This is a genomic window from Acidisoma silvae, assembly GCF_020618775.1.
In the GTDB taxonomy this organism is placed as follows: Bacteria; Pseudomonadota; Alphaproteobacteria; order Acetobacterales; family Acetobacteraceae; genus Acidisoma; species Acidisoma silvae.
The window spans coordinates 1-115,343 of sequence record NZ_JAESVB010000009.1 but is presented as its reverse complement, the minus strand read 5'-3'; the positions used below and the strand labels follow the sequence as shown (position 1 = coordinate 115,343).

Below are 115,343 nucleotides of genomic sequence, written 5' to 3'. Positions count from 1 at the left end.
CTGGGCGCCGATGGGGCGAGTAGGGGCAGTGGTCGCCGACATGTCAGACGCTCCCGCGACGGAGGGACAGTGACCGCACGGCGACCACGAAAAGGATCAGCACGCCCTGCACGCCATTCACCCAGTAGCTGGAGACATTGAGCAGCTGGAACCCGTTGATGAGCCCGCCGATGAACAGCACGCTGAGAAGCGTGCCGCCGATGCTGGGCAGAAGCCGGCGCGAAAAAACCACGCTCATCAGGCTGGTGAGGACGACCGACAGCAGGATATCGCCCGAGCCCGGCGAACTGCCGCTGAGCCGGGCCGCCTGCACGATGGCGGCCAGCGCCGCCAGCAAGCCCGCCGCCACATAGGTACCTGTAAGGTAGGCCGAAACACGAAGCCCGGCCGCGCGGGCTGCCTGACGCTGGCCACCTACGGCTTGCAAGCGCAATCCCCATCGCGTGCCGTGGACCAAGGCGATCAGCAGGATTGCGGCGCCGACCAGAATCCAGTCGGTCATGGACAGGCCCAGCCAGGACGCGCCGGTGATATAGCTGAGCAGCGGCGAATTGGCCGAGATGACGGTGTTCTGGGTCAGTACCAGTTCGGCACCGCCGCAGATATTCATCACGGCCAGCGTCGCCAATAGCGGCAGCACGCCGAGTGCCACGACCGCGAAGGCATTGACCAGGCCGACCGCCGCGCCGACCGCCAGCGTTATGGCGACCGCAACCGGATCGCTGAAGCCGGCATTGCTGGCGACGGTAAAGGCGGCGGCGCAGAGGCCAAGATTGGCGCCGAGCGAGAGGTCTATGCCGCCGCGAATGACATCGCCGCCGCCACCCAGCACGACGATGCTCATGCTGAAGGCGAGCAATGCCAGCACGGTCGATTGCTCGACGATATTGGCGAGATTGCCGAGATTGGCGAATCCCGGCGCTGCCACGCCGAAATAGGCGAAGACCGCGACCAGGGCCGCGATGGAGCCGAGGCGAATGATCTGGCTGCGATGGCGCGCGCGCCGTGTTTCCCGGTCCTCCAGATCAGCGCTGCTATCTAGGAAAGCGGGAGCCTGTTCGGCGATCAGATTGCTGCTCATGCCGCGACCTTCTCAGCCGGTGCGGCCGCGCCGGTGGCGGCGGCCAGAATGGCTTCCGGCGTCGTCTCCGCCGGGCGCAGCTGGTGAGTGACGTGGCCGCGATACATGACCAGGATGCGGTCGCAAATGCCCTGCAATTCAAGAAGATCGGAGGATAAAATCAGCACGGCTGCGCCGCGCTGCGCGAGGTCGCCCAGCAGGCGATAGATTTCGACCTTGGCGGCAACGTCGATCGCGACTGTCGGCTCATCCAGCACATAGATGTCGGAATCCGCACTCAGCCATTTCGCGAGCACCACCTTCTGCTGGTTGCCACCGCTGAGGTCGCGCACGCGCGCATCCGGTCCTGGCGTCTTGATGCCGAGCCGGGCAATGAGCCCTGCCACCGCCTTGCCCTCGCGGCGCCGGCTGATGAAGCCGAAGCGGGTCAGTTTGCCGAGACTGGCCAGCGTCGTATTCTCGCGCACGGAAATATCCAAGGCGATGCCCTGGCCGCGCCGATCTTCCGGCACCAGACCAAGGCCGCGACGGATGGCGCTGGCCGGGGAGTTGATGGCGCCCTGCTTGCCATGGGTAATGATGCTGCCCTGATCCGCAGGTTCCAGACCGAAAATTGCCTGTAGCACGTCCTTGGCACCCGAGCCGACAAGGCCGGTGAGGCCCAGAATTTCGCCCTCATGCAGGGTGAAATCGACATCGCTGAAATGGCCACGACGCCCCAGACCCTGCACAGTCAGAGCGGGCTTGCCGATCGGTACAGGCACTTTCGGAAACATGTCATCGATGTCGCGATTGATCATGAGTGAGACGATCTGCGGCATCGGCGTGTCACGCGGGTCGACGGTCGCGACGTCACGTCCGTTGCGCAGGATGGTGACGCGGTCGCAGAGATCCTGCACTTCTTCGAGGTAGTGCGAAATATAGACAATGGATGTGCCTTCATCGCGCAGGCGGCGGATAAGGCCGAACAGGCGGTTCGCTTCGCGCCGCACCAAAGCGGCGGTCGGCTCGTCAAAGACCAGCACGGAAGGACGGTTGAGCAGCGCGCGGGTGATCTGAACGATCTGCCGATGCGCGGGGCTCAGCTCCCCAATCAGCGCGCCGCGCGGCAAAGTCACGTCAAAATAACGGCCGATGACCTCTTCCGCGCGCTTGCGCATGATGCGCGGCGACAGCAGCGGCCCAAGCCCTGGCTCGGCACCCAGGAATAGCGCTTCGGCCACCGTGAAGGTCGGCACCAACAGCGCTTCCTGGTGAATGATATGCACGCCTAAATGCTCAATCGCCCGTGGCGAGACATGGGCCAGTGGCTTGCCGTTGATGGCGATCGTGCCGCCATCGGCTTTGTAGAGGCCGCCCAGGATCTTGATGATGGTGGACTTGCCGGCACCGTTCTGGCCGATGAGGCCATGCACGGTGCCGCGCTCCACCACCAGATTGGCGCCATCCAGCGCGCGCGTGGCGCCGAAGGTCTTGACCAGATCCCGAAGCGCGAGGGCCGGCTCAGCCATCAAATGGCCCCGTGACGCGGCGGCTTGATGCCGTTCAGGTAGTAATTGCCGATGGCAGCGTATTTCCAGCGTGCCGGGTCATGCAGCGTGTGGACGCGGACGTTGCGCCAGTGCCGGTCCAGGTTATGCGCGGCGAGGGTCGAGCGGGTGCCGGCCAGTTCATGCAGCTTGTTGGCGGCGTTCAAGGCGGCCTCTGTCCCAAATGCCTTGGCTTCCGCCACCGCGACCGAGGCTTCCGCGACCGTTTCCTCATTCGGATTGATCGTGGCCTGGTCCACATAGCGGCCGGCGCGGGCGAGCAAAGCTTCGGCCGCGTGCTGGCGGATGGTCAGGTCACCGATCTGTGCGATGGTATAGGGGTCTTCGGCCGCCGTTTCCTTGCCGCTGTCGAACCACGGGCGGCTGTGACGCGTCACGAAATGGATCGTCTCAGACAGCGCTGCGCGGCCGATGCCGATATCGATCGCGGCATGCAGAATCTGGCCAAGCGGTCCCATGGAGGTTGCGCTGTCGAAGGCATCCTGAAACGGAATGACGTTCTGCGGGTCGACCGCGACGTTTTCGAAAATCGTGGTGCCGCTGCCCGTGGTGCGCTGGCCGAAGCCGGACCAGTCATCGATCAGCGTCACGCCTTGTGCGTCAGGCTTCAGGAAGGCGAAGACCAGACGGTCATTTGCATCCTTGGCCAAAGCCGCGATCCAATGGGCAAAGAGCGCACCGGTCGAATAGAATTTGCGGCCGTTCAGAACCAGATCGCCCTGCGCATCCGGTTTTAGGACAGTGCCGTATTCATGCGCATTCTTGGTGCCGGATTCGCTGAGCGCATTGCCGAAACGGTCGCCCTGCAAGACGCGCTCGAACCAATGGCGCTTCTGGTCTTCGGTCGCGGTCAGCCGGATGGCTTCGATGACAAAGAAATGGTTCTGCGGAATCTGGCCGATGCTGCCATCCGCCGCTGATATGATGGCGGTCACCTCTGCCAGCGTGCCGGCCGAAACGCCCGCACCGCCAAAGGCTTTCGGCACGGTAATGGCCAGCAGTCCGCTAGCGGAATAGCGGTCTAGCTCCGCATGCGGCAGCCGACGCTCCCTGTCCCGCTCAGCGGCGCCAGCGGCGAATTCCGCCGCCAGGACGTGGGCCACCGCGATGGCCTCGGCATCGTCATGAATGCGGGCAGCCTGCCCGCGGATATCAATAGCTGCGGTCATTCTGCGGCTTTCAAAACGGTCTTGCGGGATTGGGCGGCAGGGTGCTTGTCGCTCAGGCGAGGGCCCTGGCCGGGAAATAACTTTTCGCGCAGCGTGCCTTGCGGATACTCGGTCTTATAGCGGCCACGGCGCTGCAATTCCGGCACCAGAAGGTCAGCGATATCGACAAAGGTTTCCGGCGTCACAGCATAGGCGAGGTTGAATCCGTCGAGATCGGTTTCCTGCACCCAGGATTCCAGCTCATCCGCGACCTCGGCCGCCGAGCCGACCAGCAGCGGACCGAAACCGCCGATGCCGATCCATTCCGCCACTTCACGCACGGTCCAGACGCGGGAAGGGTCGGCCGTCGTGAAGGATTCGACGGCTGAATGCACAGCTTCGTTGCGGATATAACGCACCGGCTCATCGAGGTCGTAGGCCGAGAAATCAATGCCAGTCCAGCCGGAGAGCAGGGTCAGCGCGCCCGGAATGCTGACATAGCGCCGATAGTCGGCATGCTTCTCCCGCGCGGCTTCCGGCGTTGCGCCGACAATTGCGGTGGTAAGATTGAAGATCTTGATGCTGTAAGGGTCTCGGCCATAGTCGGCCGCGCGCTTGCGGATGTCGGCGACATAGCCGCGCGCGACCGTTTTGCTGGGGGCGGCCATGAAGACGCATTCGGCGTGGCGCGCCGCGAAATCGCGGCCTTTGCCGGACGTCCCGGCCTGAAACAGAACCGGCGTGCGCTGCGGCGACGGTTCGCTGAGATGGATGGCGTCGAGCTTGAAGAACTCGCCCTCATGGCGGATGCGATGAACCTTGGCGGGGTCAGTGAAGATGCCGCTTTCACGATCCCGCAGAACCGCGTCATCCTCCCAACTGCCTTCCCAAAGCTTGTAGACCAGATCCATATATTCTTCGGCGATCTGATAGCGCGTGTCATGCTTGGGCTGTGACGCCGCGCCGGAGACGCCGCGCGCCGCACTGTCCAGATAGCCGGTGACGATATTCCAGCCGACACGGCCCTTGGTCAGATGATCGAGCGTCGACATGCGGCGCGCGAAAGTAAAGGGTGGTTCATAGGACAAGGTGCAGGTGACGCCGAAACCCAGATGCTCCGTCACGGCTGCCATGGCCGAGACGGTCAGCATCGGATCGTTCAAGGGAATCTGCGCACCTTCCCGCAAGGCATGGTCGGTATTGCCGCCATAGACGTCATAGGTGCCGAGCACATCGGCCATGAACAAGGCATCGAATTTGCCGCGCTCCAGAATGCGGGCAAGGTCCGTCCAATAGCTGAGATCGGAATAGCGGTCAGCGCGGTCGCGCGGGTGACGCCATAGGCCGGGCGATTGGTGGACAACGCAATTCATGTCGAAGGCGTTGAACAGGATGGGGCGAGCCATGCGATATATCCTGCCGTCAGTTCCAGGGATGACGCGGCGGCAGCACGCCGTTCAACGCGTGATTGCCGATAAGGGCAAATTTCCAACGCACCGGATCGTGCAGCGTATGGGTGCGGGCATTGCGCCAGTGCCGGTCCAGCCCGTGCTGTTGCAGGACGGAGCGCGTGCCGGCGAGCTCGTGCAGCTTATTGCCGGCGAGAATGGCGATTTCCGTCGTCAGAACCTTGGCTTCCGCGACTTTCAAGGAGGCGGCTGCGACCGTGTCGATGTTTGCATCGGCAATGGCGCCGTCCACGGCCTTGCCGGCCAGCGCCAGAATGGCTTCCGCCGCATGCAGCCGGATGACGAGATCACCGACGGCTGCAATGGTGTAAGGGTCTTCGGCCGCCGTTTCCTGGCCGCTGTCGATCCAGGGACGCGATTGCGTGCGGACGAAGCGGATCGTGTCATGGATCGCCGCACGGGCGATGCCGAGATCGACGGCCGCCTGGATGATCTGCGAGACAGGACCATTGGCGGAAGGCTGCTCATAGCCGAGATAGGCGGGTACCACGTCGCGCGCGGCGATCGCGACATGCTCCAGCGTCACGGCGCCGCTGGCGGTGGTACGCTGGCCGAAGCCGGACCAATTGTCGATGATCGTCAGACCCGGCGATTGCGGATCGGCGAAAACCAGATAGGCATTGCCGTCTTCGGCCGTGGCGGCAATGGGGATGATGTCCGCAAACAAGGCGCCGGTGGAATAGAATTTCTGGCCGGTGACACGGTAATTGTCGCCGTCACGGACCAGCTTGGTGTCGAAGACACCGGCATTCTTGCTGCCGGATTCTGAAAAAGCATTGCCGAAACGGCGGCCTGCAAGAACGCCGGCATAGAAGCGCTGTTTCTGGTCCTCGTTCGCGGTCACCCGCAGCGCTTCGACGACGCCCAGATGGTTTTGCGGAATCTGGCCGATGGACGGGTCGGCTTCCGAGATAATGGCGATGACTTCCGCCAGCGTGGCGAAGGAGACATCGGCCCCGCCATAAGCGCGGGGCACAGTGATGCCCCAGAGGCCGGATGAGGAAAAAAGATCCAGCTCCGCACGCGGCAGAATACGCTTCTGGTCGCGCTCGATGGCGCCTTCGGCAAGTTTCGGCGCCAAAGCGCGAGCGACGGCGATAGCTTCGGCATCGCTATGAATGATCGGCGCCTGCGGGCGAGACGTTTCAGGCACTTGAGTGATTTCTGTCCGCAGAGCGCCGCTCATGGATTTAACCTTATTTATCTCATACCAAGGTAGTATGGAAATTTCATCGAAATTGGCAAATGTTATTTTTTATTTAGCGAAATTAGATCGCGCAATATCCGTATGACTCAGCTTTGCGGAACCGGGATCCAGGATGCGGTCGCGGCGGAACTGCCGGCGAAGGACGGCACCTTGGCTTCCAGATCCTTCACGTTCTGGATGTTTTCCTTGACCAGAAGGTCACGGGTGACGAGCGCGGGCTCGACCAGAATCTCATGCCCAGGATTCTGTCCCGCCAGCAGCAGGGCCGCCGCGCGGACCGAGACTTCACCCACCACCGCCGGATTGGTCGCCGCCGTGGCGACCCAGGCGCTGTCCGGCGCGCGGATGGCCTGAATATCGGCGGTCGAAATATCGGCGCTGTAGATCTTTACCTTGGACGACAGCTTGTTCTCGGTCGCCGCAAGATTGGCGCCGCGCGCGAATTCATCCCAGGGCGCGAAGATCACCGAAATATCGGGATGCGCCCGGAAAACAGCCGAGGTCTGGTCGGCCACGACGGTCGCCACGGGATTGTCGACCGATCCCCATTGCGCCACCTGATGAATATTAGGGTTCTGCTTCAGCACATCGGTCCAGACGGCATGGCGGCGGTCAAGCGGTGCGAAGCCCGCGACGTAGACCAGACCGGCATTGAACGCCGTGCCGTTATCCTTCAGCGCCTGACCCAGCACGAGCGTCGCAAGATCCTTGTCGCTCTGCTCCACCTGCGGAATGGCGGGGTTATTCAGATTGACGTCGAAGGCGACGACCTTGATGCCGGCCTTGAGCGCCTGATTGACGAGATCGGACAGCGTATCGAGCCGGCCATGGTCGATGACGATGGCTTTCACGCCCAGATTGATGGCCTGCTGCAACGCGTCGCGCTCCACCGCGCCGTCACCATTGCCGGGGAACAGGCGCAGGTTGATGCCCAGCGCCTTGGCCTGGCGCACGGCGCCCACGCGATAGGCCTGGAAGAAATCCCCTTGGGAGATCAGGCTGATCAGCGCGACCTTGACGTCCCCCTTGTCGAAAGGCGCGGGCGCGCCGGGGATGCCGGCCGCGTGGGCAGGCAGGATGCCGCTGGCCGCCATAATGGCGCCGGACAGCAGCCACGGCAGAGCGCGAAGACGTTTCCGCATGGTTTTATTCCTCATTGTGAGCGTGACGGTGGGGCTCAGCGCCGGTCGCGGCCGAGCCGGTAGGTAAGGGCCAGCGAGCCGACGAGGACCGCGCCCTTGATGAAATCCTGCGTGTAATACGGGGCATTGAGCATGGTGAGGCCGTTGAGCAGCACGCCCACCAGCACGGCGCCGATGACGGTGCCGAGGATATTCGGCCGCCGCAGATTAAGGACGGCGAAGCCGATCAGCGCCGCCGCAAAACTGTCCTGCAGCAGCGATCCGCCGGTCATGATATCGCCGCGGCCCACGCGGGCGGCCAGCAGAATGCCGCCCAGGGATGAGAGTAGGCCGGACAGCACATAGGCGAAGACGCGCAGCCGCGCTGTCGGCGCGCCGGCCAGATGGGCGGCGCGTTCATTGCCGCCGACCGCATAGATGGCGCGGCCCCAGCGCAGGCGTTCCATCAGCACCCAGAGCAGCACCGCGACGATGCCGAGGATGATGACGGGCAGCGGCACCAGCCCCCACAGGCGCAGGCGGCCCAGGGCGAGGAAGGTGGGGGAAAACACGCCATCGGCCTCACTGCCGTCCGCGAAGACCATGCCGGTGGATATGGAATTGCCGGCACTCGGGATGAGCTGCAATCCGCCGACCAGGAACAGCGTGCCGAGCGTCGCCAGAAGATCCGGCACTCGCAGCACGATGATGAGCAGGCTGTTGAACAGGCCGATGCCGATGCCCACGCCGAGGACGAGCAACACGGTCGGCACGGCGCCCCAGCCCCAGACGACCTGGGCATAGGCTGCCGTCATCACGCCCATGGCGGCGGTACTGCCGACGGAAAGGTCGAAACCGCCAACGGCAAGGCTGACGGTAATGCCAAGGCCGAGCAAGGCGGTGACGGAGACCGCCTCCAGAATATCGAGCAGGTTGGCAGCGCGCAGAAAGACCGGCTGGATGACAGCGAAGATGGCAAGGAGGGCAATGAGGATCAGGAAGATCGCGCTTTTGCCGGCGAGGCTGCCGAGCGTGGTGCCATGCGGCTTGGCGCGGCCGGACGGCACGCCATCGGATGCCGTCGATCGGGCGATATCACTCATCAGTCGGCAGCTCCGGCAACCAGCGTTTCGAGATTGGTCAGGCGGCCGAGGAAATCCTCCTGGCCGGGGCGGTATTCCGCCGCGATGCCACGGTCGCGCAGGACCAGAATACGGTCGGCGGCCTCCAGCGCTTCTTCCACGTCGCTGGTGGCGATGAGGATGGCGGCGCTTGGGTCCATGGCGCGCAAGGATGCGATGAGGTCATGCCGGGCGCCGAGATCGACGCCCTGGAACGGTTCATCAAGCAGCAGCAGACGCGCCGGGCGCGCCTGCCAGCGGGCGACGACGACCTTCTGCTGATTGCCGCCTGACAGGTGATCCAGCCGGTCCCGCGGGCCGCGGCAGACGATGCCGAGGCGCCGGATGGCGGTTTGTGCGGCGGCCAGTTCGCGCCCAAATCCGAGGAAGCCGAGCGCATGAGACCAGTTCTTCAAATGCGGTAGCGCGATGGTGCCGGCCAGATCGGCGCCCAGCGTCTCATGCGGCGCGAGCGAGGTGCGCCAACGGTCTTCGCCCGCCATGAAGACGCCGGCGGCAATCGCGTCCGCAGGACCGCGCGGCGTCCAGGGTTTGCTGCCCAGCGTGATGCGACCGGCCGCAGGCGGGCGCAGGCCGAACAGCACTTCCAGCAGGCTGCTTTTACCGGCGCCGAGTGGGCCGGTCACGACGGTGATTTCGCCGGGAAAGAGATCAAGATTGATGCCTGGCCCGTGCTCACGAAGCTGCACGCCGCTGAGCGTCAGGCTTGGCGCGCTGGTGTGAGCGTTCTGGGCACGAACGGTCGAGACTACCTGCCGTCCAATCATGGCGCGAGTGGCGGCGGCGAGATCGAGCGGGCGGGTGAATTCGCCCTGTACGCGGCCATGGCGCAGCACGATGGCACGGTCCGCGATGCGGCGCAGATCGGCAAGCTTGTGAGAGATGAACAGCACGGCGATGCCGCTGGCCTTGACCCGCTCGACAAGCCCAAACAGCCGCTCGGCTTCAAGGGCGGAAAGCGAGGCCGTGGGCTCGTCCAGAATCAGCAGCTTCGGCCGCCCCGCGAAAGCGCGGGCGATGGCGACGAGCTGACGCTCCGCCAGGCTTAATGCGGCAAGCGGCTGCGAAAGATCGACGGACAGTCCGGTTTTCCCCGCGATCTCGGCCGCGCGCCTGCGGATACGGCGAGGGCTAAGGAAAAGCGGCAGGCGGGCGCCGCAGATCTCATCCAGAACCAGGTTTTCGGCGACCGACAGGGCTGATACGCCCGCGTCGGCGACAGACTGATGCACGGAGACAATGCCGGCCGCCTGCGCCTGGGCTGGGCTTGCGAGACGCAGTGCCTGACCGCCGATTTCGATCACGCCGGAATCCGCTGGCTGGACGCCGGCCAGAATTTTTACCAGCGTCGATTTGCCGGCGCCATTGGCGCCCATCAGCGCCACCACTTCACCCGGCGCAATGGACAGTGAAACGCTGTCTAGGACGAGGTTACTGCCGAAGCTTTTGCTGACGGCCTGGGCGCGAATAGCCGCCACGGTCATCGCAGCGGGCCCGGCCGTCCGAAATTGCGGCCTGCATGAAAGCTCTGCCGGCCTGCGGCTTCAGCGCGGGCAAGCCGCCGAGCGCCCTCTACAGGCTGTGTGGACTGATAGGGGAGTGCGCGCGTGCCGTCAGGCTTTTCAGTGACGTGGGACAATGCGCGGCGTCCCACCCCCTCCATCAGGAGCAGGGCCAGTTGAGGCACAAAATAGGGATTCATGAGTAAATCTGTCCGTGGCGTGAGGAGACGAAGGAGAGAGGCAAGCTTGCGCTTGATCACCGACACGAACCCGACATTCGGAGCCACGACATATTGCACCTTTTAAAACGCTGAAATATGCTTACTCCATTCTAATGCGCGTGAAAAGCGTCAAATAAAAAATTGTTGTAAATAATACTATTTTAAATAAGTAATTAAGGTTGTGCGGCAAGGTTCGCCAGCCGGTTTTGCGCATATCAAAGGGTTGGGGCGGCTCAAATAAAGGCCGGGCCGCGCAACGGCGCCGGTGTGCGAGACCGTGCAGTCGGCGGTATCACTCCGTTTCCTGGACCGGCCGCAATCGGCTATCAGATTGTCTCCTAATACCCTATATAGCGCGCGTCAGAAGTTTGAAAAATTAATTACTAATTTTTATAGCTATTATATTTAAAGGAAGTCGCACGGTGTCTTTTATTAAAGGTTTAGGGTGCCTTGCGATTGCCTTGTCGGCTTTCGCATTGGCGCCGCTTCAGGCCGCTGAGGCTCAGGTCGTGGTCTCCTCCAAAATCGATACCGAAGGCGGTGTGCTGGGCAATATCATCCTGGACGTGCTGAAGGCGCACGGCATTCCGACGACCAACCGGGTCCAGCTTGGCACGACACCCGTCATGCGCAAGGCGATCATAACCGGCGCCGTGGATATCTATCCCGAATATACCGGCAATGCGGCTTTCTTCTTCAACAAGGCGGCCGACCCTGCCTGGAAGAACCCGGAAGCGGGCTATGAACTGGCGAAAAAGCTGGATTATGACGCTAATAAAATCGTCTGGCTGACGCCTTCGCCCGCCAATAACACCTGGGCCGTGGCTTTGCGCGGCGATGTCGCCGGCCCCGATCATCTCGTCACCTTCAGCGATTTCGGCAAATGGGTTTCGGGCGGAGGTTCCGTCAAGCTCGTCGCCTCCTCCGAATTCGTCAATTCCGCCGGTGCGCTGCCGGCCTTCGAGACGACCTATGGTTTCACGCTGAAGCCGGATCAGCTGATCGTGCTGTCGGGTGGCGACACGGCGGCGACCATTGCCGCGGCTGCCAACAAGACCAACGGCGCCAATGCCGCCATGGTCTACGGCACCGATGGCGGTATCGCTCCGTCCGGCCTGGTCGTTCTGGAAGACGACAAGCATGTGCAGCCGGTCTATGAGCCCACGCCGATTATCCGCGAGGCCGTGCTGAAGCAGCATCCGGAAATCGCTGACCTGCTGAAGCCGGTCTTTGAAAAGCTCGATCTGAAGACGCTGCAAGATCTCAATGGTCGCGTTCAGGTCGGGGGCGAGCCGGCGCAGGTGGTGGCCGAGGATTTCCTCAAGAAAAACGGTTTCCTGAAGTAAGTGGCCTTGTCCGCAGCGATACAGGGCGGCAGGGCAGGGGCCGCGCGCTTCCGTCCTGACCGCATCGGCCTTGTGATCAGCCTTGTGGCACTGGGCGGGCTTTGCCTGCCCTTTGCGACCGTCAAGCCCAATCGCATTCTGGCCGGTGTTGCCAAAACGATTCTTGAGGCACTTCCGCAGACAGGATCGATCCTTCTGCTGGCTGTATTATTCGTGGCGATCACGATCGCCTGCCTGCGCAGTCCGGCCTGGCTGCGCCTTGGCGCGAGCGTGCTTGTCTTGCTGGCGCTTGCCGGGGCAATCGGGGTCAGCGGGATTGTGCTGACGCCGTCCGGCAATCCCTACGCCCGGGTGGCACCGGCGGCAGGGTTTTGGCTTCTGGCCTTCGCCATGGCGCTATTGACGGCCGATGCGCTGACCCGATTGCGGCCAGGGCCGTTCGGGCGTGTGGCGGCATTGGCGGCGACAGCCGTGGTATTTGGCTTCATCCTAAAAAGCGGGCTTTGGGACAATCTCTCGATCCTGAAGGAATATGCCGTTCGCGCCGATAGTTTCTGGGCGGCGGCGGCAGCGCATGTCGAGCTTGCTTTAGGCTCGCTGGTCGCGGCGGTGGCTTTCGGCCTGCCGATCGGCATTCTATGCCACAGGGTGCCAAAGATCCGCGATGCGGTGCTGAACGCGCTGAATATCGTGCAGACTGTTCCCTCCATCGCGCTGTTCGGGCTTCTGATCGCGCCGCTCGGCTGGATCGCTGTCCATGTCCCCGGTGCCAAAGCCATCGGCATTCAAGGCATAGGCATGGCGCCGGCCTTTGTCGCATTGTTCCTGTATTCCTTGCTGCCTGTCGTGGCGAACACCGTCGCGGGCCTTGCCGCTGTTTCCCCGTCCGCCAATGACGCCGCACGCGGCATGGGCATGACGGAGCGGGAACGGCTGTTTCAGGTCGAGTTGCCGCTGGCGCTGCCGGTCATCATCACCGGCATTCGCATCGTGCTGGTGCAGAATATCGGGCTCGCCACCATCGCGGCGCTGATCGGCGGCGGCGGTTTCGGGGTTTTCGTGTTTCAGGGCATCGGCCAGACAGCCATCGACCTGGTACTGCTCGGCACCGTGCCGACCGTGGCGCTGGCCTTTGCGGCGGCGGTGATATTGGACGCCGTGGTCGAACTGCTTTCCACCCCTTCTGTTCGTGACAGCGCGCCATGATCGACATCGACACTATCACCAAGCGCTATGACGATACGGAGGTCGTCAGCGACGTATCGCTGAGCGTGCCAGCCGGCAGCATCGCCGTCATCGTCGGCACATCGGGTTCGGGTAAGACGACCCTGCTGCGCATGATCAACCGGCTGGTGGAGCCGACATCGGGCCGCATTCGCATCGACGGACAAGACACGCACAGCCTTTCGCCTCATGTGCTGCGGCGCAAGATCGGCTATGCCATCCAGGGACATGGGCTCTTTCCGCATCGCACGGTCGCCCAGAATATCGCGACCGTGCCGAAGCTGCTGGGTTGGGAGCCGGCGCGGATCAAGCAGCGCGTGGCGGACCTGTTGACGCTGTTCCAGCTGGACCCTGCGGCTTACGGCCCGCGCTACCCGAGCGCGCTGTCCGGTGGGCAACAGCAGCGCGTGGGCGTGGCCCGTGCGCTCGCCGCCGAACCGGCCGTGCTGCTGATGGATGAGCCTTTCGGCGCGCTGGACCCGGTGATCCGCGCCAAGGCGCAGGACGATCTGCGCGCCATCCAGCGGCGCTTCGGTACCACCATCATCATGGTGACGCATGACATGGAGGAGGCGATCCATCTGGGGGATCGCATTGCCGTCATGGATGGCGGTCGTCTGCTGCAATATGCGAGCCCGACTGAAATCCTGACGGCCCCGGCAACCGGTTTCGTCGAAAGCCTGCTGGGCGCGGCTGACCGGCCCTTCCGCCTGCTGTCGCTGACGACGCTCGCGGACGTGGTGGAGCCCGGCACCGCCGATGGCGCGCCGCTATCCGCTGACGCGACGGCGCGTGACGGCCTGTCCGCTCTGCTTTGGACAGGTCGGGACGCGGCACCCGTGCAATCGGCCGACGGCGCGCCGCTCGGTCGGGTCACCCGGGCCAGGCTGATGGCGGCCGCGCGGTTGCCTGGACAAGCCCCTGTATGACCAGGGTCTGGTCCTTTCTGCCCCGCATGGCGCTGCTGGCTTTTTTGATCGCCTTTCTGTGGCATCCCGCGTGGTTCGCCGGTCTGTTGCGGCCGCTGACGGAAAACGGCGCGCCGCCGATCTATGATCAGGGAAGTCTGGCTCTTCTGACGCTCGATCATCTGGCAATCGTGGCTGTGGCGACACTCGCTGCCAGCCTGATTGCAATAGCGCTGGCGGTTCTCGTCACACGTCCGTCAGGTCGCGAATTTCTGCCGCTTGCGCGCAGTCTGGTGAATATCGGGCAGACCGTGCCGCCTGTGGCGGTGCTGGCATTGGCCGTGCCGATGACCGGGTTCGGTGAAAAGCCGACGCTGATTGCGCTGTTTCTCTACGGTCTTTTGCCTATTTTCGAGAATACGCTGACCGGGCTTTCCACTGTGCCGGCCAATGTCATGGAGGCGGCGCGCGGCGTCGGCATGACGGGCCGGCAGCGCCTGTGGCAGGTGGAACTGCCGTTGGCGGCGCCTATCATCCTCGCCGGTATCCGTCTCTCCGTGGTCATCAGCATGGCGACGGCGACGATCGGGTCGACCGTTGCGGCATCGACGCTGGGTGCCGTCATCATTGCCGGTCTGACGTCCAATAATCTGGCCTTCATTGTGCAGGGCGGTGTGATTGTCGGCGTGATCGCGATCTTGATTTTCGATGCCCTGCGGGGATTGGAAACGCTGTTGGCGCGGAGAGCCGGCGGCTAGCCTGGCGCGGCTCCAGCGTCACGACAGGCCATTCTCCTGTTCAACGAGCTTAGCGGAAATCATCCCCTTCGCCGGGAACGGAGCAAAGACGAACACGCTGCATCCAGGCCCCAAGTTGGGGACTGGCGGTGATGCAGGCGAAGGGGACGGCCAGAAGCGAGCCCGCCAGAGTGGGTATCGCCCAAGGCAATGATCCTGGCGCGACCAGCCAAGTGGCCGAGCCAAAGAATAATCCCAGCAGGAATTGGGGCCAAAGGCCGCTGATCGCTTCACGCAATGTGACAGCACCGTCATCGCGTTGCTGCGCTTCCCATATAATGCGCTGTCCGAACAGCAATCCGAATATGAAGCGCGATTGTGCGACCATCATCACGGGGCCGATCATCACGGTAAAAACCGCGTCGGTCGCCGCACCGGCTAAAAGACGCATGCCGCCGCCCCAGCGCCGGCGGTCCTCGGTGCGCAACAGGATGTCGACGACGCCCAGCAAGCGCGGCGCGAAACCCAGGATCAGCATGCCAAAATAAAGTCCGAAGGCGAGGGCGTGCGGCACATGGCCATGCCGGCCGGACAGCCCATTGGCGATACCCACGGTCAGCATGATGATGGAGGCGGGCGCTCCCAGATACATCGCGATGGCGTTGCAAAGCTGGAAGCGTCCCATTGGACGAAAGCCGCGCTGGCCGATCAGGCGCAGATATTGCAGATTGCCTTGGCACCAGCGCAGGTCACGGCGGATGAAGTCCGGCAGCCGTGGGGGATTTTCTTCCCAACTCTCGAACTCATCCGCGGTAACGCGAACATCAAAGCCAGCGGCCCGCATCAGTGCGGCTTCCACCTGATCATGGCTCAGCATATGCCCAGCCAGCGGCAGTCCTTCGCGCAGCACCGGCAAAGCACAATGCGCAACAAAAGGGCGCAGGCGGATGATGGCGTTATGGCCCCAATAGGGGCCGCTTGACCCCTGCCACCAGGCGATGCCCGTTGTATGCGTTCGCATTCCATGACGCATGCCGAACTGAAAGATGCGTGCGAAGGGGCTGGTCGCAGGCCGCCCTGTTACGAGCGTTTGCAGAATGCCGAGATTGGGGTTTGCCTGCATCACCCGCACAAGCCGCAGGACGGCGGCGCCCGACATCAGGCTGTCTGCGTCAAGAACGATCATGAAATCGACTTGGTCGGAATATGCTATCGCGAAGTCACGAAGATTTCCGGCCTTGTATCCGATATTTGCGGAGCGGCGCCGGTAATGTAGGCTGGGGTCACTTGCGAAAGCAATCTCCTCTTCAGCGCAGATATCCGCTCTGGTACTGTCGCTTAATATGTGAAACTCGATTTGCCTGCCTTGATATAATGCGCCTAAGCTTCTGCGCATGGCTTTGACGCGCGCCAGAACGCCGGGCACGTTTTCATGGCGGATGCAAAAGCAGAGTGCCGTTCGCGCGGTGATGGCGGCTTGTAGATCCGTCCTCTTCAGCGCAGGATTGGTGTAGGACGCGGGATCATTGTGGAAGCGGAGAATGAAAAAGCCGATCACCGCATTCCAGAAGGCCAGTAAGGTCCAGGGCAGGGCGATGAGATAGAGCAGCATGATTGTCACCCCCGCCCAGGACCAGCCGGCGCTGCCGATGATCTGTGCCATCAGCGCTCCCAGGGCGATCCAGCTTGCGAGGTTCAGCAGCAGGACCAGGATGCGCCTTGGCCGGAGTTGGCGATCCTCGGTCATTGCCGGCATTGTCCGGTCGATAGAAATGATGCTCACCGAAATTCCCGCTATTGATCCGCCAAAGTGAGTGGAACACCCTTGACCCAAACTTTATTCACGCATGCGGCACGCGCGCTTTGGATAACCGGCCCAGCGCAATCAGAAATCCGCGCCGTGGATATCCCGCCGCGCCAGGATAATGCCGTGCTGGTGCGGGCGCTGCAAAGCGGCATCAGCCGGGGGACCGAAGCACTGGTCTTTGCCGGGCGGGTGCCGATGGGGGAATGGGCCCGCATGCGGTGTCCGTTTCAGGAAGGCGATTTTTCATTCCCGGTCAAATACGGCTACGCATCGGTCGGCGTGATTGACGATGGACCGGCCGATCGGCTTGGCCAGCGGGTCTTTTGCCTTCATCCGCACCAAACGCTTTTTACATTGCCGGACGAGGCCGCAATCCCGGTCCCCGATACGGTACCGACCTCGCGCGCTGTCCTCGCCGCCCAGATTGAGACGGCGTTGAACGCAAGCTGGGATTTGGCGCCACGGATTGGCGACCGCATCGCCGTTGTCGGTGCCGGCACAATCGGCTGCCTTGCCGCTTGGCTCTGTGCCTCTCTGCCTGGGACGGAGGTCACGCTGATCGACATCGACCCGGCGCGCGCATCGGTTGCGGAAGCCTTGGGGGTGGGTTTCGCAGAACCGCATGATGCGCCGCGCGACTGCGACGCGGTTATTCACGCGTCCGGCACCAGCGATGGCCTGACACTCGCTTTGTCGCTTGCCGGGTTCGAAGCCGAGATCATGGAATTGAGCTGGTATGGTGACGCCGCGGTGACGGTGCCACTGGGTGGCGTTTTTCATAGCCAACGCCTGTCCCTGCGGAGTTCCCAGGTCGGGGCCGTTGCTCCCTCGCGTCGCGCCCGCTGGAGCCACGCGCGCCGGCTGACGCTGGCGCTCTCGCTGGCCGCCGATCCCCGGCTGGACTGTCTTGTGCGGGAAGAGACCGCTTTCGATGCACTGCCTGCCGCTTTGCCCGGTCTGCTCGGCAGGCCGGGCGCTTTGTTCCACCGTGTTATCTATCAGCCGGAGTGATTGCCATGTTCGCTGTTGAAGTGCGTGACCATATCATGATCGCCCATAGCCTGCCCGGTGCGGTTTTCGGTCCGGCACAGGGGCTGCACGGCGCGACCTTCGTGGTCGATGTCGCCTTCTTTCGCCCGTCTTTGTCGCCGGACAATATCGTGGTCGATATCGGCCGCGCGCTCGACGCCTTGCGCGCAGCATTGAAGCCGCTGAACTACGCCAATCTCGACGAGGATCCCGCCTTGTCCGGTCAGGTCACGACGACGGAATTCCTCGCCTGGACGATCTTCAATCGCATGGCGGAGGCTCGGCGCGACGGCGCGCTCGGGCCTTACGCCGAGGGCATCACCCGCATGCGCGTCACCTTGAGCGAGTCCCATGTGGCAAAGGGCTGGTACGAGGCCGATCTTGACTGATCGTCTGCATCAGACGGTCGCTTTTGCCATTCCGGGTGACCTGGATACCCGCACCGGCGGCTATGGCTATGACCGGCGGCTGATCGCCGGCCTGCGTGACCACGGGGTTGTGGTCCGCCATCTCGCCTGGCCGGGCAGCTTTCCCTATCCCATGGCCGCGGATATGGCGGAGGTGGCGGCCTCGCTTGCGTCGCTGCCGGACGGTGAGGCTGTTATTGTCGATGGTCTGGCCTTCGGTGCCATGCCTGACTTAGCGGCGGCAGAGGGCCTACGCCTGCGCATTATTGCGCTTGTGCATCACCCGCTTGCGCTGGAACCGATGGCGCCTGCTGCGTTTGTCGATACGGAACGTGAGGCCCTGCGCCATGCGAGGGCCGTCATCGTCACCAGTGATACGACGGCCGATACCATGCGGACCGTCTATGGTGTCGGGCGGGAGAAGCTGATTGTGGCGCCGCCCGGTACCGATCGGGTTGCGCCTGCCGCGCGCCGTGGCGACCCCTCGCATATTCTGTCCCTGGGCAGCGTCACTCCGCGCAAAGGCCATGCCACGCTGGTCTCGGCCTTGTCCGCCGTTCGTGACCTGGACTGGCGCTGCACGATTGCGGGCAGCCTGGACCGGGCGCCGGAAACGGCTGACGCCCTGCGGGCCCAGATCGAGGCCTTGGCATTGCCGGCGCGGATTTCGCTTCTTGGGGAAGTTGACGATACCGGGCCGCTTTACGCGGATGCCGACCTTTTTGTGCTGGCGAGCCTGCATGAAGGATATGGCATGGTCTTCGCCGAGGCTTTGGCCCATGGACTGCCGGTTATCGGCACCAGGGCCGGCGCCATTCCCTCTGTCGTTCCGGATGCGGCGGGTGTGCTGGTGCCGCCTCAGGACGAGATCGCGCTTGCGGCCGCCTTGCGCCGGTTTCTGACGGATCCTGCCATTCGTGAAAAAGCGGCTGAGGCCAGCCTTCAGGCAGGCAATGCGCTGCCGCGATGGGAGACGACGGTCAGCACGGTCGCGGCGCTTTTGCGCCGCCTGGACTGAGCGTTCAGTCGAGATCGAAGTCGAACAGAACGTCTTCGCCCAGCCGGTGCGTCGTACAGGACGGACGCATGGCCTGATCCATATGGGCGATCTGTGGCAGGCAAAGGCCCGTCTGGCCGGAGCCGATTATGACCGGCGAGACACAGATATGAAGCCGGTTGAGGGCTTTGGCTGCCAGGAAAGCGGATACCGTATGGGCGCCCCCTTCGATCAGGATGCGTCTTAACCCTTTGGCCGCCAGCGCGGTGATGAGAGCCTGCGGGTCGATACGCCCGTTCGTACAGGGCAGCGTCAATCCCTCGATCCGCGCGGGCCGCGCCATGGCACGGCTCTGGACGGCGATGCAGGCGATACCGTCGTCTCGCAGCACGCAGGCATCGTGCGGCAGGCGGCCGTTGGGGTCGATAATGACGCGCACGGGGCTCGGCCCATCGACATGGCGGGTCGTCAGCTGTGGGTCGTCGGTGGTGACAGTGCCGACGCCGACGACGACCGCATCTGACAAGGCCCTAAGGCGATGCAGATGCGTGATGGCCTCAGGACCGCCGATGGTCCGCGAATGCCCGGTGGGCGTGGCGATGCGCCCGTCCAGCGACTGGCCAAGCTGCCCTAGAACGAAGGCGCCCCGCGCATCGGCCAGCGGCGCGTAGAGGGACGCGAGGCCCATGTCTGCCAGGTCATCCATGCGGTCCCACCTTTGCCAAGATTTGGCCCTCTCCGATAAGAATGACCACCGCGTTGCCACTGACCATGGAGCCCGAACCGCGCATCGTTAAGCCCCATGAACACCCCGCCGGCTGGATTATTCATGACATTGTCGGGGAAACTCGCCCTGATTATCGCTCAATAATGTGGACATGGGGGCATGCATCCGGAACATCATGCCATTTTGGAAACTTTACGATGATTCTGAATAAATCCCGCCCTGGTGTGTTTTCACGCCATGATCCATCTGGTCCATGACCGCCAACAGGGCGAAATGAGGCGAAGCGAGCCTTTGACAATCGCAAGCGACAGAGCCGGGCATGTGCGCGAGCACCTCGCGGCGCAGTTGGCGCGTCTCTGGCGCTATGCGCTCGTGTTGTCGGGCCGCCGGGACGTCGCCGAGGATCTGGTGCAGGCCACCTGCCTGCGCGCATTGGAGCGCGCCGAGCAATTCCAGCCCGGGACCAGGATTGACCATTGGCTTCTGACCATCCTGCATTCCATCTGGATGAATGAAGTGCGCTCGCGCCGTATTCGGATGGGGCGCGGTTTTGTCGATCCTGAAGTCGCCTTGACGACGGACGGGATCGCGACGGCGGAATCCCAGGTATTTGCCAATGAAATGGTGGCGCGGGTGCAAGCCTTGCCCGAGGCGCAGCGCGCGACCGTGTTCCTCGCCTATGTCGAGGAAATGACCTACCGGGAAACGGCGGATATTCTCGGCATCCCGATCGGCACGGTGATGAGCCGTCTTTCCGGCGCGCGGGCGACACTCGTCGCCGCGACCGGCGTGAAGGGGAAGTCATGATGTCGGGCACCCCAACGGATATGGAACTGGTCGCCTATATCGACGGCGAACTCAGCCAGGATGACCGGGTACGCGTGGAATTGGCCATGGCGGCTGATGAGGGGGTTGCTGTGCGGCTTGCGGCTCTGTCCGGTGCGACATTTGGTATCAGAAAGGCTTTCACGCCGCTTCTATCGGAAGCGCCTGTGGACAGGATGCTGGCGTCACTGGGCGACATTGCAACAAAGAGTGAGCAGACCCATGCGCGGACTGCAGGCAAGGCCACAACCTTCGGACGAAGAGGACTGATTGCCGCCGGCCTCGCGCTGGTGGTCTTGGGCGGTGTGGGGGACCATCTGGCTTTTGCACCCAGGCCTGCGCCTGACGCGACTGGATCGGGTCATTGGCGCGATATCGTCGCCAGCTATGTTCGTCTTTACACGCCGGAAACCTTCGCCAATGTCTCGGACGACATCGCACTGCAAACGCGGCAATTGCAGGCGGTCGGCAATGCTATGAGTCTGCGCCTGGACCCCCAAGCAATTGCATATGCGGGGTTGCAGTTCAAACAGGCCCAGCTTCTGCACTATGATCGCACACCGATCGCGGAACTGAATTACCTCGATCCACGCTATGGGCCGATGTCTCTCTGCATCATGCCGTCAACCGCCGCGCCATCCGCGCCAGAGGCCGAAACGCGGCGCGGTTTGAATGTGTCCTATTGGAATGACGGACATCGCGCTTTCATGGTCATCGGCCTGCAACCGCCATCCTATCTGGCCAAGGTGGCGCAGCGCTTCGGCACGACATTGGCTGCTTTTCCGGTTGGCCAGGACATTGGCAAAGGGGCCAAGTCACTATGACAAAACAAGACCCTACAGCGGTACCGCCCAGCTATGACCATGCTGTCATAGTTCTGCACTGGCTGACGGCGATTCTTGTCGTCACTCTGTTTGCTCTCGCGGAAATCTGGTCTTTCCTGCCGGACGGCCATCTCAGCGACGGAATGCAATCGGTGCATATTTCTCTGGGGATCTTGCTGGCTGCGGTTCTCGGTCTGCGCATACTCTGGCGCACGATATTTGCGAAACCGATCCCGCCTGCCACGACGGGCCTTCAGCATATGGCGGCAAAGGCGATGCATCTGGCGCTCTATGCTCTCCTCGTCTGCCAGGTCGTGCTGGGTTTCCTGTACTGCTGGGGCGGAGGGCCGGCCGTATTTTTCGGGCTATTCTCCATTCCCTCTCCGATCAAAATTGGCGCGGTCGCCAATAACTGGATCGGGTTTCTGCACTATTACAATGCCTGGCTTATTATCGGTCTGGCGGGGGGCCATGCTGTTATGGCCCTTCTGCATCATTATGTGCGGCGGGACCATGTGCTGTACCGGATGATCCCAATTGGAAGCGCGCGCTCCCCGAAATAGGCGGTTGTGCCGATAGGGGGCATTGGCTGAAGATCGCTGGCTACTTTAGGGTAGCGAGACACGGATGCCATCCAAGGCCGCCGACAAGGCTTGCTGCCGCGCAGCCCCGCAAAGGGGCCAGCGGCATAAAAGCCGTGGGGAAGGAACAGAGCTTGAGCGCGATTAACTATCTGACCCGCATAGAGTTCGGTGAAGGCGAGGCCAGCCGCCTGCCGCAACTTCTCAATGAACTCGGCGTTCGGAAACCTCTTATCGCGACCGATCGCGGCTTGGTGGCGACGGGCCTAGTGGCGCGTGTCACGGGCGGCATCACAGGGGCTGTCGTGTTTGACGGCACGCCCGCCAATCCCACCGAAGAGGCCGTGCTGGCGGCTTTCGCAATTTATAAGGATCACGGCTGCGACGGGATCGTCGGCCTGGGTGGTGGCTCTTCCATCGATCTGGCCAAGGCCGTCCGCCTATTGACGGGGCATCCGGCGCCGCTCGGCCAATATGCTGCCATCCACGGCGGCGCCAAGCGCATTCACGGCAATATCTGTCCCTTGATCGCAATACCGACGACATCCGGGACAGGGTCTGAAGTTGGCCGCGCGGCGGTCATCATCACCGCGGACGGCCAGAAGCTTGGTATTCTGTCGGGCTATAATCTGCCGAGCATCGCGCTCTGCGACCCGGAGCTGACCTATGGTCTGCCGCCGAGCCTGACGGCCGCCACGGGCATGGATGCGATTTCGCATTGCCTGGAAACCTTTATGGCGCCGGCCTTCAATCCGCCGGCCGAAGCGATCGCCCTTCACGGTCTTAATTGCGGTCTCGGTGCCATTGAAAAGGCGACGTCGGACGGACAGGACCGTGCCGCGCGGCGCGATATGATGGTCTGCGCGCTGGAAGGGGCCATGGCCTTTCAGAAAGGGCTCGGCGCGGTTCACGCGTTGACGCATCCGCTCGGCGCCATACGATCCCTCAACCTGCACCATGGCACCTTGAATGCGGTGCTGATGCCGGAGGTTCTGCGCTTCAACCGCGCGGCGATTGGCGCCAAGTGGTCGGTTCTCGCGCGCCTTATGGGCGGCGCGCCCGATGCAGTGATCGCGAGCCTCAATACGCGGCTTGGCCTGCCGACCGGTCTCGCCGCGATGGGGGTGACGGAAGCGATGATGGAAGCGATATCCCATGCAGCGCTGATCGATCACTGTCACGCCACGAATCCGCGCATTGCCAGCCAGGCGGATTACCTCAATATCCTGCGCAATTCGGGATAGCCACTTTCCACACGCCTAATCTCAACAAACAAAAAGAGGGAATGGCAATGCTCGACGCGCATCAGCATTTCTGGTCGGTCGCTCGCGATGACTATGGCTGGCTGACGCCTGACCTGCCGCTATTGTTCCGCAATTTCGGGCCGGAGGATTTGGCCCCCTTGATGGCCGCTGCCGGCATCACGGGCACAATCGCCGTCCAGGCTGCCGAGACGGAGGCGGAGACAGAGTTTCTGCTCGATATCGCGGACAGGACGGATTTCGTCCTCGGCGTGGTCGGCTGGCTGGATATGCTGGCGCCTGACTTCGCGGCGGCTTTGACGCGCTATGCCGCGCGGCCGAAATGGCTTGGGTTGCGGCCGATGCTGCAGGAGCATCCGCCCGCCGCGATCCTGGATCAGCGCTTTCAAACAGCGCTGGCAGAAGTCGCGCGTCGTGACATTCCTTTCGATATTCTGACGTTTCCACGCCATCTGCCGGCCATGCTGGATGCGCTCGCCAAAGCCCCGGATCTGCGCGGTGTGGTGGACCATTTGTCGAAGCCGGACATGACCCGGCCGGAATTGGGGGACTGGGCGGCGCAGATATCGGCCCTGGCCCGGCATCCCAGATTGATGTGCAAGATATCGGGCATGGTGACGGAAGCGGGGACCGATTGGTCTGCCGATCGCATCCGCCCCTTCCTGCGCCACGCCGCTCAGGCATTTGGCGCCGATCGCCTGATTTTTGGCAGCGACTGGCCGGTTTGCACGCTGGCCGCGAGCCATGCCGAGGTCGTCAATCTGGCAAAAAATCTGTTGGGAGAAGTATTCGCGGCAGAAGAGCTAGGAAAAATATTTGATGGAAATGCGAGGAAATTTTATAAATCAAATAAAACACAAAACCGCTCATGCAGAAGCGTTTTTATTGATCAGATACTGCTGGAAGTTCCCCCGGCATAGCGCCGTTGGGCCTCATTGGGCTCTAGGCGGGAAGGGCTACCCTAGCCGGATCAAGCCCGATACCCCTTGGCATTCAGGCCCCTTGATTCAAGGGAAATGGTGGAGGCGACCGGAGTCGAACCGACGACATCCTGCTTGCAAAGCAGGCGCTCTACCAACTGAGCTACGCCCCCGCGGCGCGAACCGAATGCCATAGGTGCGGCAGGAATGCAAAACCTAACAGCCCTGCATTTTCGGGAGGCTCCCCTTCTCCAGCCGGGTGGCGCGCGATGACAAGCCTTATGCCAGGCCATCTGGCGGCATCTGTGACGCCGCAGGCCGTGCATGACGCCCCGCATGCCGGCGGTTGGTTGGCATTCAGCGCCATGATCATACCGGCCTTGCCGAGCATCGCGGACGGGTAATGCGGATGCGGCCGGGTGAGGAAAATATCCCCGGCACAGGCATGGTCAAACCGTGGCGATCCTTATTCCGTTGCCACGACAACGGCGGTGATATTGTCGCGCGCTTTGTGACGCAACGCGGCTTCGATCAGCGTTCGCGCGGCATTGCCGCCCTGTTCAAGGCAGCGCTGGATCAGCGCCTCATCCAAGCTTTTGGTCAGGCCATCGGAACATAGCAGAAACCGATCATAGGGCATGACTTGCCCAACACGTTTGTCGAGCATGAGCTGGGTCGTGCCGGCCCCCACCGCCCGCGTGATGACATGGGCTTCGCGGTGCTGTTCCGCTTCCTGGGCATCGAGCGCGCCCGAATCGATCAGCTCCTGCACCACGCTATGATCATGCGTCAGCCGAATCAGCGCGCCGTCTCGCAGCAGATAGATGCGCGAATCGCCGGCCCACAGGCAGGCGAAGAAATGACGGTCGAGCAGCAGCGCAACCACGGTCGACGCCGTGCCGGAGCGGTCATCCCGGATATCGATTTCGTCGAGCAGACTGTCATGCAATTGGCCCAGTCTCTGCCGCAAGGCGGAAAGTCTTGCTGTGGGGCTGGCACGCGCGTCCAGTGCGGCGGCGCTCGATACGACCCGGGCAGCGGCCAAAGCCCCATCTCTATGCCCGCCTGCGCCGTCCGCTACAAGAAACAGACCGATGTCCGGGCGGCAGAGCAGCGCGTCCTGGTTTTCTCGCCGGATTGCGCCGGCATGCGTGGCAGCCGAGTGACGGATGTCGACGCTCAATCCCGCACCATGCGAATGAATTGCGCTGTGTCAGGCAGCGTTTCGCACTCAAAGGCTGTGGTGGCGATATGATCACCGCCCGCTGTCCACCATTGCCCGATCTCTGGCGCTGCGATCTCCGGTGCAGGCAGTCTGCACAGCCAGGCGAAAAGCATATCCGGTGTCGCATCATTCATCAGGGCGCGCCGGCAATCCGATTCCAGGGCCGCATGAAAAGCGCCTTCAGCCAGGCCATCATCGCGGCCGTTCCAGACAGCGGGAATCTCAGCCGCTGCGATCAAGGCGAAATGTCGGCCGATCCTGTCCATGCTGGGCAGGAGCAATCCACGAAGGGCCAGAGGACCACATTGTTTGGCTGGAAGATTGAAATGCCAGACCGGCGCGGCTGGCCAGGTGATGCTCCACGCCTCGGCCAATTCCGTGCGGCCGGCTACCAGTGAGCGGCTGACCCAGCTATCGAGCGCGGTGACGGTCACGGGCGAAAGACCGCGCGTTATGAAATCTCCCCGAGACGGCAGTTTTCCAAAAAAGCCGGGAAAGACCGCGCCGGCAGCGGCAAGGGGCGCGATGCGCTCCATCACTGCACCACAGGGCATTGGAAGCTTTGCAGCACATGCCAATAGAGTGGGGTGATGGCGCTATCCGTCTCGATTGCGAAATTGGCCTGCCTGTCGCCGAAATGGAAGGTCGCGAAATAATGGGTCGGTCCATTGCCGCGTTCCAGCCGGGCTGCACTGAACAGGCGAAAAATCGCCCATGGTCCTTGCACAGTCAAAGGCTGCGTCGGCAAAGGCGGCGTGAAGGTAAGGCTGTCATTTTCCAGGTCATCCTGCGGCCAGGTGATGCTGGCATCCTGCACGCTGCTCGCTTGCCAAGCGATGTTGGACTGGCCCAATGCCAGAACAACCTTCTTCGACTGAGGGTCGATCGAAACAGGCCTTATGGTGAAATGCATGGACGGTATGGGGGCGCCGCTCGGGAAATAGAGGTTGCGGATGACAGCCGCCTGCTGGAATGGGACGATCTGCGCATCTGTCACCGGGGCCGCGACACCGCCGACGCCTTGAACATGCCATGTGCTGCCGGAGGTATTCACATAAGGCGCCAACTGCGTCTTGAAATAGGAATCGAGAACGCCGCCTGGCGCGAAAAGCTTGGTAAAGCTGGAAATCGGCGTTTCGGAATGCGCCCTCGGGTTGAACGGATAATGTCCGTCAACCACAGCATGGCAAAGCTTCGACGGGCCATCCATGCTGACGAAGGCGGTGGCTACCGCCTGATGCGCGTCGCCAGCCAGCGTGCTTGCCCCGAAGTCAGAAATCTGATGCAGCCAATGGGCCACTGGCTGCGGCTGGCGGTCGGCCTCCGCCAGCAGAAGCTGCGCGGGATCCTGGCTGTTCTGCAAGACCCCCGATGGGCTGGAGGCATTGGGCAGTTGCGCCAATTCGCTCTGCAATTGGTTGAGCAGATGGAAGATGCCGGCAATCGGTGCGGCCTGGCCTGTCGGCCCCGTGAAATCCACCAGCGGCCTATAATAGTCGTCAATCTCCTGACCCGGCAAAACGGTGGGGGTTGCGGCGGCGGCGGGCGTGAATATGCCGCTCAATTGGCTGGTTTGCGGGTCGCTTTTGGCTGTTTTCGCACCATTGCCTTGTGCGGCCGCCTGAGCGGCCGCGTGGGCGGGCTGCAATTGCTGCGTTATCGAGACGAGCAGATCGCGCATCGGCGATTGCGGCGAGGCCATGACATAGAGCTTTTGAACCGTATCCATATGGTCGCGGAACGGTGCCAGGCCGATGTCATTCAGCAGGACGTCCCAACGCTGCTCGTAATCCTTGGCGTAGAGCGCGATGACCTGCCTTTCGATGGCTTGCACGTTCTGTGCGTCGGTGGGTGAGGCCGTTGCATCGGTTTGCGGCCCCAAAACCCAGCTTTCGTCGGAAATCTGCTTGGCCGTTGGGGCAAGCGCGGGAAGCAGCACTTCCCGGAAGCCGCGCGCCGTGAAGAAGCCGGGAATGCTGTCTGTCAACGGCCGGCCGGATGTGCGCACAAACAGGCTTTCCGCGTCCGTACTGCCAAGCGCTGTGGCCGGACTCCAGGCGATCACATCGGCCGGCGACGAGGTGGGGCGGATCCGGCTGTAAGCGCGCTCGGCCGGCGTCATGCGGCTGAAGGCGCTGCGTGCCATGCGGACCAAGCCGCCGTCGAGCGGAACATTGGGCAGGGGCGAGGCAAGCAGGGCGGTCAGGTGCCGCGACAACGCATCCCGCACCGGCTGCATGGCAGGGCCAGGGTAGCGCATGGACCAGTCAAGCTGCATCCAATCCGCTACGAGGTTGGTGTCCAGCGGGCCATCATTGCCAAGCATGAGATAGACGCGGGTGGCTTCGTACAGAAACACCGGCTGGTCCAGGTGGCTGCGCATCTGGCTTTCCAGGCGCCAGATCAATCGCGGCAACAGAACCTGTTGCAGGGCATGCTGATAAGCGAGGCGGCCGGCCTCCGTCACCTTGCTACCCTGGCCGAGGCCAAGAAAACCGCCAATGCCGGAAGTTTTCGCGTCGGCTGGCTGTGGCAGCGCGGCCGCGGCCTCAAGAACCGGCAGGATAAGCGGCAGGTTATCGTCATTGACCGGATCGAGCGGCACACTCGCCAGGGTCTGACGATAGGTATCAAGTGCCAATTGGTTGCGCGCAATCGCTGCGCTATTGGCGCTTTCGTTCCGCCACAGGAGCAGGCAGACGGCAAGCGTGGCGATACCGACGGCCGAAAAGCCGGCCAGACGCCGCACGCGCCGGCGCCGGGCCGCCGCCGGATCGAAAGAGACAAGCAAAGCCTCGCCCAGAATAACCTCGCGCAGAGTGCGGCCGATGAAATAGGCGCGGCCGACCACCGGGCGCAGATCAGGCGCGCGCTTCTGGTCCACTTCGAAAGTGCGGGCCAGCATGCCCGTCAGCCGGTCGATCGGCGTGCCTTCCTGGGTGCCAGATGTCAGATAGACGCCCCGCAAGAGCGGCGCCGGGTCCAGCCGTGTGTCGCCGAAGGCTGCCTGCAAAAACTCCGAGAGGGGCGCTTCAAGGCTCGCAATCTGGAGCGGAAAGCTTGCGATTGCCACACGCCGATCTGGGCTGCGCTCAGCCTGTAGCCGCTCGAACAGACGGGAGTTCAACCGGTCGATCAAAAGATCGAATTCCGATTTGAAGGCTTCTACACCTTGCGCCAATGGAAAGGTCATTCCCCAGACCTGCTGGCGCGCCTGCTGGTCGAGATCGTCGAAGAATTCGGTGAAGCCGGCGATGCGATCCGCCTTGCTGAAGACGGCATAGACCGGCAGCCTGGTCTTCAGACGGTCTGAGACTTCCTTGATGCGAGTACGAATTGCGAGGGCATGGCTCATACGCTCGGCTGCAGGGATTGTGCCCACATCAGCCAGCGAGATGACCACCAGAATGCCGTTCAGCGGCTGGCGCGGGCGGGTGCGGCGCAGCAGATCCAGGAAAGCCAGCCAGCCCGCACGATCAACCGAGCGATCGGAATCCTGCGTGGTGTAGCGGCCGGCGGTATCGATCAGCACCGCCTCGTCGGCAAACCACCAGTCACAGAGCCGCGTGCCGCCAACGCCGGCGATGGAGCCAGGAGCCATGCCGCCGGTGCCATCGGGCTGGGCAAGCGGGAACTGAAGACCGCATTGCGTCAGGGCCGTGGTTTTGCCGGCGCCCGGCGGGCCGATCATCAAGAACCAGGGCTGCTCATAAAGATAGCCCCGGCGGCCTTTGGCTTTGCGAAGGAGTGCGAGGGATTGCCGCAGGCGCTCCTTCAGCTTTGCCGTCTCTTCGGTGATCTCAGCGCGGTGCGCGCCATGCCGGCCGTCGGCCGGCGGCCCTTCGGGCGCGGCCTCCAGAATTCCGGCGGCCAAAGCGCGGTCTCGCTGTCGGCGACGCCAGGTCAATACGCCATTCACGGCGGCCCATACGAGGACGAAAACCGCGATCAATCCAGCGCGCGCCAGAGGATCACGCAAGGCCGGCATCAGCGGGCCCAGATACCAGACGAGAGCGCTCGCAATCGCAAGTCCAGCGAAGCTTGTTGTCCAGCGTCCAACCAGCATTGCCAGAAGCCCGTCAAGATTGCTCATGGTTTGGCTCCCGGCGGATGCATCACGACCTCGATGCGGCGGTTGTTTGCGCGGCCATCCGGCGTGGCATTGGAGGCGATGGGATCCGCATCCGCCCGTCCCTCGGCCGAGATCGGGCTTTGAGGTCCGGCTGCGGCACCGATCAGGCTGGCGGCAGCTTCCGCTCTGGCGGAAGAGAGCTGGAAATTCGAGGGGAACTGAATGGTGTGGATCGGCTGATTATCCGTATAGCCCAGCACCTGCACGGGGCCAGGCCGCGAGGCAAGGGCCGCGCCGATGCGCTGGAGCAAAGCCTGGAATTGCGGCTCGACGGTCGCGCTGCCCGAGGCGAACATGCCGCGATTGTTGATGCGCACGACAGGTACTGCATCGGTGCCGACGACGCTGACAAGCCCTTGTTTGACTTCCGGGGCCAGGAAGCCGCGCAACAGGCTGATGGCACTTGTCGGCGGTGGCGGCACGGTGGGGACCGGCGCCGGCGGCAATGCGCGTTTGATCTCCGGCATATGGCCAGGCGGCAGGGTAAGGCCGGCCGCGAACAGACGGTCTGACTGGCCGGAAAGGCCGAAAACCGCCCAGGCATAGACGAGACCGATCAACCCCAGGCCAATGATCCCGCCGACCCAAAGCGGCAGTACAAATCGCCGGCGTTGGTAAGGGGCCGCGATACCTTGCCAATGGGGCGAGAGGGCGGGCTCGGTCGGTGCGTGGTTGCGCTTGATAAGGACATAGGTTTCCTCGCGTACGCGATCAAGCTCAGCCGGGCCGCGCGGTGAGAGGCGATAGCGCCCCTTCATGCCGAGCGACATGCAGAGATACATCAATTCCAGCACATGAAGGAATTGGCCGGGGTTTTGCCGCAGCTGCGCCAGCAGATCGAAAAACCGCTCGCCCGAACGGACTTCGTGATGAAAGGTCGAGACGAGCGATGCGTCGGCCCAGGCCCCACGGCTTCCCCATGGTGTTGCCTGAACAACATCGTCGAGGCTCGCACACAGTGCATAATGTGCCGGTCGAAGTTGCTCCATCGGCAGGTTCTGACGGCGAAGCGCCTGCTCGAAGCGCCGCAGTTCCTGAACGGCGTGCTCGCGCAACAGGCGCGGATCCGGGACGGAAAACGCATTGCGCAGCCGTCCGAGCAGACTGAGGCAACCGGAGGCGGCCGAAATAACAGGAGAGCCCACGCTCGGCGGCAGATCTGCAAAGCGCATTCCGGATTCTAGCGTCGGCGTCTCGGCTGCCGGAGACAGGCGCTGCACCTCGGCGGCTGGCAGCAGATCAACCAGGGGCTGCGGCTGTGCAAATCTTCCGCCCGGGATGGGGCGGATGATTGTGCTCTCATTGTCATCGGCCTCGGCAAATGGATTGTCGGTCATGGCCGAGGTCAGCTCCGTATTGCCCAAAGTTCGATCATGAGACCGGGATAGTCACCCGAGACGTGGACCGCGAAACCGCCGGAAGCCTGCATCTGCTGCCAGTGGGGCGAATTGCGGTCGAGTTCAAAATAGGATGCGCCTGCATAAAAAGGCATTTGCCGTGGCGCGACCGGCAAGGCGCGTAGCGCGATGCCGGGCAGCGCGACATTGACGAGTTCGCGGATATGCTCGACCGCGCCGATCTTGGCTGTTGCCGGGAATAGCCGGCGCAGGGATTCGGTCGGCATTTCGGCCTGCACCGCGAGTACGAAATTCGCCGATGTCAGCAAGGTGCGATCTGTGATGGCGCCAACGCGCACGCCATGGCGGCGCTCCTGCAAAGGAATCATGACGGCGGTCTGTTCAAGGACTGCCGAGAGCGAACGGCGTATATCCGAAACAACAGGCGTGAAGGAGCGTTGCAGGTCTTCGTGACGATAGGCTGCGTAACTGCCAGGCCGGCGCTTGGGATCTGTGAAGGTCGCAAGCTCACCCGCCATCTGTAGCAACGTGCGGTAGAGATCTTCGGGATGAAGGTTGCCGGCATCAGCGTAATGCGCCATGACGACCTGCCAGCCATTGACGGCCTGCAGCAGAAGAAAATCTGCGATTTCCGCACTGCCCTTATGGCCGGGAGCCGTCAGGCGGGCTGCGACGGCTTCGCCGCGCTGGTTCAGCATGCCCGCAAGTTCGACGCAAAGCGCGGAAAGCGGCGATACGGCGGAGCAGACCAAAGCCGGTGCTATCCAGCGCGGGTCTAGCACGACGCGACGGTCGGGCATCACTTCCACGATGCGCGCCAGTGGCAGGCAGAGATAGCCCTCGCGATCGTCAGTCTCAAGCATATAGCGAAGATGCAAGCGTCCGACTTGCAATTCTGCGGGCTGTGGTGATCCGGACTGCGTGTCATAGGCCTCAAATGTCCGGGCGCGGTAGCGTCCCTCATCGCGCGCCATCGTCGCCACTTCCTGGACCCCCGCCTGGGCGATCGGCAAGGCGAGATAGAGTAATATGTTGCGCGCTGTTTCCGGAACATCGAGCGGTGGCGGAAGGTCGGTGTCGCCAGGAACAGCGAAGAGTGTGCCGTCTTCGAACAATCCCACGGCGGATTCGATTGCAAAACGCCCTGCGTTGAGCAGATCACGCGCAATCGCGAGTGAGCTTACACCCCAAGGATGGGCACGCAGGCATGTGATGCTGGCGCGCAGCTGCGTTTCCACCCATCGATCCTGCTGCTGAAAATGCTGGGCTCTGAGGAACATGCCCTCCTGCCAGGCGACACGATTGGTCCAGGTCACGGCATGTCTCCGGGGTAGCGCTGCGGGCTAAAATCAACCAAGTCGCGATGCCTTCTCGCGACCTTCGCCGTCCTGGCTGGCCTGGGCTTCCGCCATCGACCGCTCATACGACCGCGCGAAGGCCTTGCCGAAGATGCTGTCGAAATCATCGGTCAGTGCGACCAGTATATCCTGGTGATGAGTCTCAAACCTTGCCCAGGCGCGGGCTTTGCGCAGAGCCGCTATGGCGCCGGGCCGCCTGCCGCCGCTGGCCTCCATCAGCCGCTGCGGATCATATTGGGCCAAAAGATCCCTGACCGCGTCGCGCATGGCGGTCATCATCGCAACTTCGTGCAGACGCGTGTCGAGCAGCGCATCGGCGACAGCGGCCTCGGGTGTCAGGTCACTGCGGCGGCCGATATTGAGCAGAGCGGCCAAGGCATCTTCGTCGTCGGCCGAAAATTTCAGTGGGTTGTTGCCGCTCGCACGTATCATGGTCTGCTCGATGCGAAACTCACCTTTGATTGAGGCACGCGCAATCATGATCCGCCTCAAGCCGTGGACCAGGGCACGAAAGGCGGCACCGAGTTCCTGCAACGTGTCGATTGCACCATTGGTGAGGCTGGTGCCGGGCGGCAAGGTAATGCCCGCGCCGCGCAGGAAGGCGGCCATCGCGACATCGGCGTCGGCGTTCGCCTCCGGCACGGCTGGCAGGGTCTCCTGCTGTTCCGTGTGATCCGCTGTGTCACTCTGCTTCGGGATGTCTGCTTGCACAGGCGGCGGGATGTCCGCCAGCCCATTATCCTCATCCCAATCACCTGGCAGCAGGTCGGCGGTGCTGGCTGGCGCGCGATAGGCAACATCCAGAAAGCCGGAATCCTGCATCACCGGATCAGACCCGAATTCCGACTCTCGCGCGGCCAGGGGATCATAGTGCTCGGCCAGGCTTGGTGAGGCGCCAACCGTCAGGTTGAGGGGATCGGGTAGTAGCGGGGCAAAGGGATCTCCGGGAAGCCGCTCATCGGCAAAAGCCACAGCGTCTGCCGGCCGGCTTTGCGGCAGCATGACTGGCGCGAAGGCAATCTCAGCATTCTGGAGTGACACCTCAATCTCATAGGAACCCAGCAGGATCCTATCACCGTCACGCAGGCCACGAGGCTTGCCGCGAATGGGCTCGATCTCATGATTGAGGTAGCAGCCATTGGTGCTGGTATCGACGATCTGCCAATTGTGGGCGCCAAGACTGATGACGCAATGCCGTTTGGACAGGAAGCGATCGGGGTCGGGAAGAACCCAGTCATTGCGCACGTCTCGCCCGATGGAAAACGCGCCATTGGCAATATGGCGCGCTTCCGGTGGCACACCGTCTGGGCAGCGCAGAATTGTCAGTGTCAGCATCATCTAAGTCTCACCAGCCGCAGGCAGATGCCCGGCGCCACCAGCCGCGATATCGCGCGCGCTGGCGAGGAAGTGCCGCTGTCGCGCTATTCGTCGATCTGGAGAACCCCGGTAACTGGCGAGACGCACAGCCTGCTCAACATTTTGGGCCAGCCGTGCCAAAGCCTTATCTGGCTGTATGGACAATCTTTGCTCAGCAGCGGCCCAGAAAACGGCGAGTGCCGCCAGCGCTTCAGCAGATTGAAACTGCGCCTGCCGCGCAGCGGCATAGGCACGCCGACGAGAGCTATTGTCCGGCCGCCTTACCCAGGCCTCCGCCGCCTTACTGGCTGCAATATCGGCCAATGGCCGATGCGGCATAGGCGCTGTATGGGCCGCGCATCGGCAAGCCCACCAGACGGCCTCTCGCGCGGGCAAGGCGTGCGCGGCGATGCATATGGCGGCGTCGAGGAGATCCGCCTGTTCAAGCCTGTCGATAAGCAGAAGCGAGGACGGATGGCCGTCCAATAACGGCGATGTTTCGGCAATGCCCAGATTCGATTTTATCCACGCAAAAGACATGGGCCGAAACTTGGTCGGCAAGGGAGCATCTGCGCTGCCGGCATGCGCCGCAGAAAAAGTAGTTGGGGTAGTGGCTAGGGCGGGCATTATGTCGCCTCCGTAGCCGCTGTGACCGTCGCATCAATCTCGGCGCTCTCGATGGCCACTTCCTCGGGATTGGGGATGACCGTGACAGTTGAGAAAATATCCGGCGCATCCATCAGGATCATACCCGCCGCCGTGGTGGAGACGATCCCCTCCGACTGTAGGCTGATCATCGGAGAGGTCATGGATAGCGCGGCGTCGGCGACGACACCGATCGCGATGCCATTGATCTTGATGCCCGCAGGGGTCATGCTGATAACGTTCTCACCAACCTTAAGCGTCAGGGCGACTGCCGCCTCTATCGTGACTTCGCCAGTCTTGCTGGTCAGGCTGTGATTGCGTGTGACCGTGACGGTTTCATCCTGTTCCACAACAACCGTGCGATCCCGCCCGACTGTCAGGCTTTGATCCTGCTCGACTTCGGTCGTCATCTGCTTTTGCGCATGCAGATAAAACAGTTCCTCGCCTTTGCGGTCGTCGAAAGACAGTTCCGAGAAATCCTGCGTTGTGCCGTTCAATGTGGAGCGGCTGCGAAAGCCTTGCTTCGTCTGCTCCTCTGGAATGGCGAAGACAGGCCGCATGTTCTGATTATAGAAGGAGCCGACGACGACCGGCTTGTCAGGGTCGCCGTCCATGAATGACACTGCGACTTCTCCGCCGACGCGGGGCAGGTGCTGCCATCCCCAGGTGTTGCCGGACCAGGGCTGCATGACCCGCACCCAGGTTGCCATGCTGGCCACCGTGTCCTTGCGCCGATCGAACAACAGGCGAACCTTGATGCGGCCAAGCGCGTCGGCATGAATCTCTTCGCCGTCGTTGCCGAGCACGATTGCTGAGAAGATACCGGCCATAACCGGACGCGTATTGCGTGCAGGCTCGCGCCAGGATGTGCTTTGCAGGAAGGCCGTAAAACTATTCTCGTAATGCGGCTTTTGGCCGCCGCCAATCCATGTCTCATCGACCGCGTCATGCGTCACGGACCGGATAGCATAGTCGACGCCTTCGGCTTCCGTGAAAGGGTCTTTGGCCAATGTGAAGCGAAAGCCTGGGCAAAATTCCTGATCGAAACCATGGCCACGGCGAAGCGACGACGTGGCCTCCGATGATTCGATGCCGAAGCGTGCGCGGTCCGCCGCTGTCTGATTGTCGAGCGTGAGGGCTGGCCAATTGAAGACCTTGCGCGTCGATGAGCCTGCGGTGGCGGATGTGGCCGTCTGCTGCCCGTAGACGGGTGCAGAAGGGCGGGTTGGGTCATAGTCCTGAAGCAACACCTCGCCATAGGCCGTTGCCTGGCTCTCGTGCCATTCGTCAAAAACATCGACATTATTGCCCGCGTGGATCACCCAATGCGGAGGATTGGACACTGTTTTGAAAGACTGGTTGCGGTCCGTAATGACCAGCGTGTGCGTCGACTTGGTATGTTCGAAGGTGTAGAACCAGCCGCTTTCGCGCATCAGTCGCTCTGCGAAGTCAAGATCGGTTTCGTTGTATTGCGTCGTATATTCACGGACTGGTTTTGAGCCGTAAATACGAAATTCCACTGGGCTGACGTTATGCTCACTAAATATGGTCTGCAGTATTTCCTCAACCGTCTTGTTCTGAAAAATGCGGCAGTCCTCGGTTTGACTCAGAAACCAGAGGCGCGGACGAATATCCAGCCGATACATCCATCGCGACCGTAATGCCAGACCGACCGCGCTCATGCTTTGCACGATGCCATTGAAGTAGCGGTCAGAATGAGGGGTTTTCCGAATGGTCAGGCCGACGGATTGATAGACCAGTTCGCTGGGGCTGATGGCGCGCTCGGTTGACACGACGGTCAGTGTCAGTTCGAAGGGACGGCTAATATCTTCCTGAGCATGGAGCGCGACACCATGCAGCGTGCTCTGCTGGATCGGCAAGGTATCGTCGCCGAGTGGCGATGTCAGCATCAGAAGGGGTTGAAGCTGTCCGCCGGACATGATCAATCCTCTTTCCGTTGCAGTCGATAGAAGCGTGGCGGAGCCAGGACAGTGCCAGGCGTCAAGCCTAGCCAGCGTGACACAGGGGCGATGATTGCAGCCAAAAGACCATTGGCACCGGTCAGGTAGCGGCGTCGCTTTTGTGGCACGGACGCGGCGAGGCGTTTCGAGACAATGGGCTCAACGTCCTGAGTATCGTCTTGTCCAAGAGGAATGCTAAAACATTCCTCGAATGGTGCGAATTCACTGAGATCGAAAGCCGAGGCTATATCGCCTTGATAAGCAGCCGATTGCAGAGCTTGGATGAATTGAGCGGTATCCTGGAAACGGCTTTCCGGCTTCTTTGCCAATGCCGTGTCGACGATTGCGCAGATCTCGGCCGGCAGATCAGGGCGTAGCGTACTCAGTGCATGATGCGGTTGGTTGATAAGCTTGAAGATCGTGTCGGTATAGGCAAGGCCCTGGAATGGCCGCTCGCCGGTCAGAAGTTCATACAGGACGGCACCAAGCGAAAAAAAGTCGCTCCGCGAGTCAATGGAATGACCCAGGCATTGTTCGGGTGACATATAGCTTGGCGTCCCGATCATGAGTGGGGCGCTGGGAAGCCTGGTATCGTCCCAGCGCGAGACGCCGAAATCGGTGATCTTCAGCTGCCCTTCGCGCGTCAACAGAATATTATCTGGCTTGATATCGCAATGCGTGATGCCCTGGCTATGCACCACTGCAAGCGCTTCCAGAATTTGAAAGGCAATCCTGGCCGCTGTCTGCGGCGCGACAGAATAACCTTTAGGCGCTGCCCGGCTTAGGGGAACACCGTCGACATATTCCAGAACGAGATAGGGCGCGTCGTGATCAAATCCGAATTCATGAACGCCGGCGATATTGTCGTGCCGGCAGAGTGCTGCAAATTTTGCCTCGTCGTTGAAGCGGGCCAGATATTGATCGCGCTCCGGTCCGGCGAAAAGATCGTCGCGAATGACCTTGATGGCGATGACCCGACCGATATGCGGATCCCGCGCCTTGTACACCACGCCCATGGCGCCACGGCCCAGCAGCGACAGTATCTCGAAGCGACCGATGGCATCTGGCGGGCGGGCGTTCATGTCAATGAGCCTGCTGCTCGAGGAAATCTGCCTCAAACACGGCATCACTTGCATCTGCCGCACGCGGCCCATGACAGGGCAGCCAGCTGTCCCAGCCTAGCCGAACGGCCGGCGCGCCACGCAATTCCAGGGGCGGCACCGCCGAACGTGACAAAATCGGATTGATGGCGAAAGTCGTTTCAAAGCCGAGGAAGGCTCGCACGAGCGCGACGAGACGGGTCAGTAGTTGACGGCCCGGGAGCAAAGCCTGAAACCCTGCCAAGGATAGCGGGCCGATATGTATGACGATGCGAGACTGCACATCCCAGACGCGCGCACCCGCCGCCGCGTCGACGCCGAGCTGATTAAAGCTGGCAGGTGCCTCGCCATTCGGCAAAGCCACCGGCAGGGCGGAGCCTTCCTCCTTCCGCATCGGCAGCCAAATGCCCGCGAATTGCTCGATCTCCACGGGCTGGCTCAACCAATCGGTCAGAATGACCTTCAGCCGTTCAGCGGAGCGCGGATGTGTCGCGAAATGCCCGGCGAAATAGGCAAGCGTCGCCGGGTCAAAACCCAGGCGCGGCAGCAGCTCTGGTGCGGCGTAGCCGCAGAGTGCCATCAGCACTGTGCGAACGGGATCGCGCTTTTCGGGTGTCTTGTTAAAGGCAGCGACAGCGGACACGCGATGGGGGCGATATTTAATGCCAGCTTGTGCAAAAAGCCCGACAGGACGCTGCGCAAGGAGATCAAAAAAGGCTGCCAAGGCAGCGGATCGCTTTCGTTGTTCCGCGATGACCATATCCGAATAGGGACCAGGCAACACGCCTGACGGCCCTGTCAGGCCGATAGGTGACACGGTCGCTTCAAATTGACCTTGCCGCAGCTGGACGGCCAAAATCTCGGATGCCGGGAAGGCAAGCCCGACCGGCGCGCGAAAGCGCACGGCGCGTCCCGGGTCGGATTCACCCGTTGCCTGCATGAGAAGGAAAATGGCAGCATCGAAGGAAAAATGCTGAGGGTCGCGGAGAAGGCGGGTCAGCAGGCTCGGTCTATGCGGCAGAGCATATAAGGCGCGTCTTTCGGATGGCGCATCGCTTTGCGTCAGCGTCAGATCCTGCACTGACTCTACGGCGGCAGGCTGATCGGGCAGGGACAGTGCCAGCACGGCTGTCATAACAACACGCGTGCGCCGGCGCGGGGCGGGAAGCGCGCCACGGTCCCCGGGCGGCCCTGCAAAACGACGGTCGTTCTGACAAAGGAATTGACAGTGGCATGCAGCGCCAGAAACCGCTCCAGAACGCTCGTCAGAAGGTAGAGGCCAGACGACTGCCAAATCTTGGCATCGAAAACAAGCTCCACATCAAGCCCGCGGCAAAAGGCCCCCGGCCGCGCACCCGGAATCCGGGCGGTGGCACTTTGCGCATTGACCGCAACAAGTCCATTGATGGCCGCGCGCGTCTCGGCTGTATCATGGGGATCATAGAGGCCCAGCAACGCGCGCAAGGTTTGAGCCGCGTCTGCTCCACCCACGACGGACAGGTGACTGAGCGAGAGATGGGAAATCAAACCCCAGGCGCGGCCGTCGCCAAGCGGCCGGCGCAGTGACGCGGTCGGTGCCGTCAGGCAGGCAAGGCCAGCCACGGAGCTGAGCCCCTCCGCCAGATGGAGGTTTGGTTGGCCACTGCCGAAAGGGAGGCGTGCCGGCAGATTGCGATTGCTGCAAGTGGCCTCGATCGACAGCATTGTGTCTGCGGGCCGATCGACAGAAAGGGCGGGATCCATAGGCGCGAGAAAGACATCTGTCCCGCCGATCGCCGCGGACGCGTCACGACGCACGACATTATAGGCTCCTGCGACCGATGCCTCCTCATTCTCGCTGCCATGGTCGTGTGGGGCATGGCGATAGAAAGGACGCCAGGGCCGCGATGATCCGTCGCCGCGCAGTTCGCGAACGCGATCGATGCTCCAGATCTCCAGGCTCCGTGCGCGGCGGTAATCGGCCGTGACAGCATATTCAACCCGCTCATGCGTCAGGGCCAGCGGCTCGCAGCGTCGCGCGAAGAGATTAACGAGCGGCACGCAGCCGAGAGCCAGCGCGTCGGTTCGCAAGGCGCGTTCCAGCTCAGGCGCTGCGCAGTCAAGGTAGACGAAGACATCCATCTGGCTGTGTGCATGCACCATGGTGCGGGCATCGAGACCGACCAGATCGATGAACAGGAACTTCTCAGGCAAAGCGAAATATTCGGTGAGAAGCCGGAAGCCCGAGAAGGATTGCGGCGACCACGGATAAAGCGCGCTGTCATCAGCGAGGCCAGCAGGCTGGATGGCAGATGGCGGCAGCAGGGTGGGGCTGTCATCATTGGGCCCAACGGCCAGGGCGACGCCAAGGGCATGGCCGCATATCAACTCGTAGAGCTGCAGGCTTTGCTCAATCGGGCCGCGCAGATAGAGCCTTAAGCTGTCCACTTCGAGGTCGGCGAAAGTTGTTTCGGGCTGAAGCGTTGTCAGGGTAAAGCGCAATGTTGAACGGGCGCCGCGCGCCTGCGCATTGACCGGAGCCGCCAGGGGCAGGCCGGTGAGCCTTGCGCCACCGACCTTGATCGGCCAAAGCACTACATCGGCCGTTGTTGTGAAACGACAGGCTTCGCCTTCGATCGGATCGGTTTCGATGGCTGTGCCGCGTGGCACCGTGACAGGCACGCGCAAATCAGGCTGGCACGTAAGACAGGCGATCATGGCCGAAGGCACGGGCGCCAGGTAATGCGGATATAGAATGCCGAGAAGCGCATCCGTCAGTTCAGGAAATTCGTCATCCAGACGGCGGTGCACGCGCCCTGCCAGAAAGGCAACTCCTTCCAGCATGCGGGCGACATGGGGGTCGTCAACCGAGTCCTGGCCGATGCGCAGCTTCCCGGCTGCCTTTGGATTGGCCTCACCGAATTCGGTTGCGAGTTCACGCAGTGCCGCGAGTTCCCGGTCATAATAGGGAAGGAGAGCGTCGCTCATCGTCAGACGCCGTTCCGCAGCTGCAGGGCCATGTCGGCTGTCGTAACGTCGATGACCGTATCGAATGCAATGCGTGCCACGATGGGTTCCACCCGCAGCAAGGCCTCGATACGCAGGCGCAGGAAAGACCGCAGCCTGTCCGGCTCATCCGCAAGATGAACGATGACCTGTGTCAAGCGCGGCTCCATGCGCCGGATCGTGGTCTCAACATCCTGCCGCAGCAATTCACGAGGTTCCGGTTGATTGAGCGCACCCGACGTGAAGTCCGGCAGTCCATAGGCGAAGCCAGACAAGCGCAACTGGTGAAGATGCGCCGGCGCTTTGCGCCAAGGGCGATGGGCGTTGAGAAGCGCCTCCAGATCGCGGCGAACGGCATCCCGCAGGCGGTCCAGTCCGTCGGCATCCGGGTCAAGGTCATCGTCACCCAGCAGCCGGTCCAGCACCGAGGCTCGAGCGATTTGCGACGCAGTCCGCTTCCCCGCAATGTCGAGGCGCCTCAAGCTTGCGTCCTCACGCGAAGATCAATGTGCCGAGGTCTTGAAGCGCAACGCCTTCGTCGCCGATCAGCAGAACGCGTTGCCCTTGTCCCCGCACCAAATCGTGCCCAACCCAGTCCGTCTTCCGGCCTGCCGACAACAGCCCGTCACTATGTTGGTCTGCCGCCGGCGGCATATAGAGTGCCGGAACATAGACATCCCCTTCCGGGCCATTGGCGATGGATATGCTACACCTTTGCCAGAAAAGATCCCTCAGGCGTTCCGCTTTGTAAAAGACGGCTTCTTCGATTCGCTCGAAGGGTAACCAGAAATATCGGCCAGTCACGGTCAGCACTTCCAGAAATCCTGCGCAAATATCGTCGGTGTCACGGATATCGGCGAATGGGATATCGCCATGGCGACCCGGAACCGCCGGCCTGGCCGCCTCTGCCTCTCGCGCGATACCCGCTGCTGCAAGCGTATCGTCCGAGAGTGATGTGACAAGCGCCTTGAATGACAGGTGCAGAGAGGCGGTTGGATCCCCAAGAAATTCCGGAAGCCGTGCTTCCCGCCAAGTCTGCTGGCGCGATGTCTCCGCCCGAAGCAATTGCCGAAATGGCGCGATGCCTGGCGCTAAAGATATGTCGAGCGATTCCATCGCCGCCAGAGTGGCGTCTGCCTGCTCGAATGCCTGCGCGAAGAGCAGAAGCTCTGCCAGCAACAGTTGTCTACCGGTGTCGGCGGGTGCTTCATGCGTGGCGGCAGACGCCGCATCTATGGCCGCCTGGAGGTGGCCGGCACGGAACAGCGATACGATCGGTGACACCGGGTGATCCTGATTTCCTTCGGCGGTGATCGTATGACCCGTCACTTTGACCTCATTCATTGGCGACATCAGTTTGCGATGCTCGTGCCATGCACGACGAATTCTGTCGCAAGCTGAAAGGTGGTATCAATGTCATCGAGTTGATAATGCGGCTGCAAATGCATGACGCAGCCGAAGCTACCGGGCTTGGCCGGGTCTGCCAGAACGCGAATTTTGCTCGACACGAGCGGGTGGCGCGCGCGACTTTCCGCGTCCCCGCGACTATTCCCATTTGTATAATGTGAAAGCCATTTTTGTAGACGCCGCTCAATCTCCTCGGCCGTCAAAAACGAGCCGACCATTTCTCGCCCCATCACTTTCAGATAATGGGCGAAGCGGGAGACACAAAGCATCGAATTGATCTGCGCGGATAGATGTGCGTTGGCAGCCATAGCGGCGCCATTGCGGGCATTTGGCTCAGCCATCACCGGAACATGCATGCTGCGTACTGCGGAGAACATCGCTTCACCACCATGCGGCAGATGATTGATCGGGATGATCCCGGCATCCACGAGGAGGCGATCCTGCTGTTCCGTCAAAACCAGATCGAGGGACGGCCGAGACCATTGCCCGTTGCGATCGGTGGTATAGGCTTCACGGACGAGATCTGGCACAAGACCGCCACCGAGACGATCCGCGTCCACGCCCCGAATATCGGCTGGCCAGCCGAATTGCGACTGCGCACGGATGACGGTGGATGCGAAAGCATAGCCGCTGACGGACCAGACGCGATCCTGTGAACGGGGCGCATATTCAGCATAGGACCAGCCGTCCCGGGCCGGGTCGGGGGTCCAAACCGGCCGGGCCAGCACGCGTGGCACGGTGATGCACAGGAAACGAAGATCGGTGACAGCGGCCAAGGCGCGCCATCGCGCGTGATCGCTGTCACGCAGTGGTGCTGAAGGATCAAGAGATAGAGCCAGATCTTCAAACCGGTCGACGTCCAGAAGATTGGGCGATCCGCCAACCACGACAGGAGCAAAGGCGGCGGCTGCCAGCGCCGCGAGAGAGGCGAGGGCCGCCACATCATCCGTCGGCCCGCGGGTTGCCGGTGTCGGCTTTGTCCGCTTGTGAGCCATTTCGTGATCGATCACCAAAAGGCCGAAAGGCTCACCACCTGGGCGGCCGAACTCATCCTCATAAATGCGCCGGAATAGAATACTCTGATCAAATTCGGGGGCGCGGTCGAGATCGTTGCATAGTTCAGGCCAGGTCGTGCTTAAAACACGGACGCGAATACGAGACTGGGCTTCTATGCCACTGACAAGCCAATCCAACCCGCGCCAGGACCCTTCAAAACGCATCAGGCGGGCATTGTGAAGAACGGCATCAAGCTGCGCCGAGATCATCTGGTCGATCGCCAGGATATCATGATCGATCTGACAGGACATCAAGTCGACATCCTTTGCGTTTTCATTCCAATGCCCGGAGCCAAACCATTCCGCCAGTCCGGGTAGCCCGCCGCAGAGAAAGGATGCCAGTAGCGTGGCAACGCAACCAGCATCTTTCGTCAAAAACTGTCCACTCAGAACAAGATCACGAAGCGGAGCGTCATTGCGTGGTGCTGACCCAGACATTGATTATGGATCAGGCCTTTTCCGGAATGCGCGCGACCATGCGAAGGCTTGTGGTCAATTCCTCCATCTGCAGCCAGGGCCGCATATAGGAAATCGCACGATAGGCACCCGGGCGGCCTGGAATTTCGCGAACTTCGACGCGAGCCTCGCGGAGCGGGAATTTGGCCTTGCTCTCGGGTCCGGCATGATCATTGGTATTGACGTAATTCTTGATCCAGCGATTCAGCCAGATTTCGCAATCCTCGGCTTCCATGAAGGAGCCGATCTTGTCGCGCGCCATGACTTTCAGATAATGCGCGAAACGGCTGGTCGCCATGATATAGGGGAGGCGGGTCGAGATTCGGGCATTCGCAGTCGCATCCGGCCGATCATATTCCTTCGGTTTCTGCGCGGTCTGCGCGCCGAAGAAGACGGCATAATCGTGGTTCTTATAGTGGCAAAGGGGAAGAAATCCGAGATTCGACAGCTCATATTCGCGCCGGTCCGTGATGCCGATTTCGGTCGGGCATTTGGCATCCATATCGCCATCGTCTGACTGAAAAATATGGGTCGGCAGGTTGTCGACTTTGCCGCCGCCTTCCGCCCCGCGAATGGCCGTGCAAAATCCATGGCGTGCAAAGGCATCTGTCAGTTTAGTGCCCATGACATAGGCTGCGTTCATCCAGCAGTAGTTGTCATGGTTCATCGCAATAGGGATGTCGCCGGCGTCGAGCGGCGCTTCCTCATAGTCAAATTCATCGATCGGCTTTGTCCTTGCGCCATAGGGCAGGCGTGCCACGACGCGCGGCATCACCAGCGATACGAAGCGGCTGTCTTCACTGTCACGAAAGCCGCGCCATTTTTGGTATTCGACCGTGTCAAAAATCTTTGCCAGATCGCGCGGCTTGCTGAGATCGGACCACCGGTCAAAGCCGAACATGCTGGCGCCGGCCGCCGAAATGAAGGGTGCGAAGGCCGCTGCGCTGACATTGGAGATCAGGCGAAGCGTCTCGATTTCATCGGGGTGATTGCCCCATTCATAGTCGCCGATCAAAGCGCCATAGGGTTCGCCGCCAGGTGTTCCGAACTCGCTTTCGTAGATCTTCCGGAAGAGCAGGCTTTGGTCAAATTCGACGACTCGCGTCAAATCACGATTGAGTTCGCGCTTGGAAGCGTTGAGCACGCGAATTTTCAACATCGTGCCGGTTTCACTATTCTGCACAAGATAGTGCAGACCGCGCCAACTGCCCTCGAGCTTCAGGAAGCGAGGATCATGAATGATTTCGTTGAGCTGCTCAGATAGCTTCTGGTCGATCTTGGCAATGGCACGTTCGAGCGTGCGATTGAGATTTCGGTCGAAAGTGACGGTGCCGGCCTGGGCCTGCTCGACAAGAGCACGCACCAGATCCTGCGCGCGGTCTGGTTCGGTCTGGCGGGTTGCTGCGACAACCTGTTGCAGCAAGTCCGGCTGCTGGCTGCTATCGGCCGGCGTGTCGAGGGCGTTCTGGGATTGTGACATGGATTAGCTCTCGCCTTTGCTGACCAGCTGATTGGACATGTGGTCCATATTGCCGCTGTCCTTGAGGATGGTCTCAAGCAGCAATTCCAGCTCCTCAGACCGATCCGCCTTGCTCATGAGGTCACGCAGTTTATTGCGCGTTTCGAGAAGGGTTTTGAGAGCAGGAATCTGTTCCAGCACCCGACCAGGCTCGAAATCCTCGATCCCGTTGAAGCGCAGGGTAATGGCAATCTCGGTGCCGTCATCCACCAGCTTGTTTGGAACGACAAGATTGAGCCCGGGTGTCAGGCGGCCCATCACTTCGTCGAAATTGTCTCGGTCAATCTGAATGAATTTTCGTTCAGCCAGCGGGCGCAGCGGCTGCACCGGATCACCCGAAAAGTCGCCAAGGACACCGACCACGAACGGAAGCTCGCGCACGACTTGCGCACCCTCGGTTTCGACCTCGTATGTGATGTGGACACGAGGGCGACGTACGCGACTGAGCTTATCGTGGATGCTGGCGCTCATCTTGGTTCCTTTGGAAGACGTGAGATCTTCACCGAAGTTAGTGTGTTCTATGATTAATCAAGTGACCTCTATCCCGGACGCTATCGCTGTTTCAACCGAAGTGAATACGACAGTTTGATGTCAGGACATTTTCAAGCCAGCGTAAAACCCCGGTCTATCCTGCGATCGGCAGACGAGAATGGCAGGATGAGAGGAACGACGGGGCATGCGGCGACGGAATTGGCCGTCGTGCGGCGCTTTAATGACAGCGGAAATGTTACTGAACGTGTGCGCTGTTAAGCCTCGGGTGGACGAATGCCCAATTGCGACAGAATAACGGATCTCGTTCCAAGATCAGGAACAACCTCTTGCAAAAGTTCAAAAAATGACATTCGTCCGCGTCGGACGGCCTCTTCCAGGGCGTAGGACAGAGGAGAATGCGGCTCATGTGTACGAAAATACTCAGCAACTGTGAGAAGATTGCGCAACATGTCATCTCTCGTTACGAGAGTCGTTGTGTTATCAGCAATAATTGTCTGTTTTTCCAGATCATTCGGGTCGGTGATATCCATCAGCATGGCATCTTCCGCCGGGGCAGTGCTAGGGTCGACTGTGCCCAGCTGCCGTGGTGCCAGCTTGTCGGCGACACGGATGATTTTCTGCAGAATGCCGGCTATTCGGCTGGTTGGCGGCGCATCAACACCCAGAACCGCATCCATTTCTTTTCCGAGAGAGTCCCACGCGATCAAGGCTGCCACGGCGTCGTCTCGCGTAGCCTGGAGATGGGACTGTCCTAGCGATCTTGCGTCGCTGTCGAGTGCGGTCAGAGAAGGGATTCCAGCAGCAAGGCGGCGCTTTTTGCGCGCGGCATCGCCCAGACCTTCGACATCTTCCGCTTGCTCATACTGCCACAAGGTGACGGCGGTCTGGTCGGCACGATAGAAGAGCACGGTCATGCGCAGAGATTGCAGTAATGTTCCATCGCCGCTGACCCCGTTTAGCCCGGCAAGCGGAATCCCGCGCGGATCTTCACCATCCTCATCCTTGGATGGGAAAAGCCCCCCCGACCAGAAGTCTCTGACCAGGCCGGTCATCAGCGTGGCGCCTGCGGCAAGCCCCGGGAGGGATTGGCGGCGTACAAGAGCCTCAGTAAGCCAGGCTGCGACTTCAAGGTCTTTGCCAACATCGATCAGGATAGCACGCGCGTTTTCCTCGACCCTCTGCCAATGACCATCTGTCTGCACGCCTCTGCCGTCCTGCTCGAAACCGCGTTCCCCGGCTCGAGCATCTGCGCGGGCGTCTCGTAGACGAAAATAACGCGATAACGGTGATGTGTCCCCGCGCGGATCAACACCCGCCGGTGCGTCGGAGTCGAAGGGCACTAGCAGCGCTAACGCCACGGAATGAGCCAGATTGTGGGCGTTCGGTTCCAACGGACCAATCCTCTTTCCAAGGGAAAATGCGCCCCGTGACATTCAAATGTAACTAGGACGGCGAAAGCGTGAAGCGTTAGGGAGAAAGCGCAAGGCGTGCGCCAGATTATCTATAGCAGAATTTGATATGTCTATTCTCATGAGAATACACTGATACGAATGAGTAAGATGGACATAGCAGCGCAATTGCGATGGGCTGAGTCGATGGCAAAACCGGAGAATGCTCTCTGATGTCTGTGATCTCGGATATTGCGAATAACGCACTCGTGAACAGGACGCGAATTTCTAATTTGGTCTCCATGTGTTGTGTCTGCACTACAATGGACAAATCTCCAACACGAAACGATTATTAAGACACTTCAACGCGCGAAAAAGAACGTATTCTAAAACAGGAGCTAACATGGCGATCTATATGCAATTCCCGGGCTGTGACGGCGACGTTACGGAATCTGGCCATACGAACTGGATCGAACTGACCGGGTTTCAGTGGGCCGTCGGGCGCGGCATTTCGAGCGATGTCGGGTCATCGGCCGAGCGCGAGTCGACGGCGCCTCAGGTAGATGAAGTGACCGTCAACAAGGACAATGATATTGCAACCGGAAAGTTAATGACGCAGGCGCTATCTGGCCATGGTGCGACAGTTCAGATCGACTTCACGCGTACTTACAAAGAGACGCAGGAGATATATCTCACGATCATCCTGACGAACACCATTATCAGCCATTACGGTCATCAGTCGCGTGGAGATCGCCCGGGTGAGACCATGGCGCTTAATTTCACGAAGGTTCAATTTACAACGAACCAGATGTCGGCCGACGGTACGCAAGGCAGCCCGGATCATGTGATCTACGATCTGTCGACTGCCCAGACTTCCTAGTTATCCTGGCGATTGTCGGATAAGTGAGCGGGCGCTTAGGCACCCGCTCGGTGCCTGTCCGCAGCTTTTGCAGGTCGCCGCTTTTGTTAAAGCTGGACTCAGCTCAAAACGACGAATCGAGCCGGCTGCCCCTCAATTGAGGCGCGGCCCTTGTCAGTGCGAGGATGCATATTCCATGGCATTGCGACCGCCTAATCTCCCTTTGCCGAAACTGCCTCAGATGAATGTCGTGCCGACCTATGGCAATAACCATGCGTCCTTCATTCCTTCGAAGGCGGATCAAAAAACCGCTTTGAAGGCGGCGGGGCAGGAGAAGGTCGATAGCTATGATCTTACGATGCAGACGGCATCGATACTCTTCTCAATCCTCAACGAAGAGATCAAAGGCGGCCTGAAGATTATCTCCTACGGCCTTCAAGGCGCGGTGGACTACAGCAAGGGCGCAGAGGCTTCTGCAAAAACGGCGTCATCGATGAAGCGAAATCCGCTTTTTGGAGATGATGAGGCAGGCATTCCTGGCGAAGTGACGCAGCGCTATCTGACGACACGACGGTGGAAGAAGATGGGCAGCAGTGCTTTTCAGATCGGCGGCAGCCTGTTGAGCCTTGTGCCGATGATGGTTCATACGAATATTCCAGGCGCTTTACTGCATGGCCAGGCGACGGCCTTGACCACGGTCCATATGGCGAAACTGGGTTATATCGCAGCCCAACAAGATACAACGCGGGAAGTTTGCGACTGGATCAAGATGGTCCAGCTTGCGAAAGGCATTAAAGCCGCGACGCGGGGCGCGCAGATGATGGGATCCATCATCCCAATTGCTTCGATGCCGACCAGCATAGCCGCGGCTCTCATTAAAGCCGGCATGAAGATCAATATGGCAGGCGGGTGCTATGCCGCCGCCGCCGCCCTTCACCGGCTTGCTTATGAAGAGCAAAGGGCACTGCAGAAAAATCCGTACCGCACGCCGGTCGCTTTCAAGACGAATTCCGGACAGACCGTACCCAATTTCAGCCGGCCGTTTAAAGGGGTTGTCCCGACGCTGCCGCCGGCTGTCACCTTGGATGCGGCACGGATTAACCTCCACCGCGGAGCAGCCACCCAGGTGATGGCTGAGATTTTTACTAAGCGCGGTGCGACCCGCATACTGGGTGCCTACGACATTGCGGCACTCATTAAGGAGCCGGCAGGCTGGATGGCGCTCGGCGAAAAGCTGATGCTCATTTAATACAACTCCTGAGACCATCTTTTGCGGTGCTGGCGGCTGTCCGCTCAGCCAGGGAACTTTCGTCCGTCAGCAGGTCATAGAAGGGACGGCTTGGGATAAAGATGGTCGCTGTGCATGAAAGGCGGTCACTTGCTCGAACTGGTGCACCGCGCGCATCAGCCGCATTTCCTCTCCTGCCGGGGCCATCAACTGCGCGCCTATGGGAAGGTTGGAGCGGTCGAGACCGATCGGGAAGCTGATGGCGGGCAGCGCCGTCAGGCTGGGCAGGCAGGTGAAGCGCATATTGCCGGTAAGGGTGCTTTCCTCCTCATCGCCGATCATGATGCTGTGCTGACCGATCAAAGGCGCGGTGAAGGGCAGGGTTGGCGTCAGGATGAGGTCAATATCCTGGAAATGGCGGTCTACCTGCTCCCGTAGATAGGTGCGGAAGCGCTGAGCATGCAGGTATTCAACCGCCGTGAAGCCAAGGCCCGCTTGAAGCTGCGCCCGCACGTCCGGTCCGTAGGACGGTCCACGCGCATGCAGCCAGGCATCATGCACGGCGCTTGGCTCGGCCGCATCTACGATGACCTGTGCATCGACCGCGACATCAAGCCCGTGCAGGGATATGCGGCGGATAATGGCACCGCAGGACTCGAGGACCGCGATACAGTCACTGAAGGCGGTCGCGACATCAGGCATAAGCCCGGCTTCGCTGTAATCGTCAATCAGGCCGATCGTCATGCCCTGCAGCGGGCGGCGTAGAGTGCTGGACCGTGTCATCTCGATGAGCAATACACAGTAAAACACGGACGGAGATTCATTATGTGCGATACGATGATTGCGCTCGGCGACGTCACCGCCTCCGGCAGGGTGATCTTTGGCAAGAATTCGGACCGCGAGCCCAATGAGGCGCAGTATCTGACGCAGCAGGCCGCAGCCGACCACGCGCCGGGCAGCATGGTCGAATGCACCTACATCGCCATCCCGCAGGCAGCTCATACCTATGCCGTTTTGGGATCGCGCCCGTGGTGGATGTGGGGTTTTGAACACGGCATGAACGAGAAGGGCCTGACGATCGGCAATGAAGCCGTGTGGTCGCGCCTGCCGGCGAGCGACGCGCCGGGGCTGCTCGGCATGGATCTGCTGCGCCTGACGCTGGAGCGCGCGGCCGACGCCGATGAGGCAATCGCCGTGTTGACTGATCTTCTGGAGACTTACGGACAGTCGGGCAATGCTTCGGCCAGCCGCACCATGCTCTATCACAACAGCTTCATCCTGGCCGATGGCACGGGTGGCTGGGTGCTACAGACGGCAGGCAAGCATTGGGCGGAGAAGCGTATTCGCAGTTGGGCCTCCATCTCCAACGTCTATTCGATCGCCGACGATTACGACCGCATCTCGGCTCACGCGATCAATAGTGCAACGGCTGAAGGCTGGTACGATCCCGCATCCGGCCAGGCCTTCAATTTTGCGACTGCCTATGCCGATCTTGGTCTGCCGAAGATCCAGGCCTGCCAAGCGCGCTTCGCTATGTCGCAGGCAGGTCTGGGGCAGTTGGCCAAGCGAGGTGGGATCGAAATTCAGGAGGTCTTCAATCTGCTGCGCACCCACGGGGCAGGCGATGATGATAGCGATTGGCGCCCGGGCGAGGATGGCGACAGTACCCTGTGCATGCACGCCAAAGATGCGGCCGGGTTCGAAACAGCGGCAAGCCTTGTGACCGAATTGCCGCGCCTGGGGGAAGATCGGCCGCTGGTCTACTGGGCATCGCTCGCGTCGCCTTGCCTTTCGGCTTTTGTCCCCGTCTGGTTCGATGACGGCGCCCCGGCTGCTTTCGAGCAGCCTGCATTGGGTTTGGCCGATGCCTGGTGGGACCAGGAAAAGTTGCAGCGGGCGGTTGAGCGTGATTATGCGGCTTATTCAGGCATGGTGCGCAGCGTCTATGGCCGGTTGGAGAGGGAGGCGCTGGCCGCCGTCTCGGCTTTGCCGGCCGGCACGACAAGCGCCGAGCGCCAGGCTTTGACGGCGCAATTCGCTGCCCGCCAGGATGCGGCGCGGCGCGCCTTGCGAACGGCGCTGGATGCGCTGGCGGCGGGTCCGCTACCCCCGCGGCCGGACCTGCGGGGGACTTATCTGGCGGATCTGCATGCCGAGATTCCGAATGCAGCCAGACATCGCGCGCCTTTGGTTTGCGTCAGCGCCGCCTGACAATAATTTCAGTCGGTGCGGCCGGTTCGGCCTCCGGGGCGGGCCGAGAAATGCCCTGCGACCTCAACCAAGCCTGAGACGTCTTGTAGCGGAATGCTTGGCAGTGGCGCCGGTGCCGGGCCACCGACCACGGCCCCATGACGGGCCGGGTCGTATTCCGATCCGTGGCAGGGGCAAAGAAAGAGGTTCAGCCCCGGAATCCAGGATGAAACGACACAGCCGGCATGGGAGCAGATGGCTGTATAGCCGAGGAGCCGGCCGGAGCTTGGCCCGTTCGCGGTCGGGGCCAGGCGTAGAATCAGCAATTGACTGAAGCGCGAGCCCCGCAGCTCGCCATCGGGCTTGCGTGGGCTGACAAGGATGGGTGGCGCTCCGGCGATGATGTCTCGTGCGCGGAGCGTCTCAGTTGGATGATCGGCCGGGCTGAGCCTGTCGCCCGGCTCCGCCCAGTCCGGCGCAGCGAAGTCCATGGCACCTGCGGTTTTTGCCATGACCGTGCAACCCAGAGAGGTCTGTAGAAGCGTTCGTCGCGAACAGGGCATAAGGGCAGTATCCTTTTCAGGGAAGCGCAGTCATTCGGTATCGGGCAGGCGCATGGGTGCGACGATGATATCCGGCCAGTGGTGGCCATGCGGCATCAGCGAGAGATGGATGCGGATCAAGGCGGGCGGCGTATTGCCGACCCAGCTTGCCACCCAGCCCGCCGGCTGCGACCCTGCCGGTCGGTAATAGGCGAAGGTGATGGACGCGGCATCGGGCAACAGGACCGCGACATGCGGTATCGGGGGCACCAGCCAATGGGCATGAAATTCGGGTTGCCAGCGCAGAACAAGACCACGGCCCGGCTGCACGGCCAGCAGGATTTTGGCCAATCGCGTCGGGCCGGTCGGCGCATTGATCGGCAGATCCGCCGTGAACTGTAGGCTGGAAGATGATCCGACAACGGCAGGGTCATGCGCATCATAGCCGGGGGCCAGGCTGGCCAGCAGGCTGCGTAGGGTGCGATCCGTCGTATCCAGCGCACTGTCTCTGGCGATGGTGACATTCTGATAGTCCCAGGCGTGCAGGCCAAAGCGCAAGCCCTGCGCCAGGCCTGCCACGATGAAGCCGAGGATGACCAAGGCGACCAGCGTCTCGACCAAGGTAAAGCCGGCCTCCCGCGTCGTGCAGGGGCGCTTCATGGTAACGCCGCCGGCGCGGCTGCGATGCCGATACGCTCGCCGTTCAGTTCCACCTGCCGCCGCCTGCGGTCGCCCCATGAAATGCCGACGCTGACCGCATAAAGGCTGGCCTGAACCGGCGGACGACCCGCATTGCCGCCGGGCTGCGCGAGCGTCACCGGTGCCGAGGCAAGCTGCACGATACGGATATGCCAGTGGAAACCGTCGCCCTCGTCGCCTTGACGGTCGCTCGGCTGAGGGGACGGGCCGATGGCCGCAAGATGGGACCGCGCGCGGGCCAAGGCTTCCTGATAGCGGCCCGACAGATTGGCTGAACGCATGCCGTCCAGCGCGGCGCCGGCCAGCACTGCGAAGGCGAGGCTCGCGATGACGAAGGCGACCAGCACCTCCAGGAGCGTGAAGCCGGCATCGGCCGGCGGTGGCTTACGGCCCATGGCTGACATCGATCCGGCCGGTAAGCCAGTCGATTGCAATCCGGATTCTTTGGCCTTGCGCACCCAACAGAATAGCACCGCCGCTCGCGCTGCCGTCCGGCGCGAAGATGAAGGCGGCGCGACGTACGGCAGCGCCCTGGTTTGGATAGAGACCAAGCGGCAGAATGCCGGGAAGCGGCGCCTGGTCGACGGCGCCGATCTGAAGGCGGTGCGTCACCGCATCCAGGGACACCGCGACAGGCATATTGCGGGCGATCGCTTCGCTCCGCGCGAAGCGCAGGCTTTGCACGATTTCGCTGGCGGCCGTGCGCGTGACAACCCCCGCACTGCGCGGCGGACCATGTGCCATGATGATTGCAGCGGTCAGGCCCAGAATGACAATGACCACCAGCATTTCAATTAGGGTGAAGCCGGCGTCGTGCCATTTATTGGGCAAGGGTATTCAGCCCCAGCATCGCCTGCATGACGGACCCCACGATCAGCGCCACGATGCCACCCATGCCGATGGTAATTGCGGGCGTGAGCAGCGAGACCATGCGTTGCACGGTCAGGCGCACGCGCTCCTCATGCAATTCGGCGGCGCGCAGCGCCATGGCGCCAAGTTGCGCGGTCTCTTCACCCAATTGCAGAAGATGAATGGTCCGCTTGGGGAACAGGCCCGATTGCGACAATGGACGGGCCAGCCCACTACCTTGCCGGGCGCCATGGCTTGCCGCTTCCAGCGCGGCGACGCCGGCTGTATTGCCCATGACCTCCCGCATGATGTCGAGCGCGTTGATCAGCGGCATGCCGTTTTGCAGCAAGGTGCCGAGAGTCCGTGTCAGGCGGGCAGCCATGATTTCACGCGCCAGCGACCCAAGAAGCGGAATGCGCAGCCGCAATCCATCAAAGGCCAGACGCGCCTTCGGCCGGCGCAGCAGGCGCTGTACCAGAAGGGCCATAGCCGCAGAGCCGATCAGGAACGGAAAGCCCCATTGGCTGATGAGGTTTCCGGCATCGATCATCATCTGCGTGGACCAAGGCAAAGCTGTGCCACTTTGCTCGAACATCGGCACGAATTGCGGCAGGACATGCGTGAGCAGAAGGACGATGGAACCTGACGCTGCGACCAGCAGCACGGCCGGGTAGATCAGCGCCGAGGTAACGGTCGCCGCCAATGCCCGCTCACGCTCCATCAGTTCTGCGAGACGCAAAAGCGTTTGCGCAAGGGCGCCGCCCGCTTCGCCGGCGCGCACCAACCCGATATAGAAACGAGAAAAGCTATGGGGAACGGCGGCAAGCGCATCGGCGAAGCTGGTACCGTCGCGCACGCTGTCCCGGATTTCGCGCAAAATTCGCGCCACCCGGCTGTTGGGTGCGATTTCGGCGGCGAAAAGCAAGGCACGGTCCAGATCCTGCCCGGCCGCCAGCATGGCCGCGAGTTCGCCGGTGATATTGGTAATCTCCTGTTTGCGGAGCCCGCCACCGGGCAAAAGGCTGATGCTGACCCAGGCGTGCCTTGGCTTGCCTTCCACTTCGGCGCGCATGACGATGCTGCCCTGCCGGCGCAGAAGCGCCACCAGAGCCGCCTCATCCTTGGCCTCCTGCACGCCATCGATGATTTTGCCACCTGGGGCGATGGCGCGGTAATGGAAATGCGCCATCGGGCCGCCCTCAGCTCTCAGCCCGGATGCTGCGTACAACTTCCTCGATGGTCGTGATGCCGGCCATTGCTGCATCAAGTCCAGTTTGGAACATCGTCACCATGCCGGAAGCGACGGCAGCACGCTCGATCTCGCTATGGTCGGCGCGTTTGAAGACAAGACGTTCGATCTCGTCATTGGGCATCAGAAATTCCGCGATGGCCAGCCGGCCGCGATAGCCGGTGCCACGGCACTGATCGCAGCCTTGGGCGTGCCATAAGCGGATCGGCTCCCGTGGTGTGATCCTTGGGCGCTGATGCAGGCCGAAGCGCGCGACGAGTTCAGCAGGAGCCTCGGTCTCGCGCCGGCAGAGCGGGCAAAGCCGCCGCACCAGGCGTTGCGCCAGCACGCCGCGCAAAACTGCCGTCATCAGATAATCTTCCAGTCCCATGTCGCGCAGGCGCGTGATGGAGGCTGCGGCCGAGTTGGTATGCAATGTCGACAGGACCAGATGCCCGGTCAAAGCAGCCTGCACGGCGATCTGCGCCGTCTCCAAATCACGGATTTCGCCCACCATGATAACGTCTGGGTCTTGGCGCAGGATGGAGCGCAGGAGTGACGCGAAGGTCAGGCCGATCTGCGGACGCACCTGGATTTGATTGATGCCGCCAAGCTGAAATTCGATCGGGTCTTCGACGGTGACGATCTTGCGGCTCACGGCATTGAGGCCCAGCAGGCCGGTATAGAGCGATGTCGTTTTGCCGCTGCCGGTGGGGCCTGTCACCAGCACGATGCCGTTAGGCAGTTCCAATGCAGTACGAAACGCCCTTGCAATCGCGGCGGGCAGGCCAAGCTGCGCAAAATCGAAGGTCACGGCGCCACGGTCCAGCACGCGGAGCACGACGCTTTCCCCGTGCAGCGATGGAACGGTGGAGACACGGAAATCCACCTCCTGTCCGCGCACAGCCATGCGGATGCGGCCATCCTGCGGCAGGCGCCGCTCGGCAATGTCGAGATGGGCCATGATCTTGATGCGAGAGGTAATGGCAGCACGCAGGGCGGCCGGCGGACTCTCCACCTCATGCAGCACGCCGTCATAGCGGTAGCGAATGCGCAGCCGGTCATCCTGCGGCTCGATATGAATGTCGCTGGCCTGGGTTTCAACCGCACGCCAGATGATCTGGTTGACGAGGCGAATGACCGGTGCGTCGCTCGCCAGATCGCGCAGCTTCTCGGCGTCGTCCTCAATGCCGGCGCCAGGCTCCATCGCGGTCTGTGCGTCTTCGGCCGGATAAAGCCGGTTGAAGGCCGCCTCGATATCGATCGGGATACCGATTTCAAGGATAACCGGCCGGTTGAGTGACAGCGACAAAGCTTCCGCCACGAAATCGTCAAGCGGGTCGGCGAGCACGACGACAGCGGCACCACCTTCCTCCGCCACGGGAATGGCGCGGGCCTGACGCAGGAAATCGAGAGAGAGGCGATCCGGCCATAGCGGCGCATCGGGGTAACGGCTTTTTTCGGCGAAGGGCAGATTGAAAAGCCTGGCATAGGCCGCAGCCAAGCTGCGTTCGCTGATCACGCCGAGCTTGCTCATGACGATATCCAGCCGGTCGCCATTCTCCTCCCCGACGCGGCGGGCGCGTTCGATGGCGCGCGCGTCACATTGCCCGTCTTCCAGCAGAAGCGCGATCAGCCGCTCCACGGGATCGGTCGCGCTTGCCTCATTGTCGTCCGGCAGGATTGTCGTTACGGGCATGGCGTTCTACTGCAGGTTCTGACCTTTGCGGTCTTCAGCATCCGAAAGCGAAAGCTGTGGTGACGGCAAAGGTCTCAGGACCGCAAGTGACAGGTCAGTGACAGGGGATAGCGTTGCACAGCCAAGCATGCGCGAAATGATGCTGCCTATCTGGCTTTTCATGCTGATTCTGGCGCCCATTGCCGGCAGTTTTTTGGGCGTAATCGTGCGCCGGCTGGGCACAGGCAGATCGCCTGTACGCGGGCGCTCGGCTTGCGAGGCCTGCGGCGTAACGATCGCCTCGTACGATCTTGTGCCGCTGATCAGCTTCGCAGTGCTCGGTGGCGCGTGCCGCCATTGCCGCAAGCCCATCGCGCTCTTTCATCCGGCGGTCGAGGCTGCCGCCATTCTGCTGGCATTGTGGGCGATGACGGTGGCAGGGGGCGTCTGGCTGGCGCTGTCCTGCGGGCTGGGCTGGATGCTGTTGGGTCTTGCACTTTGCGATGCCGCCCAGTACCGCCTGCCGGACGCGCTGACCCTGACCTTGTTGATCATGGGACTGGCCATGACAGTGGCTTTTCTGCCTGCCGCGACGGCCGATCATGCACTGGCGGCGGCTTTGGGATACGGATTGTTTCGCCTGATGGGCTGGATCTATATGCAGCTGCGCGGGGTTGCCGGGCTGGGGCAGGGCGATGCCAAGCTGCTGGCCGCTTCGGGTGCCTGGCTTGGTCTTGCGGCACTCCCCAATCTTATTCTCATCGCCGCCGCGTCAGCGCTGGTCTTCGCTCTTTTCATGAAGGCGCGCGGCAAAGCCATCGACGCGCAGACAAAACTGGCCTTCGGGCCGTTCATTGCTTTGGCCACATGGCTCATTTGGCTATACGGGCAGGATGATGTCTTCAAGTTTTCACCTTACTTGCTGACTGTTTTGAAATAGCTGTCGAGCGGCCTGCAACACCTGCTGCTCATAGGCTTCGCTCAGCATGGCGGTATGGGAATGATAATAACCGACGGCCTTGAGGAGATCGCCATGGGCTTCGTTGAGATAGCTGCGCATGATGGCACCGGCGGCCGCGATGTTGAAACAAGGATCACTGATCAGACGCCTGTAGACGACATCTTCCGCGAAGCCTGAATAAACGCTGAGCGGATGCAGCCAGATCGTATTGACCTGCATGACGCCAAGGTCTTCCGTCCCATTGGCATCTGCCCGCACAACACCGGCATTGCCGCCTTCGACATGCTGGATCGACGGCAGAACACGCGGCGGCAAGGCATAAAGATGAGCGACAAGCGCCATGCAGGCGAGAAAACGAACGGGCATTCTCGGTCTCCGGGCAATCCGGGTGCTTTGACAGAGCCTTGCTCTACAGCAATCGGCAGCGATGAGGTGAATAGAATGTGCATGGTGCGGAAGAAAGCGAAGATGGCCGCAGATGAGGGGTTCACGCTGCTGGAAGTGCTTGTCGTCATCGTCATCATCGGTTTGCTGGTGGGTTTCGTGGCACCCGCCGTGCTGCGTCAGCTGGGCGGGGCGCGTGTCTCCGTCGCGAAGCAGTCGATCGAGCGCCTGGGTTCAATCCTCGATATGTATAAGCTCGATGTCGGAACCTATCCCTCCAGCGCGGACGGGCTTTCGGCGCTGGTCACGCAGCCCTCCGATGTTTCGAACTGGAGCGGGCCTTATCTGAAAAGCGACGGCAATCTGCTTGACCCCTGGAATCATCCCTATGTCTATCGCAATCCGTCCAATCGCGCCGGCCTCGACTATGATCTTTGCTCGGCCGGGCCGAATGGCCAGAATGGCTCGGCCGATAGCCGCGACATGATCTGCAATCGCTGATCGCCCCGCGCGTCAGTCCCCGCGCTGCCAGGTCAGGATGCGATAGGGCCGGGTGGCGTCACTGTCGGAAAAGCGGACGGTCGTATCCCGTACGAAGCGGGCGGACCCGCTGGCAGCGTCCACGATAATCTCGACGGCCAAGCTGCCCGTCTGATCGGGCGCCATGGCTGCCAATCCCGCGCCATTCTGACGCATCATGCGCATCAGGCTGCGCAGCACGAGCGGATCGGCGAAAGCCGGTGCCGGCATTTCCGCATCGCCGTAAACCGAAAGATGCGGAACAAGACAATCGGCAATCGCCGGCGTCATGCCGAGGACGAGGCGGATTTCATCGCGCGTCTGAAATGCCCGACCAGACGGAGCATAGGTCAGCCCGGCCGCGCGATAGGTCGCTATGATCTTGTGCAGGTCGTCATTTGGGGAGCGCCAATCGGTGATCGACTGCGACAGATGCACGGCGGCGGACGGAGCGGCAGCGCATTCTTCCAAAAGTGCAGTCAGCAGCGGTCCGGGCGCCATATTGGGATTGACCAGGCCGGCAAGATTGCGAACGTGAACGGTGCTGGTCCCGCCCGGCAGCACAACGGTCTGGATGGTATTCGCCAGTCGTCCATTTGCTCTGGTCATGAGATGAAAGATGGTGGTTTGAACGGCATTGTCGGCCAAGGTTTCGGCGAAGGCCGCCTGCCGCAAATTGCTGGCGAGCTGCGTCTCCCGCCGCCCTGCGGCGAGGAGCTGCGTGATGATGAGCGAAAGCAGAATCAGAGCCCAAAGCACGAGCAGGAGGGCAAAGCCGGAGTCCCGATGATCCTTTCCACCTGATCGCAGCACAATCATTCAGGCTCAGGGAGACCCGAAGCGCTTGCGGATCACGGCGGTCGGGTCATCCGATCCACTCAGCGGCATTTGCTGCAAGACCTGCGGGACCGCCGCCGCATTCGGCAATTGCTCACGCAGGTCTTCAGTCAGATCAAGCGCATCGCGCTGATCATGGATGACATGGGGTGTGATGAGAACGAGAAGCTCATCGCGCGTGCGCGTATTGCTCTGCTGCCCGAACAGCGCGCCAATGACTGGAATATCCTTGATGAAGGGCACGCCCTGGTTGCTGCGGGTAACATTGTCCTGAATGAGACCGGCCAGGCCGATCGTCTGGCCGTCCTGCACCACGACGCGCGATTGCACATCGCGCTGCGTGAAGGTGGGGGAATTGATGCCGGTCGTGGAGGAGGTGGAGGTCGCCGTGGTATTCACGTTGCTGACTTCCTGCGCGATATCGAGCGTCACCAGCCCGTCGCTGCTGACACGCGGCGTCACTTCCAGAATGACGCCGGTCTGCTCATACGAGACGGAATTGATGATGTCGGACGTGCTCGTGACCGTACTCTGGGCCTGTTGCGTCAGATAAGGAACAAGATCGCCAACCTCCAGCCGGGCAGGCTGGTTGTCCAGCACCATCAGTTCCGGCGAAGACAAAACATGCACGGTGCTGACAGCCTGCAGCATGTCGAGTGCCACCTGAGAGGCATCGCTGCCCGCAAGAAAATAGCCGCTGAAACTATTGGTTGCGTTGAAAACCGATGTCAGCGTGCCGTTGAGCCCGCCGGATTTGAAGAAGAACTGCGTGCCGTAGCGCAAGGCGTCGTTAAGCTGCACTTCGGCAATCACCGCGTCGATCCGAACCTGCAACGGGATGATGTCGATCTTGCGCAGCGTTTCCTGCACGGTGCTCAATTCCTGTGGCGTGCCATAGATGAGCAGGGCATTGTTCTGTCCATCGGGAATGATCCGCATTTCATCATTGCTACCGCCGCTGCCGCCGCTCGCCGCATCCAGCCCACCTAAAAGCGGATTGGCGCTGGACGCTGAACTGCCGCCGCCGCTGCTGCTGCCCAGACCACTTCCGCTCGCGCCCAGGCCGCCCAGACTGCCGCCGCCGATACCGCCGACGCCGCCATTGCCCAGGCCGCCGGTGCCGGCGCCACTGATGCCGCCGGCCGCGCCGCCGCTTTGTGACGTGTCGCTCGGGGATTTCACAGTCGCTGTCGGCGTCGGTGTGGCCGTGACATGGTCAGGCGTAAAAGCCTGCTGAAGGATATAGGCGACGTCGTTGCTATGGCCGTTTTGCAGATAATAGACGGTCCAGCTGCGGGTCGTCGTATTCTGCCGCCGGCGGATGAGGCCGAAGATACGCTCGGCGGCGGAAATGGTGGCAGGGTTGTTCGCCGTCACCAGAACGGCATTGATGCGGTCCATGGGAATGACACGGGTCGCCTGATCGCCATTGGATGGCGTGCGGGCATTGCCGCCGCCGGATGTGTCGATCGCCTGTTGCAACGCATTCGCCATGTCTTTCGCGCTGCCGCTATCGACCGGAAAGAGCGCGAAGGACTGCCCGGCCAGGCTGTTCACGTCGAAGGCCGCGATCAACCCTGCCAAGGCTTCGCGTGCGGTGGGGTCACCTGCCAGAAGAATGGCATTGCCGCCCGGCGCGGCGGCGATCCGCGCGCCCTGGCTGACGAAGGGTTGCAGCACGCGCACAAGATCATCCGCGCCGACATAGTGCAGCGGAATGATCTGGCTGCCTGCGGCGCCGGCCGCACCGGCAAGGGCCGGTGAATTGGCGCCGCTGGTGGGAACGATGCGGTATAGCGCGCCATCCGTCACCAGCGTCGCGTTTACCTGCGAGAGGAGAACGCCGAGTGTCGGCAGAAGCTGATCGCTGCTGATCGGGGTCGAGCTGTGCAGTGACACGGTGCCATGCACGCCAGGGTCGATCGTGTAATTGGCGTGCAGCATTCCGCCCAGAATTTGCGCGGCGACGGCGCGGATATCGGTATCGGCGAAATCCAGTGTCGCGCCGGCACCGGTCGCGCCGGGTGCTGGCGCGCCTGCGCTGCCGGCGCTTGCCGTGGACTGGGTGTCGCTATTCACGCCGTAGCTGACCCCACCGGTGCCGAGGGACGCCGTTCTGCCGACAGGACCGTCCTCCCGGATCGATGCCATGCCCGCGCTGGATGATACGGAGGGGAGGGGCGTCAACGGTGGTGGCGCCGTCGGGCGCACGCAGCCGCCCAGCCCGACTGTCGCTACAAGGATGAAAATGAGGGGGCGCAGGCAAGGCGCTGACAGGTCAGGTGGCATCCGGTGGGCTAAGCCTGTCTCATGGTGGTCGTCACAATTCAGTTGGCTTGATTGGTCATGACGGCAGCGGATCGTGCCAGAGCGCGATCGCTGGTATCCGTCCCGGCCCGGAAAGCGAAAACCATGAAGCTTGCGTCAAGAGCGGGATGGCTGGCGTCGATCCCGTTCCCTTTCGCGGCCCCTGTCAGGGCGTGGAGCGACAGGTCATCGACGACAAGGCCGAGCGCGCTATCGTCCATCGCCTTCAGAAGCCCCACGAGCGTCGGCCAGGTTGCGGTTGTTTCAATCTGTAGGCCGATGCGCCGGAAGGCGCCACGCTGTGTCGCGGGCAGCACCTCGACACTGGACGGCAGCACACCGCTGCCGGCGGCAAGATCCTGTACGGCATTCTGCAAATTGGCGGCGGCAATCGCATCAGTGTCGCCGGAAATGAGGGCAGAGGCTGCGTTCGTTGTGCGGTCAGTCTTGGCTGTCTTCGCGATCCGGTGAAGGGCGGGCAGGGCATCGGCGATCGTCTGCATATGGGCCAGCACCGCCGCCTGATCGGTCAGCCTGCTCTCGCGCTCGGCATAGAAACCCATCGACGGCTGGATGCAGATCGACCAAAACAGCGCAGGGGCGGCCAGCGTCAGCCCAATTGCCAGCATTTGCCCGGCTTTTCCATCCGGCAGCCACTTTATGAGAGCGGCGGTCATGGGCGTATTTCAGCGCTGATCGCGAAGATATCCGCGTGGCGGTCCGTGTCGCTTGTCACCGGAGCGGCAAAGGCTGGATCGGCGACGAGGCTGACGGCGGCCAGTCTGCCGATAAGCTGGGCGGCGGCATGGGATTCGCCGCCCAGATGCAGCACTCTTTGCTGTAGGGTAAGATCAGTGAGCCAGGTATCGTCCGGCAAAGCATCGGTCACGGCGGCAAGCGCCTGCAAAGGGTCACCAGCAATGCCGCGCTCCACACGCAGGACGACATTGCTTTCCGCATCGGATTCGATTGCGCGCCGCAGAGCGCTTGCGGCGGCGACCGCCGGTTGCAATGCCGCGATCCTTTCGCCGACCGCAGAGAGCTGCATCTGCTGGCGCAGGAAAGGTGTCACGCAGAGAATGGCAAAAAGAACGCCGCAGGCGGCAAAGGCCGTGACGCGCACCGGGCTGCCGATAGGGCGACGCGCTTTCTCTGAAGCCAGCCGGATCCTCCGTCGAGGAGCGTCGGCTTCATCGCCACCGTTCTCCAGGCAATCGGCATGCAGGCCGGCACTCTGCAAGGCATCGAGAATGGGCGCGATGACGTCGCGCCTGGCAAGACGCAAGCGGATGTCGAGCTTGCCGAGCCGCCTGTCCTGGCCCGCAATCATCCAGTCCCAGAAGACATCGGCGGGAGCGAAGGGTGTCAGCCGGTTCATCTCGTAATGCAGCAACTGGGCCAGATCCCGCTCTACAGCGACAGGCAGAGAGACTTTGCGTTCGAGAATAGTGCCGGCAGGCAGGCTCAGCCTAAGCGGCGTCTGCTTCACACCCGGCAACGCGCGCAGCTGTGCCAAGCCGTCCGCGTTGAAGGGCAAAACGACAATCCCCGACCCGATGCCGGCAATCTCCATGGATTTGTCGTGATAGTGACGAACGGACTGAAGTTCGATTGTCACGCCAACGCTTTGCCCGCCGCTTTTAAAGCGCGACAGGAACGGCAGGATGGTAAGCCATTGTCTTATCCACCATTTGAGAAATTCAGCAAGCATCGCAGGCGCCTCGCCCCAATTGACGAAGTCTAACGACTTGGCGCACCGGATCGACCGCAGTTTCATGACAGTTTCGGAAAGGCAGAATTCTCTGTTTCATCCGCTAAGGCTGAAAGAAAACATTGGTTCGTTTTCCATGCAGAACCCGTATTGCAGCCGCAGATATGGCCGGTTTTGCCACTTCTCTGGAAAAGGCCAGATCAAGGAAACGGACTTGCCCATCTTTTGTGAGCAGAACGCGTTCATCCGTTACGGTCTGAATGGTCCAGCCGCCGACCTCGGCACCGACGCCCAGGATCTTGGATGACGTCGGAGCAATGCCACTGTCGCCGCTAACGCTTTGTATTTCAAAGATTGCGAGCGCCGTATTCGCGAAACGAATGGTGCCCGACAGACGCGGCATGCTGCCGTCTGGCGTGGCATCGATCGGCATTGGCCGGCGGTCGATCGCAAAAAGCGGCCGGCCGAGCGCCTTGTCCTGCCATGACGCCACCGGGCGCGCGGCATCGGTCGCATGGGTGTCCAGCCTCGGCAAAGCGCGAGGGCGGGCAGGCGGCGCTGGAACGTCGGTCCCGGCGCTCGGCATCGCTTCCACCACGATGGCGGCGGCAAGCGACAGAACAAGGCCGCCGAGGAGAAGGCTTTCCCGGTGACGCTGCAAAACCGTGATCGCTGTGGGCCATGCCATGGCGTCAGGCAGCGGTCGGCACGGCGCCGCGCGCGTTTATCCCCGCGCTGCGCGGCGCAGGGCCAGTCTCGTCAAACAGCAGCAGGCGGCCGGAATTCGCCATGCCGACCAGCGTGCTGAAATTATGCACGACGGCGGCGATAATGGCGCCCTCCGCACCCAGCAGGCCGCAGGCGGCCAGAACGATCAGGATGATCGTCCAGCCCAGGCCGAAGGCGACATTGACGTGAATGGTGCGGCGGCAGCGGCGGCTGAGGCGGATACAAGTCGCCAGCCGCCGCAGATCACTTGTCATCAGCACAAGATCGGCGGAGGCAAGGGCCACATCTGTACCCTGTGCGCCCATTGCCACGCCCACGGCACCCGCCTTCAGCGCCAGACTGTCATTGATGCCGTCGCCGATGACCATGGGCTTGAAGCCATCGCGTACTTCATCCAGCACGCGATGCATCTTCTGCTCCGGCAGGGCATCGGCACAGATGTCCTCGATGCCGAGTTGGCGGCCGATCCGCTGCGCGACCTGCGCGCGATCGCCGGTCAACAAAATCTGGCGCCGGAGGCCGAGCTTCCGCAGGTCTTCCAAGGCTTCGAAGGATTCAGCGCGAGGCTCATCGGCCAGCATCAGCCAGCCCAGGAAGCGCGTGCCACGGCTGAGCGCCACCATCGGCCCGTCATGCTCAGGCATGTCATGCGCGACGATGCCGAAACTCGCGAGCAGGGCCGGTCGCCCCATGGCGATGCGGTCATCGCCCAGCCGCGCATGCATGCCAAGGCCCCGGTCTTCCCGCACGTCCTGCAAAGGCAGATGCAGGTCTGGCGCCACGATGCCCGCGAGCGCCCGGCTGACCGGATGGTTGCTTTCATTGCCCAAACTGGCGGCCAGCGCCATCATCTCGCCCTCGGCGACGCCGGGCATGGCGTGCAGCCGGACGAGGTTCAGCTTGCCGGTGGTGACGGTGCCGGTCTTGTCGAAGACGACGGAGGATACCTCCGCCAGTTGCTCCAGGAAGGCGGAGCCCTTGATGAGGATGCCGTGGCGGGCAGCGACCGCGATTGCCGCGACGGCGGTGGCGGGCGCGGCCAGCACCAGCGCGCAGGGGCAGGACGCGACGAGCACGGCCAGCATGGCGGCGGTGCTGCCGGTCGCGAACCAGACGCCGGCCGCGACCAGCAGGATCAGCACCATGTAGTGGCCGGAATAGGCTTCCAGCAGTCGCGTCACCGGCGGCTTGGCGGCTTCCGCCTCATGCATCAGCGCCACGATCTTGCCGAGAGTGGTATCGTCGCCGATGCGCGTCACTTCGACCACAAGGCTGCCGTCGAGATTGACGGAACCGGCCATGATCGGCGCGCCTGCATGAACTTCGATCGGCACCGATTCACCGGTCAGCGAGGCCGTGTCGAGGTTGGCGGCGCCTTCACGGATCACGCCGTCAACCGGCACGCGGTCGCCGGCATGGAGCAGGATGCGGTCACCGATGCGCAGCGCCTGGGTCGGCACGTCCTCGGCCTGCCCATCGGCGCCCACCCGCCGCGCACTGCTTTGCACCAGCCGCCCCAGTGCGCCGATAGCCTCGCGGGAGCCCAGCAGGCTGCGTTCCTCCAGCACATGCCCGATGATCATGACGATCGGCAGCAGGGCGGCGGTGATAAGATCCCCTGTCGCCCAGCAGGCGAGCAGGGCGAGTGCCACCAATTGGTCGCTCATGCCGTGCAGGCTGGGGCGGCGCAGGCTGTCCCAGGCGGCCGTCAGCACCGGCACGGTGACCAGCAGCGCGGCGAGGCCGGCCACCAGTTCCGACACGTTCTGATCCTGCGGAAAGGTAACACGCCAGATCAGGGCGATGCATAGCAGGCCGCCCGCGATCATGGACAAGGTCAGGCGGACAGCGAGGGAGGAGCGTTCGGCGAAGCTCAGCAGCGTCGGACGCTTGGACGCATCGCTTTGGCCGAGGGCTTCGGCGGCGCTGTCGGGAAGGGCGGTGGCGCTCATGGCATCGGTCCCGGAAGAAGGATTTGCTGGGCGCTGCGCGGGTCGACGGTGGTGACCATGCCCGCATGCTGAAGAATGACCGCGATCTCATCCTGATACGCGTGGGTCAGCAGGGTATCGCGGTCGGCGGGCGTTTCCTGCGCCTCCAGCGCGCCGATGGGCGCGGCCTCCGCCATCGCCATCTTGATGCGCTCATCGGCAGCGGCGGCTGCGGACGAGATGATGCCGTCGCGCTGCTGATTGGCGTCCTGCATGATGTGTTCGGCATCGGTATGGGCGGCAGCGGCATTCTGATCCGCGATCTGTGCGGCCGTCAGCACGCCGTCGAACGCCGCCTTGGCGACAGGCGGCAGCAGCGCCACCAGATCGACGCGGCTAATGGCGATGCCCAGGTCTTCTCCCGACGCCCTTAACGCATTCAGCCGCGTGTTCATCGCCGCCACGAGGTCGCTTCGCAACGCCTCGCGACGGGCGGCAAGCGCGCTGATGGCAGCACTGCCGGGGCCTGCGACATCTTCATCCGGCTGGGCGACCAGGAAGTCATCGAGATTGCGCGAGGCCGTCAGCGACACCGCACTGGCCTGGAAGATGCGCTGCAAAGCCGGCAGAACATGATTTTCCACCAGCAGATACGCCGAAGGCGCGGTGATGGTGTAAAACAGCGTGGCGTCGAGCGAAACGACATTGCCGTCACCCGTCATCAGATAGGCGGCATTGAACAGGTCACGCTCGCCCTGCATGTGGATGACGTCATCATTCGGCGCGAGCTGAAAATCCGTCTCGTCCGACTGGAAGCCGGTCGATTGCGCCTGCACCTTGTAGGCAATCTGCCGGTCCGCCGCCGGCAGCATGCGCACCTGCTCGATCGGCGCAGGCCAGGCGAGCAAAAGCCCGGCCTCCTGCACCCGGTTCACACGCCCGAAACGGAAAACCACCGCGCGGCTGTCGGGCGCCACCTGATGGATATTGCCAGCGGCCCAACCGGCACCGAGCAGGATGACCAGGGCATAGAGCATGAGAAAGCCCAGGCGAACGGTGCCTGCAACGGGGCCTTCCAAAGCCGGGTCGCGCGGCGCGCGGCTCATCGCGCGACTTGCCCTTCGCTACGGCTGAACAGCCCGAGTTCCGCGGCGGACGCCGCAAGCGGGGGCGGAGTGGCGCTTGGCAGGGCCGGGACATTCGCGGCGTCCGGCACGGGTGGCGCTGGCGGTATCGCGGGGAGGGGCAGACTGGCCTTGGGTCTGTCGCCCAAAGGCGGACCTTGCACCAGTACATCGAAGGGCGCTGCATCCGTGCGCAGGATAAGGCGCGTGCGCGGTCCCACCACCGCCGTCAGCGTGTCGAGGGAGCGCAGCATCATATAAAGCGACGGATCGCGCGCATAGGTCGCGCCATAGATTTGCGCAGCCTTTTGCCGCGACTGCGCTTCGATCTGCGCGGCATCGGCCTGCGCATTGGCGATGGTGATCCGCGCGTCTCGCATCGCGTCCGACCTGATCTGCGCTGCGATGCGCAGCCCCTCGGCGGTACGCTCGGCGGCCACCGTCTCGCGCTCAGAGCGCATGCGCGCCACCGTTGCCGCGAGCGTTTCGGCAGGCAGACTCAGGCGTTCCACACCCACCTGCTCAATCTGCACGCCGTAGATGGCGAGCACCTGCTGCGCGATCGTGTTCTGCAACTGCTGCTCGAACGCGGCCAGCCGCACCTTGCTGCGGTCGGTATTGACCAGGTCATCCAGATCGAAATCGCTGGCCGTGATCTGTAGCGCCGAGCCCACGAAGCTGCGCAGCTGGCGTGCGGCTTCATCGGGATTATTGCCGGTGGCGCGCAGGAATTGCTGAATGCGCGATGGGTCGCTTGGAACCCGCCAAGCCAGGAAGGCCTGCACCAGAATCCGCAGCCCGTCCCGCGTGCCGACATCCTGCACGCCGCTCGATGTCGTATGCAGGCGGAGGTCGACCGCGATAGTGCTGTCGATAGGCGCCGGGATTTTCCAGGCAAGACCAGGGCGGGTCAGCACGCGTACCGGATCGCCGAAGCGCGTGACGACCACGGCCTCCCCGTCCGTCACCATGACATCCGACGACACGATGGCGGCACCGGCAAGAATGACACCGGCCAGCGTCAGGCGAAGGGCCAGGCGCGCGCCTGAACGCTTTTGGCCAGCCATGGCAGGGCTACCGGGTGCGGGTGCGTTCATATTGAGGCTCTCGGTTTCTGTCGCCGGCCGGTCATGGCGGCGTATAGGCAGCGTTGGGCGCCGGCATGGAAGCGGTCGATGTCCCGGCCGGCGCGCGAAGATCGAAGATCGCGGCCGTGGCGTGATCCAGACGGTGATCGACAATTTCGACATCGCCCTGTGCCAGGGCCGTCTTCAGATCATGGAAATACCGCTCGAGCAGGAAAGCGCGGCCGCCCGCACGATGGGCAAGACTATCGGCATCCGCGCGGGATTGTTCGCCAAGCGCCGAATCAACCCGCTCGGCGGCCGTGGCTTCAGCGACGACCCGCATATTATGGGCGCTCGACAGGGCAGCGCTCAGGGTCGTATGCGCACGCCCCTGTTCCTGCGAATATTGCATGGAGGCGATGATCTGGGCCGTCTGTACGCCACGATAGGCGATGGCGGCGCCGCCGGGCGGATGCAGTGACTCGACGATCAGGGACAGCACTTCCAGCCCGCTATGCTGCGCGTCGAGATCCTGCTGCACCGCAGTTCTGAGGCCGGTCGCGATCTCCTCGTTGCGTTCGCCGAGAACTTCCGAAAGGGTGCGGTCGACAAAAAAATGCGCCAGCTCCCGGCCGGCGATGGAGCGCACCAGACTTGCCGGGTCAACCATGCTGTAGAGAGCGGCGCGCGCATCGGCATCGGTCAGCCCCACGCGATACAGCACGTTGATGCTGACGCTTGCCGTCTCGAAGCTCTGCCGGCTGCCGATGGCACTGGCGATGATATAGGACGTCTCGTTGGCGAATTGCTGGTCCCACAGCCGGTTGGCACTGGGTGGCGGTGGGCCGTCTGCGGTCGAGAGGTCTGCGACGCCGAGGCTGGTCGTGGCGGTGGTGCCGCCAGCGACAGTACTGTCCAGTGCCACGGCGTGAACGACGCCATATTCCACCATGCGCACGCGGCCGAATGGCCAGGGCAGCAGGATATGGAGGCCCGGCTCCAGCATGGCCACAGGCGCGCCGAAACGCTCATAGGAGCCTCGGGCGTCGAGCCCGACGCGGACGACGCCGGACAGGCACCAGGTGAACAACAGAAGACCCAGCAGAACCGGTGCGGCGGCCGTGCGAGCGTAGCTGATCGCCCAACTGCGCGTGATGTCGATGCCGAACTGTGTTTTCAGTTTCTCGGCCGCCTTGCCGAGTTGCATATGGCCGGGTTGCAGCAGGGAAGCAGCGGCGCTGCCGATCATCGCGCGGGCGGCCATTGGCGCGCGGGGCGGCAGAAACCAGATGGCAAGCGTGCGCAGGGCAAGTTCGGCGGCAACGAGGCCGATATAGGCCTGTATCAGGACGGCGGCCCAAGCGCCGAGCGGCACGCCGATGCCACGCGCCGCCAAAAGCGCGGCATAGGCGAGCAGGACGGCCGCCGGCAGGCGCAGCAGCGCCGCAAGGGGATCGCGTTCCGGAAAGCAAACCGCAGGGATGGCGCCGACACACCGTTCGCCGATCAGGAAAGCAAAGGCGGGAACGGCCAGAATCCCGGTCAGCACCGGCCAGTTGGCGAAGATCGGGGGTAGGGCGCTGGGCGGCAGGCTGCGGAGCGCCAGGGCAGCGGCCAGCATGCCGGTGAGCAGCAGCAGCCCCTGCGGCCAGCCGGCGAGCGAGGAGACGGCGGAGGGACGGGTGATGGCATTGGCAGCGAGCGAGCGAGCGCGGCCGGATAAAATCAGCAGGCAGCTCAGCAGGGCCGTCAGCGTCACGGTCAGGCCAGCGATCAGAGCGCCGGTCAGACCGTCATGCGTCAGATCGGCAAAAACAGGCAAAGCGCCATGGTGATGGCGCATCCAGACGAGCGCTGCCAGAAGCGCCAGAAGGCAAAGAGCGTAGGCGATAGAAATCCACCGCAACGGGCGCGCGACCCGACGGGAGTCGGAAAAGGCCGGAATGACTGAGAGGCTGGTGACCTCGTCGCCGTCGTTGGGCAGATGCATGGATCAGACTTCTAAAAGGCAGCCGGACGCCGCGCGAGGCAGCGTCCGGCCTGTTGCGATCAGCTCTTGGTCGCAGGGAAGGTGAACATATCCATCAGATCGCCAATGGCCGGACCGTTGGTCGGCGCATAGGGATTGCTGGTGGTAGACACCGGGTCAGGCAGATTATCGCGGGTGGTGGTGCCGACTTTCTCCAGACCCCAGTTCTTTTCCACAAACTTCAGGAAGGACACATGGTCGGCATAGACATGCGAGACATTGCCGCCCGTGGAGAAGGGAGAGACCATGATCGCCGGAATGCGCGTGCCGTCGCCGAAGAAGTCAAGCGGCTGAACATAGCCGGAGTCCCAGTAGCCGCCGCCTTCGTCGAAGGTGACGAGAATGGCCGTATGTGCCCAAAGTGCCGGATTGGCCTGGACTTCCGTGATGATGTTCTTCGTGAAGGCTTCGAACAGATCAAGCTTGGAGGAGGCCGGGTGACCGTCGAGCAGGCCGTCCGGCTTGACGAAGGAAACCGCCGGCAGCGTGCCCGAGCTGATGGCCGTCGTGAGATCCGTGACGTCCTTCAGATGCGTGGTGCGTTGCGTAGCGCTGGTCATGATCGCCGTTTCATACAGGAAGGGATTGCAGATATTGCAATAGATGCTTCCGGTATCGCTGCTCGGATCCTTCACGTAGTTGTTCCAGCCCGCGCCGTAATAAGCCCAGGAGATGCTGTGCTTGTTGAGCACGTCACCGATGGTCGGCACCGGAGACGGCGGGATGGTGAAGGTCGAGGTATTGACGGTGCCGTCACCGAAATAGCCGGGATTGTAGTTATTCAGCAGGTAATAGGCCCCGGTCGCGCATTTCGGGCTGACTGCGGTCGGCAGAGCGGCAAGGAAGCCGCGCACCGCTGTTACGCCCGGCTGGGTCGCGTCGGAACATTCGCTATAGGAACCGCCGGAATAGCCGTCCTGAACCCACCAGTTATTCGTGCCGGACTGGGAGTTGGGGTTTTCGATTTCATTGGTCGGCGGGGTCGCGATATGGCCCTGGCCGTCCGTGTAGTAGATGGCAAGGCCCGTGCCGAGCGCGATATGGTTGGCGCCTGTGCCGCCCATGATCGACTGATGGAAGTTGTCGCTGATGGTGTACTGATCAGCGAGCGACTTGAACGTCGCGACATCGCCTTCCGCCATGTTGTAGAAGCCCATCGAGGTCGAGCCTTCACCCGTCGACAAATTGGTGAAGTTCGTGGGCTGCGTCGCGCCGTTGGTGCCGGCGCCTTCGGTCACTTCCGTCCAAGGGAAAAGGTCAGCGAGGCAGCCGGACGGGTTGGCGGCAGTGATGTGACCGACCGCGCAATCCTCTTCCTGCCACATCTGATAGAAGCGATGCACCGGGCTTGATGTATAGGCATCGTAAGGCATTTTCGGGCCGGAGATCTGATAGGGGCCATTGGCCGGCGCAGCCGCATTGGTGATGCGGGTATCCGTGCTGTCGGAGGCGAGACCGGTCGCACCCGTGGTCAGCAGCCTATAGCTGGCCGAGGGCAGACCGTCCTGAATGACGCTTTCGATCGCGGAGACACCGGCAACCGTCGCGAAGGGCGGCGGGTCATTGTCGGCGGCCTTTGTCGGCGCACCATCGGTCCCGACCGGGGGCAGAGCGGAGTAAAGCGCCTTGCCACCCGGCGCGGTGGCATAGGTCCCTGTCTGGGACGCGGAAAACTGGCCGGCCTTCACGAAATTGGCGCCAGGCGTGCCATCCGCGCGAACAATGCCTTCGGACAGAAGGTTATAGACGCTTTGACCCGTCTTCGGCTTATAGGTCGCGAAAACATGGTCGAAGGTGCGGTTTTCACCGATAATGACAATGATATGATCAATCGGCGTGGTCGGGCTTCCGACGCCGACGAGTTGATCAACGCCCGTGCTGCTCTGAGCGTAGGAGATTACGGGATTAGCTAAAACAGACAGCGCTGTCGCAGCAATCATCGACAAACGCAGTGATCGTGCAAGGCACGATACCGGCTTAGTCCTCATTGGATCATCTCCAGAGTGGATTGGGGCGGACTGAATATCCGCTTATGTCGTGGCATCTGGTTTTTTCAGACAAAGACGTTTTTCGTCCCTATCAATACGGTTAAAATTTGATGACACGATCCGAAACGATCAAGATTTTTTCTTTGTGCGAAAGGCATTTATTGTTTGAAAATAAGAATCGCATTGATTCTACAAATAAATATCGTACCCACAAATAAATTGATGCCTAAACTGATAAGGTAAATGATATTGCGATTTACTCGCAATGATTTGCCGTTCGATTATGTCACGAAAAAGCGCAGAGTTCTGCGGATGGCATGGGCTTTTAGGGCCAAACGCGATATTGCCTTCCGTGCTATGATCCACTGATACAAAAACTGCGTTTTTGATAGAGCACAGAAAAATAAGCAATTTCTCTGAATATGAGATCGCAATGGCAAAACATACAGACGGCAATGTGGAAGGATGAGTTTCTTCGAAGGTTAACAACTCCACCTCCCTCAGGTCGACTACCGTCATTCATGAAGCATCGTCGCAAGGCGGGCAGCAAGCTTTGAACGTGCAAGAACCAGACGTAATGGCCACCTCGGCAAACATGCCGAGGCGATGACTTTCGTCGTGAAGATCATGGGAAGGGCGGTGACATGCCAAACATCAGCTGGAATGGCGGCTCGGGAAACTGGACGGACGAGGACAATTGGACCCCACAGCAGGTGCCAGGGTCATCAGACACGGCAACGATCGCCGGGTCCGCTGCTGCGGATGTTTTAATCGGCCTATCCGACAGCGTGACGGTATCCGGGCTGATGCTCGATGATGCACTCGGCACTGTCGAGGTTGACGGCTTCCTCTCAGTTGCCGAGGTCACTTTAACCTCTGGCTTGCTCGTTGATGTGGGAACAATCGCCAACGCAACAGTTATACTGAATGGTGGTTCGCTTGACGTCGCCGACGGTGTACTGCAGGCGGATACCATCCAGGGCCTGCTTACCATCGGCGACGGCGACACCGTCGTGCTGCTGGACGGGTTCACGGTGGTCAATGCCGACGGCACGCCCGGCACCATCGCGCTGACGGGCGCGGATGCGACGCTGGAAGTGACCGATGCCGAGACGCTCGACAATGCGACCATCACCATGGGCAATGCCAGCGATCTCGACACGCTGCAAGTCGATAATGTTCTGACGCTGGGTCAGGGCATCCTGCTGCAAACGGCCGGCAGCATCACTACCGACATGATCACCGGCGCCGGCATCGTCATCAATGACGGCTCCCTCCTCGCGGATGGCGGCAGCGGCACGGTGGTGCTGGAAACGACGGATTTCGACAATAATGGCGGTCTGACGGTCAATGGCGGCCAGGATCTGGAGATCGAGGTTTTCGGCACGTTCGACAATAGCGGCCTGCTGGCGATCAGCAATGGCAGCACGGTCTCGGAACTCGACGCCTCCGCTTTCCTCAATACCGGTTCCATCCGCATCGGCACCGGTTCGGAATTCGACCTTTACAATTATGCGCCCGATATGTCGCAGGGCCAGACGGTGGGCGGCACGGTCGAGATCGACGGCCTTCTGGATGCTGGCGGCAATACGATCGATATCGATGCCACAGGCGCCTTCTCGGAACTGGACAATTTCGGCACGCTGGCGAATGCGACCATCGTCATGGATGGCGGCGTTCTGGGCCTCGGCACCAGCACCTTCCAGGATGATACGATCGAAGGCCTGCTCACCATCGGCGACGGCGACACCGTCGTGTTGCAGGACGGGTTCACGGTGGTCAATGCCGACGGCACGCCCGGCACCATCGCGCTGACGGGCGCGGATGCGCTGCTGGAAGTGACGGATGCCGAGACGCTCGACAATGCAACCATCACCATGGGCAATGCCGGCGATCTCGACACGCTGCAAGTCGACAATGCGCTGACGCTGGGGCAGGGTATCCTGTTGCAAACGGCCGGCAGCATCACCACCGACATGATCACCGGGGCCGGCATCGTCATCAATGACGGCTCCCTCCTCGTGGATGGCAGCAGTGGCACGGTGGTGCTGGAAACGACGGATTTCGACAATAATGGCGGTCTGACGGTCAATGGCGGCCAGGATCTGGAGATCGAGGTTTTCGGCACCTTCGACAATAGCGGCCTGCTGGCGATCAGCAATGGCAGCACGGTCTCGGAACTCGACGCCTCCGCTTTCCTCAATACCGGCTCTATCCGCATCGGAACCGGTTCTGAATTCGACCTTTACAATTATGCGCCCGAAATGTCGCAGGGCCAGACGGTGGGCGGCACGGTCGAGATCGACGGTCTGCTGGATGCCGGCGGCAATACGATCGATATCGATGCCACGGGCGCCTTCTCGGAACTGGACAATTTCGGAACGCTGGCGAATGCGACCATCGTCATGGATGGCGGCGTTTTGGGCCTCGGCACCAGCACGTTCCAGGACGATACGATTGAAGGCCTGCTTACCATCGGTGACGGCGACACCGTCGTGCTACAGGGCGGGTTTGCGATCACCGGCGCGGATGGCAGCTCTGCCGGCACCATCGCGCTGACGGGCGCGGATAGCACGCTTGAAATCGCGGACAACGAAACCCTCAACGCGACGACGATCACTATCGGCAGCGCGGATGACGTTTCGACCTTGCAGGTCGATAGCACGCTGACGCTTGGTAGCGGATCCATCATCCAAACGGGGCCGAGCATCGTCAGCGACGCCATCACCGGTGCCGGCACTGTCATCAACGATGGCACGGTTCTGGCAGATGCGCCGGGCGGCAATCTGGTTATCGGCACGACGGATTTCACCAATGCCGGCCAGGTTTCCGTGACGAATGGCGGCAGCTTGCAAATCCAGACCTTCGACGCTTTCGCCAATGCCGGCACGCTGAGCGTGACGAGCGGCGGCCTGGCGACGGTTGAAAGCGTCGTCACCACCTTCTCGAACACCGGCGCCATGGTGGTGAATGGCGGTTCCCTGATGATCGATGCGGAACTTCAGGGCAGCGGCGGGGTCACCTCTCTCAGCGACGGCGGCCAAGTCGAACTCGGCGCTTCCGCTAGCGGCGGCCAGAGCTTTGATTTTACGGATGGCACGGGCCAGCTGGTGCTCGACGACGCCGCCGATTTCGGCAGCCTGGTCAGTGGCTTCCAGCAGGGCGACAGCATTGTCCTGACCGGCTTTGGCGGGGCGAGCGAGACCTATGCCGATGGCGTCGTGACCATCACACAGTCGAGCACGGTGCTGGGCATCCCCATCACGACGGTCGCGACCATCCAGGTGGAAGGCGATTACCAGGCGAGCGATTTTGCGACCTCCACGGATAGCAACGGCGATCTGGTGCTCACCACGGATGTGCTGCCTTGCTTCGCGGCGGGCACTCATATTCTGACGACTGCGGGCGAGATCCCCGTGGAACGACTGAAGGCAGGCGACGGCGTGGTAACCGTGACTGAAGGCAAGCGGCGCGTGACGCCAATTGTCTGGGTTGGCTTCCGTGCGGTCGATATCAGCTGCCACCCGGCGCCTGGGAAGGTACGCCCGGTGCGCGTGCAGCGCGGCGCTTTTGGCCCCAAGCAGCCGATGCGTGATCTTCTGCTCTCGCCGGATCACGCGATCTATGTGGAGGGCGTCCTCGTGCCGGTGAAGTATCTCATCAACGGCACTACCGTGCGGACGGATGACTCAATCCAGAGCGTCGTCTACTATCATGTCCAGCTCAAGCAGCACGAGGTTCTGCTGTCTGAAGGATTGCCGACCGAGAGCTATCTCGAATCTGGCGGTCGCGGCATGTTCGCCAATGGCGGCCAACCCATCGTGCTGCATCCGGACTTCTCGGATATCGCCTGGGATATCCTCGGCTGCGCGCCCTTGAAGGTTACGGGTCCGGAGGTGGAGCGCATTCAGGCGCGTCTCGCAGACCGGGCCGCCCAGCCCGCCCACCGGGGTCGCGGGCAGAAAAAGGTGAGGGTGGCCTAGTGGGAGTCTGTCTGAGCGCGCAGACAAGCGCTTGTGTCTGACCGCTCTCACTGATCGTCATATCGCTTCTCGGAGCGATGTGGCGATCAGGATCCTGCTGCGATACCTGCGCTTTAATGGGTCGAGCGCGTGTTTTTAACCCCGGACTCGCGATATTGAGCGAGATCCGCGATATCGGCATTCGAGATCAGGTCATCGATCTCTGAGCATGCACAGACAACGCTACGGCTTACCCAGCCCAGCTTGGTATGATCGGCAAGGATCAGGCTGCGGCTGGTATGGCGCATCATGGCGCGCGCGACGGCCGCCTCATTCAGGTCATGATAGGTCACCCCGGCCTCAGGGTCGAGCGCGACCGGCGACAAAATACATATATCCGTGCGATGGCGTGCGATCTCCGCGATTGTGACATCGCCGTAGGTGGATGGCACCTCGGTTCCCATCAATCCGCCCAGCAATAGGATTTCACTATTGCTGTTGGCCGCGCGCAGGGTCATCGCGACTTCCAGGGAATTGGTAATCACAAGCAGTTCCGGAACATGAACCAGTTCCTGGGCGAATGTCGCCGTGGTCGTGCCCGCATCGATAAAGCAACTGCTACCGGGCTTGATCAGAGCGACGGCGGCCCGCGCAATATCGCGTTTCGCATCCATCTGTACGCGCTTGCGGGTGCGGAAGGGACGCTCCGGCGGCGGATCGGCACGTACCGCACCGCCATGGACGCGGCGCAGCTTGCCGTCACGTTCCAGCAGCAGCAGGTCTCGCCGGATCGTCTCTCGTGATACCTGAAGCTCAGCCGCAATCGCATCCGTCTCGACACGGCCGACCGTGCCAATCATCTCCATGATGCGTTGCTGGCGTTCGTCGACCCACATAGCGCTCCCTCGCGTCAGCCTGGAATGATGCCGCGCGAGGTGCGCGCGCCGCAAGCCGATTTGTGTGGTTTTCTGTTTTTTTGTGGATTTGTGGATTTAGTTCTTGGCGGCGTCGAATGTCTGCCGCTAGGATCGCGCATGACACGCATTCGGCGGCGGCCTTCAATGATCGCCGGATAATCGGGGACTACGCAGTCGCTAACACGGTACCGGAGTTCACGCGTTTCACGCTGAGGGTTCTATGTACCAGTTATCTCGTCGCAAGCTGCTGACGGCCACAGCCGGTTCGGCAGCCGCCTTGGCTTTGCCGATGCCGTTCATTCGCCGCGCGAATGCGGCCGGCCGCAACACGCTCGTCTTCGCTTCCGCGGAGCCTGTGACGGGCAACTGGGATCCGACGAGCCATACTTCGCTCGGGCAGATCAACTTCGAAGGCTTCGTCTTCGGGCAGTTGTTCCGCACGCCCATGCGCGCGTCCAATCCGACCGAAATGGTCTGGGAACTGGCGACCGGCCAGAAGCTTATTGACCCCTATACGCTGGAAATCTCGCTGCGTGACGGTGTCACCTTCCATAACGGCGCCTCCTTCGGGGCGGCGGATGTGAAGGCGACGATGGAATATTTCACCGATCCCGCACGCCCGGCCAGCGCCTTTTTCCCTGGCCAGTGCGAAGTGGAGGTGGTCGACCGTCTCACCGCCCGCGTCCACACCAAAAAGTTCGGCTTCCCGGCCTCGGCCTTCCAGTTCATGGGCGGCTATATGGCGATTTTGTCCGCCGCCGACGTGAAAAACCCGTCCGTTCTGGCGCAGCGCCCGAACGGCACCGGCCCGTTCAAATTTGCCGACCAGAAGGGCAATGTCACCTATCTGGCCGCCTTCGATAAATACTATCAGGGCCGCCCGATCCTGGATCAGGTCCAGTTCAGCTATGTCGGCGATGCCACGACGCGCGTGCTTGGCCTGTTGAGCGGCGATATCGACATTCTGCAGCGGCTGGAGCCGGAGCAGTATGCGACGCTGAAAAAGGATCAGCGCGTCGCCGTCAGCCGTAAACTGTCGACCGAAAACAAATATCTGCATTTCCGCTGCAACAAGAAGCCCTTCGACAATCCCCTGGTGCGCTTGGCAGCCTGCCATGCCATCGATCGTTCGCAGATCATGGATCTGATGGGCGACGCCGGTGGTCAGTCCAGCGATTACATCAGCCCGCTCAAATTCGGTTACGAGACGGTGCCGAACTATCCGGAATTCGACGCCGACAAATGCCAGGCGCTGCTGAAGCAGGCCGGTTTCCCGAACGGCCAGGGCCTCCCGGAAATCGACTACATCACCTCCACCGGCTTCTATCCGAAGACGAAGGATTACGGCGAGCTCATCACCGGCATGATGCAGGACCAGGGCTTCAACGTGAAGCTGAACGTCATGGAAACTGGCGCCTGGGGCGATGTGCTGTATCAGCACAAGGGTCAGGAACCCGCCGGTCATATGATCGACTGCGGCTGGTCAACCGCGACGCCGGAACCCGACATGGTGCTGCGTGCCATGTTCTATTCCAAGGCCGGTCCTGTGGGCGGCATCATCAACGGTATTTCCGACCCCGAGATCGATGCGGCTTTCGACGCCGAGCATAACGAGACCGATACCGCGAAACGTCAGGCCTTGGTGGGCAAGGCAACGGAAGTCATCGCGTCCAAAGCGCCGTCGCTCTCGCTGTTCACGTCCGTCAACCTGAACGCGGTCAATGCTCATCTGAAGGACTTCTATATCTTCCCGAACGGTCCCATGGATGTGCACAAGGCGAGCTTCGCCGCCTAAGACGGAGGCCGCGTCATGGCTTTTCTCGCGACCTTTCTGATTCGCCGTCTGGCGCAAGGCGTGTTGATCGTGCTGATCGTGTCTTTCGCGATCTTCACGGCGCTGCGTCTTGTGCCCGGCGACCCGGCGCGCCTGATCCTGGGCCCAATGGCGAGCGATGCCGTTGTGGAGCAGACAGCGCGCGAGATGGGCCTGCGCGACCCGATTCCGGTGCAATATGTGCATTGGCTGGGGCAGGTGCTGCAGGGCAACCTCGGCACCTCCTTCATCAAGGCGAAATCAGGCGGGGAAGCGGCGGGGGGCCGCGATACGTCGGCCTTAGGCGACAAGGCGACCGTCGTCGCCTTGCTGGAGCAGTCGCTGCCGATGACTTTGCAACTGGCCGCACTCGCCCTGGTCTTCGCCTTCCTGATCTCGGTGCCGATCGGCATCGTGGCGGGCATGAATTCTGGCGGCTGGTTCGACCGCTTCGCCGTCTATCTGGGCTCGGCCTTCGTCTCCATTCCCAATTTCTGGCTGGCCATCGTGCTTGCCCTTGTCGTGACCGCCGAACTGCAATGGATCCCCTCCATTGGGTATCAGGGTTTTTCCTATACGATCCTGCCGGCCTTCGTGATCGCCATCGAGATGTCGCCCATTTTCATGCGGAGCCTGACGAGCTCAATCGCCTCGGCCAAGCAGCGCAATTTCGTGGCACTGGCCGATGTGCGTGGCCTGTCCAAGCGTCGCATCTTTCTGCGCCATATTCTGCGCAACGCGGCCGTGCCGGTGCTCAATATTTTCGGCGTGCAGATCGGCGCCATGCTCGGCGGCGTGCTGATCGTGGAATATATCTTCAACTACCCCGGTATCGGGCTTCTCACCGTGCAGGCGGTATTGGAGCGCGACTTTCCCGTCATCCAGGGCGTCGCGCTGATCTCCGCCTGTATCTTCGTCGTGATCAATATCCTCGTCGATCTTATTTCGACGAAGATCGACCCGAGGTTGGATTTCTGATGCCCTCAGACACGGTAGCGACCGCAGTGGCGCCACGCGTCCGCGTGCGGATGGAGACACCCGGCCGCCGCATTTGGCGTGCGACCCATAGGCAGTTCGAATTCAAGCTCGGCTTGTTCCTGCTGGTGGTGCTGGTGGGCGCCGCGCTCATCTACCCGCATTTTACCAAGCTTTCGCCGACGCGCATGCATATCATGCAGCGCTTTTGGCCGCCGGCCTTTCTGCCGGGCGGTCATTGGACTCATCTTCTCGGCACCGATCAGCTGGGGCGCGATCTGTTCCTGCGCTCGCTGATCGGTTTGCAGAACGCTCTGATGATCAGCGTGTCCGCCGTCATCATCATGTTCGTGGTCGGTGCCATCGTCGGCCTTCTGGCCGGGTTCTATGGCGGCATCATCGACACGGTGCTGATGCGCATCACCGACGCGCAATTGGCCGTGCCGGTCATCATCCTGGCCATCACCATTCTGACGGTGCATCGCCCCAGCCCGGAAAGCGTCACGCTTGTTCTCGCGCTCTCGGGCTGGCCCGGCTATGCGCGCGTCGTGCGCTCCGTCACCTTGGCGGAGCGGCAGCGCGAATATGTGCGCGGCGCGAAAATCCTGGGCGCATCGCCGATCCGCATCATGCTCCAGATGATCGCGCCGAACGTGCTGCCACCCATCGCCTTCGTCGCGGTGCTGGATATCGCCCGCATGATGATCTTCGAGGCCATTCTGGGCTTCATCGGCATCGGCGTGCAGCCGCCGACACCGACCTTCGGCAATATCATCGCCGACGGCCGCCAATACCTGATCAACGCCTGGTGGATTTCCACCATGCCCGGCGCCTTTCTGTTCCTGACGTTGCTCGGCATCAATCTCGTCGGCTCCTCCATCGAGCGCGCGCGCAATCAGGTTCTGGAGGGACGCATCTGATGCTTCACGAAACAGCACCGCTGCTGCGCCTCGAAGGCCTGTCCATCAGCCGGCCGGATGGCAGCGCCGTTCTGGACGGCATCGATCTGACGGTGCCAGCCGATGGCGTGCTCGGCATCCTGGGGGAGAGCGGCGCCGGCAAGACGACGCTTGCCAAGGTTATGGTCGGCTGGGTCTCAGACCCGCTGCGCATCACCGGCGGCAGCGTGCGCTTTCGCGGCGAAGATCTTCGCAGTTCTGACGTGCAGCGGAAAGTTCGTCCCCGTATCGGTTTTATTGGCGCGGACCCAGGCAATGCTTTCGACCCCACCTTGCCGGTCGGTGTGCAGATCGCAGAGAAACTGCTGGCCGTGGCCCCTGGCACGGATATGGCGGAAGCGAAAAAGCGCGTCATCGCCCTGCTGGATGCCGTGCGTATCCCCTCCGCCGCGCGCCGCTTCGCGGAATTCCCCGGCCAGTATTCCGGCGGCATGCTGCAACGCGCGGTGATCGTCGATGCGCTGATCAATGAGCCGGACCTGCTGATCTGCGACAATATCATTCAGCCGCTGGATGTGACGGTCGCGGCCCAGATCGTGCGGCTGCTGAAGGAACTGCGCGCGCGGACCAATGCCGGCATCGTCTTCATCACAACGTCTGTGCCTTCTGTCGCGGAAATCGCCGATGAGGTCGCGGTGCTGGCCGCCGGGCGCATCGTCGAGCGCGGCCTGCCCATGGCCATCGCCCGCAGCCCGCAACACGCGGTGACGCAGGAACTGGTGGCGCGCACGCCGCGTATCTGGACGGGCGAGCCTGCCCCCGAACCTTCGACCGCCGAAGTGACGCCGATCCTACAGGTCTCCGACATCACCAAGACCTATTCCGTGAAGGACCGCAGCCGGTTCTTCGGCAAGCAGAATGTGCAGGCGGTGCGCGGCGTCAGCTTCGACGTCTTTCAGGGCGACAATTTCGGCCTGGTCGGGGAATCGGGCTGCGGCAAGTCCACGCTCTCCCGCTTGCTGTCCTGGGTCGAGGAGCCCGACAGTGGGGCCATCCTCTTCGAAGGAAAGAATATCGCGGAGATGACGGGGCGGGAGCGCTTCGCCATGCGGCGCGGTTTCCAGTTGCTGCTGCAAGACCCCTATAATTGCTTGCCGCCACATCTACCGGTGGGCCGCACCATCAGCTCTTCTCTCACCATCCACGGCGTCGGCCGGAAGGAAACGGCGGAGCGCGTGCGGGCTGCGATGGCGGAGGTAGGGCTTTCGCCCGATGACCTGCACCGCCTGCCCATCGGCATGAGCGCCGGGCAACGCCAGCGCGTGAATATCGCCCGCGCTTTAGTTCTGGAGCCCAAGTTGCTGATTTTAGACGAAACACTCTCCGCATTGGACCCTGTGGAGCAGGGGCGTCTGCTTAATCTGTTCGAGCGGTTGCAGGCCAAGCACGGCCTGACCTATCTCTTCATCTCCCATGATCTGGCCATGGTGCGCCGCGTCTGCACCCGCATCGCGGTCATGTATCTGGGCAAGATGGTGGAAATCGCCGATACCGGGGGGGTCTTCTACGACCCTGGCCATCCTTACACCAAGGCGCTGCTCTCGGCCGTGCCGACGCTGGACGAACGGCCTTACAGGACCGAGGATGTGCTGCTGGATGGTGAGCCGCCGAGCCCGATCGACCTGCCGCCCGGCTGTTCCTTCACGGCACGCTGCCCCGAGGCGATGACCACCTGCCGCATGAAGGAACCGGCCTTGTGGAGCCGGCAGCCCGGACGGCTGGCCGCCTGCCACGTCACCGCGCCTGCGCCCTGACGATCGGCGCCCTGATTCTGCTTTACGGAAGACTGAAACCCCTATGATCAACAAAGCCCGCCTTCATAAGCTGATGGATGATTTCATCCCCCATGGCGGCACGCCGGATGGCGGCATGCACCGGCTGACGCTCTCGGCCGAGGACGGTGCGGCGCGTGACCACCTGGCGGCCTGGCTGGCTGAGCAGGAGATGCGGCTGACCGTCGATGAGATGGGCAATATGGTCGGGCTGCTGGATTGGGCCGGCCCGGACGCGCCGGTCGTGATGACCGGCTCGCATCTGGACAGCCAGCCGCGCGGCGGACGCTTCGACGGCGCCTATGGCGTACTGGCCGCCTGCGAGGCGGTGCAGGCGGTGCGGGAGGCGATGGCCGCAAGCGGGAAAGCGCCGCGCTGCAACCTCGCCATTGTCGATTGGACGAATGAGGAAGGCGCGCGCTTTCAACCCAGCCTGCTCGGGGCATCCGTCTATACCGGAATGATGACGGCCAAGGACGCGCTCAGCCGGAAGGACGGCGACGGCATTACGGTCGCCGAGGCGCTGAAAGACATCGGCTATGATGGCCGCGACAAGCCTTTCCCTTATCCGCAGGCCTATATCGAGCTGCATGTGGAATGCGCGAAAGTGCTGGAGGCGAATGGCCAGCATTTTGGGGCCATCACGCGGCATTGGGGCGCGGTGAAATACCGGCTCGCCTATATCGGCCGGCAGGCCCATACGGGACCGACGCCGATGGCGGACCGGCATGACGCGCTGCTGGGCGCGGCGCATCTGATTTCCGCATTGGGCGCCATGCCGGCGCGCGCCGCCGGCACCTTGCACACCTCCGTCGGACGGCTGGAAGTATCCCCGAATTCCCCCAATGTCGTGCCGGGTGAGGCGGTGATGTTCCTGGAACTGCGCTCCAACGATCAGGCCGTGCTGGACTGGGCTGAGGCCGAGATGCTGCAAGCCGCCGATGAAGGGGCCGCCATCGCGCGCGTGACGCATGAGACGCGCTTCATCGACCGCCGTCCGGTCGGGTATTTCGACGAAGGGCTGGTGGCGCTTTCGACAGAATGCGCGGCGGAACTGGGGCATGACACCATGCGGCTCGACACCATCGCGGCGCATGACGGCATCTGCATGATCCCCATCTGCCCCTCCATCGTCGTCAATGTGCCGAGCGTCGGCGGTGTCTGCCACCATCCGTCCGAATATACCGCACCCGAGGATATCGAACTCGGCGTCGAGATCCTGGCCAGCATGCTTTTCAAACTCTGCGATGAAGGTTTGGACGTTTTGAAAGGTCGCGCGTGAGTATCGCGGACGCTGTTGCGGCGTCACCCTGGGCCGGCGCGGTTCTGCGCCCTGGCGTGGCCGCCGTTGCCTCGCCCATGTGGCAGGCGGTGGAATGGTCCAATGCAATCGCTGTTAAAGGGAGCGAGCAGGTCTTCTTCAAATGCCTGGAGCCCGATATGTCAGGCGCAATCGACGCTGTTGCGGCTTACGACGGTGCCGTGGCAGCGGCCGGGCAGAACGTCGGCCCGGATGTGCTCTTCGCGTCACCCGATCGGCAGGCCGTCGGATTTCAGTATCTCGCCTCGCCGTGGCGCAATGCCTGGCTGGGCGATCTGCAAAATGCCGATGTTCTGGCCGCTGTGATTGCGGCCAAAAAGGCTTTCCGCGAAGCAGTGCCACTGACCAGGGCGTGGGACGTGTTCGCGGAAATACGGTCCTGGCTGGCGCGGGCGGCGGCCCGCGGCACTGCGCTGCCGGGTGACATGCCGGAGTTGGCGCGGACAGCCGGACAGATCGAACAGGCGATTGCCGCATCAGGCTTCGACCGTGCACCCGGTCATAATGACGGTCAGGCGTCCAATATCATGCTGGGGCCAGGGGGCGCCGTCATGCTGGTCGATTTCGACTGCGCCGGCATGAGCGACCCTTATTACGATCTCGCCTGTATCCTGGGCGAAGCCTGCCTGTTCGAGGCGGATTGGCGCGCGGCCATTGCGATGCAGGATGGCAGTTGCACGGAGAGCGCGCTGCTCCGCTGCCGCGCCTATAGCGTGGCCGATGACCTGCTCTGGGGCCTGCGCGGGCTTGTTCTGTCCAAGATCTCGCCCCGGCGCGGTCTTGAATTCCTCAAATACGGCGAATGGCGCCTGCTGCGCGCGCGCTCTGCGTTGCGCGATACGCAGCTCGCCCAGCACCTGCATCGGATCTAGCCCATGGAACGCAGATTGGGAGAGGCGGATACGGAAGCCGAGATTGACCTGGAAGCAGCGGTCAGCCGCGTCTCCGCCTGGGCCGGGCAGGATCTGCGCTATGCGCCGGTGTCAGGCGGCATCAGCAATCCGAATTGGCGCGTCTGGCTGGGCGACGATCCCGCCAGCTTCTTCGTCAAAATCCCTGGTAAAGGGACGGAGATGTTCATCGACCGCGCGGCCGCCCTGGATGCCAGCCGTAAGGCGGCCTCTTTAGGCATAGGGCCGAAAGTTTACGAATATCTGGCGGCGGACGGGATTGAGATTTCGGACTTCATCGAGGGACGCCGGTCCTGCACGCATGTCGATTTTCGCAATCTTGACCTTTGCCGCACGGCGCTGGATGTGTATCGCCAATTGCATGACGCGGCGCCGCTGGTGCTGACCAAGACGGTTTTCGACATGATCGACGAGCATGTCGATCAGGTCAGGACGCTCGGCGGCTGGGTGCCGCCTGATTTCGCCTGGCTGGATCTGGAATATCGCCGTGCGCGGGCGGCGCTGGAAGCCTCAGGCCTCGATCTCGTGCCTTGTTTCAATGATCCGATGGCCGGCAATTTCATGGTGGACGATGCCGGCACCATCATGCTCATCGACTACGAATACGCCTCCAATAACGACCGCTGCTACGACCTCGGCATCTGGTTCGGCGAGATGTTTTTTGATGAGGCAACGGAATACGCGCTGATCGAGCATTACTTCGGCCGCGCGGACCCCGCGACCGTTGCCCGTGTCACCGTCCATAAGGCGCTGGCGGACGTGAAATGGGCGACCTGGTCCATGGTGCAGCAGAAAGTCTCGGCTCTCGACTTCGACTTCTACAAATACGGCGTCTGGAAGCATATGCGCGCCCGCGCGGTTTTCCATGATCCGCGCTGGGAGACCTGGCTCCGCGCCGTGTAGACGATGGAATTGACCCGGATACCCTTTCATGCGCGGCGACGCGAAAGTGTTTCGCCGGCTTGACGTGGGCAGAACTAGGAGCGCGGCAAGCTTGCCGTCGCCGCACGACAGCGCACCACAGCACTCGGAATTGAACGCGATATTGTGCAAGCTTTCCGGAGCGGCCTTGTTGCCGACCATGCAGTTCCAATCTCCTGTCAAGATTTGCAACTTAGCAAGACGGAGGCCCACTATGCCCACAAGTGCAGAAATTGATGTCAAAGCGTCAGAAAAGCCTGTCCCCGGTGAAAAATTCATCATTCAGCTTCAGGAGAACAGCGAAATGCTGGGCCTGCTCGATGATGGGCGTAGCTTTCGCTTCAAGGCCCCATCTGCGACCGAGCAAGATTACCAGCAGGAAAATAAAAGCCTGACTGTGGTCGGTCTCAAGCTTGATGAAGCGGATAGCGGTGAAGATCGCCTGGTTGGCATGTTGAGCTACCGCGCTTAAGCAAGGTCGCGCCGATCATTCGGTCACGGCGGCTGGCCGTGACCGAACCCGCCATTGCCATGACTCTTGAAGCGCCTCATGCCCGCAAAGTAAAGCCAGACAAGGAGAAGGCCATGGAGGTGCTATTTTCTCGCTTCGCACAAAAAACGGGCGTTCTTCTTGGCAGGCCATTAACTTTCGTGACGGCCTGCCTTGTTATTATTGTCTGGGGTGTCACGGGGCCGCTGTTTCATTATTCCGACACATGGCAACTTGTCGTTAATACAGGCACCTCCGTCATTACGTTCTTGATGGTGTTTCTCCTTCAGCATGGGCAAAATCGCGACACGCGGATGATTCAAATTAAACTCGATGAACTCATCCGCGCCAATGAAACAGCGCGTAATGCTCTCCTCGGTCTTGAAGATTTAAGCGATGCCGACATGCGCCTTATTCAAGCGCGGTTTGCCGCGCTCTCTAAAGCCGTCGCCCTCCCCGAAGAACTCGATGAAGTGGAAGAGGACCTGGGGAAAGCCACAGCCAACCTGCGCAATGCGCGGCGTCGCATTGCCGATACGCTCAGCACTGATCCGTAAGCGCATTCATTGCCGCGACCTTGGGACAGCATATGCGTCCGGCGCCAAAAGAATTTGCCAGCAAAGAATGAGCATTCAGGAATGTTGCGTCGGTCGTCACGAAGACGTCCCGTTTTTCGTTTATATGGCTCCAGATCGCTAGAACGTCACATTTAGCGTTACGCCAACGATGACGGCCAAACCATCCAGGCGCACGCGGATCTAGTCCGAGATTCTCACAAAACAGGTCGTAGGAAAATTCAACCTCGGGGTGGAGCAGACCATGGAGCTGCCGCTCCAAATCGCCTTCGTCATGCGCGACCAATGCGCAATCCAGAAATCCAATATCCAAATACAATTTCGGCAAAACCAGCGGCAAGTGGCCAATGTTCAGCTCTGCTCGCCGTTTCTCAAAAATACTGAATGTTTCCGCATAATGAAGCCCTCCTTGTTTTTCTGAAGGAGACAGGGCGATAACTCCTAGCTCGATGCGGCCTTCGTTATGAGCCTCGATCAGAGCGCGCATAGGCTCGACCGCTGACCCATCATGCGCCAGCGCGATGAGGCAGGTCGGGTCGACTGTAAACCGAGGGACAGATGCCATGGCGCCAATTTATCTGCTTTAAGTGGCATGGTCCACGGCCGAGAACCCGGCGCTCCGTTCAAAAGCAAGGCAAGGCCCTTGGCCTGAGGGATAGGGGCGACGTGAATTCCGGATCGATTAAGAGTCGCGCGACCAAGCGCCTGAGCACTAACTCGTTTGAATAATTGGTATTATATAGTTAAGCCTCCAAACAAGGCCTAGATATTTGGCAGTAGAAGCCGCCTGTTTGTTGAAGCTAGCTCAAGATGAACGCCTATATTTTGGCGCAACCTCTGAACAAAAGAACAATATCCTGGGCCGATAGCTGAGGGCCGAGCACGAATGCTCTCCACAAAGACAAGCCTGCTGAATAAAATAACCCGATAAATAACTACTTTGAGTTTTTGTTCTTAGAAAAAACTTTTGAATTTTCTAAAAAATGGCACTAAACCGCTTTACGCTAAGTAATTGGGATAGGGCAGGGCGGTTCTCTATTGTCACGAGACTGGACTGCGCCTAATCCCGAAAGCGTCGGATTGAGGTTTAAAATGTCAGGCACCAACGGTCATCACACTGCCGTTTTGATTTGGGTTCATCCTAGCTTGCGTGTTCCTTTGGCGCTGGATTGGGCATCTGATGTTCCCATGGGCAGCCGATACCCTGATGCTGTCGCCGCCATGGATGCTGCCGTCGCTTTAATCAAAAGCGGCTGCTTTGCAGAGTTGCAGCCTCATGTCGTCGAAATCGCCATGAAACGCGATCAGGAATCAGAAGATTCTATTTGCGCGGGACCGCATTCAATCCACTGACGGACGGAAAACGGCGAAAAACTTAGCCGCCGCGTTTACTGTCAGGCGTTACGACCGTCCAACCAGCCGCCAGCGCACCCTCTTGCAGGCTGGGCAAAAATGTCTTGGTGAAATAGTCTTTGCCCTTATCCTGTGCAGGCCAAGGTTCGCCGGCAAAACGGCGGGCAATAAGATGAAAAAACGCGATCCTATCCGGCGAATCGAGGTCTTCGCCGGCCTCCCAATAGGCGCTTTTCAGTGTTCTGACGAAGGTCAGATCTGGCTGGACCACGGCTGCAAGAGCTTCAGGGCTGGATGGGCAGATCCCCAGATAGCGGACAAGCACATGGGTGAGGCGCTCCAAGATCGGGCTGCTCAACGGTTTTATCGTGCGCGCCATCGACGCTCTCCTAGAGTTTTGCCGGCCATCATGGGCATCGTTTACGGCTGATCTCTGTCCTTGTCACGATGCGGCGCCTTGTCCGAGATGCCCAGCCTCCGGCATTTTTCGGAGCAGAATTTGACGGCATCCCAATCCCGCGTCCACTTTTTCCGCCATGCAAACGGCCGAGCGCACGCGACACATATCTTCGTTGGAAGGTGAGGTTTCTTGTGCGCCATATCGTCCGCTGACGGTTCCAAAAAACGTGTTTGTTGGACGTCTATGCCCTTTGGCTCAGGATTTAAACGCGTTGCATATAAGACGGCGGGCGACCGATATGACTTGGCACGCGTAAAATTCTTGCGGAAGCCTCCAGGCGCGACTGTCGCAGATGCTCCGCCAATGCCGAGGCGGCATTGGCAAAATCCCGATCCAGCATGGCGGCCAGAATTTCCGCGTGAGCATATAGCATAGGGGGAACCTCGGGCCGGTCCTGTTCAATGCCAAAGGCGAGATGGCTGGTGATCAGCGGCAATTGGCAACGATAAAGAACGTCACGCAATTGGCTATTGGCACAGCGCAGGACAACGCCGTGATGGAGGTCGATTTCCAGCTGATGCAAAAGGGGCGGCGGACAGGCCCGTTTCTGCTGCAATGCGTCGACAACGCGCTGCTGCATCACGCTTAGCTCGGGCAATGTGACAACAGTGGCTGCCTGCAAAAGGGCCGCAGGCTCGAGCAGAATTCTGAGCTCGAAGAGCTCGACGATATGGTCTCTGGTCAAAGGGCCTGCATACCAACGGGCATTGGATTCCCGCCGCACAATGCCGACACGTTCCAGACCGACCAGCAGTTCATTGGCAACGGTGCGGCTGACACGGTAGTGCTGCGCCAGGGCCTGGGTCTTGATCTGAAAATGCCCAAACAACAGCCGCCCGGCAACTTCCCGCTCCAGATCTGGATAGATGCGATTGCGCCATGTACGAAACCTGACGGCATCCTGCATGGCATGAGGGACGATGTCCTGAATCTCGGCCTTTGACAGATTATGCTCTGCGCCGATCGGGCCCGCCACGACAAAGCCGCGCAGCGAGCGGCGGGCGACGAGCCCGGATTGCTCCAGGGTTGCCAAAGCACGAAGGACCGGAACACGGCTGATCTCAAAGGCTTCCGCTATGGCGGAGGGCCGCAGAATGGCGCCACCGCTGATCGCCCCGGACCGAACGGCCGCCTGCAATGCCTCGGCGACCATCTCATGAATGTGCCGGCGTCCATCGGGTGGTTTCAGACCCTGGTCATCCGCAGCCACCACATCCGCCAAGATCACCGCATCGCTCCAATTTTGCATATTGCATGCATTATTTAATTAGATTAGCGTTTGTATAAGCGGTAGTGAAGCGCCCAACAAAAATAATGCGGGGATTGTCTCGTGAAAAAACTCTATCTGGCACTGAGCTTGCTCAGCCTACAGGTTGTGCAGCTTCCCGCTGCTAGAGTAACCTTGGCGGCAGAACCGGCGAAAATAGGGGTCGATTACTCCCTTTTGACCTCGCCCTTCTGGACTGCCTATGATCGATACATCAAATCCTTTTCCAAAAGCATGGGCATTTCTATCCTGGCGCCAGTCAATTCTGACCAGGACTCTGCCAAGCAGATCACCGACATCAACAATCTCATCAATCTTGGCGCCGGCGGTCTGATCGTCTCGCCGATCGATTCCGCCGGTATCGCACCCGGCCTCAATGCAGCGGCGCGCAAGCATATTCCGGTCATCACGGTTGATGTCGCGCCTGACAAAGGCCCTGTTGCCATGGTGGTGCGTGCCGATAATCGCGCTTATGGCGAGCAGGCCTGCCACTATATCGGCGACCACGTCAAACAGGGCAAAGTCGTCCAGATCATGGGCGACGTCGTGTCAGTCAATGGTCGTGACCGGACGGAAGCCTTCCATAGCTGCATCAAGGCCAATTATCCCGGCTTAACGGTGCTCGATATCCCAGCCCAATGGAAATCGGACGTCGCGGCTGCCGGTCTGGACAGCCTTCTGCCGGCCAATCCCGATATAAAGGCGATCTATATGCAGGCGGGCGGCGTTTATCTGGCCGCGACATTGCAAGCCTTGAAGCGGCATAAGATGCTGCATCATACCGGTGATGCCGGCCATATTGTCATTGTCAGCAATGACGGAATTCCGCAGGAACTTGCCGCCATTCGCTCGGGCGAAATCGACGCGACGGTATCGCAACCCGCTGATCTCTATGCAAAATATGGACTATTTTACACGCAGGCGGCCATGGCCGGAAAAACCTTCCAGACTGGCCCCACGGATCATGGCAGCAAGATCGTGCAAATCGCCCCCGGTATCCTGGAAGATGAATTGCCGGCGCCCCTTATTACCAAGGCCAATGTTGACGACAAAAGCCTCTGGGCGAACCAGCTCTGAGCGTGGCCTGAGCCTGTGCAGACCATCGATGTAACGCCGGTCGTGGAAGCGAGAGGCATCTCAAAGCGCTATGGTCCCACCACAGCGCTTCACGATGCCAGCTTTCGGGTCATGCCCGGAAAATCTCATGCCTTGGTCGGGCGGAATGGCGCCGGCAAATCGACGCTCGTCAGCATCCTGACCGGATTGAGGGCGCCTGATACCGGAGATGTCCGGTTCGCCGGCATGGCTGCGCCACCGCTTTCTGATCGTGCAGGCTGGCGCAAGCAGGTCGCCTGCGTCTATCAGCATGCGACGGTCATCCCGGGGCTCACGGTTGCGGAAAACCTGTTCATTAACCGCCAGCCGGGCCGCGCTGGCATGATCAGCTGGCGTGAGATGAGGCGCCAAGCGCGTGCCTTGCTTGACCGCTGGCGCATTGATGTCGCGGTTGATCAGACGGCCGAGAGTCTGAGCGTCGAATCCCGGCAGCTTGTCGAAATTGCGCGCGCACTCTCCCATGGCGTGCGCTTCGTGATTTTGGACGAACCCACCGCCCAGCTGGACGGCATAGAAATACGCCGCTTGTTCGACCGCATGCGGGAACTGCAACAGGAAGGCGTGACCTTCCTCTTTATTTCCCATCACCTGCAGGAAGTCTACGAGCTGTGCCAGGCAGTGACGGTTCTGCGGGACGCACGTCATATTCTGACGGCGCCGGTAGCGGACCTGCCCAAGACGAAACTCATAGAGGCCATGACCGGTGAGGCAACGGCGCTCAACGCTATCGCGGCAAGCCCATCGCGCCGATCTGCCGCCCAGGCGGCTCTGGCAATGGATGACGTATCGGGCCTTACCTATCAGTCCGTGACTTTGGCGGTTTCTGCCGGTGAAATCGTCGGTCTCGCCGGGGCCACCTCAAGCGGCCGCACCGAAATCGCGGAAGCCGTCGCAGGCCTGAGCTGTCCTGCAAGTGGGAGCATCCGCATCCATGGACAGCAGCTTGCCCTGGGCGACGTGCCAGCCGCTTTGGCACTTGGTGTGGGCTGTGTGCCGCAGGACCGGCATCGTCAGGGCCTGGTTCTCGGTCAATCCATTGCTGAGAATGCAACCATGACGATCAGCCGCGGGCTCGGCCCGATGGGTTTCATTGTCCAAAGCCGCAGGCGGGTGGCGGCGAGGGCAGCGATCACCCGCATGGGCGTGGTGACCAGCGGGCCAGATCAACCTGTCTCCGCCTTGTCGGGAGGCAATCAGCAGAAGGTTGTTCTGGCGCGCGCCATGGCAAGCAATCCGGATATCCTGGTTCTGATTGATCCGACAGCGGGCGTTGATGTCCGGTCCAAGGTGCAACTGCTTGGGATCATCGAAGAGCAAAAGCAGATCGGGAAGGCCATTCTGCTGGCCAGCGGCGAGATTGAAGATCTGAGACTCTGCGACCGCGTTCTGGTCATGCACCACGGCAAGCTGGTCGCTGAATTTTCCTCAGGATGGGATGATCACGCCATGATTTCCGCCATTGAGGGCGTGTCCTCCGATGTCCGGTAACCGCAGTTTCTTGACCATAGGTCAGGCTACATTCGGCCGGTTAAGGGAACTTGCGCTGCTGCCTGCGCTCGTTCTGCTCCTTGTCATCGGCACGCTGATCAGTCCAAGCTTCATGACCGAAGCCAATATCGTCAGCATTCTGGGCTCGTCGGCGGCACTTGCCTTTGTCGTGCTCGGGGAATCACTCGTCATTATCGTCGGAAAATTCGATCTTTCGCTTGAATCGGTTGTCGGCATTGCGCCCGCAATCGGCGCCATGCTGGTCATTCCCAAGGCTTCAATGGGTTTCGGCATAGGCTTGCCGACAGGCATAGGGATGCTGGTTATTCCGCTGCTGGGTGGGTTGATCGGCCTCCTCAATGGCTTTCTGATCGTTCAGTTGCGGCTCAACGCCTTTATCGTGACGCTGGCAATGCTTATCGTTTTGCGGGGCATTCTGGTAGGCGCGGCGGGCGGGGGTACCGTCTTTGACATGCCGGACGCCTTCCTGGTTCTGGCGACAAATACGCTTTTCGGCCTGCCTTTGTCGGTGTGGGCGGCGGGGCTTGCTTTTGCCGTCGCGGCGTTTGTCTTGCGCTATCACAGGCTTGGCCGCGCCCTTTACGCCATCGGCGGCAATGCGGAAGCGGCGCGCGCCGCCGGCATTCGCGTCGAACGCATTACCTGGGGTGTCTTCGTCGTGTCAGGTATTCTGGCCTCGATCGGCGGTCTGGTCGTGACGGGCTATGTCGGCGCCATCAATGCGAACCAGGGCAATGGCATGATATTTACGGTCTTCGCCGCGGCCGTCATCGGCGGCATTTCCCTCGAAGGGGGAAGTGGCACGATGTTCGGTGCCTTGACCGGTGTTTTGCTTCTCGGCGTTGTCCAGAATCTTCTGACCTTGACTCAGGTTCCCTCGTTCTGGATTCAGGCCATCTATGGCGGAATCATCTTGCTGTCGCTCATGCTGTCCCGTGTGACCACGCGCTCATAATTGATTGGGAAACCTCCATGGCTCGCATTCTGGTCTACGGTGACTCAAATTCCTGGGGCTATGAACCCGTGAAGGGGACACGCTTTCCCACAGGAACGCGCTGGCCTACGGTGATGCACGCGCAGCTCGGGTCAGACTGGGAGTTGATCGAGGAAGCGATGAATGGCCGGACGACGGCTTTCGAGGATCCGATTGAACCTTTCCGCAACGGCGCGACCTATCTTCCGCCCTGCCTGTTGAGCCAAAACCCGATCGACGTCGTTATCATCGCGCTTGGCGTCAATGACCTAAAGCGGCGCTTTTCCTTGTCTGCCTATGACATCGCATCGGGCGCCGGCCGGCTTGCCGGGCTTGTCAGAACATACGCGACTGATCCATCGGGGTTGCCACCCCATGTCATTTTGGTCGCTCCCGCGCCGCTCTCGCGGCTCAGTCATCTGTCTGACATGTTTGCCGGAGGAACCGAGACATCCTTGGATCTTAAAGAAAAGTTCGAAGACAAGGCCCGAGAGCTGAATGTCAGCTGTATCGCCATGGGTGACAGCATCTCATACTCGGATCTCGACGGCATTCACCTTGATGCCGAGGGTCATCAGATTTGGGGTCAGCGTATGGCGGTTTTCGTTCGGTCGGTCATGACTCAAAAGATGCCGCCTGCGATAGGATAGGCGGAAACATAGCCCCACTCACAAAGACAATCCGGTGCGGTAGGCTGGCGTGCAAATGTTCCATCAACATTGATGGTCTAAACCAAAATATAATGGTTGCGATACCGAGGAAAAGATTTTAACTTTGGAAATTAAAAATGGACGCTCCTTTTGGGGTAAGTCCGTCCCTTGGAGGACGCCTATTGGCACTGCCTGATCCCGTCTTACCGACGCCTATGCAAGTGGGATTCTACGAAGCGCGGGATCTCAACAAGCGCTTCGGCCCTGTCACTGTCTTGCGTGGTGTTTCGCTCGCCATGCAGCCCGGCCATATTCACACCATCATGGGGGAGAATGGCGCCGGAAAATCCACGGCTTTCAAAATCCTTGCGGGTCTGATCCAGCCTAGCAGCGGATCTCTGCATCTGGATGGGCAGGCTTTGTCGCTGGCGTCTCCGGCTGCCGCGCACCACGCTGGCATCTATCTGGTGCCGCAGGAGCCAGCCCTGATGCCGGAGCTTACGGTCACGGAAACGATGTTCGTCGGCCAGCTGCCGACCATGTGGAAATTCCCGCGCCGTGTCGACTGGAAGGCTGCGCGCGCCCGCGCCTGTCAGGCTCTCGCCACTCTGGATCTCGACATCGATCCGGATCAGCTGGCCCGGCATCTGAGCATCGCGCAGCAGCAGCAGCTTGAATGCGCCAAGGCATTGCTGCGCGGCTGCCGCGTTATCCTTTTCGACGAACCGACCTCTCCGCTCACGACCCATGAGGTCGAGCGGCTTTTTGGCACCATGCGGCGGCTTCGTGGCGACGGCTATACGCTTGGATTTATCAGCCACCGCATGGATGAGGTTCTCGACATCTCCGACGATATCAGCGTTCTGCGCGACGGTGTCTTGGTTGATTCGGTGGAACGCGCGGCGTTTGACCGTGTCCGCCTTCTGTCGAAAATGGTGGGTCGTGAGATGCGTGTCATTCCCCGCCGTCAGATCAGTCATGCCACCTCGCAACCGGTTCTGGAAGTCGCAGACCTGGCCCACGCGCCGCGCTTCCGTAACGTAAGCTTCGACCTGCACAAGGGCGAGATCCTGGGCTTCGCCGGTCTCGTCGGTGCCGGCCGGACTGAAATAGCGGAGACGATCTTCGGCATCCGTGCCCGGGACAAGGGCATTGTCCGTCTGGCAGGCGAGGACATATCTGACCTCGACACTCACGACATCATCCGCAAAGGCCTTGTTTATGCGCCGGAGGATCGCGCGCGGCATGGTGCGGTATTGCCCATGTCGATAACCGAAAATGTCACATCCGGCTTGCTGGAACGCGTCCGCAGCCGTGCCGGCCTTCTGAGCCGGTCAGACGAGGACCGCATCGGGGCGGAAACAGTCCAGCGCTACCGCGTGCGCTGCGCGGGCACGGATCAAAAGCTGCGCCAGCTTTCAGGCGGCAATCAGCAAAAGGTCGTCTTCGGCAAATGGATGGGCATCGGCCCCGATGTCGCGATCCTCGATGAGCCGACCCGTGGCGTCGATGTCGGCGCAAAGGATGAGATTTATGACCTGATCGACAGCCTGGCACAGGAAGGCATGGGGATCCTGATTATCTCCTCGGAGCTTGAAGAGCTGGTGCGGATCTGCGATCGCATCCTGTCGATCTATGACGGGGAGATCGTCGCCGAACTCACGGGGGACGAGATTACCCCGGAAAGGGTATCTGCCTCCTATCTCACCACGGCAGCGGCGTCCGGACGATGACCCGAGCGCCACGCCGCGAAACGCGAGAAGTCACCCTCATCCTCGCGACGATCGTGACGCTCATCGTAGTGGGTATTATCAACCACGACTTCATGACACTGCAGAACATCCGCTTCATGATCTTGAATTCGGTCGTGTTGTCGCTATTGGCGCTCGGTCAAACCTGGGTCATTGCGACCAAGGGGATTGATCTCTCCGTTGCGCCCATCATGGGCCTGACCGCCGTTGTAACGGGGTTGCTGGAGCAAGGCAGCGGCTTACCCTTGGTGGGCGCCATCGGCATCACAATCGGCATTGGCATCGTGCTTGGCACCGTCAATGGCCTGCTGGTGGCGAAGCTGAACATTCCGCCGATCATTGTGACGCTCGGCACCTATAGTTTGTACAGCGGCCTGATGTTCATCTATTCCAACGGAACCGACGTCGTCTCTGTCCCGCCTGCCTATGCTACGTTCGGCAATGGCACATTGGCACACTGGCTGCCGATTCCAATCCCGGTACTGATACTCGCCGCCATCCTGTTTCTATGCTGGTTCGTCCTTGGCCATACAATCTTTGGGCGGGCGGTGCTCGCCATCGGCAATAATGCCGTCGCGGCCTATAATGCGGGCGTGTCCGTTGTGGCGACGCAAATCCGCGTCTACATGATCTCGGGCCTCCTCGCCGCCATCGCGGGCTTCGTTTTTCTGTGCTATACGGGCTCTGCCACAGTGACGACCGGCACCGGCGACCATGTGGAGTTACAGTCGATCGCTGTTGCCCTGATCGGGGGTACCGCAATTGTCGGTGGGCGCGGCAATATGGTTGGCACGGTGCTCGGCGGGCTTTTCCTGAGCGTTGTCCTCACGGCGCTCGTATTTCTGCATGTGCCGCCGATCTGGTACTCCGCCGGAGAAGGCGCCATGATCCTCGTCACCGTCACGCTCGGCATGCGACAGAATGCAGCGCGGAAGGCAATACGATGAGCAATAGCGTCACGGCACGCCGCTCGAGGTCACGCTTCCCGCTTGGCGGGTGGGAAAGTTCCCTGCTCGTCCTCTTCGTTCTGCAAGTGCTGGCGTCGAGTTTCAGTATTCCGGGCTTCTTCGACAGCTTCAGTTCATGGCTTGGTCTGACCGAGAATTTTTTGCCCTTCGGGATCGTTGCTTTAGGTCTCAGCGTTGTCATTCTGACAGGTGGCATTGACCTGTCGGTAGGATCGACCGCAGGCCTGGGCGCCATCGTGATGGCGGAGCTCTGGCTGCATCTCGGCATGCCAATCTGGATCGCCGTCATGATTGGCGTGGCATTGGGCGCGTTGGTGGGTTTGATCAATGGCCTTATCATAACGCGTTTCAATACCGAGCCATTGATCGCGACGCTTGCCACCAGCTTCATCTATCGCAGCGTCGGCACCGCGCTCGCCGGTGAGTCCCCGCCATCCGGTTTTCCGGATAGCTTCAACGCCTTGGGGCAGGGCGCTATCGGCGGGTTGATTCCCTATCAGCTGATCCTGTTTAGCATTCTCGCCGTGCTCTTTGCCCTGCTGATGTCCCGCTCGGCCTATGGCCGCAAGATCGTCATGGTCGGCTACAATGGCGACGCCGCCCGCTATTCGGGCCTGCGTGTCGGCCGCATCGTGACCAGTGCCTATGTCATCAGCGGCGCGATGGCGGCGCTCGCCGGCATTGTCCTCGCTGCCTATTACAGCGCGGTGCGACCGGACATGGGCGACATTCTGCTGCTGACGACGATCACGACCGTTGTGCTTGGGGGCATCAGCATCTTTGGTGGTGAAGGCAGTATCGGCGGCGTTGTCATTGCTGTCCTGCTGCTGGGGTTTTTGCGCCAGGGCATGCTGATCGCAGGCTTCTCGGACATGGTGACGACCATGGTGACGGGCGCTATTCTGCTCGCTGCCATCACAATCCGCAATCTTCTGTCCGGGCGGGGCACCGGCATGGCGCTGCTGGTTCGGCGCTTCCGCAACCTTGGGCGGGACAAGTTGACGGAGGCTACGAAGTGACGGGCAATTAGCCCGGGCACAGCCGGCCGGACTGGCGACAATCAAAAATAATAACTTCAGGAAATGACAATGAAGAATATGAAATGGGCTGGATTTCTCACCGCCGCGCTGCTGGGCCTTTCCGTCACCGCACATGCGGCGGATATCGACACATCCAAGCGCATCCGCGTCGCGATGGTGCCGAAGCTTGTCGGCATCTCCGTCTTCAAAGCCAATCAGAAGGGCGCCATCGCTGCCGCGGCCAAGCTGAATATTGACTTCCTCTATACAGGTCCGGTGACGGCCTCGGCCCAGGGGCAGGTCGATGTGTTCAACAGCTTGATCGCACGCCGTTTTAACGTTATTACGACGACGTCGAACAACCCTACCGAACTTGCGCCGGCTTTGCGCCGCGCGATGAAGCAGGGCATCAAGGTCGTGTCCTATGACAGCGACGTCGCGCCGGACGCGCGCGACTTCTTCATCCAGAATACCGCTTATCCGGCTTTCGGCAAAGCGCTGGTGGATTCCGTCGCGAAATACATCAAGCCGGATGCGAAGATCGCCATTCTGTCGTCCACGCCGGACGCCACGATTCAGAATGAATGGATCAAGGCACTCAAGGCCTATATGGCCACCGCCTATCCGAAGATGACCATCGTGACCACGCAATACGGTCAGTCCAGCGTCTCGCAATCACTCACAGCTGGCCTTAATATTCTACAGGCTCATCCCGAGGTTACCGGCATCATCGGTCCCGATGCCGCGGCGCTTGTCGGTGCCGCCGCCGCCGTGCAGAAGCTTGGCCTGACCGGCAAGGTCATTGTCGGTGGCTGTTCCGATCCTGATGCGATCCGCCAATATGTCAAAGCCGGCGTCATCAAGGAAACGCCGCTATGGGATGAGGTCAAGGAGGGCGAGCTTGTCATGTATGTTGCTCGCCTGGCTTATAATAACGCCATCCCACGCAATGGGAGCTTCACGGCTGGCGACCTCGGCACGTTCAAGGTTAACGACGGCGTCATCATCTTCAGCGATCCGCTGATCTTCAACGCTCAGAATATCGACAACTACCACTTCTAATATCGTCGATGAATGTGACCGGTTGTCTGCATCTATCGCAGGCAACCGGCCGCATGATTGCGTTTGTGACGAATTGCCGCAGCACTTGTCTCCCGGCTCAGATTTCGTGCTTAATCCAGGATGCGGCGCTTGGGCGCATCAAGCCGGAATGGCAGCCTGACCGCCGTCGCCAAAATAATAAGCCATGAAATCCTGGCTCTGGCGCAGTGTTTCCGCCGCCCCGGATGTCACGACCCGGCCATTCTCGAGCACGAAACCATGATCCGCATAATGCAGCACAAGATTAGCATTCTGCTCAGCGAGAAGAAATGTCACCCCCTCGTCGCGGTTTAGCTGCTGGATGATGTCGAAGATTTCCTCGACGATCATTGGCGCGAGACCCATGGAGGGTTCATCCAGCAGCATGAGAATGGGTTTGGCCATCAAGGCACGGCCGATCGCAACCATCTGTTGCTCGCCACCCGAGAGAAGACCGGCGCGCGTATGCCGCTTCTGCTTCAGGCGGGGAAACCAGTCATAGATGCGATCGGCGTCGCGGCGTAGTTCCCGGCGCCCTGGCCGCCGGAGAAAGCCGCCAGACGCCAGATTTTCCTCCACCGTCAGATGCGCGAAGCAGTGCCGGCCCTCCAGAACCTGGACAATGCCCTGGCGCACAACACGGGCGGGATCAAGGCCGAGGATCGATTTCCCGGCCCAGCTGATATCGCCGCGGATGACACGTCCCCGGGATACGCCAAGCAGGTTGGAAATGGCCTTCAGCGTCGTACTTTTGCCGGCGCCATTGGCGCCGAGAAGGGCGACAATAGACCCGCGCGGGACGGTGAGGGAAACGCCCTGCAAAGCAAGCACGGATTCGCCATAGACGCTTTCGACGTTGTCCAAGGTCAAAACATCGGTTCCGTGCTGGCTCATTGGTGCGTTTCCTGCTCTGTCGTGATCAGTTTGTGAGCGTCGGACGCGGCGGCAGGTTCTTCTGCTTGGCGTAAGCCGCAGCCTTAGCGAAGATCGCATCATGGAACAGAGCGCGGTCGCCGTTCAGCCAGCCTGTGAGCACATTCCAATGATGGCCGTCCCACTGCTGAATCTTGGCTGATGGTTCGCCCTCATGATCCTCGGGGGTCAGCTTCAGCGGGCTGAGAAGGCCAGTGGCGCCGAGGGCCGCCACGCGCTCGGGCGTGATGTTCAGATGCTCAAGCGCCCATTGCCCCTCGGCAGGCGTCAGCGGACGGTTTCCGAATTTCTCATGTCCGGTATGGATGACTTCGCTATAGATGATGGCCGATACCAAGCCTGCGTTGTAGTAGACTGAACCGAATTTCGACGTATCCCGCAGGTCGCTTTTGCCTGGGTCGATGATCTCTTTCTTCAGCGTCTGGCTGATTGCGAAATTGCTGCCCGACGGAAAGACTGTGACGGCCTTATAGCCGATCGCCGCCGAGCCTGCCGGCTTCACATCTTCCTCGGAGCCGCTCCAGATATCGCCGATGATATGGTCAGACGGGAAGCCGACACGGGCAGCAGTCTTAATGGCGACCGGAGTCATCACGCCCCAGGCGCGCAGGAAGACCCAGTTCACACCTTGCTGCTTGATCTGCTGCCACTGGGCCTGCTGCTGCTCCCCGGGGTCAGGCACAGGAATCTCGATGTCGATGAAGCCATATTTCTTGGCGAGGATAGCAAGCGGCTCGATCGTGTCACGGCCGTAACCGGAGTCATGGTAGACCGTCGCGATTTTCTGCCCCTTCAACTTGTCCAACCCGCCGAGCTGTTTGGCGATATAGTTGATGACAATCGAGGATTCTGTCCAGTAGTCGAAAAGAACCGGAAATTGATAGGGAAACACTGCCCCATCGACGGCATCTTCGCGTCCCCCCGCGACGGAGACGACCGGAAGCTTGTCCGCACGCGCTTCATCGGAGATCGTGGCATCAAATCCACTTGATGTATCAAATAACGCTGCGACCTGCGCGCCCTGGTAGCCGTGCTTGTAACGCTCGTAGCATTCGAAGGCGCGTTCCAGCGTATATGCCGTTTCGCATTCCTGCACCAGAACCTTCACGCCGTCGATGCCGCCATGACTGTTGATGTAATTGAAATAGTCGCGAATACCGCCCCATTGGGGAATGCCGGCGGGCGCGTAGGGACCGGTGCGATAGGAAAACAGCGGATAAAGCTGTTCGTTCGCATGATCGGCCGCATGGGCAGGCGCGAGGGAAAGACCAACTGAAGCGGCCGCAAGGACGCCCGCGAGCGTCTGCAAACTGCGTTTGATGCGCATTGAAGTTCCTTTAAACAAAGATTTTCTCTGAAGCGTTTGTGTTCTTAGCGTTATCGACAGCCGCGTATTGTCATCTGCGCAGCGGCCAGATGCTGAGAGCGCGGATGGTACGGGAAAAAAGGCTGGCCAGCCCGTCCGGCTCTTTGATGAGGAGGAAGATGATCAGCGCACCGAAGATGATCGGCTCGATATTCGCGATCGACCCTTGGTCGATATAGGTGTCGAGACCGAGCACAGGCACGAGGATGTCCAGCACGATGGGTGTCAGCACGATGAAGGCCGCGCCGACGAAATTTCCCAATAGGCTTGCCGATCCACCGATCAGAACGATGAACAGAACCTGGAAAGATTTGTCGAGGGAGAAGGTGTTGGAATCGGCCGTGCCCAGATAGGCAAAAGCCCAGAGAGCGCCGGCGACGCCAAGGAAAAAGCTGCTCACGACATAGGCTTGCAGCTTTCGCCGTGCGATTGGCACGCCTGTGACGGATGCCGCGACTTCCATATCGCGAATCGCCATCCAGTCGCGGCCGATGCGGCTTTTGATAATGGCAAAGGCCAAGAGAAGCAGCAGCCCGGCGGTCAATGCGACGAGCAGGTAGCGGCCGCGCGACGATGAAAGATCATATCCGAAAAATTCAAGCCGCGGCGCCGAAATGACCAGCGACATGCTGTTATTCGAGAACCAGTGATAGGTTTGAAACAGCCATGTCAGAAAGAATTGCGCGGCAAGTGTCGGCGCGCTGAGATAGAATCCCCGAATACGCAGGCTCGGCAGGCCAAAAATCAATCCGCCCAGGCCTGCGATCAGACCGGCGAGAATTAGAACTACAGGCAGCGGCAGAATGGGCAGGCGCAGCAGCAGATTGAACGTGGCAAAGGCGCCTGTCGCCATGAAAGCGGCAGAACCCAATGAGATAAGGCCTGCGTAACCCATGAGCAGATTGAGCCCGAGCCCCGCGAGACCCATGACGATCGTCGGTATGATCAGCGAATTCAGCCAATAGTCGTTGCCGACGATCGGAATGACGCCATAGATCAAGATGAGGGCAACGAGGATAGCAACCCTTCGCCCTGAGAGGCGCGGAGCCTGGCTGACGGTGCCACCAAGATGGGCCGTGCCGGCGAGCTTGCTTGCGGACATGGCTCAGACCCTTTGGATGGGCTTCTCGCCGAACAGACCGTTCGGACGAATGAGAAGAAAGGCGGTCGCGAGGATATAGGCGAACCAGTCCGAGACCGCGCCATGCACTAGCGGCCCGATATAAATATCGGCGAGGTTTTCGGTCGCGCCGACAATCAGGCCACCGACGATGGCGCCAGGGATGGAGGAGAAACCACCGATGATAAGAACCGGCATGGCTTTCAGCACGACAAGGGACAGGGAGAACTGCACGCCTTGACGATTACCCCACAGAAGCCCGGCAATCAGCGCGACGACGCCGGCGACGCTCCACACGATCCGCCAGATATGCGGCAGCCTGATGCCGATGGACTGGGCGGCCAGGGTATTGTCTGCAACCGCGCGAAGTGAGATGCCAACGCGGGTCTTGCCAAAAAGAAGAGCGAGTACTGCGACAAGAAGAATGGAAACAGCCGCGGTGAATAGATCAAAATCACTGACCTGCAGGCCGTAAAGCTTGAGCGGCACATCCGGGATGCCGAGATCGAGCTGATGAACATCCGTACCAAGGACAAGCTGGGCCAGCCCTTCGATCACGAAGGATAGTCCGAGCGTCGCCATGAAGAGTGTGTCTGGACTGCGATTGACGAGCGGCCGCAACACCAGAAATTCGATCAACACGGATGCGACAATCAGCACGCCGACTGTGATGATGAAGCACAGCCAGAAAGGCAGCCCGTGTTCGTTCAGTGTCACGAAGGTGAGGGCGGAGAGCAGCACCATCGCGCCTTGAGCGAAATTGAAGACGCCCGAGGCCTTGTAGATGAGTACGAAGCCGATGGCGACAAGCGCGTACATGAGCCCCGCGAGAAGACCGGCAACAATGATATTGACGAGGAAAAGCATCGCAATGCGCCTTAATGTCTGGTGCCAAGATAGGCTGCGATGACATCCGGATTGCGGCGCACCTCCTCCGGCGTGCCGTCGCCGACTTTGCGCCCGTAGTCGAGGACAACGACATGATGGGACAGGCCCATGACCACGCCGATATCATGCTCGATGAGCACAATGGTGGTACCAAGCTGCCGATTGACGTCAGAGATGAACTGGCTGAGCTCCGCTTTTTCATTCTTGTTCATGCCGGCCATAGGCTCGTCCAACAGCAGCAGCTTGGGCAATGCAACCAGCGCACGCGCCAGTTCGACGCGTTTCTGCAGCCCATAGGGCAATTGGCCGACAATGGCGTCGCGATGCGCCGATATGTCGAGGAAGGCCAGAATATCTTCTGCCTGCGCACGTTCAATGCGCTGCTCCGTTGAATACCGGCCGAGACGAAACGCGAGTTCGAGGAAACCCGCTTTTCCCTGTCGCGTCAGTCCTGTCAGCACATTGTCGATCACGCTCATGCGCCGAAACAGCGCGTTATTCTGAAAGGTGCGACCGATACCGATCTTGGCGGCGCGGGCCGGCGTTGGATGCGAGAAGAGCTGGTCATCAATCAGGATATCGCCGGAATCCGCCCGATAGACGCCATTGATGACGTTGAGCAGCGAACTTTTACCTGCTCCGTTTGGTCCGATGAGCGCGCAGATTTCGCCTTGCGCGACAGAAAAGCTGAGGGATGTCAGCGCTCGCACACCCAGGAAGGACAGGGAGACATCCCGCACCATCAAAGCGGCGGTCAAGACAGGCTCTCTGCTGTCGCGAAATGAGGCCGGGCTGCGACGTGGTGCGGCCTACCGGATATCGCGGAGCCGTCCTTCTGCCAAGGGTGCAGGGAGATGCCGAGCGCCGTGAGTGCCGCGGGTCTGGATGCGACGGTTTCGGCCTCGATCGCGAAAAGCTTGTTAAGCCCCAGGCGCCTGCGTGCCTGATGGCGGAGAAGGGCGCACACAATGCCGTTCGATCCGGCACCTCGGGCGCCAGTCAGCCGGAGCGGCAAGCGATGCGCAATCTCCCGTGCCGCGTGCGTAAGGCTGAAGCCGGAGGCAAGCCAGGCGGTTGGGCGAATTTCCGGGCGGTCCCGGGCGGCTGCCGCCAGAATTTCCGGCAGTGCCAGCACGGTTCCCGGCTTTAACCAACGATCATAGGTCGCCGCGAGGGCGTCCGGCCAAGCCGTGGTCGCTTCAACCCACAATATTGGCCCGTCAGATCCCTTGATGGCAGTGCTGGGGCGTCGGATCGAGGCGTCTTGGCGCAATTGCGCTTGTGCCAGGAGATCTGTGAAGAGCGTGACCGAACTGTCCTGCTGCCTGCCGGGCGCGGCATGATCGAACACAATCTGCACCGGCCCAAGTTGTTGACGCAGTTGCAGCCATAACCCAAGGCTTTCATGACCCTGGATGACCGCAAGGCGCGGTGGCCGGCCGGCGCTTGCCGCCAGAATTTCGGCGGCTTTGGCGGCGGCGGGCAGAAGCAGGGTGGTGGCGCCGATTGCGTCAGAGGCAAGCCCCGCGAAGAGCAGGCTTGGGGTGATTTCACCGACAAGAACAACGCGGTCTCCCGCTGAAATACCGCGCTCCACGAACGCAGTCACCAAGGCATCGACGGAGCGGACGATGGCTTGCCATGACCAGGCAAGCCATTCTCCCCGGTGCTTATGACGAAGCGCCAGACGGTTTGGGGACGATGCTGTAAGCGCCAGAAGGGCATCATGCGGGCCGATTGGCCCAACAATCCTAGGGTTGGCCGATGCCATGGTTATTCCTCTTCCTCGGCAAGCAGCCCCGCCCGACACTGCTATTTCGCAGCTTGCTACGACTTGAGATAAACACCTAAAAATTATCGTGTCAAATATGTTTACACGATAAAAAATAGCTTTTATTAAATTAATGCAAATTAGATTCTTATTTTATCAGCGAGGTTCCGGACGCAAGATTTGTGGCTTGGAGGCCGGGCAGCAGATGGTGCCCGTCGCGTTCACCCGTAGATTAATTTCGAAGTTGCTTTAGTTATCATCCAAGGCCGTCGATTTGATGATCCAATCAAGCCACACTGCGCATGGTACAATGCGATGGGGATGACAAAATGAGACGCGTGCGGCGAATGGTTGCGAGTGCGGCGATCTTGACCGGACTGAGCCTTCCCAGCTGGGCAGATGGCAATACCGACGCGTTAAAAGCGGCGGTCGGGTCACCAGCGCGCTCGGCCGCGTTCGTGGCACGAGATACCGCGCGCCATCCCTTGGCGGAGCTGCAATTTTTTCAAGTAAAGCCGACCGATACCGTCATCGAGATCTGGCCGGGCGGCGGCTACTGGACTCAAATTCTGATACCTTATCTGAAGCAGCATGGTCGCTATATCGCGGCACTGCCGCCGTCAGCCCAAGCCGCCGCATCATTCCGGAACAACTTCCCCGACGCGCGGCAGACCGTTCTGGGAAATGGACAATATGACATTGCCAAAGCCGGTACGGCTGATGTCGTGCTCACCTTCCGAAATCTGCATGACTGGATGGAGACAGGCGAGACAAGGCAGGTGCTACAGGGATTTTTTGCAGCCCTGAAACCGGGGGGGCTATTGGGCATCGAGGATCATCGCGCGCGGGCGGATCAGCCGCAGGATACGCATGCCGTCAGTGGCTATGTCAGGCAGGATTATGCCATTGCTCTGGCGCGCGACTCGGGTTTTGTTTTTATGGGCAGTTCAGAGATCGACGCTAATCCGCGGGATAGTACGCATTGGCCCAAGGGCGTGTGGACCTTGCCGCCGGTTTTTGCTCTCGGCGCGAAGGATCACGCTGTCTACGCGGCTGTGGGCGAAGCCGACAATTTTGTTCTCCTTTTTCGTAAACCCTGACAATATTCAAGGCATAAGATAGAAAAAACTCTTCGAGAATTCGTAACGGATAGGTTTAGACTCCGGCATAGGGACCGTGAATCACGATGATCGACTGGTATGTTGAAGGCATAAAATTCGGCAATTGCAGCTGCGACTATTCCTGCCCCTGCCAGTTCGAGCTTCTGCCGTCCCGCGGTTATTGTCATGGCATTGAGATCATACGCATCGACAAGGGGCATTTTGGCGACACTCCCTTGGATGGCCTGCATACCATCGTCCAGTATCAATGGCCGGGACCGGTGTTCGAGGGAAAGGGCGAAATGCAAGCTATCATCGACGAAAAAGCCGATGCTGAGCAGCGGCGCGCCCTGGCCACGATCCTGCACGGTAAAGAAACAAAAGACGCTGCCACGCATTGGTGGGTCTTCCACGCCATGTCCGACACCGTGCATGACCCGATCTTCGAGACGATAGTCTTCGAGGTTGATGTCGGAGCAAGATTGGCCCGGGCCAGCATTGGCGACAAATTGGAGGCCTCGGGAAGACCCATTCGCAGCCCCGTGGACGGCGCACCGCATCGGGTCAGGATCGACTTGCCCGACGGAATGGAATTCAGCCAGGCCGAGATCGGCAGTGCATCGACCGAAGCCAGGACGAATGCGATGTCTCTGTCGCTCAGCGATACCTATGGCCAATTCAATCACTTTCGCATTTCCGGCAAAGGCTTCGTGCGTGGCGGCCCATCCACGCGCTGATGAGTCCGGAGGAGGGGCAGGACCAGTGACTGGCAATGACGGTATTCGCACACAAGCCTGATGAGAGACGCGCCTATAATAGGGGCGTCCTCATCGTCATCCTGGCGCTTGCCCTAGCCTGCTGGAGCTTCTTCGTTTGGCAGCCGGCAGCGCCGGGCATGGCCATGATGGGTGCCACCATGGGCCTGTCGGCCGTGCCGTTTCTGATCATCTGGACCGTGATGATGGTAGCGATGATGTTTCCGACGGCCGCACCCATGTTTCTGACCTTTCAAACAATTCAAGCGCGGCGGTCAGGCGGATCCGCGACGGCGAGCGTCACCGTATTTATTGCGGGCTATCTCATCCTGTGGGCGTTGACGGGCATCCTTGCCTATCTGTCTGCGCAGGCCGCAGACTGGGCGGCCGCGCGTTTTGCCGTGACGGCCAATGCGGCCGCACGGTTCGGCGGGTTGCTTCTGATCTTTGCCGGGCTTTATCAGCTGACACCGCTCAAGCGGCTCTGCCTGTCGAAATGCAGAAACCCGGTGTCGTTCATCATGACGTCCTGGCGCCCGGGCCTGTTTGGCGCCTTCGTCATGGGAGGATTCCACGGCTTTTACTGCTTCGGCTGCTGCTGGTTCCTGTTTTTGATCCTGTTTCCTTTGGGCATGATGAATGTCGCTGCAATGGCCGCCATCACGATACTGATCTTTATCGAAAAAACCGTGTCATGGCGGCGATGGGCCGCTTACCTGTCTGCCGTCGCCCTCCTGGCCTATGGTGGGGCGGTCATCCTGGTCCCGGCCTTGCTTCCAACCTTTGCTGCCGCACCGCCGATTGCGATGATGAATAGCATGCCCGGCATGCCGAAACCCTAGCAGGCATCGCGGCATTCCCTGATCCGTCTCGCGCAAGCTCATGCATGGCAGCCAAGACTGTTTCGGAAAAGAATAAACATGTTCCGATCTATAGTTTTCAAAAAACATTCCCCACAGATTGCGCGAGAGGAAAACGGTTTTTCTCAGCATTCAATGTCATTTAAAACTAAATTAAACTATTATAGTTCGCTATAAAATATGTTGAACGATATATATTGATTTAATTTTCGGTGCCGGCTTAAGCTCCTGCAATGTCGGAAGAGCCTGTTGGCTTTTTCGTTCATCCTTCCAGCTAAAGCCTTTCGGAGTGATCCAATGCCCGGTTTTCGCCCTTTGCATGACCGCATTCTGCTGCGGTGGCTGAGCAATGTCAGGTGCGATGCGCAAATCTGAAGTGATCGAAGTCGATGGTGTCTTTGTCGGCGCTGCCATATTGCAGGACAATCGCGATGAATGTGCGTTTTATGCGACCCATGATCTTGTCCGTTCGCTGCACGGACAGATTTTGCCCAGCCTGAAGGCGATCCGTTCAGAGGCCGCTCGGCAGTTCCGTGGAATGAAAAGAGCGGACCTGTCGGTTAAGACTCTTGTCTGAAGTCCAACGCCATAATGCCTGGCTGTTTATCAAGGCGACGATCATGAAAGTTTCAACCGGCGCCTCGCTGCCTGTCTCAGGGCGATCAGGCGCAAGATGGTTGCAGAAGCTGCCGTTTTTCCAATTTTCGGTCTGGCTGAGAGAGACCCGACAGCGGCTTGGCGCCGTCGCCGCCTTGCAACGTCTCAGTGACCGTGAATTGGAGGATATCGGCATCCCCCGAGAGGACATCCAGCGCGTTCTCGCAAGCGCTGCCAAGAAGCGCCGGGCTGCCTGACCGATGTCCGATATTGCTCTTTCGACCCATGCCACCGCGACCGATGGCACGGCCCACACGCGCGATCGCGCCATTTCGCCTTTTGAGTTTTTGCCGCCATGGATCATCTATGGACCGGTCTTAGCCTATTGGATCGCTCTTGGCCTGCGCTACGGCGACATGGCTTTGGCGACCTTGGCCAATCCGAATATCACGACCGGCGGTCTGTGCGGTGAAAGCAAGACCGGAATTCTCGATCAAGCAGAGGGCGAGGCGCGGGACTGGATCGCGCCCTATGCGAATTTTGTGACCGGGCGGGACGATTCTGGCCATGCCCGCCGTATCATGGCCGAACTCGGGCTGACATTCCCGGTCGTCATCAAACCCGATATCGGATGCAAAGGCGCGGGGGTAAAGCTTGCGAGAACATCCGGCCAGCTCGACCACGTCCTTCAGTCATTCCCGCGCGCGACGACGGTTATTCTTCAGAAATTCGTGCCTTTCGAAGGTGAAGCCGGTCTCTATTACTCGCGGCAACCGGGTGAAGCCACAGGACAGCTCCTTTCACTGACGCTGAAGACACCGCCGCATATTACGGGCGATGGCATCGCAACGATCCGAGAACTGATCATGCGCCATAAGCGCGCGGGACGGGCGCCTCAGGTCTATCTGCCGCGCCTGGGTGCGCGGGTGGAAGAGGTGCTTCCGGCAGGCGAGACCTTAACCCTCGTTTTCACAGGCAACCATTCCAAGGGTTCGGCCTTCCGCGACGCCACGCATTTGATCACGCCGGCTTTGAGCGACCGCATCGATCGGATTCTCAGAAGCCTGCCCGACTTTCACCATGGCCGGATCGATATCCGTTTCGACACCGTCTCCGCCTTGATGAAAGGCGAGGATTTCGAAATCATCGAGATCAACGGCGTCGGCTCCGAGCCCATTCACATGTGGGATCCGAAGAATACTCTGCTGGATATCTATGCCGCGCAGTTTCGGTATTACGGCCGTGCCTTCCGCATCGGTCAGGCCATGCGGCGTCGTGGCCATCGCAGCCGCGGCGCACGCGACATGCTATGGCACTGGCTGGCGCAGTCACGCTTGATCGCGACCTATCCGCCGAGCGACTGATCCTACGAAGGCAGTGCCATGCGTTATCATCTGAGAGGATGCGAGCGCTGTCTTTCCATCCGTCTTTTTATTTGCCCGTGATGGCCGCTTGCGGGCGGCCGATCCGTTAGCCACCGAAAACGAGCGCGCGCAGTTCGATGCTTTGTCGTGGCGGCGCAGCAGCCTCGGCGCGCGGATCCGCGAAGGCAGTGTGAGGAGAGAAGCGCGTGACACCGCTTTCGGCGCTATCATAGCATTTGAGCAGCAAGGCCTCGTCTGGCTGCATTTCTGACCAATAATACCAGCGCTGCCCCTGATCGAAGGTCACCGAATAGGTTTCGCCCTTGCGGTCGCGATACAGAAGATCGGTGGCGACGAGATCTGTCGGCTTGAGGCTTGATCCGTCAGCCATGGCCAGAGGATGGTCAATGACCGGCCCGCGGATGGGGCGCCACAGATTGATTACGCGAACCCGCCCCTTCACCAAGCTTTCTGCTTCATCCGGCAGATGGCGGAAGACACGGTCGCGCCCGGAACGTGGGGTCTGGTCGATATGCACGCGGGCAACCGGCTGGCGGGCGCCTTCACGATCGGCGCCGGCCGGATCACGCCGACGAATGGTGTGATCGAAAATAAAGACCCGGTATGCGTTCAGCCTGTCGCGCAGCAGCGCTTCCGATTCCGGATAATAGACGGCCTTTATCTTATCATCATCGATGAAATCTGTCTCCCGACTGCGGTGATGGATCGCGGCGAAGCCGTGCCCGTCGAGCGCGAAGGTCGCCTCCCGGCCTCGGATATCCTCAATCAGAACGCTGTGCGCCTCATTTTCGAAATTCTGCCGCGATACGCCGGCAGGCGGGTCGTAATTATAGGTATGAGGCTTCCCGGCGATGGGCTTCAGATAGTTCAGTGACGCTCGGACCGCGCCGCGTAACGGTCTCTGGCTGAGGGTGGTAAGGCCATCCGGCATCGCACGCTCCTATCTCGATCAATCATATAAACTAACGTAAATAGCTATTTACATTATAAAACCTATTGGATAGGCATAACAAGTCTTTGCACGGTTCATAGTGGTGACGTGCTTCGCTGGCAGGCAACACGAAAGAAGGAGGCAAAGGAAGTTTTACGATGACGGTCATCATTGGCATCTCCTGCTGCCGGAAGCAGTTCGACGGAGATGACGAACTCGCCCATGCCGCATCGGACACCTATGTGCGCGCGGTCACGGATTTTATCGGCGGCATTCCCGTTCTCATTCCGGCGCGCGGCGGAGCGGGGGATATCGAACGCCTGCTGCGCCTCGTCGATGGTTTGATCCTGACGGGCAGTCTGTCGAATGTCGGGCCAGGCTATTACGGCGGCCCGCCGCATCCGCCTGAGACACCGGAGGATTGCGAGCGCGACGGCATGACCCTGCCCTTGATCCGCGCGGCTGTCGCGGCTGGCAAACCTCTACTCGGTATCTGCCGTGGTCTCCAGGAATTGAATGTGGCGCTCGGCGGCAGCCTGCATCAAAGGCTGCATGACCTTCCAAGCCGCCTCGATCATTCCCACCCTTTGGCAAAGCTGGAGGAGTTGCGGCATGCGAAAGCGCATAGCGTGCACCCGGTGCAAGGCGGCTGGCTGGCTGGCATCTCGCAAGGCCAGGCCATGATCGTCAACTCGTATCATAACCAGGGGATCGACCGGCTGGCACCGGGCATGACAGTCGAGGGCTATGCGTCCGATGGCACGGTGGAGGCCGTCCGCCTGCCAGGGGAGAGCTTTGCCGTCGGCCTACAGTGGCATCCGGAATATGACATGGAGGTCAACCCGCAATCCCGCCTGATCTTCGAGACATTTGGCGATGTCGTGAGAGATGCCGGGCGTCGCACGCGCCAGGCCGAACGGTCTCACTAGTCTTGCGGGTCAGCGATGGCCGAGGCGCGCCGCCAGACGATCGCCGAGCCACTGAATAAGGCAGACCAGTGCGATAAGGACAATGACGACCGCGATCATGACGTTAGTCTCAAACCGCTGGTAGCCGTAACGGATAGCGAGATCGCCCAAGCCTCCCGCGCCGATGGCGCCCGCCATGGCCGACGCGCCGATCAGCGTCACGAGCGTGACGGTGAAGCCGGAGAGGAGACCAGGCAGCGCTTCCGGCACCAGAACGTGACGAATGATCGTCCAGCGGCTGCCGCCCATGGCGCGCACGGCGTCAATCAATCCGCGATCGACCTCGCGTAGGGAGACTTCGGCGATGCGGGCGTAATAGGGAATGCAGGCAATGGAGAGCGGAATAATCGCGGCCTCCGTGCCGAGCGAGGTGCCGGCAATCAGCCGCGTCACCGGAATCAGGATGATGAGCAGGATGATAAAAGGCACGGAGCGCACCGCGTTCACGATCCAGCTTGCCACGAGGTTCAGCGGTGGAATCGGGCGGATGCCTTGGCGGTCTGTCGTGACCAGTAGCACCGCGAGCGGCAGGCCGAGGAGGAGGGAAACGGCCCCTGCCGCGAAGGTCATTTCAAGCGTTTGCAGCAGCGACTGCCACAGGAGATCAAGCAGAAGGGACAACATGGCCGAGCAGTTCCGTGGCCTGTGAGCGGCCGAGTAGGAAGGAAAGGATTGCGTCAACCGGTGCGGCACCGGCATCAGCCAGAGCCACGAAGAGCGAGCCCACGGCGACGCCGCGCACGTCCTGAAGCCCACCATGCAGCAGCACAGGCCGCACGCGAAAGCTCTGTGCGAGATCGAAGAGCAAGGTGCCGCGGGCGTTCTCTCCGGCCAGATCGATGCGGAAGAGCGGCGCGGACCCAGGGAAAGGCTCAGGACGCAGTGCGGCCGCGAGATGGTCCGGCAATTCCGGACGAAAACCGCGCAGCAGGCTATGGGTCACGTCGCTGCGGGGAGCTCCGAATATCTCCGCCACACTGCCTTGTTCGGCGATACGGCCATGATCGAGCACGATGACTTTCCGCGCCAGTGACCGAATGACGCTCATCTCATGCGTGATGAGCACCATGGTGACGCCGAGGCGCCGGTTGATGTCATCGAGCAGGGCGAGGATGGATGTCGTGGTCTCGGGGTCCAGCGCCGAGGTGGCCTCATCGCAAAGCAGCAGGGCGGGTGACGCGGCGAGCGCCCGGGCGATGCCCACGCGCTGCTTCTGGCCGCCCGAAAGCTGGTGCGGATAGCGTTTGGCCTGGCCGCCGAGACCCACGAGATCGAGCAGTTCCGCGACCCGCTCCTCGCGGCGGCGCTTGGGCCAGCCCGCGATCAGCAGCGGCAGCATGACATTCTCCGCAGCTGTCTTGGCCGAGAGGAGATTGAAATGCTGAAAGATCATGCCGATGCGCTGCCGCACGGTTTGCAGCGCGGTCTCGGAAAGGGCGGTGATTTCCGTGCCTTCGACGGTGATGGAGCCCCCGTCGACGCGCTCCAGCCCGCTGAGGCAGCGGATGAGCGTGGATTTCCCGGCGCCAGAGCGGCCGATGATGCCGAGGATATCGCCAGAGGCGAGCGAGAAGCTGATATCGTCCAGCGCCTGATGGGAGCCGAGCCGCCGCGCGATACCGCGCACATCCAAAAGCGGAGGAGCGGACACACCGGCCCGCTCCTCCAAAAACACGTCAGTTTGTGTCATCAAGAAAAACGCATCACCACGCGGGTAGGGTGGCGCCGTGATAGACCTTCAGGATTTCGGCGGCAACATTCGGCTGCTGATAGCTGGCCACCAGCTGCTTTACCCAGGGCTTGTCCGCGTCTTCCGTATTGACGGCGATGAAATTGCGGTAGGGGTTGCCCGCGACCGCTTCCTGCGCGATGCGCTCCTGCGGAATCTTGATGCCGCTTTTGATGGCCCAGTCGGTATTGACGACGGCGGCATCCAGATCGCCGATCGACCGGCCGACGATCCCGGCGTCCAGCTCTTTGATCTGGATGTTTTTCGGGTTGCCAGCGATATCGAGCGCCGTCGGCAGCGAACCCGCCGCCTTGTTCAGCGTGATGAGGCCTTGAGCTTGGAGCAGCAGAAGCGCGCGGCCTTCATTGCTCGGGTCGTTCGGCACGCCGATCACCGCGCCCTTCGGCAGATCGGCAATGGACTTGTATTTGCGCGAATACAGCCCGATCGGCTGCACATAAGTGTAACCGACCGGCACGATCTTATAGCCGCGCGCCTGAATCTGCGCGTCGAGATAAGGCTTGTGCTGGAAGGAATTGGCGTCGAGGTCATGCTCGGACAGCGCCTCATTGGGCTGGGTATAGTCCTCGAAGGTCGTGATCTTGATGGTGAGGCCGTGCTGCGCCGCGTTGGCTGACACGACACGCCAGACATCCTCATCCTCGCCCGACATGATGCCGACGCGCAGTGTCTGGCTGGCGGCCTGGGCCTGCGGCATCACCAGGATGCCGGCCGTAAGCGACAGGGCTGTCAGTCCGCCCAGAAGGCTGCGTCTATAAATGCTATTCATCACAGTTAAATTCCGAATTAAGCGAACCAATCTCGCCCAAACCTATCGATGATTGTGAATTAGGCGTCAAGTGCCAAAAAATGTGGCAAAGCCGATCTGACGGTGCCGGTTGATATGGGTCATGGTGCGATATTTATTTGTTTTCATGTAAGAATTCGCGGCGATTTATCTCAAGAATAGATCAATATAATATTATAACACTATTATCTTTAATCTTTTAATTTCTTAGATCAACATCGGCGATTTCTTGGACTGCAATTTTAGAAAGACCCTCTGCCGACGAAATCGCCGATGCTCGCGAGGCTCAAAAAGGCCGATGAGGTGGCATCCCCAAAGCGCTCGCTTGCAGACGCGCAAGCCTGAGCGGCCAATTGTTTTGCTTTAAGGAAAGCGGATTTTGGTGCAATATCAAATCAAACCATTGAGCGCTTCATGTCCGAAAGAGCAGAAATAATTTCGAGATCATTTTCAAGGCCAGAAATATTACCTTCGGAGCAGCGAGGCGATCAGCTATGGCGTTTGTGTTGCATACGATGGTGAGATACGAGGCGAACCAGATTCATCCCTGAGGATTGCAGGCTTTGGATAACATTCACACATGCGCCGGCATTGTTCAACTCGACGAAAAACACAATATCATCGTCAACGTTTGCAATGACCATTTCCTGCGGATGATCCGTGCACTAGACGCAAATATTCAACAGGCTCCGTTCCGCCTTGATGCATTGCCGGATACCATCGTCCAATCTGAGTTTCACAATAAATTACGCACGTGCTTTAGGGCTGGCCGATTGCAGGATTCGGAACAAATTTATTATTACAACAAGATGGGAAAGTCTTGGCGTCTAACGCTCGCTGTTGTCTGGCAAAGAAGTGACACGGCTAATCCATCGCACATTGTCATAACGGGATTCGAGGCAGCTGAAACGAAATATTCGGAGCGGGAAGGGTCAGATACTCATTCGGCTCGATACAAAGCGATAGTTAGTCTGGCCTATGATGCCATCATAACGATGGACCAAGAGCGTCGCATCACGCTGTTCAATCGCGCGGCTGAGACTCTTTTCGGCTATACGTCCAGTGAAGTGATTGGGCAACTTGTGGAAATTCTTTTGCCTGAACATTTACGAGCAACCCATCCACAAAAAGTTCGCGCGTTTTCGGAATCCTATCAACCCAGACTCCGTCGGGCCACCGCGCCGCGTATGGATGAAACCAACAGCGTGTTCGGACGGCACAGAAACGGGTCACTAGTACCCGTCGAAGTCGCCGTATCCAAAATAGAAATGGCTGGAAGAATAGAATTCATAGCAATCGTTCGTGACATCTCGGATCGAGTCCATCTCATTGAATTTCTTAAAAAAGAAGCGATGACCGACATGCTGACGGGGCTGCCAAACCGCCGGCAATTTACTGAATTTCTTGAGAAAGAGTTCCGCAGTGGCAGAAATTTTTCTGTTTTCATCCTCGACGTCGACTTTTTTAAAGTCATCAACGATCAGTATGGCCATGATGCCGGGGATGAGGTTTTGCGGGCGATCGCAAGTGCTGGAACTTCGATGCTGGGTGTGGGAAGCCTGTTTGCTCGCTGGGGCGGAGAGGAATTTGTCGCAGCCCTGCCAGGCGCAGATGCGGATATCGCATACATCATCTCGGACAAGGTTCGACAGCGCTATGAAAGCCAGAAATTTGACTACGTGTGGCGTGAAGACCCAATTTCTTTTACCGTCAGCATCGGCGTGGCCACGCGCTGCGAAAACGATGTCGGTATCGACGGGGTGATGAAGCGGGCCGACCGCGCGCTGTACAAGGCCAAACAAACTGGTCGCAATCGCGTCGAGGTGGGTTAGTGCTATTCTCAATAGGTCGTCGAAGGGTGGAAACCTAATCGCGACGCGATAGCCGAGATCCCGAGCTTGGCTTCTCTGAGCCGAAATACGATCCGGCGATCATCCAGCGTGAGGTGGCTATAAACGGTTCCCATCGGGGCAGGCCTCCCAAGTGCGAAGTGACTGATAAGCCACAAATTTCGCACTTCAGAATGGAATCCACCCGC

The 115,343-nt window shown here is 60.9% G+C and carries 107 protein-coding genes and 1 tRNA gene (1 of these 108 running past the window's edge); 45 read left to right on the top strand and 63 right to left on the bottom strand.

Features of this window, described 5'->3' with window-relative positions:
• From ASILVAE211_RS17660 to ASILVAE211_RS17620, 9 genes are all read right to left on the bottom strand, one after another.
• On the bottom strand, positions 1-42 hold the beginning of the coding sequence (locus tag ASILVAE211_RS17660) for an ABC transporter permease (protein WP_227322672.1). It extends 942 nt beyond the left edge of the window; the window shows 42 of its 984 coding nt (coding positions 1-42); the start codon lies at positions 40-42; the stop codon falls past the left edge of the window.
• Position 43: 1 nt separating this feature from the next.
• A complete protein-coding gene (locus ASILVAE211_RS17655; protein WP_227322671.1) occupies positions 44-1,081 on the bottom strand; it encodes an ABC transporter permease in 1,038 nt (345 codons plus the stop codon).
• Complete coding sequence (locus ASILVAE211_RS17650; RefSeq protein WP_227322670.1) at positions 1,078-2,592, bottom strand: sugar ABC transporter ATP-binding protein; 1,515 nt, start codon at positions 2,590-2,592, stop codon at positions 1,078-1,080. Before ASILVAE211_RS17650 ends, ASILVAE211_RS17655 begins: the two co-directional genes overlap by 4 nt.
• On the bottom strand, positions 2,592-3,800 hold the full coding sequence (locus ASILVAE211_RS17645) for an SfnB family sulfur acquisition oxidoreductase (protein ID WP_227322669.1): 1,209 nt from the start codon (positions 3,798-3,800) through the stop codon (positions 2,592-2,594). The genes ASILVAE211_RS17650 and ASILVAE211_RS17645 overlap by 1 nt, the downstream gene beginning before the upstream one ends.
• Positions 3,797-5,185, bottom strand: coding sequence for an LLM class flavin-dependent oxidoreductase (locus ASILVAE211_RS17640; RefSeq protein ID WP_227322668.1), 1,389 nt, complete (start codon positions 5,183-5,185; stop codon positions 3,797-3,799). The genes ASILVAE211_RS17645 and ASILVAE211_RS17640 overlap by 4 nt, the downstream gene beginning before the upstream one ends.
• Before the next feature lie 16 nt (positions 5,186-5,201).
• Positions 5,202-6,434 (bottom strand): SfnB family sulfur acquisition oxidoreductase, encoded by a 1,233-nt coding sequence (locus ASILVAE211_RS17635; RefSeq protein ID WP_227322667.1) that lies wholly within the window; start codon positions 6,432-6,434, stop codon positions 5,202-5,204.
• 107 nt (positions 6,435-6,541) lie between these two features.
• A complete protein-coding gene (locus tag ASILVAE211_RS17630; protein ID WP_227322666.1) occupies positions 6,542-7,597 on the bottom strand; it encodes a substrate-binding domain-containing protein in 1,056 nt (351 codons plus the stop codon).
• A 35-nt stretch (positions 7,598-7,632) separates the two neighbouring features.
• Entirely contained in the window at positions 7,633-8,679 is a 1,047-nt protein-coding gene (locus tag ASILVAE211_RS17625) for an ABC transporter permease (protein WP_227322665.1), read from the bottom strand.
• Entirely contained in the window at positions 8,679-10,202 is a 1,524-nt protein-coding gene (locus ASILVAE211_RS17620; RefSeq protein ID WP_227322664.1) for a sugar ABC transporter ATP-binding protein, read from the bottom strand. The genes ASILVAE211_RS17625 and ASILVAE211_RS17620 overlap by 1 nt, the downstream gene beginning before the upstream one ends.
• Before the next feature lie 661 nt (positions 10,203-10,863).
• On the opposite strand from ASILVAE211_RS17620, the gene osmF reads away from it, so the two are divergent.
• From osmF to ASILVAE211_RS17600, 4 genes are read left to right on the top strand one after another with little or no spacing between them, the layout of a single operon-like run.
• Positions 10,864-11,787: a glycine betaine ABC transporter substrate-binding protein OsmF gene (gene osmF / locus ASILVAE211_RS17615; protein WP_319799590.1), complete on the top strand. Its 924-nt coding sequence runs from the start codon at positions 10,864-10,866 to the stop codon at positions 11,785-11,787.
• A 6-nt stretch (positions 11,788-11,793) separates the two neighbouring features.
• The gene (locus ASILVAE211_RS17610) at positions 11,794-12,993 is read left to right on the top strand and encodes an ABC transporter permease (RefSeq protein ID WP_227322663.1); all 1,200 of its coding nucleotides are present in this window, start codon (positions 11,794-11,796) and stop codon (positions 12,991-12,993) included.
• A complete protein-coding gene (locus ASILVAE211_RS17605; RefSeq protein ID WP_227322662.1) occupies positions 12,990-13,940 on the top strand; it encodes an ABC transporter ATP-binding protein in 951 nt (316 codons plus the stop codon). The genes ASILVAE211_RS17610 and ASILVAE211_RS17605 overlap by 4 nt, the downstream gene beginning before the upstream one ends.
• Positions 13,937-14,677, top strand: coding sequence for an ABC transporter permease (locus ASILVAE211_RS17600; protein WP_227322661.1), 741 nt, complete (start codon positions 13,937-13,939; stop codon positions 14,675-14,677). The genes ASILVAE211_RS17605 and ASILVAE211_RS17600 overlap by 4 nt, the downstream gene beginning before the upstream one ends.
• Positions 14,678-14,726: 49 nt before the next feature.
• Here ASILVAE211_RS17600 and mdoH read toward each other — a convergent pair whose 3' ends face one another.
• A complete protein-coding gene (gene mdoH, locus ASILVAE211_RS17595) occupies positions 14,727-16,439 on the bottom strand; it encodes a glucans biosynthesis glucosyltransferase MdoH (protein ID WP_227322660.1) in 1,713 nt (570 codons plus the stop codon).
• Positions 16,440-16,481: 42 nt separating this feature from the next.
• Here mdoH and ASILVAE211_RS17590 point away from each other — a divergent pair, with 42 nt between their 5' ends.
• The 3 genes from ASILVAE211_RS17590 to ASILVAE211_RS17580 are packed head-to-tail and all read left to right on the top strand — an operon-like array spanning position 16,482 to position 18,917.
• Positions 16,482-17,474, top strand: a complete 993-nt coding sequence (locus tag ASILVAE211_RS17590; protein WP_227322659.1) for a zinc-dependent alcohol dehydrogenase — start codon at positions 16,482-16,484, stop codon at positions 17,472-17,474.
• A gap of 5 nt (positions 17,475-17,479) precedes the next feature.
• Positions 17,480-17,881: a 6-pyruvoyl trahydropterin synthase family protein gene (locus ASILVAE211_RS17585; protein ID WP_227322658.1), complete on the top strand. Its 402-nt coding sequence runs from the start codon at positions 17,480-17,482 to the stop codon at positions 17,879-17,881.
• Positions 17,874-18,917, top strand: a complete 1,044-nt coding sequence (locus tag ASILVAE211_RS17580) for a glycosyltransferase family 4 protein (RefSeq protein ID WP_227322657.1) — start codon at positions 17,874-17,876, stop codon at positions 18,915-18,917. The genes ASILVAE211_RS17585 and ASILVAE211_RS17580 overlap by 8 nt, the downstream gene beginning before the upstream one ends.
• Positions 18,918-18,921: 4 nt before the next feature.
• On the opposite strand, the gene ASILVAE211_RS17575 is transcribed toward ASILVAE211_RS17580, so the two are convergent.
• Positions 18,922-19,602, bottom strand: coding sequence for a RibD family protein (locus ASILVAE211_RS17575; protein WP_227322656.1), 681 nt, complete (start codon positions 19,600-19,602; stop codon positions 18,922-18,924).
• A gap of 342 nt (positions 19,603-19,944) precedes the next feature.
• Between ASILVAE211_RS17575 and ASILVAE211_RS17570 the strand changes: the two genes are divergently transcribed.
• From ASILVAE211_RS17570 to ASILVAE211_RS17550, 5 genes are all read left to right on the top strand, one after another.
• Complete coding sequence (locus tag ASILVAE211_RS17570; RefSeq protein ID WP_227322655.1) at positions 19,945-20,430, top strand: RNA polymerase sigma factor; 486 nt, start codon at positions 19,945-19,947, stop codon at positions 20,428-20,430.
• Positions 20,430-21,272 (top strand): anti-sigma factor family protein, encoded by an 843-nt coding sequence (locus ASILVAE211_RS17565; RefSeq protein WP_227322654.1) that lies wholly within the window; start codon positions 20,430-20,432, stop codon positions 21,270-21,272. Before ASILVAE211_RS17570 ends, ASILVAE211_RS17565 begins: the two co-directional genes overlap by 1 nt.
• Positions 21,269-21,835: a cytochrome b gene (locus ASILVAE211_RS17560; protein WP_227322653.1), complete on the top strand. Its 567-nt coding sequence runs from the start codon at positions 21,269-21,271 to the stop codon at positions 21,833-21,835. The genes ASILVAE211_RS17565 and ASILVAE211_RS17560 overlap by 4 nt, the downstream gene beginning before the upstream one ends.
• Positions 21,836-21,987: 152 nt before the next feature.
• The gene (locus ASILVAE211_RS17555; protein WP_227322652.1) at positions 21,988-23,097 is read left to right on the top strand and encodes an iron-containing alcohol dehydrogenase; all 1,110 of its coding nucleotides are present in this window, start codon (positions 21,988-21,990) and stop codon (positions 23,095-23,097) included.
• A 41-nt stretch (positions 23,098-23,138) separates the two neighbouring features.
• Complete coding sequence (locus ASILVAE211_RS17550) at positions 23,139-24,035, top strand: amidohydrolase family protein (RefSeq protein WP_319799592.1); 897 nt, start codon at positions 23,139-23,141, stop codon at positions 24,033-24,035.
• A 97-nt stretch (positions 24,036-24,132) separates the two neighbouring features.
• On the opposite strand, the gene ASILVAE211_RS17545 is transcribed toward ASILVAE211_RS17550, so the two are convergent.
• A tRNA-Ala gene (locus ASILVAE211_RS17545) sits at positions 24,133-24,208 on the bottom strand.
• Positions 24,209-24,304: 96 nt separating this feature from the next.
• Between ASILVAE211_RS17545 and ASILVAE211_RS26060 the strand changes: the two genes are divergently transcribed.
• The gene (locus ASILVAE211_RS26060; RefSeq protein ID WP_264478941.1) at positions 24,305-24,439 is read left to right on the top strand and encodes a hypothetical protein; all 135 of its coding nucleotides are present in this window, start codon (positions 24,305-24,307) and stop codon (positions 24,437-24,439) included.
• A gap of 62 nt (positions 24,440-24,501) precedes the next feature.
• On the opposite strand, the gene ASILVAE211_RS17540 is transcribed toward ASILVAE211_RS26060, so the two are convergent.
• From ASILVAE211_RS17540 to tssA, 17 genes are all read right to left on the bottom strand, one after another.
• Positions 24,502-25,218 carry a PP2C family protein-serine/threonine phosphatase gene (locus ASILVAE211_RS17540; RefSeq protein WP_227322651.1) on the bottom strand — a complete coding sequence of 239 codons (717 nt, stop codon included), beginning with the start codon at positions 25,216-25,218 and terminating at the stop codon, positions 24,502-24,504.
• The gene (tagF, locus tag ASILVAE211_RS17535) at positions 25,215-25,796 is read right to left on the bottom strand and encodes a type VI secretion system-associated protein TagF (protein WP_227322650.1); all 582 of its coding nucleotides are present in this window, start codon (positions 25,794-25,796) and stop codon (positions 25,215-25,217) included. The genes ASILVAE211_RS17540 and tagF overlap by 4 nt, the downstream gene beginning before the upstream one ends.
• Positions 25,796-29,353, bottom strand: a complete 3,558-nt coding sequence (tssM, locus tag ASILVAE211_RS17530; protein ID WP_227322649.1) for a type VI secretion system membrane subunit TssM — start codon at positions 29,351-29,353, stop codon at positions 25,796-25,798. The genes tagF and tssM overlap by 1 nt, the downstream gene beginning before the upstream one ends.
• Positions 29,350-30,729: a type VI secretion system protein TssL, long form gene (gene tssL / locus ASILVAE211_RS17525; protein WP_227322648.1), complete on the bottom strand. Its 1,380-nt coding sequence runs from the start codon at positions 30,727-30,729 to the stop codon at positions 29,350-29,352. The genes tssM and tssL overlap by 4 nt, the downstream gene beginning before the upstream one ends.
• Before the next feature lie 8 nt (positions 30,730-30,737).
• On the bottom strand, positions 30,738-32,066 hold the full coding sequence (gene tssK / locus ASILVAE211_RS17520) for a type VI secretion system baseplate subunit TssK (protein ID WP_227322647.1): 1,329 nt from the start codon (positions 32,064-32,066) through the stop codon (positions 30,738-30,740).
• A gap of 33 nt (positions 32,067-32,099) precedes the next feature.
• Entirely contained in the window at positions 32,100-33,446 is a 1,347-nt protein-coding gene (gene tagH / locus ASILVAE211_RS17515) for a type VI secretion system-associated FHA domain protein TagH (protein WP_227322646.1), read from the bottom strand.
• Positions 33,447-34,004, bottom strand: a complete 558-nt coding sequence (locus ASILVAE211_RS26490) for a DUF6931 family protein (RefSeq protein WP_406566078.1) — start codon at positions 34,002-34,004, stop codon at positions 33,447-33,449.
• An 86-nt stretch (positions 34,005-34,090) separates the two neighbouring features.
• The gene (locus tag ASILVAE211_RS17505) at positions 34,091-36,049 is read right to left on the bottom strand and encodes a type VI secretion system Vgr family protein (RefSeq protein WP_227322644.1); all 1,959 of its coding nucleotides are present in this window, start codon (positions 36,047-36,049) and stop codon (positions 34,091-34,093) included.
• Between the two features lie 2 nt (positions 36,050-36,051).
• The gene (locus ASILVAE211_RS17500) at positions 36,052-37,152 is read right to left on the bottom strand and encodes a serine/threonine-protein kinase (RefSeq protein ID WP_227322643.1); all 1,101 of its coding nucleotides are present in this window, start codon (positions 37,150-37,152) and stop codon (positions 36,052-36,054) included.
• Between the two features lies 1 nt (position 37,153).
• Positions 37,154-38,305 (bottom strand): type VI secretion system baseplate subunit TssG, encoded by a 1,152-nt coding sequence (tssG, locus tag ASILVAE211_RS17495; RefSeq protein ID WP_227322642.1) that lies wholly within the window; start codon positions 38,303-38,305, stop codon positions 37,154-37,156.
• Positions 38,302-40,137 carry a type VI secretion system baseplate subunit TssF gene (gene tssF, locus ASILVAE211_RS17490; RefSeq protein ID WP_227322641.1) on the bottom strand — a complete coding sequence of 612 codons (1,836 nt, stop codon included), beginning with the start codon at positions 40,135-40,137 and terminating at the stop codon, positions 38,302-38,304. Before tssF ends, tssG begins: the two co-directional genes overlap by 4 nt.
• 2 nt (positions 40,138-40,139) lie before the next feature.
• A complete protein-coding gene (gene tssE, locus ASILVAE211_RS17485) occupies positions 40,140-40,637 on the bottom strand; it encodes a type VI secretion system baseplate subunit TssE (RefSeq protein ID WP_227322640.1) in 498 nt (165 codons plus the stop codon).
• Positions 40,638-40,647: 10 nt separating this feature from the next.
• Positions 40,648-41,499, bottom strand: a complete 852-nt coding sequence (locus ASILVAE211_RS17480; protein ID WP_227322639.1) for a type VI secretion system accessory protein TagJ — start codon at positions 41,497-41,499, stop codon at positions 40,648-40,650.
• Positions 41,500-41,507: 8 nt separating this feature from the next.
• On the bottom strand, positions 41,508-42,869 hold the full coding sequence (gene tssC / locus ASILVAE211_RS17475) for a type VI secretion system contractile sheath large subunit (RefSeq protein ID WP_227322638.1): 1,362 nt from the start codon (positions 42,867-42,869) through the stop codon (positions 41,508-41,510).
• Positions 42,870-43,065: 196 nt separating this feature from the next.
• Complete coding sequence (tssC, locus tag ASILVAE211_RS17470; protein ID WP_227322637.1) at positions 43,066-44,553, bottom strand: type VI secretion system contractile sheath large subunit; 1,488 nt, start codon at positions 44,551-44,553, stop codon at positions 43,066-43,068.
• Between the two features lie 3 nt (positions 44,554-44,556).
• Positions 44,557-45,063: a type VI secretion system contractile sheath small subunit gene (gene tssB / locus ASILVAE211_RS17465; protein ID WP_227322636.1), complete on the bottom strand. Its 507-nt coding sequence runs from the start codon at positions 45,061-45,063 to the stop codon at positions 44,557-44,559.
• A 275-nt stretch (positions 45,064-45,338) separates the two neighbouring features.
• Positions 45,339-46,475 carry a type VI secretion system protein TssA gene (gene tssA / locus ASILVAE211_RS17460; protein ID WP_227322635.1) on the bottom strand — a complete coding sequence of 379 codons (1,137 nt, stop codon included), beginning with the start codon at positions 46,473-46,475 and terminating at the stop codon, positions 45,339-45,341.
• 400 nt (positions 46,476-46,875) lie between these two features.
• On the opposite strand from tssA, the gene ASILVAE211_RS17455 reads away from it, so the two are divergent.
• Together ASILVAE211_RS17455 and ASILVAE211_RS17450 are read left to right on the top strand one after the other, a co-directional pair.
• Positions 46,876-47,352 (top strand): Hcp family type VI secretion system effector, encoded by a 477-nt coding sequence (locus ASILVAE211_RS17455; RefSeq protein ID WP_227322634.1) that lies wholly within the window; start codon positions 46,876-46,878, stop codon positions 47,350-47,352.
• Positions 47,353-47,527: 175 nt separating this feature from the next.
• Positions 47,528-48,580, top strand: a complete 1,053-nt coding sequence (locus ASILVAE211_RS17450) for a hypothetical protein (protein ID WP_227322633.1) — start codon at positions 47,528-47,530, stop codon at positions 48,578-48,580.
• A gap of 66 nt (positions 48,581-48,646) precedes the next feature.
• Here ASILVAE211_RS17450 and ASILVAE211_RS17445 read toward each other — a convergent pair whose 3' ends face one another.
• Positions 48,647-49,342 (bottom strand): amidase, encoded by a 696-nt coding sequence (locus ASILVAE211_RS17445; RefSeq protein WP_227322632.1) that lies wholly within the window; start codon positions 49,340-49,342, stop codon positions 48,647-48,649.
• Between the two features lie 42 nt (positions 49,343-49,384).
• On the opposite strand from ASILVAE211_RS17445, the gene ASILVAE211_RS17440 reads away from it, so the two are divergent.
• On the top strand, positions 49,385-50,770 hold the full coding sequence (locus ASILVAE211_RS17440; protein ID WP_227322631.1) for a C69 family dipeptidase: 1,386 nt from the start codon (positions 49,385-49,387) through the stop codon (positions 50,768-50,770).
• Positions 50,771-50,778: 8 nt separating this feature from the next.
• Here the strand turns inward: ASILVAE211_RS17440 and ASILVAE211_RS17435 are convergent, their stop codons facing one another.
• The 6 genes from ASILVAE211_RS17435 to ASILVAE211_RS17410 all read right to left on the bottom strand — a co-directional run bounded on the left by ASILVAE211_RS17435 (position 50,779) and on the right by ASILVAE211_RS17410 (position 55,766).
• Complete coding sequence (locus ASILVAE211_RS17435) at positions 50,779-51,261, bottom strand: QcrA and Rieske domain-containing protein (RefSeq protein WP_227322630.1); 483 nt, start codon at positions 51,259-51,261, stop codon at positions 50,779-50,781.
• 81 nt (positions 51,262-51,342) lie between these two features.
• Positions 51,343-51,951 (bottom strand): PulJ/GspJ family protein, encoded by a 609-nt coding sequence (locus tag ASILVAE211_RS17430; RefSeq protein ID WP_227322629.1) that lies wholly within the window; start codon positions 51,949-51,951, stop codon positions 51,343-51,345.
• A complete protein-coding gene (locus ASILVAE211_RS17425) occupies positions 51,948-52,385 on the bottom strand; it encodes a type IV pilus modification PilV family protein (protein WP_227322628.1) in 438 nt (145 codons plus the stop codon). The genes ASILVAE211_RS17430 and ASILVAE211_RS17425 overlap by 4 nt, the downstream gene beginning before the upstream one ends.
• The gene (locus ASILVAE211_RS17420) at positions 52,375-52,821 is read right to left on the bottom strand and encodes a GspH/FimT family pseudopilin (RefSeq protein WP_227322627.1); all 447 of its coding nucleotides are present in this window, start codon (positions 52,819-52,821) and stop codon (positions 52,375-52,377) included. Before ASILVAE211_RS17420 ends, ASILVAE211_RS17425 begins: the two co-directional genes overlap by 11 nt.
• A complete protein-coding gene (locus ASILVAE211_RS17415) occupies positions 52,811-54,028 on the bottom strand; it encodes a type II secretion system F family protein (protein WP_227322626.1) in 1,218 nt (405 codons plus the stop codon). The genes ASILVAE211_RS17420 and ASILVAE211_RS17415 overlap by 11 nt, the downstream gene beginning before the upstream one ends.
• Positions 54,029-54,038: 10 nt before the next feature.
• Positions 54,039-55,766 (bottom strand): GspE/PulE family protein, encoded by a 1,728-nt coding sequence (locus ASILVAE211_RS17410; RefSeq protein ID WP_227322625.1) that lies wholly within the window; start codon positions 55,764-55,766, stop codon positions 54,039-54,041.
• A 136-nt stretch (positions 55,767-55,902) separates the two neighbouring features.
• Here ASILVAE211_RS17410 and ASILVAE211_RS17405 point away from each other — a divergent pair, with 136 nt between their 5' ends.
• Positions 55,903-56,685 (top strand): prepilin peptidase, encoded by a 783-nt coding sequence (locus ASILVAE211_RS17405; protein ID WP_227322624.1) that lies wholly within the window; start codon positions 55,903-55,905, stop codon positions 56,683-56,685.
• Here the strand turns inward: ASILVAE211_RS17405 and ASILVAE211_RS17400 are convergent.
• A complete protein-coding gene (locus ASILVAE211_RS17400; RefSeq protein ID WP_227322623.1) occupies positions 56,656-57,072 on the bottom strand; it encodes a lytic transglycosylase domain-containing protein in 417 nt (138 codons plus the stop codon). The genes ASILVAE211_RS17405 and ASILVAE211_RS17400 overlap by 30 nt on opposite strands.
• A gap of 102 nt (positions 57,073-57,174) precedes the next feature.
• On the opposite strand from ASILVAE211_RS17400, the gene gspG reads away from it, so the two are divergent.
• Positions 57,175-57,591: a type II secretion system major pseudopilin GspG gene (gspG, locus tag ASILVAE211_RS17395; protein WP_227322622.1), complete on the top strand. Its 417-nt coding sequence runs from the start codon at positions 57,175-57,177 to the stop codon at positions 57,589-57,591.
• A 12-nt stretch (positions 57,592-57,603) separates the two neighbouring features.
• On the opposite strand, the gene ASILVAE211_RS17390 is transcribed toward gspG, so the two are convergent.
• From ASILVAE211_RS17390 to ASILVAE211_RS17345, 10 genes are all read right to left on the bottom strand, one after another.
• Complete coding sequence (locus ASILVAE211_RS17390; RefSeq protein ID WP_227322621.1) at positions 57,604-58,428, bottom strand: type II secretion system minor pseudopilin; 825 nt, start codon at positions 58,426-58,428, stop codon at positions 57,604-57,606.
• A gap of 6 nt (positions 58,429-58,434) precedes the next feature.
• Positions 58,435-60,597, bottom strand: coding sequence for a type II secretion system secretin GspD (gspD, locus tag ASILVAE211_RS17385; RefSeq protein WP_227322620.1), 2,163 nt, complete (start codon positions 60,595-60,597; stop codon positions 58,435-58,437).
• A gap of 176 nt (positions 60,598-60,773) precedes the next feature.
• Entirely contained in the window at positions 60,774-61,430 is a 657-nt protein-coding gene (gspM, locus tag ASILVAE211_RS17380; RefSeq protein ID WP_227322619.1) for a type II secretion system protein GspM, read from the bottom strand.
• Positions 61,427-62,464 carry a PilN domain-containing protein gene (locus ASILVAE211_RS17375; RefSeq protein WP_227322618.1) on the bottom strand — a complete coding sequence of 346 codons (1,038 nt, stop codon included), beginning with the start codon at positions 62,462-62,464 and terminating at the stop codon, positions 61,427-61,429. Before ASILVAE211_RS17375 ends, gspM begins: the two co-directional genes overlap by 4 nt.
• A 103-nt stretch (positions 62,465-62,567) precedes the next feature.
• The gene (locus ASILVAE211_RS17370; RefSeq protein WP_227322617.1) at positions 62,568-63,152 is read right to left on the bottom strand and encodes a hypothetical protein; all 585 of its coding nucleotides are present in this window, start codon (positions 63,150-63,152) and stop codon (positions 62,568-62,570) included.
• Positions 63,153-63,156: 4 nt separating this feature from the next.
• Positions 63,157-65,145, bottom strand: a complete 1,989-nt coding sequence (locus ASILVAE211_RS17365) for a heavy metal translocating P-type ATPase (RefSeq protein ID WP_227322616.1) — start codon at positions 65,143-65,145, stop codon at positions 63,157-63,159.
• Positions 65,142-66,230, bottom strand: a complete 1,089-nt coding sequence (locus ASILVAE211_RS17360) for an SPFH domain-containing protein (protein WP_227322615.1) — start codon at positions 66,228-66,230, stop codon at positions 65,142-65,144. The genes ASILVAE211_RS17365 and ASILVAE211_RS17360 overlap by 4 nt, the downstream gene beginning before the upstream one ends.
• Positions 66,227-67,345: a protease modulator HflC gene (gene hflC / locus ASILVAE211_RS17355; protein ID WP_227322614.1), complete on the bottom strand. Its 1,119-nt coding sequence runs from the start codon at positions 67,343-67,345 to the stop codon at positions 66,227-66,229. The genes ASILVAE211_RS17360 and hflC overlap by 4 nt, the downstream gene beginning before the upstream one ends.
• Positions 67,346-67,376: 31 nt before the next feature.
• On the bottom strand, positions 67,377-69,305 hold the full coding sequence (locus ASILVAE211_RS17350) for an SPFH domain-containing protein (protein ID WP_227322613.1): 1,929 nt from the start codon (positions 69,303-69,305) through the stop codon (positions 67,377-67,379).
• Between the two features lie 59 nt (positions 69,306-69,364).
• Positions 69,365-71,284, bottom strand: coding sequence for an alkaline phosphatase family protein (locus ASILVAE211_RS17345; RefSeq protein WP_227322612.1), 1,920 nt, complete (start codon positions 71,282-71,284; stop codon positions 69,365-69,367).
• A 692-nt stretch (positions 71,285-71,976) separates the two neighbouring features.
• Between ASILVAE211_RS17345 and ASILVAE211_RS17340 the strand changes: the two genes are divergently transcribed.
• Positions 71,977-75,315, top strand: coding sequence for a Hint domain-containing protein (locus ASILVAE211_RS17340; protein WP_227322611.1), 3,339 nt, complete (start codon positions 71,977-71,979; stop codon positions 75,313-75,315).
• Positions 75,316-75,428: 113 nt separating this feature from the next.
• Here ASILVAE211_RS17340 and ASILVAE211_RS17335 read toward each other — a convergent pair whose 3' ends face one another.
• Positions 75,429-76,190 (bottom strand): DeoR/GlpR family DNA-binding transcription regulator, encoded by a 762-nt coding sequence (locus ASILVAE211_RS17335; RefSeq protein WP_227322610.1) that lies wholly within the window; start codon positions 76,188-76,190, stop codon positions 75,429-75,431.
• A 241-nt stretch (positions 76,191-76,431) separates the two neighbouring features.
• On the opposite strand from ASILVAE211_RS17335, the gene ASILVAE211_RS17330 reads away from it, so the two are divergent.
• From ASILVAE211_RS17330 to ASILVAE211_RS17290, 9 genes are all read left to right on the top strand, one after another.
• Positions 76,432-78,006 carry an ABC transporter substrate-binding protein gene (locus ASILVAE211_RS17330; RefSeq protein WP_227322609.1) on the top strand — a complete coding sequence of 525 codons (1,575 nt, stop codon included), beginning with the start codon at positions 76,432-76,434 and terminating at the stop codon, positions 78,004-78,006.
• 15 nt (positions 78,007-78,021) lie between these two features.
• Positions 78,022-79,002, top strand: a complete 981-nt coding sequence (locus ASILVAE211_RS17325; protein WP_227322608.1) for an ABC transporter permease — start codon at positions 78,022-78,024, stop codon at positions 79,000-79,002.
• On the top strand, positions 79,002-79,919 hold the full coding sequence (locus ASILVAE211_RS17320) for an ABC transporter permease (protein WP_227322607.1): 918 nt from the start codon (positions 79,002-79,004) through the stop codon (positions 79,917-79,919). The genes ASILVAE211_RS17325 and ASILVAE211_RS17320 overlap by 1 nt, the downstream gene beginning before the upstream one ends.
• Positions 79,919-81,712 (top strand): ABC transporter ATP-binding protein, encoded by a 1,794-nt coding sequence (locus ASILVAE211_RS17315; protein ID WP_227322606.1) that lies wholly within the window; start codon positions 79,919-79,921, stop codon positions 81,710-81,712. The genes ASILVAE211_RS17320 and ASILVAE211_RS17315 overlap by 1 nt, the downstream gene beginning before the upstream one ends.
• Before the next feature lie 43 nt (positions 81,713-81,755).
• Positions 81,756-83,012: a Zn-dependent hydrolase gene (locus ASILVAE211_RS17310; RefSeq protein WP_227322605.1), complete on the top strand. Its 1,257-nt coding sequence runs from the start codon at positions 81,756-81,758 to the stop codon at positions 83,010-83,012.
• Entirely contained in the window at positions 83,009-83,923 is a 915-nt protein-coding gene (locus ASILVAE211_RS17305; protein ID WP_227322604.1) for a phosphotransferase family protein, read from the top strand. Before ASILVAE211_RS17310 ends, ASILVAE211_RS17305 begins: the two co-directional genes overlap by 4 nt.
• 3 nt (positions 83,924-83,926) lie before the next feature.
• A complete protein-coding gene (locus tag ASILVAE211_RS17300; protein ID WP_227322603.1) occupies positions 83,927-84,865 on the top strand; it encodes a choline/ethanolamine kinase family protein in 939 nt (312 codons plus the stop codon).
• A 232-nt stretch (positions 84,866-85,097) separates the two neighbouring features.
• Positions 85,098-85,355 carry a hypothetical protein gene (locus ASILVAE211_RS17295; protein WP_227322602.1) on the top strand — a complete coding sequence of 86 codons (258 nt, stop codon included), beginning with the start codon at positions 85,098-85,100 and terminating at the stop codon, positions 85,353-85,355.
• Between the two features lie 38 nt (positions 85,356-85,393).
• Positions 85,394-85,930, top strand: coding sequence for a low affinity iron permease family protein (locus ASILVAE211_RS17290; protein WP_227322601.1), 537 nt, complete (start codon positions 85,394-85,396; stop codon positions 85,928-85,930).
• Here the strand turns inward: ASILVAE211_RS17290 and ASILVAE211_RS17285 are convergent.
• A complete protein-coding gene (locus tag ASILVAE211_RS17285) occupies positions 85,914-86,435 on the bottom strand; it encodes a hypothetical protein (protein WP_227322600.1) in 522 nt (173 codons plus the stop codon). The two genes, ASILVAE211_RS17290 and ASILVAE211_RS17285, sit on opposite strands and share 17 nt — an antisense overlap.
• Before the next feature lie 605 nt (positions 86,436-87,040).
• On the opposite strand from ASILVAE211_RS17285, the gene ASILVAE211_RS17280 reads away from it, so the two are divergent.
• A complete protein-coding gene (locus tag ASILVAE211_RS17280; RefSeq protein ID WP_227322599.1) occupies positions 87,041-87,301 on the top strand; it encodes a hypothetical protein in 261 nt (86 codons plus the stop codon).
• A gap of 22 nt (positions 87,302-87,323) precedes the next feature.
• Here ASILVAE211_RS17280 and ASILVAE211_RS17275 read toward each other — a convergent pair whose 3' ends face one another.
• The 3 genes from ASILVAE211_RS17275 to ASILVAE211_RS17265 form a co-directional block, all read right to left on the bottom strand.
• Positions 87,324-87,680 carry a hypothetical protein gene (locus ASILVAE211_RS17275; protein WP_227322598.1) on the bottom strand — a complete coding sequence of 119 codons (357 nt, stop codon included), beginning with the start codon at positions 87,678-87,680 and terminating at the stop codon, positions 87,324-87,326.
• Between the two features lie 41 nt (positions 87,681-87,721).
• Positions 87,722-87,901 (bottom strand): DUF2256 domain-containing protein, encoded by a 180-nt coding sequence (locus tag ASILVAE211_RS17270; RefSeq protein WP_227322597.1) that lies wholly within the window; start codon positions 87,899-87,901, stop codon positions 87,722-87,724.
• A 62-nt stretch (positions 87,902-87,963) separates the two neighbouring features.
• Complete coding sequence (locus tag ASILVAE211_RS17265; protein WP_227322692.1) at positions 87,964-88,914, bottom strand: GntR family transcriptional regulator; 951 nt, start codon at positions 88,912-88,914, stop codon at positions 87,964-87,966.
• A gap of 177 nt (positions 88,915-89,091) precedes the next feature.
• Between ASILVAE211_RS17265 and ASILVAE211_RS17260 the strand changes: the two genes are divergently transcribed.
• From ASILVAE211_RS17260 to ASILVAE211_RS17225, 8 genes are all read left to right on the top strand, one after another.
• Complete coding sequence (locus tag ASILVAE211_RS17260) at positions 89,092-90,105, top strand: sugar ABC transporter substrate-binding protein (RefSeq protein WP_227322596.1); 1,014 nt, start codon at positions 89,092-89,094, stop codon at positions 90,103-90,105.
• A 15-nt stretch (positions 90,106-90,120) separates the two neighbouring features.
• On the top strand, positions 90,121-91,632 hold the full coding sequence (locus ASILVAE211_RS26355; RefSeq protein ID WP_227322595.1) for a sugar ABC transporter ATP-binding protein: 1,512 nt from the start codon (positions 90,121-90,123) through the stop codon (positions 91,630-91,632).
• A gap of 10 nt (positions 91,633-91,642) precedes the next feature.
• Entirely contained in the window at positions 91,643-92,608 is a 966-nt protein-coding gene (locus ASILVAE211_RS17250) for an ABC transporter permease (RefSeq protein ID WP_227322594.1), read from the top strand.
• A gap of 17 nt (positions 92,609-92,625) precedes the next feature.
• A complete protein-coding gene (locus tag ASILVAE211_RS17245) occupies positions 92,626-93,276 on the top strand; it encodes an SGNH/GDSL hydrolase family protein (RefSeq protein WP_227322593.1) in 651 nt (216 codons plus the stop codon).
• Between the two features lie 215 nt (positions 93,277-93,491).
• A complete protein-coding gene (locus ASILVAE211_RS17240; protein ID WP_227322592.1) occupies positions 93,492-95,009 on the top strand; it encodes a sugar ABC transporter ATP-binding protein in 1,518 nt (505 codons plus the stop codon).
• Positions 95,006-95,974 (top strand): ABC transporter permease, encoded by a 969-nt coding sequence (locus ASILVAE211_RS17235; RefSeq protein WP_227322591.1) that lies wholly within the window; start codon positions 95,006-95,008, stop codon positions 95,972-95,974. Before ASILVAE211_RS17240 ends, ASILVAE211_RS17235 begins: the two co-directional genes overlap by 4 nt.
• Positions 95,971-97,014: an ABC transporter permease gene (locus tag ASILVAE211_RS17230; RefSeq protein ID WP_227322590.1), complete on the top strand. Its 1,044-nt coding sequence runs from the start codon at positions 95,971-95,973 to the stop codon at positions 97,012-97,014. The genes ASILVAE211_RS17235 and ASILVAE211_RS17230 overlap by 4 nt, the downstream gene beginning before the upstream one ends.
• 69 nt (positions 97,015-97,083) lie before the next feature.
• The gene (locus ASILVAE211_RS17225; RefSeq protein ID WP_227322589.1) at positions 97,084-98,076 is read left to right on the top strand and encodes an autoinducer 2 ABC transporter substrate-binding protein; all 993 of its coding nucleotides are present in this window, start codon (positions 97,084-97,086) and stop codon (positions 98,074-98,076) included.
• 138 nt (positions 98,077-98,214) lie between these two features.
• Here the strand turns inward: ASILVAE211_RS17225 and ASILVAE211_RS17220 are convergent, their stop codons facing one another.
• From ASILVAE211_RS17220 to ASILVAE211_RS17195, 6 genes are all read right to left on the bottom strand, one after another.
• Positions 98,215-98,988, bottom strand: coding sequence for an ABC transporter ATP-binding protein (locus ASILVAE211_RS17220; RefSeq protein WP_227322588.1), 774 nt, complete (start codon positions 98,986-98,988; stop codon positions 98,215-98,217).
• A gap of 25 nt (positions 98,989-99,013) precedes the next feature.
• Positions 99,014-100,354: an ABC transporter substrate-binding protein gene (locus ASILVAE211_RS17215; protein WP_227322587.1), complete on the bottom strand. Its 1,341-nt coding sequence runs from the start codon at positions 100,352-100,354 to the stop codon at positions 99,014-99,016.
• 70 nt (positions 100,355-100,424) lie between these two features.
• Positions 100,425-101,495, bottom strand: a complete 1,071-nt coding sequence (locus ASILVAE211_RS17210; RefSeq protein WP_227322586.1) for a branched-chain amino acid ABC transporter permease — start codon at positions 101,493-101,495, stop codon at positions 100,425-100,427.
• Between the two features lie 3 nt (positions 101,496-101,498).
• Positions 101,499-102,380 carry a branched-chain amino acid ABC transporter permease gene (locus tag ASILVAE211_RS17205; protein WP_227322585.1) on the bottom strand — a complete coding sequence of 294 codons (882 nt, stop codon included), beginning with the start codon at positions 102,378-102,380 and terminating at the stop codon, positions 101,499-101,501.
• Positions 102,381-102,391: 11 nt separating this feature from the next.
• A complete protein-coding gene (locus tag ASILVAE211_RS17200) occupies positions 102,392-103,159 on the bottom strand; it encodes an ABC transporter ATP-binding protein (protein WP_227322584.1) in 768 nt (255 codons plus the stop codon).
• Positions 103,156-104,010 (bottom strand): hypothetical protein, encoded by an 855-nt coding sequence (locus ASILVAE211_RS17195; protein WP_227322583.1) that lies wholly within the window; start codon positions 104,008-104,010, stop codon positions 103,156-103,158. Before ASILVAE211_RS17195 ends, ASILVAE211_RS17200 begins: the two co-directional genes overlap by 4 nt.
• Before the next feature lie 464 nt (positions 104,011-104,474).
• Here ASILVAE211_RS17195 and ASILVAE211_RS17190 point away from each other — a divergent pair, with 464 nt between their 5' ends.
• The 6 genes from ASILVAE211_RS17190 to ASILVAE211_RS17165 all read left to right on the top strand — a co-directional run bounded on the left by ASILVAE211_RS17190 (position 104,475) and on the right by ASILVAE211_RS17165 (position 108,848).
• Positions 104,475-105,272, top strand: a complete 798-nt coding sequence (locus ASILVAE211_RS17190; protein ID WP_227322582.1) for a class I SAM-dependent methyltransferase — start codon at positions 104,475-104,477, stop codon at positions 105,270-105,272.
• An 86-nt stretch (positions 105,273-105,358) separates the two neighbouring features.
• Positions 105,359-106,009: a DUF1326 domain-containing protein gene (locus ASILVAE211_RS17185; protein ID WP_227322581.1), complete on the top strand. Its 651-nt coding sequence runs from the start codon at positions 105,359-105,361 to the stop codon at positions 106,007-106,009.
• A gap of 35 nt (positions 106,010-106,044) precedes the next feature.
• Positions 106,045-106,869, top strand: coding sequence for a DUF2182 domain-containing protein (locus ASILVAE211_RS17180; RefSeq protein WP_227322580.1), 825 nt, complete (start codon positions 106,045-106,047; stop codon positions 106,867-106,869).
• 379 nt (positions 106,870-107,248) lie between these two features.
• Entirely contained in the window at positions 107,249-107,464 is a 216-nt protein-coding gene (locus tag ASILVAE211_RS17175; RefSeq protein WP_227322579.1) for a hypothetical protein, read from the top strand.
• A 43-nt stretch (positions 107,465-107,507) separates the two neighbouring features.
• Complete coding sequence (locus tag ASILVAE211_RS17170; RefSeq protein ID WP_227322578.1) at positions 107,508-107,741, top strand: DUF1127 domain-containing protein; 234 nt, start codon at positions 107,508-107,510, stop codon at positions 107,739-107,741.
• 3 nt (positions 107,742-107,744) lie between these two features.
• A complete protein-coding gene (locus ASILVAE211_RS17165; protein WP_227322577.1) occupies positions 107,745-108,848 on the top strand; it encodes an ATP-grasp domain-containing protein in 1,104 nt (367 codons plus the stop codon).
• 106 nt (positions 108,849-108,954) lie between these two features.
• On the opposite strand, the gene ASILVAE211_RS17160 is transcribed toward ASILVAE211_RS17165, so the two are convergent.
• Positions 108,955-109,800 carry a CmcJ/NvfI family oxidoreductase gene (locus ASILVAE211_RS17160; RefSeq protein ID WP_227322576.1) on the bottom strand — a complete coding sequence of 282 codons (846 nt, stop codon included), beginning with the start codon at positions 109,798-109,800 and terminating at the stop codon, positions 108,955-108,957.
• 158 nt (positions 109,801-109,958) lie between these two features.
• Between ASILVAE211_RS17160 and ASILVAE211_RS17155 the strand changes: the two genes are divergently transcribed.
• Positions 109,959-110,729, top strand: a complete 771-nt coding sequence (locus tag ASILVAE211_RS17155; protein ID WP_227322575.1) for a gamma-glutamyl-gamma-aminobutyrate hydrolase family protein — start codon at positions 109,959-109,961, stop codon at positions 110,727-110,729.
• Between the two features lie 9 nt (positions 110,730-110,738).
• Here the strand turns inward: ASILVAE211_RS17155 and ASILVAE211_RS17150 are convergent, their stop codons facing one another.
• Genes ASILVAE211_RS17150 through ASILVAE211_RS17140 form a run of 3 tightly spaced genes read right to left on the bottom strand, consistent with a single transcriptional unit; the run spans position 110,739 to position 113,287 of the window.
• Positions 110,739-111,392 (bottom strand): methionine ABC transporter permease, encoded by a 654-nt coding sequence (locus ASILVAE211_RS17150; protein WP_227322574.1) that lies wholly within the window; start codon positions 111,390-111,392, stop codon positions 110,739-110,741.
• Positions 111,373-112,419, bottom strand: a complete 1,047-nt coding sequence (locus ASILVAE211_RS17145; protein ID WP_227322573.1) for a methionine ABC transporter ATP-binding protein — start codon at positions 112,417-112,419, stop codon at positions 111,373-111,375. Before ASILVAE211_RS17145 ends, ASILVAE211_RS17150 begins: the two co-directional genes overlap by 20 nt.
• 52 nt (positions 112,420-112,471) lie before the next feature.
• The gene (locus ASILVAE211_RS17140; RefSeq protein WP_227322572.1) at positions 112,472-113,287 is read right to left on the bottom strand and encodes a MetQ/NlpA family lipoprotein; all 816 of its coding nucleotides are present in this window, start codon (positions 113,285-113,287) and stop codon (positions 112,472-112,474) included.
• 581 nt (positions 113,288-113,868) lie between these two features.
• Between ASILVAE211_RS17140 and ASILVAE211_RS17135 the strand changes: the two genes are divergently transcribed.
• Positions 113,869-115,137 carry a sensor domain-containing diguanylate cyclase gene (locus ASILVAE211_RS17135; protein WP_227322571.1) on the top strand — a complete coding sequence of 423 codons (1,269 nt, stop codon included), beginning with the start codon at positions 113,869-113,871 and terminating at the stop codon, positions 115,135-115,137.
• Positions 115,138-115,145: 8 nt separating this feature from the next.
• Here ASILVAE211_RS17135 and ASILVAE211_RS17130 read toward each other — a convergent pair.
• The coding region (locus tag ASILVAE211_RS17130) for a helix-turn-helix domain-containing protein (RefSeq protein ID WP_227322570.1) at positions 115,146-115,343 on the bottom strand (198 nt) is incomplete at its 5' end.

Coding starts and splice junctions, on each gene's coding strand:
- ASILVAE211_RS17655 (WP_227322671.1), bottom strand. CDS start 1,081: ATGAGCAGCAATCTGATCGCCGAACAGGCTCCCGCTTTCCTAGATAGC.
- ASILVAE211_RS17650 (WP_227322670.1), bottom strand. CDS start 2,592: ATGGCTGAGCCGGCCCTCGCGCTTCGGGATCTGGTCAAGACCTTCGGC.
- ASILVAE211_RS17645 (WP_227322669.1), bottom strand. CDS start 3,800: ATGACCGCAGCTATTGATATCCGCGGGCAGGCTGCCCGCATTCATGAC.
- ASILVAE211_RS17640 (WP_227322668.1), bottom strand. CDS start 5,185: ATGGCTCGCCCCATCCTGTTCAACGCCTTCGACATGAATTGCGTTGTC.
- ASILVAE211_RS17635 (WP_227322667.1), bottom strand. CDS start 6,434: ATGAGCGGCGCTCTGCGGACAGAAATCACTCAAGTGCCTGAAACGTCT.
- ASILVAE211_RS17630 (WP_227322666.1), bottom strand. CDS start 7,597: ATGCGGAAACGTCTTCGCGCTCTGCCGTGGCTGCTGTCCGGCGCCATT.
- ASILVAE211_RS17625 (WP_227322665.1), bottom strand. CDS start 8,679: ATGAGTGATATCGCCCGATCGACGGCATCCGATGGCGTGCCGTCCGGC.
- ASILVAE211_RS17620 (WP_227322664.1), bottom strand. CDS start 10,202: ATGACCGTGGCGGCTATTCGCGCCCAGGCCGTCAGCAAAAGCTTCGGC.
- ASILVAE211_RS17605 (WP_227322662.1), top strand. CDS start 12,990: ATGATCGACATCGACACTATCACCAAGCGCTATGACGATACGGAGGTC.
- ASILVAE211_RS17600 (WP_227322661.1), top strand. CDS start 13,937: ATGACCAGGGTCTGGTCCTTTCTGCCCCGCATGGCGCTGCTGGCTTTT.
- ASILVAE211_RS17585 (WP_227322658.1), top strand. CDS start 17,480: ATGTTCGCTGTTGAAGTGCGTGACCATATCATGATCGCCCATAGCCTG.
- ASILVAE211_RS17575 (WP_227322656.1), bottom strand. CDS start 19,602: ATGGATGACCTGGCAGACATGGGCCTCGCGTCCCTCTACGCGCCGCTG.
- ASILVAE211_RS17565 (WP_227322654.1), top strand. CDS start 20,430: ATGTCGGGCACCCCAACGGATATGGAACTGGTCGCCTATATCGACGGC.
- ASILVAE211_RS17560 (WP_227322653.1), top strand. CDS start 21,269: ATGACAAAACAAGACCCTACAGCGGTACCGCCCAGCTATGACCATGCT.
- ASILVAE211_RS17550 (WP_319799592.1), top strand. CDS start 23,139: ATGGCAATGCTCGACGCGCATCAGCATTTCTGGTCGGTCGCTCGCGAT.
- ASILVAE211_RS26060 (WP_264478941.1), top strand. CDS start 24,305: ATGACAAGCCTTATGCCAGGCCATCTGGCGGCATCTGTGACGCCGCAG.
- tagF (WP_227322650.1), bottom strand. CDS start 25,796: ATGGAGCGCATCGCGCCCCTTGCCGCTGCCGGCGCGGTCTTTCCCGGC.
- tssM (WP_227322649.1), bottom strand. CDS start 29,353: ATGAGCAATCTTGACGGGCTTCTGGCAATGCTGGTTGGACGCTGGACA.
- tssL (WP_227322648.1), bottom strand. CDS start 30,729: ATGACCGACAATCCATTTGCCGAGGCCGATGACAATGAGAGCACAATC.
- tagH (WP_227322646.1), bottom strand. CDS start 33,446: ATGATGCTGACACTGACAATTCTGCGCTGCCCAGACGGTGTGCCACCG.
- ASILVAE211_RS26490 (WP_406566078.1), bottom strand. CDS start 34,004: ATGTCTTTTGCGTGGATAAAATCGAATCTGGGCATTGCCGAAACATCG.
- ASILVAE211_RS17505 (WP_227322644.1), bottom strand. CDS start 36,049: ATGTCCGGCGGACAGCTTCAACCCCTTCTGATGCTGACATCGCCACTC.
- ASILVAE211_RS17500 (WP_227322643.1), bottom strand. CDS start 37,152: ATGAACGCCCGCCCGCCAGATGCCATCGGTCGCTTCGAGATACTGTCG.
- tssG (WP_227322642.1), bottom strand. CDS start 38,305: ATGACAGCCGTGCTGGCACTGTCCCTGCCCGATCAGCCTGCCGCCGTA.
- tssF (WP_227322641.1), bottom strand. CDS start 40,137: ATGAGCGACGCTCTCCTTCCCTATTATGACCGGGAACTCGCGGCACTG.
- ASILVAE211_RS17480 (WP_227322639.1), bottom strand. CDS start 41,499: ATGAATGAGGTCAAAGTGACGGGTCATACGATCACCGCCGAAGGAAAT.
- tssC (WP_227322638.1), bottom strand. CDS start 42,869: ATGTCCTGTCAGATCGATCATGATATCCTGGCGATCGACCAGATGATC.
- tssC (WP_227322637.1), bottom strand. CDS start 44,553: ATGTCACAATCCCAGAACGCCCTCGACACGCCGGCCGATAGCAGCCAG.
- tssB (WP_227322636.1), bottom strand. CDS start 45,063: ATGAGCGCCAGCATCCACGATAAGCTCAGTCGCGTACGTCGCCCTCGT.
- ASILVAE211_RS17455 (WP_227322634.1), top strand. CDS start 46,876: ATGGCGATCTATATGCAATTCCCGGGCTGTGACGGCGACGTTACGGAA.
- ASILVAE211_RS17450 (WP_227322633.1), top strand. CDS start 47,528: ATGGCATTGCGACCGCCTAATCTCCCTTTGCCGAAACTGCCTCAGATG.
- ASILVAE211_RS17445 (WP_227322632.1), bottom strand. CDS start 49,342: ATGACACGGTCCAGCACTCTACGCCGCCCGCTGCAGGGCATGACGATC.
- ASILVAE211_RS17440 (WP_227322631.1), top strand. CDS start 49,385: ATGTGCGATACGATGATTGCGCTCGGCGACGTCACCGCCTCCGGCAGG.
- ASILVAE211_RS17435 (WP_227322630.1), bottom strand. CDS start 51,261: ATGGCAAAAACCGCAGGTGCCATGGACTTCGCTGCGCCGGACTGGGCG.
- ASILVAE211_RS17430 (WP_227322629.1), bottom strand. CDS start 51,951: ATGAAGCGCCCCTGCACGACGCGGGAGGCCGGCTTTACCTTGGTCGAG.
- ASILVAE211_RS17425 (WP_227322628.1), bottom strand. CDS start 52,385: ATGGGCCGTAAGCCACCGCCGGCCGATGCCGGCTTCACGCTCCTGGAG.
- ASILVAE211_RS17415 (WP_227322626.1), bottom strand. CDS start 54,028: ATGGCGCATTTCCATTACCGCGCCATCGCCCCAGGTGGCAAAATCATC.
- ASILVAE211_RS17410 (WP_227322625.1), bottom strand. CDS start 55,766: ATGCCCGTAACGACAATCCTGCCGGACGACAATGAGGCAAGCGCGACC.
- ASILVAE211_RS17405 (WP_227322624.1), top strand. CDS start 55,903: ATGATGCTGCCTATCTGGCTTTTCATGCTGATTCTGGCGCCCATTGCC.
- ASILVAE211_RS17400 (WP_227322623.1), bottom strand. CDS start 57,072: ATGCCCGTTCGTTTTCTCGCCTGCATGGCGCTTGTCGCTCATCTTTAT.
- gspG (WP_227322622.1), top strand. CDS start 57,175: ATGGCCGCAGATGAGGGGTTCACGCTGCTGGAAGTGCTTGTCGTCATC.
- ASILVAE211_RS17390 (WP_227322621.1), bottom strand. CDS start 58,428: ATGATTGTGCTGCGATCAGGTGGAAAGGATCATCGGGACTCCGGCTTT.
- gspD (WP_227322620.1), bottom strand. CDS start 60,597: ATGGCATCGATCCGGGAGGACGGTCCTGTCGGCAGAACGGCGTCCCTC.
- gspM (WP_227322619.1), bottom strand. CDS start 61,430: ATGACCGCCGCTCTCATAAAGTGGCTGCCGGATGGAAAAGCCGGGCAA.
- ASILVAE211_RS17375 (WP_227322618.1), bottom strand. CDS start 62,464: ATGCTTGCTGAATTTCTCAAATGGTGGATAAGACAATGGCTTACCATC.
- ASILVAE211_RS17370 (WP_227322617.1), bottom strand. CDS start 63,152: ATGGCATGGCCCACAGCGATCACGGTTTTGCAGCGTCACCGGGAAAGC.
- ASILVAE211_RS17365 (WP_227322616.1), bottom strand. CDS start 65,145: ATGAGCGCCACCGCCCTTCCCGACAGCGCCGCCGAAGCCCTCGGCCAA.
- ASILVAE211_RS17360 (WP_227322615.1), bottom strand. CDS start 66,230: ATGAGCCGCGCGCCGCGCGACCCGGCTTTGGAAGGCCCCGTTGCAGGC.
- hflC (WP_227322614.1), bottom strand. CDS start 67,345: ATGAACGCACCCGCACCCGGTAGCCCTGCCATGGCTGGCCAAAAGCGT.
- ASILVAE211_RS17350 (WP_227322613.1), bottom strand. CDS start 69,305: ATGCATCTGCCCAACGACGGCGACGAGGTCACCAGCCTCTCAGTCATT.
- ASILVAE211_RS17345 (WP_227322612.1), bottom strand. CDS start 71,284: ATGATTGCTGCGACAGCGCTGTCTGTTTTAGCTAATCCCGTAATCTCC.
- ASILVAE211_RS17340 (WP_227322611.1), top strand. CDS start 71,977: ATGCCAAACATCAGCTGGAATGGCGGCTCGGGAAACTGGACGGACGAG.
- ASILVAE211_RS17335 (WP_227322610.1), bottom strand. CDS start 76,190: ATGTGGGTCGACGAACGCCAGCAACGCATCATGGAGATGATTGGCACG.
- ASILVAE211_RS17330 (WP_227322609.1), top strand. CDS start 76,432: ATGTACCAGTTATCTCGTCGCAAGCTGCTGACGGCCACAGCCGGTTCG.
- ASILVAE211_RS17325 (WP_227322608.1), top strand. CDS start 78,022: ATGGCTTTTCTCGCGACCTTTCTGATTCGCCGTCTGGCGCAAGGCGTG.
- ASILVAE211_RS17320 (WP_227322607.1), top strand. CDS start 79,002: ATGCCCTCAGACACGGTAGCGACCGCAGTGGCGCCACGCGTCCGCGTG.
- ASILVAE211_RS17315 (WP_227322606.1), top strand. CDS start 79,919: ATGCTTCACGAAACAGCACCGCTGCTGCGCCTCGAAGGCCTGTCCATC.
- ASILVAE211_RS17310 (WP_227322605.1), top strand. CDS start 81,756: ATGATCAACAAAGCCCGCCTTCATAAGCTGATGGATGATTTCATCCCC.
- ASILVAE211_RS17300 (WP_227322603.1), top strand. CDS start 83,927: ATGGAACGCAGATTGGGAGAGGCGGATACGGAAGCCGAGATTGACCTG.
- ASILVAE211_RS17295 (WP_227322602.1), top strand. CDS start 85,098: ATGCCCACAAGTGCAGAAATTGATGTCAAAGCGTCAGAAAAGCCTGTC.
- ASILVAE211_RS17285 (WP_227322600.1), bottom strand. CDS start 86,435: ATGCGCGCTCTGATCGAGGCTCATAACGAAGGCCGCATCGAGCTAGGA.
- ASILVAE211_RS17280 (WP_227322599.1), top strand. CDS start 87,041: ATGTCAGGCACCAACGGTCATCACACTGCCGTTTTGATTTGGGTTCAT.
- ASILVAE211_RS17275 (WP_227322598.1), bottom strand. CDS start 87,680: ATGGCGCGCACGATAAAACCGTTGAGCAGCCCGATCTTGGAGCGCCTC.
- ASILVAE211_RS17270 (WP_227322597.1), bottom strand. CDS start 87,901: ATGGCGCACAAGAAACCTCACCTTCCAACGAAGATATGTGTCGCGTGC.
- ASILVAE211_RS17265 (WP_227322692.1), bottom strand. CDS start 88,914: ATGGTCGCCGAGGCATTGCAGGCGGCCGTTCGGTCCGGGGCGATCAGC.
- ASILVAE211_RS17245 (WP_227322593.1), top strand. CDS start 92,626: ATGGCTCGCATTCTGGTCTACGGTGACTCAAATTCCTGGGGCTATGAA.
- ASILVAE211_RS17240 (WP_227322592.1), top strand. CDS start 93,492: ATGCAAGTGGGATTCTACGAAGCGCGGGATCTCAACAAGCGCTTCGGC.
- ASILVAE211_RS17235 (WP_227322591.1), top strand. CDS start 95,006: ATGACCCGAGCGCCACGCCGCGAAACGCGAGAAGTCACCCTCATCCTC.
- ASILVAE211_RS17230 (WP_227322590.1), top strand. CDS start 95,971: ATGAGCAATAGCGTCACGGCACGCCGCTCGAGGTCACGCTTCCCGCTT.
- ASILVAE211_RS17225 (WP_227322589.1), top strand. CDS start 97,084: ATGAAGAATATGAAATGGGCTGGATTTCTCACCGCCGCGCTGCTGGGC.
- ASILVAE211_RS17220 (WP_227322588.1), bottom strand. CDS start 98,988: ATGAGCCAGCACGGAACCGATGTTTTGACCTTGGACAACGTCGAAAGC.
- ASILVAE211_RS17215 (WP_227322587.1), bottom strand. CDS start 100,354: ATGCGCATCAAACGCAGTTTGCAGACGCTCGCGGGCGTCCTTGCGGCC.
- ASILVAE211_RS17210 (WP_227322586.1), bottom strand. CDS start 101,495: ATGTCCGCAAGCAAGCTCGCCGGCACGGCCCATCTTGGTGGCACCGTC.
- ASILVAE211_RS17205 (WP_227322585.1), bottom strand. CDS start 102,380: ATGCTTTTCCTCGTCAATATCATTGTTGCCGGTCTTCTCGCGGGGCTC.
- ASILVAE211_RS17190 (WP_227322582.1), top strand. CDS start 104,475: ATGGTACAATGCGATGGGGATGACAAAATGAGACGCGTGCGGCGAATG.
- ASILVAE211_RS17185 (WP_227322581.1), top strand. CDS start 105,359: ATGATCGACTGGTATGTTGAAGGCATAAAATTCGGCAATTGCAGCTGC.
- ASILVAE211_RS17180 (WP_227322580.1), top strand. CDS start 106,045: ATGACGGTATTCGCACACAAGCCTGATGAGAGACGCGCCTATAATAGG.
- ASILVAE211_RS17175 (WP_227322579.1), top strand. CDS start 107,249: ATGCGCAAATCTGAAGTGATCGAAGTCGATGGTGTCTTTGTCGGCGCT.
- ASILVAE211_RS17170 (WP_227322578.1), top strand. CDS start 107,508: ATGAAAGTTTCAACCGGCGCCTCGCTGCCTGTCTCAGGGCGATCAGGC.
- ASILVAE211_RS17165 (WP_227322577.1), top strand. CDS start 107,745: ATGTCCGATATTGCTCTTTCGACCCATGCCACCGCGACCGATGGCACG.
- ASILVAE211_RS17160 (WP_227322576.1), bottom strand. CDS start 109,800: ATGCCGGATGGCCTTACCACCCTCAGCCAGAGACCGTTACGCGGCGCG.
- ASILVAE211_RS17155 (WP_227322575.1), top strand. CDS start 109,959: ATGACGGTCATCATTGGCATCTCCTGCTGCCGGAAGCAGTTCGACGGA.
- ASILVAE211_RS17150 (WP_227322574.1), bottom strand. CDS start 111,392: ATGTTGTCCCTTCTGCTTGATCTCCTGTGGCAGTCGCTGCTGCAAACG.
- ASILVAE211_RS17140 (WP_227322572.1), bottom strand. CDS start 113,287: ATGAATAGCATTTATAGACGCAGCCTTCTGGGCGGACTGACAGCCCTG.